The following is a 115,343-nucleotide window of genomic DNA, read 5'->3' on the forward strand; positions in this document are numbered from 1 at the left end:
CGTGGCGTTTATATCTGATGTAGCGGCCGTCATGCATAACTCCGAATTCAGGCATAAAAAAAGGGAGCCATCAGGCTCCCTTCTACTATACATTCAAACGCTTATGCTTTCAGCTTACGCATTACCAGCGTGGCGTTGGTGCCGCCGAAACCGAAGCTGTTAGACATAACGGTCGTCAGCGTCGCATCCATTGGTTTGGTTACGATGTTCAGACCAGCAGCCTGCTCATCCAGCTCTTCCACGTTGATGCTTGGCGCGATAAAGCCGTGTTCGAGCATCAGCAGAGAGTAGATCGCTTCCTGCACGCCAGCCGCACCCAGAGAGTGACCGGTCATGGCTTTGGTTGCAGAGATCGCCGGGCTCTTATCCGCGAAGACTTCGCGGATCGCACCCAGTTCTTTCACGTCGCCTACTGGAGTAGAGGTACCGTGGGAGTTCAGGTAGTCGATTGGGGTATCAACGCCGTGCATCGCCATCTTCATGCAGCGCACTGCGCCTTCGCCGGATGGAGCAACCATGTCAGCACCGTCGGACGTTGCGCCGTAACCCACGATCTCAGCGTAGATGTGAGCGCCGCGAGCCAGAGCGTGTTCCAGCTCTTCAACCACAACCATACCGCCGCCGCCCGCGATAACGAAACCGTCGCGGTGTGCGTCATAGGTACGGGACGCTTTATCTGGCGTCTCGTTGTATTTGGTGGACAGTGCGCCCATTGCGTCGAACTCACAGGCCATTTCCCAGCCCAGCTCTTCGCCGCCGCCAGCAAACACGATGTCCTGTTTGCCCAGCTGGATTTGCTCAACCGCGTTACCGATACAGTGCGCGGAAGTCGCGCAGGCGGAGCTGATGGAATAGTTCACACCGTGAATTTTGAACGGTGTCGCCAGGCAGGCAGAAACCGCTGAACCCATGGCTTTGGTCACAACGTATGGACCTACCGCTTTCAGGCCGCGCGGGCTACGCATGGCGTCCGCACCGAATACCTGCGCTTTAGACGAACCGCCGGAACCGGCAATCAGACCCACGCGCGGGTTGTTCTGATAAACGTCTTCGCTCAGGCCGGCGTCAGCGATCGCTTCCTGCATGGAAAGATAGGCGTAAATAGAGGCATCGTTCATGAAACGAACCACTTTACGGTCGATCAAACCGGTGGTGTCCAGTTTGACGTTACCCCATACGTGGCTACGCATTCCCGAATCTTTAAACTCTTCAGAGAAAGTGATCCCGGAGCGTCCTTCACGCAGAGATGCCAGGACTTCCTGCTGGTTATTACCGATGCTGGAAACGATGCCCAGGCCAGTAATCACTGCACGTTTCATTCAATACCTCTGTAAGTCGCACTATAGTAAGTTTCGAGTCGCACAATAGCGTACACTTGTACGCCGAACAAGTCCGATCAGACAATTTCTGAGGAAATTTGCACCGATGGGCTCACATCGTTAAGATCGTGCCACTGCCTGTCGGACGAGTAACTTACGTGAAACAAAACGCTATACAACCCGCCAACCTCGAATTCAACGCTGAGGGTACACCTGTTTCCCGAGATTTTGATGACGTCTATTTTTCTAATGATAACGGACTTGAAGAGACACGTTATGTTTTTCTCGACGGAAACCAGCTCGGCGCCCGATTCCCCGCGCATCCGCGTAGCCTGTTCGTGGTGGCGGAAAGCGGATTCGGTACCGGCCTCAATTTTCTGACCCTCTGGCAGGCGTTTGATCGGTTTCACGCTGCCCATCCCGAGGCTACGCTCCAAAGATTACATTTCGTCAGTTTTGAAAAATTCCCGCTCACTTTGCACGATTTACAGCTCGCACATCAGCACTGGCCGGAGCTGGCAACCTGGGCAGAGCAGCTTCAGGCGCAATGGCCACCGGCCGTGGGTGGGTGCCATCGTCTGATTCTGGACGGCGGACGCGTTACCCTGGATTTATGGCTGGGTGACATTAACGAACTTACCGATCAGCTCGACGATTCGATGAATCAGAAAGTGGATGCCTGGTTCCTGGACGGTTTTGCCCCTGCCAAAAACCCGGATATGTGGAGTCAGCATCTGTTTTGCGCAATGGCGCGTCTGGCCCGCCCGGGCGCAACGCTCGCCACCTTCACCTCTGCAGGTTTTGTCCGCCGCGGGCTGCAGGAAGCGGGCTTTACCATGCGTAAAACCAAGGGGTTTGGCCGCAAGCGCGACATGCTGGTCGGGGCGATGGAACAGACGTTGAATGTCCCCGCTCAGGCACCGTGGTTTTTCCGTCGCGCCAGTGCAACACGCGAGGTAGCACTCATTGGCGGCGGCATTGCCAGCGCCCTGCTCTCGCTCGCGCTTCTCCACCGTGGCTGGCAGGTCACGCTCTACTGCGCCGATGAGGCACCGGCGACGGGTGCCTCAGGCAACCGTCAGGGCGCGCTTTATCCTCTGCTGAGCGCGCACGACCCGGCGCTGTTCCAGTTTTTCCCGGCGGCATTTACGTTTGCTCGTCGTCTGTACGATCTTCTGCCTGTTGATTTTGACCACGACTGGTGCGGCGTGACGCAGCTCGGCTGGGATGAGAAGAGCCAGCAAAAAATCGCGCAAATGCTGTCGCTGGGTCTGCCGGAGGCGATCGCCCGTGCGGTCACTGCGCAGCAAGTTGCTGAAACCACGGGCGTCGACACGAGCTGTGACGGTATACAGTATCCGCTCGGCGGCTGGCTGTGCCCGGCCGACCTGACGGCGGCGGTGATGACCCTGGCCCAGTCTCGCGGGCTGACGGTGCACTATGCCCACACCGTTGAATCGCTTAGCCGGACAGAACGCTGGAATCTGCGTTTTGCTGATGGCAAAGCGGCGCAGCACGCAAGCGTAGTGCTGGCAAACGGACATAACATCAGCCAGTTTATCCAGACAGAAACATTGCCGGTTTATCCGGTCGGCGGCCAGGTAAGCCATATCCCAACCGCGCCCGGACTGAGTAAATTACGTCAGGTGCTGTGCTATGACGGCTATCTGACGCCGCAAAATCCGTCTAACGGCCATCACTGCATCGGGGCGAGCTATCATCGTGGCGAAACGGAAATGCACTACAGCGACGCGGACCAGCTGCAGAACCGCCAGCGTCTGGTTGACTGTTTCCCGGATGCGGCGTGGGCGAAAGAGGTTGACGTCAGCGAGGGTGAAGCCCGCTGCGGCGTACGCTGCGCCACGCGTGACCATCTGCCGATGGCGGGGAGCGTGCCGGACTATGAGGCAACGCTTGCGGCCTATCAGGATCTGGCTGATAACCGGGACACGGCGGTAAGCGCGCCGGTGTATCCGGAGCTGTTTATGCTCGGCGGGCTGGGCTCGAGGGGATTGTGCTCTGCGCCGCTGCTGGCAGAGGTGTTAGCCGCGCAGATGAGCGATGAGCCGATTCCGCTGGACAGAATTACGCTTGCGGGACTCAATCCAAATCGACTGTGGGTACGGAAACTGCTGAAGGGGAAGAAGGTTAAGTAGGGTGCGGTCTGGTGCCCTCACCCCGTCCCTCTCCCACAGGGAGAGGGTGGTGAAACACTTACTTCGCTTTCGCCTGCTGGAACAGTTTGTCCCACATGCCCAGCACCAAAGACTGATCGCGCGGAGAGAGTTCTCCGGCCTGAATGGCTTTTTCCAGGCTGCGAGTCACTTCTTCGTGAACTGCATCGGCAGAGTGATCGTCACCTGCCTCCAGCTCGGCTACGGCAAGCGTCAGGTGACCACGCAGATAACCGCTGGCGAACAGCTCATCATCACTGGCGTGTTCCACCATGTCATCAATTAACGCCAGAATGCGTGATTCAAATTCTGCGATCATCTTCTTTCCTCTGTTAAAGATCTTCCGGCCAAGGGAAGCATTCCGCCGTGATCTCCGGCGTGTGGTAATAATTCTGTAAAGCCTCGATCAGGCGCGCCGGACGTTCCGGGATGCCCTTCTCAAGATATTCCATCACCTGCTTATGAACGCGGCGCTGGAAGACGATACGATCCGGCTCGAAGTCGCCTTCCAGGTTGTCGCAGCTCACGTTGAACGGGAAGCCCGCTGCCACGCAGAACAGCCACTCCAGCGCCTGGGGTTTGACTTCAACATCTTCAAACTGGCCCTGAGTTGCGGCGTCACGCCCGTCCGGGCAATACCAGTAACCGAAGTCCACCAGCTCGCGACGTGCTTTCCCCGCGATGCACCAGTGCGAAATCTCGTGCAAACCGCTGGCGTAAAAGCCATGTGCGAAAACGATGCGGTTATACGGAACCTCTGCATCAGCAGGAAGATAGATCGGTTCGTCGTCGCCTTTAATCAGACGGGTATTAAAATCATCAGCAAAACAGCCGTCGAAAATCTCAATCAGCTGTTCGTAGTTATGCGTACTGTTCATTAGTGCATCCCCAACCAGGTGAGGATCTCCTGTCCATGGCTGTCATAAAGCAGTTTGGCGCTCATCACCGCCGAGACCACAACAATCATCGGGCGGATCAGCTTTTGCCCCTTGCTCAATACCAGACGCGAGCCCACGCGCGCGCCTAAAAATTGGCCCACCATCATTACAAAGCCGGTTGCCCAGATAACCTTGCCGCCAATGATAAACAGCAGCAGGCCGCCGACGTTTGAGGTCGCGTTGAGCACTTTGGCATGGGCGGTGGATTTGGCGAGGTTGAACCCGGCCAGCGTCACGAAGGCCAGCGCGTAAAATGAGCCTGCGCCCGGGCCGAAGAAACCGTCATAAAAACCCACACAGCCCCCGGTAACCAGCGCAAACGGCAGGCCGTGCAGGCGACGCTGGCGATCCTCTTCACCGAGCTTCGGCATCAGCAAAAAGTACAGGCCGATGCAAATAACCAGGATCGGCAGGATCTGACGCAAAATATCGGACTGCACGTGCTGAACCAGCAGCGCACCCGACGTCGAGCCAATAAAGGTCATCAGAATATTGAGCTTCTGATCGGCCAGGCTCACCACCTTTCGGCGGATAAAATAGAGCGACGCCGAGAGCGACCCACCGCAGGCCTGCAGCTTGTTAGTCGCCAGCGCCTGAGCCGGGCTCATGCCCGCCGCCAGCAGCGCCGGAACCGTCAGCAAACCGCCTCCACCCGCCAGCGCATCGATAAACCCGGCGAGCATCGCAACAAAAAAGAGCACCGCCAGCAGCAGCGGTGACACCATAAACAGATCGACGAAATTATCCATTAAAGTACATGCTCATCCAGTAGCGCCTGGCAGGAAGGCGGCAACGGAGGCGGTGTCTTCTTCTCAGGCTTAGAGGTTCCAGGCTTCGCCGGTTCAAACCAGCTTTGCAATTCATAACCACAGCCATCGCCAGGCGGTGGAAGCGGCTGATCTTCACATTCCAGACTGTTCGCCGGGCAGCGCAGACGAACGTGCATATGTGCACGGTGCTGGAACCACGGACGCACTTTACGCAGCCAGTCGCGATCCGTTCCGGCATCCAGACAGAGCTGTTGCTTGATGGCCGGGTTAACGAAAATCCGCGTGACGTCGTTATCTTCTGCCGCCAGCTTGATCATGCTGGAGACATCCTGCGTCCACAGGGACGGCACTACGCGCTTACCGTCGCTCGCGACCAAATCCAGCGCCTGCGGTCTCAGCAGCTGCGAAGACGTCCAGCGCGTTTTCGGCAGCTGTAAGAAGATATCGACATCCAGTCCGGTCTGGTGGCTGGCGTGACCGCCGTTGAAGCGGCCCCCGGCAGGCATCCCCATATCGCCGATCAGCATCGTGCCCAGCCCCAGGTTATGCACCTGATTACCAAGGCGCTGTATAAACAGCACCAGGTCCGGATGGCCGAAATAACGGCGCTGATCGGTACGCATCACCTGATAGGTGTCTGACTGCAGCGGAAGTTCCTGCGCGCCCACGATGCAGCCGTTAGAGAAGGCACCGATGGACTGCGCACTCCCCGCCACCGGATGGGTGATTTTTTGCCACGGCGTGGCGGCCAGAGAGGCTCCACTGGCGAGCAGCGCCAGCAGAGCAATTGCGGTTTTTTTCATGTTTACCAGCGTGGAATGGTGGTCGTCACATCCGCATTCTGCGCGCGCTGGCGCAGGAAGTGATCCATCAACACGATCGCCAGCATCGCTTCTGCGATCGGTACCGCGCGGATCCCCACGCACGGATCGTGACGTCCTTTGGTGATCATCTCAACTTCTTCACCAGAGCGGTTAATCGTGTGGCCCGGCACGGTAATGCTGGAAGTCGGCTTCAGTGCGATGTTGGCAACAATCTGCTGCCCGCTGCTGATACCGCCCAGAATGCCGCCCGCATGGTTGCTCTGGAAGCCCGCTTTCGTGATTTCGTCGCGGTTCTGGCTACCGCGAAGCTGAACCACGTCAAAACCGTCGCCAATCTCGACGCCCTTCACCGCGTTGATGCTCATCAGCGCGTGGGCGATGTCAGCGTCGAGACGGTCAAATACCGGCTCACCCCAGCCAGCCGGAACGCCATCAGCCACCACGGTGACTTTTGCACCGATGGAGTCGCCCTCTTTTTTCAGGCCGCGCATCAGTTCGTCGAGCGCCTCCAGCTTGTCGGCATCCGCGCAAAAGAACGGGTTTTGCTCGACCTGATCCCAGTCTTTGATCGCCAGTGGAATGTCACCCATCTGGGTCAGACAGCCGCGGATAACGATGCCAAATTTCTGCTGCAGGTATTTCTTGGCAATGGCGCCAGCCGCCACGCGCATCGCGGTTTCACGCGCGGAAGAGCGTCCGCCACCGCGATAGTCACGGAAGCCGTACTTTTGTTCGTAGGTGTAGTCGGCGTGGCCCGGACGGAAAACGTCTTTGATGGCGCCGTAGTCCTGGGAGCGCTGATCGGTATTTTCGATCAGCAGACCAATGCTGGTCCCAGTGGTGCGCCCTTCAAAGACGCCGGAAAGAATTTTGACCTGGTCCGGCTCGCGACGCTGCGTGGTGTAGCGAGAGGTGCCCGGACGTCGACGGTCGAGGTCGTGCTGTAAATCTGCTTCGGTCAGTTCGATGCCTGGCGGTACGCCGTCGACGATGCAACCGAGTGCCAACCCGTGCGACTCCCCAAAGGTGGTCACGCGGAATACCTGTCCAATACTGTTTCCTGCCATCACGGCTCCGATGTTGTTGTTTGTGTTTGAGCGTTGCGAAACGGGCCGAAGCCCGCTGGATTAATCTTTATAGATGCTGAAGTGTTCGCGCGCGTCGAGCAGCTGCGCTTTGGTCAGCATAAAGACGCCGTCACCACCGTTGTCGAATTCGAGCCAGGTGAACGGCACATCCGGGTACTGCTCTATCAGATGTACCATGCTGTTGCCCACTTCACAAATCAGAACGCCGTCGTCGGTCAGGTAATCCGGCGCGCAGGCCAGAATGCGGCGGGTCAGCTTCAGGCCGTCAGAGCCTGATGCCAGGCCCAACTCCGGCTCATGGCGATATTCGTTTGGTAGATCGGACATGTCTTCTGCATCGACGTATGGCGGATTGGTGACGATCAGATCATACTGCAGCGTCGGCAGATCGCGGAACAGATCGGAGCGAATTGGCGTTACGTGATGGATCAGGCCGTGCTCTTCAATGTTGTGCTCGGTTACGGCCAGCGCGTCGGTGGAAATATCGACCGCGTCCACTTCCGCTTCCGGGAAGGCATAGGCACAGGCAATCGCAATGCAGCCGCTGCCGGTACACATATCCAGAATGTGCTGCGGCTGATGGTTAATCAGTCCGTCAAAGTGGTTGTTGATCAGCTCACCAATCGGCGAGCGCGGCACCAGCACGCGTTCATCAACATAGAACTCGTGGCCGCAGAACCAGGCTTTATTGGTCAGGTAGGCTACCGGGATACGCTCGTTCACGCGGCGGATCACGCGCTCAACGATGCGGTGCTTCTCGCTGGAGGTCAGGCGCGCGGTACGCATGTCTTCCGGAATATCCAGCGGCAGGTAGAGGGACGGCAGCACCAGCTGAACGGCCTCATCCCACGGGTTATCGGTACCGTGACCGTACCAGATGTTGGCGGCGCTGAAGCGGCTAACCGACCAGCGCAACATGTCCTGTATGGTATGCAGCTCGTTTACTGCTTCATCGACAAAAATTTTATCCACTCTTTCCTCCAGGGCATGCTCGCATAATTTTCGGCGGCTAGTTTGCCATGAAGACGGCGATAAATCAGCAATGACGCGTACCGCTTGAGGTTAAAAAATGCGTTTAGTCGGGTACACTATCGGAAATACGAGATGAGAATGCCAAATGAAAAAGAAAACATCGCTCAGCGAGGAGGATCAGACACTCTTCCGACAGCTGATGACCGGGACGCGTAAAATCACGCAGGACACCATCGTTCATCGTCCTCAGCGCAAAAAAATCAGCGAAGTGCCGGTCAAGCGACTGCTCCAGGAGCAGGCCGATAACAGTCACTATTTTTCAGATGAATTTCAGCCGCTGCTCAACACGCAGGGGGCTGTGAAGTACGTACGTGAAGACGTCAGCCATTTTGAGCTGAAAAAGCTACGACGTGGGGACTATTCACCGGAGCTGTTTCTCGATCTGCACGGGTTAACCCAGATGCAGGCGAAACAGGAGCTGGGAGCGTTGATTGCGGCATGTCGTCGCGAACACGTTTTTTGCGCCTGCGTGATGCACGGTCACGGCAAACATATTCTCAAGCAACAGACGCCGCTGTGGCTGGCTCAGCATCCACACGTGATGGCGTTTCATCAGGCACCCAAAGAGTACGGCGGAGATGCCGCATTGCTGGTGTTGATTGAAGTCGAGGAATGGCAGCCGCCAGAGTTGCCCTGACAGGATGGCGGGAAGCACATTGCGCCCCGCCATATCGCACGTCACGTCAGATCGCTTTTGCCATCTTCAGGTTGCACGGACTCATTTGCCAGTTAAAGACACCTTTGCCGGTTTCGTCCAGGGTGACGTTGGCAATGGCGGAGGTCGTGAACATAGGCGGCGTTTCGCCAGGGCACAGCTCAGATACCAGATAGCCGACCAGCGGCAGGTGGGAAATGACCAGTGCGGAAGCGACACCTTCATTGCACAGCGCCTGAAGATAGGCACTCACAAGACCCACATCGCCACACGGCGTGAGTTCAGGGAGAACATCCACACTGGAAGGCAGGTTCATACACTCCCCAACCACATCCAGCGTCTGTTCTGCACGCAGGAACGGACTCACCAGAACGCGTTCAATGTCCACTTTTTGACCTTTAAGCCAGGTAGCCATTTGACGGGATTCGTCGCAGCCACAGACTGTCAAAGGACGTACTGAGTCACTGGCGGCATCGAGTGCCGCGTCGCCGTGACGCATGATAAAAACTTGCATATTGCACCGCTTTTGTTAACCAGAATCACCGGCGTTGACTACCCGCGATTAAAGCTGGGAGGTAGAAAACCCGATGGCCGGGCATTGTGCCTGATCCATTCGGTGAATGAAACGCTGTTTTTTACCTCAATGGCGTAAGTATAGTCAATCTCTGTTTACAAATTCGCCAAAACAGGTCTCTTCACCGAAGGATTTACCCTTCTTTGACCTCAGCTTACGAGGACAGTTTCCCTTGCAGGCCAAAATGTCTGGCCCCGTTCCGCCATCTGCAATAATTCGTCACAGGGTGTAAACCGTGGACCATATTGCGAAGCCAGACGTTGCAGAATTGCAACCACTTCACCCGCCCCGAGGGTGTCCATATACCGGAACGGGCCGCCAAGGAACGGCGGGAAACCAATACCAAATACGGCACCGATGTCACCATCGCGTGCGCTTCTGATCACCTGTTCGCCGAAACAGCGCGCCGCTTCGTTGAGCATCATCATCATACAACGCTCAGCACACTGCGCTGACGACAGTTTTCCCTGACCGGTAACAGAAATAAGCCCATAAACCGCAGGGTCGACCTGTTTCTTGCTTTTACGCCCTTTTGCCCCGTAAAGATAGAAACCGCGTTCATTTTTTCTGCCTTTGCGATCGTCCTTCAAAATTGCAGAAACAATGTTTGCAGGGGGGCTAAAACGGTCTCCGTAAGCAGCCTCCAGTACAGGTATAATTTTAGTGCCGGTATCTATTCCTACCTCATCCAAAAGTTGGATTGGGCCGACAGGGAAACCAAACTTCACCAGCGCCTCATCGACGTGCTCAATCTTCTCCCCTTCCGTCAGCAACCGCATTGCTTCATTAATGTAGGGAGCCAGAATACGATTGACGTAGAAGCCTGCTTTATCCGCCACGACAATCGGCGTTTTGCCCTGCTTTTTCGCGAGCTTGACCACCGTGGCAACGGTTTGCGGACTGGTGGTCGCGTGTGGAATAACCTCCACCAGCGGCATTTTTTCAACCGGGCTAAAGAAGTGCAGACCAATCACCTGCTCCGGTTGTGCGGCTTTCGCCGCGATGTCGCCAATCGGCAATGACGAGGTGTTTGAAGCAAAGATGGTATGCGGGGCGCAATGCTGTTCAACGTCTGCCACCATTTGCTGCTTGAGCGCCAGATCTTCAAAAACGGCTTCTATCACCAGATCGCGATGTGCAAAACCGCGGTAGTCCGTGGTGCCAGTGATCATCGAGAGTGTTTTATCGCGCTCGCTTGCTTTGATATGGCGGCGTTTAACCTTCTGATCAAGGTTCTGCCAGCTGTACTGAAGCGCGTGGTTGATTCCCTTAGGATTAATGTCTTTGATACGCACCGGCAATTTGCCTTTACTGGCAGTGACAAACGCAATTCCACCGCCCATCAGCCCGCCCCCCAGCACGCCAACGGCGCGCAGCGGCGCAGGCTCAGCTTCGCTTCCCGGATCTTTTTTGACGTCAGTGCTGGCAAAGAAGATGCTGCGCAGCGCCTGAGACTGCGGCGTCATCGCCAGTTCACCAAAGGCTTTTGCCTCGGCGGCATAACCGCTGCTGCTACCCTGCGACAAGCCGGTTTCAATTACTTCAAGAATGCGCTTCGCCGCCGGGTAGTTGCCTTTGGTTTTTTGCTCGGTCTTTTTGCTTACCATGTTGAACAGGAGCGCGCGCCCCAGTGGCCCTGCCAGCACGCGCTCACGCACAGGAAGAGGACGTTTTGCCTGACGCCCTTTCAGGGCCAGCTCAACGGCGGCCTCCAGCAAAATCGAGTGGGGAACCACCTCATCGACCAGTCCCACTTTCAGCGCCTGACGGGCGCGCAGTTGCTTGCCGGTTAATATCATCTCCAGCGCGGTACTCACCCCCACCAGACGCGGTAAACGCTGCGTTCCACCCGAGCCAGGTAACAGGCCTAACTGCACTTCCGGCAGGCCTAACACCGTTTTTGCATCATCGGTACAAATGCGGCTATGGCAGGCCAGCGCCAGCTCTAAACCGCCCCCCAGACAAGCGCCGTGAATGGCAGCAATCACCGGGAACGACAGGGCGTGGATCTCAGCCATCACCTGCTGCCCCTGACGCGCCAGCTCTTCGGCTTCCTGAGCGCTTTGCGCGCGGGCAATCATGTTGATATCTGCCCCGGCAATAAAGTTATCCGGCTTGGCCGAGATAAACACCAGACCGCGAATGGTTTTGTTTTCGCGAAGCTGCTTCAGCATCGCGCGCACCTGAACGCCAAATTCGGCCTTCAGGGTATTCATCTTTTCATCAGGCACATCAATAGTGATAACGGCCACGTTATCGAGGCGAACCGTTAGATTGAATGCAGATGGCATGTCCATTATTCAGCCTCCAGAACCATTGCTGCGCCAAGACCGCCTGCCGCGCAGGCGGTAACGAGACCAAACCCACCGCCGCGGCGACGAAGTTCATGTAACGTTTGGGTAATCATACGCGCGCCCGTTGCCGCAAACGGATGGCCGTAGGCAATGGATCCGCCAAGCACGTTAAACTTACTCTGATCCACTTCGCCGGTCGCGTGGGCGCGGCCCAGTACATCGCGCGCGAAGCGCTCGCTTGCCAGCAGCTGGATGTTTGCCAGGGTTTGTGCGGCAAAGGCTTCGTGCATATCGATCAGGGTTAAGTCAGCCAGCGTCAGCCCCGCACGCTCCAGCGCCAGCGGCGTGGACCAGGCTGGACCTAACAACATGTCCTGCCAGACATCAATCGCCGTAAACGCATAGCTTCGCAAATAACCCAGCGGGGTGATGCCAAGCTCCTTCGCACGGGATTCGGTCATCAGGATCACGGCCGCAGCACCGTCCGTCAGAGGTGTACTGTTGGCCGCCGTAACGGTGCCATGTTTACGGTCAAACGCCGGGCGCAGTTTTGCGTAATCCGCCAGCGTCGAAGTGCCACGGATATTGTTATCTTCCACCAGAGGTTCGCGGAAAGGCGGGATGTAAGCCGTCATCACCTCGTCGACAAGTTTGCCTTCCGACCAGGCCTTCGCAGCGAGCTGGTGCGAACGATGCGCCAGGGCATCCTGCTGTTCGCGGGTGATGCCGTAGGTCTTCGCCATCTGCTCAGCGGTATCGCCCATGCGCAGACCGGTTGAATATTCAGCCACCGCGGGCGGAACAGGCATCAGATCGCGCAGGCGTAAACGCGAGAAGAGTTTAAGTTTCTGGCCAGTAGTGCGGGCCTTGTTAGCATCCACGAGGATACGTGCCAGTTTTTTGCTGACCCCAATCGGCAGCACTGAAGAGGAGTCCGCCCCGCCCGCGATACCCGCGCGAATAGTCCCCGCCATCAGGCTTTCGGCCACGTTAGCCACCGCCTGAAAGCTGGTCGCGCAGGCGCGACTGACGCTGTAGGCATCGGTGTGCACATTCATTCCCGTGCCGAGAACAATTTCACGTGCAATGTTGGGGGCTTCAGGCATCTGCACGACCTGGCCGAAGACCAGCTGTTCGATGACCTCAGGCGGAATTTCGCTGCGAGCCAGCATCTCGCCTACGACCATTTTTCCCAGATCGACGGCCGGTATACCATGAAAGGCGGTTGCCTGACGCGCAAACGGCGTGCGCAACCCGCTAACAATGGCAATGCGATCACCTTGTCGGGTGATAAGCGGTAATGCCTGACTCATACCATTCCCCTGTAAAAAACTTTACACAAATATAAAGTGGTCTGACCTGATAACAGTCTTAACCATTTTTTTACATTCAGCCAATCGGGGAAGCATAAAAATGCGAGCTAAAACACAGAGAAGAAAAAGAAAATGCCCCGAGGTAAAAGCAAAACGGTAACCCTGAGGTTACCGTTTTTGATGTTTGCGCCCTCTCCCGTGGGAGAGGGTTGGGGTGAGGGCACCAGACCGCTGGAATTAACGCAGGCCCAGCTGGAAAATCAGCGTTTCAGCTTCACACGCAAAAACAAAATCGATATCCAGCTTCACGCCACCTTCCACTTCGGTAAAGGTCGACTTGATTTCGCACGGATCGGATTCGACTTCACGCGCACGTTGACTCAGCGCGGCCAGGGTTTCTTCCGCTTCGGCACGGCTAGTGAATACACGGCTGTAAGACGCGGTGCAATCGGTGTTGTCCATGATGGTGCCAACATCCATACAGCAGCAAACCGGGGTTTCATCAGCACTGCATTTACTCATAGCTCAATTTCCTCTGTATTCGCGCAAAGCGCGAGATAAACACGATGCTGATATTTTACGCCCCGCCGCTGGCTCTCTCCAGCCGTTAATGACGCAAAATCGGATAAGTGAGCAATATCACACTAAAAAATGATCTAAAACAAAATTCACCCTTTCGGGTGAGTCTCGCTGGTCACAATTTTGCCAACCAGATCTCGTTTCAAGAAACATGTTTGAAAATATTAATAAACAAACTTGCAACATATTAGCTGGTCAGACCTATACTCACGCCACTGGTCTGATTTGTATGTCATACCTCAGACCCTACACTTCGCGCTCCTGTTACGGTATGTAACAATTATTGAATAAAAATAACTCAATGAGGTTATGGTCATGAGCCAGAAAACCCTGTTCAAAAAGACTGCGCTGGCAGTCGCAGTGGCAATCGTCTCAACGTCCGCCTGGTCAGCGGGCTTCCAGTTAAACGAATTTTCTTCCTCTGGCCTTGGCCGTGCATATTCCGGGGAAGGCGCTATTGCTGATGACGCAGGTAACGCAAGTCGTAACCCTGCGCTTATCATGATGTTCGATCGCCCGACCTTCTCTGCTGGTGCGGTTTACATCGATCCTGATGTCAATATTTCCGGCAAATCGCCTTTCACCGGCGCGAGCCTGAAAGCGGATAACATCGCGCCGACAGCGTGGGTACCTAACCTGCACTTCGTTGCGCCGATTAATGAACAATTTGGTTGGGGTGCGTCAGTCACCTCTAACTATGGTCTGGCAACCGAGTTCAATAACAATTACCCGGCAGGCGAATATGGGGGCAAAACCGATTTAACTACCCTCAACCTGAACCTGAGCGGCGCGTATCGTCTCAATGACAACTGGAGCTTCGGCCTGGGCTTTGATGCCGTCTACGCTGATGCCAAAATTGAGCGTTATACCGGTGAACAAACTGCCGCTCTGCCGAAAAACAGCAACAAGATCGCCAGCCTGAAGGGCGATGAGTGGGGCTACGGCTGGAACGCGGGTATTCTGTATGAGCTGGACAAAAATAACCGCTGGGGTCTGACCTATCGCTCAGAAGTGAAAATTGATTTCGATGGCGATTACAAAAGCGGCATCCTGAGCCCTGTAAACGGCATGGTTCCGGGTGCAGGCACCACCATCCCGTGGGGCACGTCAAACCAGACCGTACCAGGTTCACTGTCACTGCATCTGCCAGAAATGTGGGAAGTCTCCGGTTACAACCGCGTCGCACCACAATGGGCTATTCACTATAGCCTGGCATACACCAGCTGGAGTCAGTTCGAAGAGTTGAAAGCGACCGGCACCAATGGTCAGACGCTGTTCTATAAGGACGAAAGTTTCCACGACGCATACCGTATTGCGCTGGGTACAACCTACTATATGGACGACAACTGGACGTTCCGTACCGGTATCGCGTTTGATGATAGCCCGGTTCCGGCTGATAAGCGCTCCATCTCCATCCCGGATCAGGACCGCTTCTGGCTGAGTGCTGGTGCAACCTATGCATTCAACGAGAATGCGTCAGTCGACGCTGGCGTCTCTTATATGCACGGTCAGAAAGTGACGTTCCAGGAAGGCCCTTACGAGTTCACCTCTGAAGGTAAAGCCTGGCTGTTCGGTACCAACTTCAACTACGCGTTCTAATCGCGAGAGAGATCAAAAAAGGTGAGCGTTGTTGCTCACCTTTTTTTATTTATTCCGAGTCGATATCTTTGAGTTCATTCTCGATGGCTTTCGCGTTCGGATTATCTTCCGGCTTCAGCTTGCCGCCATTGGCGATGAAGTCATGGTTCTGGAAGTACGCCTCACGCACCATGATATACGGATCGGAAGACTGGCGCAGCAGACCGTCAGAGTCCAGCAGTTGCGCACGCGTTTCGATCCCTTCCACCGTCCACTTACCAATCGACAGCGGCCAGGTCAGCCATGACAGCACAGGATACAGCGTATCCACCATATCGCCGCCATCATCACGCACGGTGAAACTGCCATAGAACGGCAGATGCACATACGGACCATAACCTACGCCGTAATGCCCCAGCGTGCTGCCGAAACGGTGCGGCTGTTCACGCTGCAGTTTTGTGTTTGCCATGCCAGCGACATCAATGAAGCCGCCCATACCCAGCAGGGAGTTCAGGAAGAAGCGCGTAAAGTGCACCATCCCCTGATACGGGTCACCTTGCAGGAAATAGTTCACCATCACCGCAGGCTCTTCCAGGTTACTGGTGAAATTGCTTAATCCATTACGCGCAGGTTGTGGAACATAATCGCGCCATGCCACCGCTACCGGGCGGACCACATACGGATCCAGCACGTTATAGTTGAAGCTGTACATCGAGCGGTTAAATCCTTCAAGAGGATCGGAGCGTCCCGTTTGCTCCCCGGAGCTGGCGCAGCCCACAAGCATCGTCGCGCCCAGCGCAAGCGCCGACAGCCGAAGTTTCATAATTATCTCCCTGTTCAGTATGGCTATCGTTGATTGCCATCCGTAACGGAGCATCTGTCGCTCCGTATGAAAACGTGCAAGTGATTGTAACAGCACGTTTCCCGATGTCTATGAGCACAATTACGGGCAGTAACCACCGTCACTCTGATCTCAGCATAGCCTGGCTTTAGGAATTCGTTTCGCTGGCAATTTTATAATGTCTTTGAAAGAGATGTATCACCTTTGTTGTCATTGCCACCAATTTAAGAGCATCCCCACAGGCATCACGATAAAAGCCGCTACGCTTTAAAGAAAGTTCATCCTCCAGGAGCGGTTATGAAAGAAGTGGGCGAAGAAAAAATTGGCGAGAGCAATGAGGACGTAGAAATTGAGAGTGAGGAAAAAGAGCGTGGCGAGAAGATAGAAATTGACGAAGATCGCCTGCCCTCTCGTGCGATGGCGATCCACGAACATATACGCCAGGATGGTGAAAAGGAGATGGAACGCGATGCCATGGCCCTGTTCTGGTCGGCGATTGCTGCGGGTCTCTCGATGGGTGCGTCACTGCTGGCCAAAGGCATATTTCATGTCCAGTTGGAGGGCGTGCCGGGTGGCTTTTTACTGGAAAATCTTGGCTACACCTTCGGCTTTATCATCGTCATCATGGCGCGCCAGCAGCTCTTTACTGAAAACACCGTCACTGCAGTGCTGCCCGTGATGCAAAACCCTACCCTGGGCAATTTCGGCTTGCTGATGCGGCTCTGGAGCGTGGTATTGCTTGGGAATATCATTGGTACAGGCATCGCAGCCTGGGCCTTTGAGTATATGCCGATATTTGATGAGCCCACCCGGGATGCGTTTGTAAAAATTGGCATGGATGTGATGAAAAACACGCCCTTAGAGATGTTCTCGAATGCGATTATCTCCGGCTGGATCATCGCCACCATGGTGTGGATGTTCCCCTCGGCAGGCAGCGCAAAAATTGTGGTGATCATTCTGATGACCTGGCTGATTGCGCTCGCCGATACCACGCACATCGTGGTGGGTACCGTTGAAATTCTCTATCTGGTCTTTAATGGCACGCTACACTGGAGCGATTTCTTCTGGCCGTTCGCCCTGCCGACGCTGGCGGGCAATATTTGCGGCGGGACCTTTATCTTCGCGCTGTTGAGCCATGCGCAAATCCGCAATGATATGTCGAACAAGCGTAAGGCCGAGCTCAAGGCGCAGGAAGATAATGAAAAATCGGCAAAAAAATCGGCCTGAATGGTGACTCTTTGAGCAGTCAGGCGGCAATGCGCTTAACGCAAAGTGTAAATAACGCTATACTCGTGCCGCCTCGTCCCCTTAGTTAAATGGATATAACGAGCCCCTCCTAAGGGCTAGTTGCAGGTTCGATTCCTGCAGGGGACACTTTCGTTCTTCCTGACTTCATAAAATCACTGCATTTTCCACAACTCCACACAGTTCCGTCCGCGTCGTTTTGCACCATACAGCGCTTCATCCGCTGCCTGTATCAGACGTTCATAGTCAGGATGTCCATTGAACATCGCCGCCCCGATTGAAAGGGAAAGAGAGATCGCCTCGCCGGTCGGGGAGCTAACCTTAATTTTTTCTACACGCTTGCGGATCCGTTCTGCGATACGCAGGGCGTCAGCTTCGGTGATTTCCGTCAGCACAATTAAAAACTCATCACCACCGTAGCGAAATACGTAGTCACAGGTGCGAACGTTGTCATAAAACGCACCCGCCACTTTTCGCAGGATTTCATCACCCGTATTGTGGCCCCAGGTATCATTGATTTGCTTGAATTTATCAACATCGATCAGTAGCGCCGACAGCGGCGTACCGGCACGGGTGGCATGGGTGATTTCACGTTTAAAAATGGTCGGCAGGAAGCGACGGTTCAGCAGTCGGGTGAGCACGTCCATTCCCACCTCATGGCGGGAAACCTCATCAAACAGCTCACGCAGCAGGGTAACGATTTGCGAGAGGGTGTTACGCACCTGCCGCAAAAATTTGACCTGCCGTGACCTGTCACGAAGCGCATCGTCAGCCTGGCGAACCTCATTAAACGCCTCGTCAAACTCCTGAATAAGACGGGAGATATGCCCTGCTTCGGCAATACCGCTGAAATAGTGACGTCCTTTATGGCTAAACCACAGCCCAAAATCTGATTGCCCGAGCGGTCGGCTGTTGCCTATGCTGGAATCTAACATCACCTTATAGAGTAGCGTCATTTCCCAGGTCAGCAGCGCAGCGGTCTGACGCTCCTTCTCTTCTTCCGCATTCTCCATCAGCGAGAAAATCCGGTAGTTTTCATCCTCTTTCGCCGCATTGTTCTCGCTGAAGACATACGCACGCGACATTACCTCCATCGCCAGATCGATACTGTTAATGGCGTAGTGATAAACGCTAAGCTTCACGTCAGAGGGATGGGGCGTGGCGTTAATGATGGGTAACAGCAATTTTTTCAGCACCCTGAAACCCATTTCGACCAGGTCGACAGAGATGCCGATACGGGCATGCACATCTGCAGCACGCTGCTGGGCGCGTATCTGCTCCTCAACCTGCCCAACCTGACAGGAGAGAACATCAACCAGCCACCGACGCAGCGCTTCCTGCAATTGTCTTTCCACCTGTTCAGTGGTCAAAAACTCAGCAACAATAGGATCGGCCAGAACAACACGATAGAACTCAGCAATCAGAACAGTGGCATGCTCGCTGGCAAGTTGGGCGGTAACTTGATGAATGTGTGGCTCAGTTTCATTGATCAGTTGCACCCACTCATCTTTCACCGTTTGCAGATATGTATCCATCGTAACGCCCTCAAAAGAGTGACTTTCGCTCATTTATAACAATAGCAAAATCAAGCCTCTCGGTAATCGCCGCTTTTTTAATCAAAAACGAGTAATAGCACATAACCTATAAGGGTGCTACATTATGCCGCCCATCCAATGTCAGCTATGGCCAGGTAACGCCGTAAAGATCGGTAAAGCCTGCAACCATGACCTTGCACTACGGTCTAATAGGCACGTGGTATCGCTAAGCGCGTTACTTTTACCGGTTTTACAAAGGTTCCTCTAATTTGTCTGAATCCTCATTCAAACGCGCGTTCTTGCACCCGCGTTACTGGTTTACATGGTTTGGTCTTGGCGTGCTTTGGTTGCTGGTCCAGCTTCCTTACCCGGTGATCCGCATACTGGGCTCAAGACTCGGCAGCGCATCGCGCTATTTCCTTAAACGTCGCGAGTCTATCGCACGTAAAAATCTTGAACTTTGCTTCCCGCACTACAATGCGCAGCAGCGCGAAAAGCTGATCGCTGAAAACTTTAAATCTATCGGCATGGCATTGCTGGAAACCGGTATGGCCTGGTTCTGGCCTGATGAACGCGTGCGTAAATGGTTTGATGTAGAAGGTCTGGATAACCTGAAGCGTGCCCAGGCGCAGAATCGGGGCGTGATGGTCGTCGGGGTTCACTTTATGTCTCTCGAACTCGGTGGACGCGTGATGGGGCTTTGCCAGCCGATGATGGCAACCTACCGTCCACACAACAGCGCGCTGATGGAGTGGGTTCAGACTCGCGGCCGTATGCGCTCAAACAAGGCAATGATCAGCCGTAACAATCTGCGCGGCATGGTCGGTGCGCTGAAAAAAGGTGAGGCCGTCTGGTTTGCACCCGATCAGGATTATGGCCGTAAAGGCAGCAGCTTCGCGCCTTTCTTCGCCGTTAAAGATGTTGCTACGACCAATGGCACCTTTGTGATTTCACGCCTTTCTGGTGCCGCTATGCTGACCGTAACGATGGTCAGAAAAGCGGATAAATCAGGTTATCGCTTGCACATCTCCCCGGAAATGGCGAACTACCCGGAAAATGAGTGTGAAGCCGCGACCTTTATCAACAAGGTTATCGAGTTCGAGATCATGCGTGCACCTGAGCAGTATTTGTGGATGCACCGCCGCTTCAAAACCCGTCCGCTGGGCGAAGCCTCTCTCTATATCTAAGCCTTCCAGAAGGTTAGTTTCGCTAAGAAACTAACCTTTTCAATCACCTGTAATTACCCTGAGTAACCGTCTTTTTTCTGCGTCGCTCAACGGGAATTTATTGCGTACTGAAATCAAACTGTCGCCGTTCCACGACACTCGTAAGTATCGGAAAGTATTTAGAAAAATCCCACTTGTCACCCCCCATTTTTAGGCGTACATTAGCGCCGTCTGACAATGGGAAGCGCAGAATTCTGAGGTGGAGTCTGAGGCGTAGCGGGATAATTCCGATTTCCGTTTTAGCCCGATTTCAACTCTCTATAATCAGGTGGACTCTGTTTTTGAATGCGTACCACAAGATACGCGGAGTGATGAAACGTGAAATATTTCTTTATGGGCATTTCGGTGATTGTTTTAGTCTGGGCCGGAACCTTTGCCCTGATGATCTAGCAAAGAACATGCAGTCAAAAAAACAGGCGCTCAAGGCGCCTGTTTTTTTGTGTCGTCAGGTTTCGGGCTGTTCAGCCACATTTTTTGATGAGAGAAGCCCGTCAGCCCGGAACATGCTCTTAATCCCCCTGACCGCCTGACGAATGCGGTCGCTGTTTTCAATCAACGCAAACCGCACATGAGTATCGCCATAATCGCCAAACCCGATGCCCGGCGAGACGCACACTTTCGCATCCTGCAGGAGCTTCTTGGCAAACTCCAGCGACCCCATTGCCGCATAGGGCTCAGGAATTTTAGCCCAGACGTACATGGACGCCTTCGGCATTTCCACCATCCAGCCCGCTTCATGCAGACCTTTCACCAGCACATCGCGACGCCGCTTATACTGGGCAGCAATATCCTGTACACACTGCTGATCGCCTTCAAGCGCAGCAATTGCAGCAACCTGTAGCGGCGTAAATGTGCCGTAGTCGTGGTAACTCTTTATACGCGCCAGCGCATTTACCAGCGTCTTGTTACCCACCATAAAGCCAATGCGCCAACCCGCCATGTTGTAACTTTTCGACAGCGTGAAGAACTCGACCGCCACATCGCGTGCGCCCGGCACCTGCATAATGGAAGGCGCCTTCCATCCGTCGTAGACAATATCCGCATAGGCGAGATCGTGAACTACCAGCACGTCGTAACGTTTTGCCAGGGCGACCACTTTCTCGAAGAATTCGAGCTCAACGCACTGGGCCGTTGGGTTCGACGGGAAACCGAGGATCATCATCTTTGGTTTCGGGTAGCTTTCACGAATCGCGCGTTCCAGTTCGTTAAAGAAGTCTACGCCTTCCACCAGCGGCACAGAGCGAACCTGCGCGCCAGCAATCACCGCACCGTAGATATGGATCGGATAGCTGGGGTTTGGCACCAGCACGGTATCACCATGATCCAGTGTCGCCAGCATCAGGTGTGCCAGCCCTTCTTTCGAGCCAATGGTGACAATGGCTTCACTTTCAGGATCGATGTCCACCTGGTAGCGATCCTGGTACCAGCGGGAAATGGCACGACGTAATCGAGGAATACCGCGAGACGTTGAGTAACCATGCGTATCCGGGCGCTGGGCAACTGTACAGAGTTTCTCAACAATATGCGGCGGCGTTGGGCCGTCAGGGTTACCCATGCTGAAATCGATGATATCTTCGCCGCGCCGACGCGCAGCCATCTTCAGCTCAGCAGTGATATTGAAAACATAAGGGGGGAGACGATCGATACGCGTGAAACGGCGTTCAGGACTGAATTCAGCCATAGATTCCTCAGATTAACGTTAGCGCCCGGACCGTCCGAGCGACGCTGCCACCGATGTGGCGTGCTTAGAAAATAACCTGAAAAAAAACATGCTGTCGAGAGGGAAAGTAAAAAAAAGATATCGCGTTAAAACAGGAACCCTGCTGTCGCTAAAAGCGGAAGGCTGATGACGTAAAATGGTTTTTTAATACCTGTTATTTAACATGATGTTATCATAACCATTACCTCGCTGCGCTTCGTTCAGAAAAATTCAGCCGGACTGAAGAACTTTCCGAACAATCCCCTTTACAAACTGTGGTTTTTCCTCATTTGATAAACCTGACGGATAGCTGGTCAATACGCGCCAGGTTTTTTATCATGGTTCTTTCCCGATTCTCCAGGTTCACTTGTGCACGAAATATTCGATATGCTGCTGGCGGTATTTGATCGCGCAGCGCTAATGCTGATTTGTCTGTTTTTCCTCATTCGCATTCGCCTGTTCCGCGAGCTTCTGCACAAGTCAGCGCACTCGCCAAAAGAGCTGCTGGCCGTAACCGCCATCTTTTCGATGTTTGCCCTTTTCAGCACCTGGTCCGGAGTACCTGTCGAAGGGTCGCTGGTCAACGTGCGCATTATCGCCGTGATGTCAGGCGGGATACTGTTTGGCCCCTGGGTTGGGGTGATCACTGGATTGATTGCCGGCACACACCGCTATTTGATTGATATCGGCGGCGTGACGGCTATTCCGTGCTTTATTACCAGCATTATCGCCGGGATCCTGTCCGGCTGGATTAACCGCAAATTCCCCAAAAAGCAGCACTGGCGCGCCGGGATCATCGCGGGCATGGTGTGTGAAACCTTGACCATGATTTTGGTTGTGGTGTGGGCACCCACGACCGCTCTTGGGCTGGATATTGTTTCGAAAATCGGTATTCCGATGATCCTCGGCAGCGTCTGCATAGGCTTTATTGTCCTGCTGGTGCAAAGTGTGGAAGGGGAAAAAGAGGCCAGCGCCGCACGTCAGGCCAAGCTGGCACTCGATATTGCCAACAAAACGCTGCCGCTGTTCCGCCACGTTAACGTTGAGTCTTTACGCCAGGTCTGCGATATCATCCGTCGTGATATTCACGCCGATGCCGTCGCCATCACCAATATCGACCACGTGCTGGCCTACGTGGGCGTCGGGGAGCACAACTATCGTGACAACGACGACACCATCAGCCCAACCACCCGACAGGCGATCAACTACGGTAAAATCATCATTAAAAACAATGATGAAGCCCACAGGACGCCCGAAATACATTCCATGCTGGTGATCCCATTGTGGGAGAAAGGGGTCGTCACGGGCACGCTGAAGATTTACTACTGCCATGCGCACCAGATCACCTCCTCATTGCAGGAAATGGCGATTGGTCTGTCGCAAATCATCTCAACTCAGTTGGAAGTCTCGCGCGCGGAGCAGCTGCGCGAAATGGCAAATAAGGCAGAGCTACGCGCGCTGCAAAGTAAAATTAATCCTCATTTCCTGTTTAACGCGCTGAACGCCATCTCCTCCTCCATTCGCCTTAATCCGGACACCGCCCGCCAGCTGATTTTCAACCTGTCACGCTATCTGCGCTACAACATTGAATTGAAAGATGACGAGCAGATCGACATCAAAAAAGAGCTTTATCAAATCAAAGATTACATCGCGATCGAGCAGGCCCGCTTTGGCGATAAGCTCACCGTCATTTACGATATTGATGAAGAGGTCAACTGCGTGATCCCAAGCCTGCTGATCCAGCCGCTGGTGGAAAACGCCATTGTCCACGGAATTCAGCCGTGCAAAGGCAAAGGCGTAGTGACCATTAGCGTGACCGAGAGCGGGAATCGCGTGCGCATTGCGGTGCGCGATACCGGCCACGGTATCGACCCAAAGGTTATTGAACGCGTGGAATCCAACGAAATGCCGGGCAATAAGATTGGCCTTTTGAATGTCCACCATCGGGTCAAACTGCTGTACGGCGACGGGCTGCACATTCATCGCCTGGAGCCGGGCACAGAAATCGCGTTTTACGTGCCGAATGAACGCACCCCCGTTCATGCACCAATATCCCTGATGCCATAGGCCGGAGTTACAGATGAAAGTCATCATTGTGGAAGATGAGGTTCTGGCTCAACAGGAGCTGAGCTGGCTCATCAAAACGCACAGCCAGATGGAGATTGTAGGCACATTCGAAGATGGCCTGGACGTGCTGAAGTTTCTCCAGCACAACCGGGTCGATGCCATTTTTCTCGATATTAATATTCCGTCGCTGGATGGCGTGCTGCTGGCGCAAAATATTAATCAGTTTGCCCACAAGCCCTTTATTGTCTTTGTTACCGCGTGGAAAGAGCACGCCGTGGAGGCCTTCGAGCTGGAAGCGTTTGACTACATCCTCAAGCCTTATCAGGAGTCGCGTATTATCAGCATGCTGCAAAAGCTGGAAGCGGCATGGAAACAGCAAGCCGCGCCTGCGACCGCAAGCCCTGCTATCCGGGAGAATGACACCATTAATCTGGTGAAGGATGAAAGGATCATCGTCACGCCTATCGACGATATTTATTACGCCGAAGCACATGAAAAGATGACGTTTGTCTATACGCGACGTGAATCGTACGTGATGGCGATGAACATCACCGAGTTTTGCAGCAAGCTACCTGCGGCGCACTTCTTCCGCTGCCACCGTTCGTTTTGCGTCAATTTGAACAAGATCCGCGAGATCGAACCCTGGTTTAACAACACGTATATTTTGCGTCTGAAGGATCTCGACTTCCAGGTGCCGGTGAGCCGCAGCAAGGTAAAAGAGTTTCGCCAGCTGATGCACCTGTGAGCGTTCCCCTCTCCCGCTGGAGAGGGGAATGACCATCAGAGAATTTGTCCCAGAACCTGACGCAAATGCGCACCCGAGCCCAGCAGCCCTGGATTATCGTGCACAATCAGGTAAACAGGGATGTCCTGCACGTAGCTTCTGAAGCGCCCTTTATCTTCAAACCCGCCGCGGAAACCAGAGGCTTTAAAGAACTCGAGGAAGCGCGGCATGATACCGCCCGCAATATAGACCCCACCAAACGTGCCCAGCGTCAGCGCCAGGTTGCCGCCGAAGCGCCCCATAATCACGCAAAACAGGGACAAGGCACGACGGCAATCGATGCAGCTGTCCGCCAGGGCGCGCTCGGTCACGTCTTTAGGCTGCAGATTTTCAGGCAGACGACCATCAGATTTCACAATCGCACGGTACAAATTGACCAGCCCGGGACCCGACAGCACGCGTTCGGCAGAAACGTGGCCGATTTCAGCACGTAACTCTTCGAGGATAATGCCCTCTTCTTCACTGTTCGGTGCGAAATCAACGTGGCCGCCTTCGCCCGGCAGACTGACCCAGCGCTTATCGACGTGGACAAGGTGAGAGACGCCCAGCCCGGTTCCCGCGCCGTAAACCGCAATCGGCTTGCCTTCGACCGGCGCCGTGCCGCCAAACTGGATCAGGTGTTCCGGCTTCAGCATCGGGATCGCCATCGACACCGCCGTGAAGTCATTGATGATTTCAAGATGCGCAAAGCCGAGGTTTTTTTTCATTTCGGCAATGGAGAAGGCCCAGGTGTGGTTGGTCATAGCCACCCAGTCACCGGTAATCGGGCACGCAATAGCGATACAGCCGTCTTCGACGCTGACCTTATGCTCTTCAAGATATACGCGAACCACGGCTTCCAGACTTGGATAATCCAGCCCTGAATAGGTTTTCGCCTGGGAAATGTCACCGCTATTTACATCGCAGAGTGCAAGGCGCGCGTTCGTGCCGCCCACATCACCTACCAAAGCATACTTTGTCATTCTTCTACTGCTCCGCTAAAGTCAGAATAAATCTTTGGAACACTGTAAATTCAAGGCGTGATAACAACAACGACCAGAAAGTGAATGCCCCAGGATTATCGATCTTCGTCACAGAATAACTTTACCGTTTCAGCACCTTTTGCACTATTGCCATAAAGCTGATTGTGCAAAGTAACGTTATACCGTTTTGTACAAGGAAATCATCATGCTCCACCCGCGAGCCAGAACCATGCTGTTATTAGCAATACCGGCGCTCGTTATTGGCGTTGCTTCAAGCCTGGTGCTCATCGTCGTGATGAAAGTCGCGTCGGTACTGCAAGCGATGTTATGGACCGCCCTGCCTGCCAATATTGGCTTCAGCCCTGATTCTCCTGTATGGATTATCGTCATGCTGACGCTCACCGGTATTGCGGTGGGTTTGGTAATTCGTTTCAGTCCGGACCATGCCGGGCCCGATCCCGCGCAGGAACCGTTGATCGGCGCGCCCGTCAGCCCGGCAGCGCTGCCGGGACTGATCGTTGCGCTGATCGTGGGTCTGGCGGGCGGCGTCAGCCTGGGGCCTGAACATCCGATCATGGCAGTAAATATCGCGCTGGCGGTTTTCCTGGGTTCGCGCATTTTACCGCGCGTCAACGCGCTGGACTGGACGATCCTGGCCTCTGCAGGCACCATCGGCGCGCTGTTCGGCACACCCGTCGCCGCCGCGCTGATCTTCTCCCAGACGCTGAGCGGTAATAATGACGTCCCGCTCTGGGACAAACTCTTTGCGCCGCTGATGGCCGCCGCTGCCGGTGCGTTGACCACCAGCCTGTTTTTCCATCCCCACTTCTCTCTCCCTCTCCCCCACTATGGCCAGATGCAGGTCGCGGACATTTTCAGCGGCGCAATTGTGGTCGCCATGGCCATTGCGCTGGGCATGGTCGCAGTATGGTGTCTTCCGCGCCTGCATCGGCTGATGCATAAGCTCAAACATCCGGTGCTGATTCTGGGCGTCGGGGGGCTGCTTCTCGGCATTCTGGGCGCTATCGGCGGAAAAGTGACGCTGTTTAAAGGCCTGGACGAAATGCAGCAGCTGGCATTCAGTCAGGTGTTTAGCGTGTCGGATTATCTGCTGTTTGCGGTGATAAAGCTGGCGGCGCTGGTCGTGGCCGCCGCGTGCGGTTTTCGTGGCGGACGCATCTTCCCGGCGGTGTTTGTCGGGGTAGCGTTAGGTCTGATGTTGCACGAGCATGTGGACGCCGTACCGGCTGCGATAACCGTTTCGTGCTCGATTCTCGGGCTGGTACTGGTAGTGACGCGGGATGCGTGGCTGAGCCTGTTTATGGCCGCCGTGGTGGTGCCTGACTCTACCCTCTTCCCTCTGCTCTGTATCGTGATGTTGCCCGCCTGGCTCCTGCTGGCGGGCAAACCGATGATGATGGCCTGGCGAAACGATAAGTGATCAGGCGCTATTTCGCGCCTCCAGCGCTTTGGTTATCGCGCCCAACAGCGGGGGAATATCCGCTTTGGGCAGCATGACCTCAATGAGCGAAAGCCGCTCATGGTGCGCCACTTTTTCCAGCACGTCCGCCAGCTGATCGACTTCACTGACCCGCCAGCATTCGGCCTGAGGATCCAGGCTCAGTGCCTGCGGGATCTGCGTCCAGTTCCACAGGGCGATATCGTTGTACCGCTGTTCAGGTCCGTGTATGGCCCTCTCAACCGTGTACCCTTCATTGTTGAGCACCAGGATAATCGGGCGCTGCTTATCGCGCAGCATTGAGCCCATTTCCTGAATCGTCAGCTGTGCGGCACCATCCCCGGTCAGGACAATCACGCGCCGGTCCGGGCATGCCGTCTGCGCGCCAAAGGCCGCCGCCAGCGTGTAGCCAATCGACCCCCAGAGCGGCTGAACGATAAAATTAACGTCCGCAGGTAAGCGAAGATCGATCGCGCCAAACGCCGAGGTACCCTGATCGGCAAGAATAATGTCGCCGGGGCGAATGAAGGTTTGCAGCGTGCTCCAGAAGTTCTCCTGCGTGAGTGAAGCGCCCTCTGCAGGCCAGGAAAAACCACTGTGTGTCGAGGGTGCAGGGCTTTCATGCACATGTTGTTTGCATAACTCTGCCAGCGTCTCAATCGCCTGCAGCATGGGAATGCCCGTAAACCAGACGTCGCCCACGCGGGAAGCATGAGGCTGCACTTCGATGGTCTGAGCGGGAGTGAGCTGGTGAGTGAACCCGGCGGTCAGGGTATCGGTAAACCGCGTACCAATGCACAGCACTGTGTCAGCTCTTTCAATCGCCTCTTTGACCGGCTCCGCGCTCGCTGAACCACTGTAAGTGCCGTAAAAACCCGCCTGACGCTCATCAAAAATCCCTTTCCCCATCAACATGGTGGCGTGTGCCATCGGCACCTCTTTCACCCATTTCTGCAGCGCAGGTTTTAGCCCATGGCGGAGCACCAGAAAATCGGCCAGCAGCGCGGTCCGTTTGCTCATGGCCAGGCGACTCCGGGCGGCATCACGAAACGCTTTGAGACAGGCATTGTCCGCGTGAACAGGCTTAACGGTGAGAGCGCTTACAGGTGGCGTCGCGGCTTTTTTCGCCACATCCGCAGGCAACATCAAATAGCCAGGACGGCGTTCGCGCAGCATGGTGGTCAGCACGCGGTCAATTTCGTAGCAGGCATTTTGTTCAGTCAGGATCGCCTGCGCGACGGTGATAGGTTCGCTCATATGGTAAAAATGACGGAACTCACCGTCACCTAAGGTATGGTGCAATAACTCGCCTTTTTGCTGCGCCGCCATTCCCGGCGCCCCCACAATATGCAACACGGGAACGTGTTCGGCAAAGCTACCCGCCACCCCGTTCATGGCGCTTAGCTCTCCGACGCCGAATGTGGTTAACAGCGCGGCAAAGCCCTTACATCGGGCATAGCCGTCTGCGGCATATGACGCGTTAAGCTCGTTGGCACAACCCACCCAACAGATATCCGGGCTGTCTATTACATGGTCGAGAAACTGCAGGTTATAGTCGCCCGGCACGCCAAACAGATGATCGGTTCCACAATCAGTCAGACGGTCCAGCAGGTAATCGGCGACGCAGTATGGGGTACGCATAAACAGGTATCCTTCTAATGTTATTCTCACCTTGAGTATTAAATAAGCGTGATGGCTGTCCAGAAAAGGCAGTAAGAAGGAGTTGGAAAGAATGCTTTACAAAAAATGCTGCGCTATTCTCTCTTTCTTCGCGTTAGTGTAATCGTATACACACGTTTTTCTTATCAGCGTCAGAGGTCACGATCATGCGTTATCAGCCGGATAAAAATCATTATAAGACAATGCAGTATCGCCGCTGCGGACAAAGCGGGTTGAAATTGCCCGCCATCTCGCTTGGGCTTTGGCATAACTTTGGCGATGCCACGCTCATCGAAAACAGCCGTCAACTTTTACAGCGCGCGTTCGATTTGGGGATTACGCATTTCGACCTTGCCAACAACTATGGTCCTCCTCCCGGTTCAGCTGAACGTAATTTCGGGCGCATTTTGCTGGAAGATTTTCTCCCCTGGCGCGATGAGTTAATTATCTCGACGAAAGCAGGATATACCATGTGGGACGGTCCCTACGGCGACTGGGGCTCGCGTAAATACCTGATATCGAGTCTGGATCAGAGCCTGAAACGCATGGGGCTGGAGTATGTCGACATCTTCTATCATCACCGCCCGGCCCCGGAAACACCGCTTCAGGAAACCATGAAAGCGCTCGACCATCTGGTGCGACAGGGCAAGGCACTGTACGTCGGGTTATCCAACTACCCTGCGGAACTGGCGCGCCAGGCAATTGAAATCCTTCACGACCTCGGTACGCCTTGTCTTATCCACCAGCCGAAATATTCGATGTTTGAGCGTGCCCCTGAAGCGGGTTTACTGGATGTACTGCAGCAGACAGGGGTTGGGTGTATACCCTTCTCTCCTCTCGCGGGTGGTCAATTAACCAACCGTTATCTGAACGGCATTCCATCGGACTCCCGTGCGGCCAGCGGCAGCAAGTTCCTGAACCCGGATCAGCTCACCGAAGAAAAGCTGGTAAAAGTGCGCAAGTTAAACGCCCTTGCCGAAAGCCGCGGTCAGAAGCTATCGCAGATGGCTCTGGCCTGGATTTTACGCCACGATACTGTGACTTCTGTACTGATTGGGGCCAGTAAAACCGCGCAAATTGATGACGCGGTGGGCATGCTGGACAATCGCCATTTCTCGGAAGATGAATTGACGCGGATCGAAGATATTCTGGCCTGAACAAATTAAAGCCGATTTTAGCAAAAAGTGCTCTTATCTATGAATTCGGAGTTGAGGCGATGAAACGAGGCTTTACCAACTCGTAATATTGCGTTAACAGGCCCACAAGGCCCCGATCGTGAAGGAGAAGAGTATGTTCAGGTCACTGATTTTAGCAGCGGTATTAATGGCTTCTGCCCCGCTGGTCGCCAATGCTGGCGAGATCACCCTGTTGCCATCAGTAAAATTACAAATTGGCGATCGTGATGACTACGGCAGATACTGGGACGGTGGCTACTGGCGCGACCGTGATTACTGGAACCGTCATTATGAATGGCGTGGCGACCGCTGGCGCAAGCATGATAATGGTCGGCATCGCGGCTGGTATAAAAACAACGCCTATGAGCGTGGCTATCGTGAAGGCTGGAACGATCGCGATGACCGTCGTGGCGGCTGGGGTGGACACGGCGGTAAACATGGTCACGGTGGTCACGGCCATCGTCACTAACGTAAACTAACGTAAAAAGGAGCCTTTTGGCTCCTTTTTTTGTTTTAAAGACCCAGCGCGGTTCCGACTAACAACCACAGATTCAGCGCCACCACCACAACCACAATCGCCCACCCGGTCCTTTTCACCAGCGTCGAGTTCACGAGATCGCCCATCAGTGTTTTATCGCTGGTAAAAATTAACAATGGCACCAGCGCAAGGGCAATACCAAAACTCAGCAGGACCTGGCTCATTACCAAAATGCGGGTAGGATCCAGCCCCATCAGAATCACAATAAACGACGGCAGCATGGTGACGGCACGACGCACCCACAGCGGAATATGAAAACGCACGAATCCCTGCATCACCACTTGTCCCGCCAGCGTACCTACCACCGTTGAAGAGAGGCCAGCAGCCACCAGGCTCAGCCCAAATATCGTTGCTGCGGCATGGCTCAGTAACGGTTCCAGCGTCAGATAAGCCTGATCGAGATCGGCAATCCCCGTGTGACCATTAAAGTGGAAAGCGGCAGCAGCGGTGGCCATCATCGCCAGATTCACGAAACCGGCAATTGTCATGGCAAACGCGACATCCCATTTTGTCGCGGAATAGCGTTCCTTACGGGTGCCACCGTGCAGATGTTGTGTCAGGGAGGAGTGCAGGTAAATCACATGCGGCATAATGGTCGCCCCGAGGACGCCAGCAGCCAGGAATACCGCTTCAGAGGTGGGCAGACTTGGGATCACCATCCCTTTACTCAGCTGCACCAGATTCGGCTGGGAGAAGATCAGCTCCACAATATAGGCTGCAGCAACAAACAGCAGCAGACCACCGATGACTTTTTCCAGCGGCTTCTGTCCTCGGCGCTGCAGCATCAGAATAAGGAAAGTCGCAATCCCGGTCAGCACTGCCCCCTGCAACAATGACACGCCGAGGATCAGTTTAAATCCAATCGCAGCCCCTATGAATTCAGCAAGGTCGGTTGCCATGGCGATAATTTCAGCCTGGACCCAGTACAGCCAAACCGCCGGACGCGGGTAGTGGTCGCGGATCTGCTCGGCCAGGTTTTTGCTCGTGGCAATGCCGAGCTTCGCTGAGAGCATCTGGATCAGCATGGCCATCAGGTTTGCCCAGACGACCACCCACAGCAATGTGTAGCCGAAGCTGGCTCCGGCCTGAATGTTGGTCGCAAAATTGCCCGGATCGATATAGCCAATGGCAGCAATGAACGCAGGTCCCATTAATGCGAACCGCAACTTGCGCGCTGCTCTGCCACTGCTACCTTCTACGCGACTGTTTGTCATTTCTGCCTCTGAAATATAGCCTTTGCTATGTTTAATGCTATCAAAATGAGAATGATTATCAAGATCATTTGTAAGGTTTGTAATGATTTCTCTGATAGCTTTTGACGATAGATGGGCAGGTGAGATGCGGGCGCTCTAAATGAAACAGAGTTAGCGCACACTTTTGTGAAGCCTAGCACACAAACTTAACTTTTCACTCATTTACCTAACATAACAAAAATGTATTGTTGATCACTATTTTTGAGACTCGTCACAGGATGTAACTATAGTGTGTTCTTGATCTCGTTTTCTTTTCGCTTGTTACATAGAATGTGCACGAAAATTAAACCTGCCTCATATTTGGAGCAAATATGGACCGCGTCCTTCATTTTGTCCTGGCACTCGTTGTCGTTACTGCACTCGCATTGCTGGTCAGCACAGACCGCAAAAATATTCGTATTCGCTATGTTGTCCAACTGCTGGTCATTGAAGTATTACTTGCGTGGTTCTTCCTGAACTCCAACGTGGGCCTCGGCTTCGTGAAAGGCTTCTCCGAAATGTTCGAAAAACTGCTCGGGTTTGCTAACGAAGGGACTAACTTCGTCTTTGGCAGCATGAACGATCAAGGTCTGGCCTTCTTCTTCCTGAAGGTGCTGTGCCCTATCGTCTTCATCTCTGCACTGATTGGTATTCTGCAACACATCCGCGTTCTGCCGGTGGTTATCCGCGCGATTGGCTTCCTGCTGTCCAAGGTGAACGGCATGGGCAAACTGGAATCCTTTAACGCCGTGAGCTCACTGATCCTCGGTCAGTCTGAGAACTTCATCGCGTACAAAGATATTCTGGGCAAAATGTCGCGTAACCGCATGTACACCATGGCGGCAACCGCAATGTCTACCGTATCCATGTCTATCGTGGGCGCATACATGACCATGCTGGAGCCAAAATACGTGGTGGCGGCGCTGGTCCTGAACATGTTCAGCACCTTTATTGTGCTGTCGCTGATCAACCCTTACCGTGTTGATGCCAGCGAAGAGAACATCCAGATGTCAAACCTGCATGAAGGGCAGAGCTTCTTCGAAATGCTGGGTGAATACATTCTGGCAGGCTTCAAGGTCGCCATTATTGTTGCCGCTATGCTGATTGGTTTTATCGCGCTGATCGCCGCCCTGAACGCCCTGTTCGCAGCGGTGCTCGGTATCTCCTTCCAGGGCATCCTGGGCTACATCTTCTATCCAATCGCATGGGTGATGGGTGTTCCGGCTCATGAAGCACTGCAGGTTGGCAGCATCATGGCAACCAAACTGGTTTCTAACGAGTTCGTGGCAATGATGGATCTGCAGAAAATTGCCAGCACGCTCTCTCCACGTGCGGAAGGCATTCTGTCCGTGTTCCTGGTTTCCTTCGCAAACTTCTCTTCCATCGGTATTATCGCCGGTGCGATTAAAGGCCTGAACGAAGAGCAGGGTAACGTGGTTTCTCGCTTCGGCCTGAAGCTGGTGTACGGTTCTACGCTAGTGAGCGTACTGTCTGCCTCTATCGCAGCGCTGGTACTCTAACTCGCAGAGTGAAAAAAAACCGGGAGCTTGAAAGCTCCCGGTTTTTTTATGCCCGTAATTCGGCAAGCGGTCTGGGTTTACCTAACAGGTAGCCCTGCAGATAATCGACACCAAGGTGCAGCAACATATCCCGCTGCGCCGGGGTTTCCACATATTCCGCAACCACGCAGAGCGATTTTGTTTTCGCCAGATTACATATCGACTGCACAATCATCGCATCCATGTTGTCGCTGCAAATATCTTTTACGAAACAACCATCAATCTTGATGATGTCGGCCTGCAGGCGCTTCAGACGCTCAAAGTTGGCATAGCCTGTTCCAAAGTCGTCAATAGCAATACGGAAGCCATGATCCCTCAGCTGCTGGATATTGTTAATGCTACTGCCCGAATTGGAGAAAGCCTGTTCTTCGGTAATCTCGATGACCACAGCCTGGGGCGGGACGGTATAGCGAGCGAAGAGCGCGATAATCTCCGTGGCGACCTCTTTTTGCATCAAGGTCATCGGCATCAAATTGACGGAGAAACGGGTGCCAGCATGTGTGGCGGGATTATCCCGCAGCCAGACCAGTAACTTCTCAACCACATTCAGATCAAAGCGATGGCTCAGGTTAAACTGGGCAATCAGCGGAATAAAGCGATCGGGGGTGATCATCTCTCCCTCGCTCTCCAGGCGCGAGAGGATTTCGTAATATCCTTTCCCCTCGGCATTCTGAATCGACTGGGCATACAGCTGGAGCCCGTCAGCATCAAGCGCACGTTTAATACGCCCTAACATCAGCACCCTGTCGGTGGTTTGCCCGGAGACGTCCTCAATGCTGTTCGTCAGAGCAAGCACATTATGCGCAGCACATGACTGCTCCGCCAACCAGCTAAGCTGCCCAAGCGTATGGTGCAGGTTCTCACCATCTTCAACCTCACCCCAGGACGCCCCAAACTCGATATCCAGCCCAGTGTTGTTCCAGTAAATCTTGCGGCTATTCAGTTGGTCGACCATATGTTGCAGGCGCTCTGACGTTCCCGGCCCCAGCAATACCAACACCAGCTCACTGCCGGGCAACTGGAAAAGCTGCTCATCTTTTTGCAGTAAGGGCTGGAGCGACGCGGTAATCATCCGCTTGCAGTGAACCCGCATCAGAATGCCGTAGTGGCGGCTAAGAAACTCCAGATTATCCATTCGCAGACAACACACCTTGGCGTCAGGGTGGATCAGGAGAAAGTCATCCAGCGCGCGAATGTTAGGCAAACCGGTCAACGGATCGGTTAACGCCCTGTCCTGCCAGCCCTTCTTCATCCATTCGCTTCGCCGGTAAATCCGCGACATATAAAGCAAACAGATGGCGAAAGAGATGAGTACAGACAGGATAAAGGAGAGCGAGTGACCCGACTCCACCCCGTTCAAAAAGTTGTCGTTGTAGGTCAGTAGCAGGAGTGCGGATGCCGCCCAGAGCAATGACATAAGCGCATAACTTAAACAGCTGATGCCCAACGTAAAAAGAATAAAAATAATGGGCACAAGATATCCTGCAATTATAGGTGACTCTAGCGGTGCACATAAAATTGCCATGAGGGCGATCAGAAGCATTAGCCAGACAAATATAAACAATGATTTCTTGTGAAAAAACACCGGCTTCACGCTCCGCAGCCAGAAGGTTCTGGCGTAGCGAGGATTAATAATCATTCTTAATGGATAATAGAACATCATGGTGAAAATCAACGCCGCGCAGATCAGGCTTTGAATATCCACAACGCTGTAAATAAGGGTGCCTTCACCGAAGTAAGTAGAGATTGTTACCGGGAAATCGAATAAATAGCCTGCCAGATACATTGATATTTTGATACCTATCGGCACCATAAAACCCAGCCAGAAAATACGGATCCCTATGTATTTATTAGGCACGCTGTGGCGCCAGCGCCTGCCCAGCACAAGACGGATAATGCCACACACAGCGAAAACTGAAAAAGTCTGACAAAACAGCAAAACTGCATATTGTAGCGGTGCTAAATCAACAACAAATATATTAGTAATAGTAAAACCTAACAGAACGGGAATAATTGCCCGGCGGCCAAACAACAAAATAACGGCCAGCATAACGCTTAAGGGTAGCCATGCTAAATAGACGTCATGCCCGTTAACAATAGCGCGCGGGGAGATATAACGGGAAAATGGCACCGCAATCAGGCATAGCGCGAGGGCAATCATAAATATTTTTACGTTATTGTAAATTTTTCTATTCATTCAGTCAGGGAATCTATTTTACCATCATATCATTGACCGGATGGATAATAGGTTTATTAATTGCTCGAATCAAGTTCAAGTCTATTTATAGACTCGTTTATTGATTTGAATTGAGGTGAGGTATAGAAAAAGCGTTTTATCGCAACAAAAGCAGTATAAACATTTTACAAAGGCATAAAAAAACCCCCGTCTTTCGACGAGGGTTCAAATTTTGGTGGAGCTAAGCGGGATCGAACCGCTGACCTCTTGCATGCCATGCAAGCGCTCTCCCAGCTGAGCTATAGCCCCACATGTTACTTTACTTACCGCACTCTGTTGGGTTCAGAGTTTGGTGGAGCTAAGCGGGATCGAACCGCTGACCTCCTGCATGCCATGCAGGCGCTCTCCCAGCTGAGCTATAGCCCCGTCGTAAAGCTGTCATGTTGACGGGCGGCATAATATGAATTCCGCCGCTGAGTGTCAACGGCAAAATCAGTCCCCACCTTTCAATCGCTGAAAAATCATGCAAATGAATCACTTTGCGAGCCTGCTCGCAGTCAGGAGTTAAGCCTGTCACGTTTTCGCGTAAAACGGTGCTATAAGATGAACCACTAATTAACCCTACGAACACTCAGGAAATTGCATGATCAAGGAACGAATGACGCCAGAAGAGTTAGCCGTGCTCACTGGCTATAGCCGTCAGACCATCAATAAATGGGTACGTAAAGAAGGTTGGATTACATCGCCAAAACCAGGCGTTCAGGGTGGTAAGGCGCGTCTGGTGCATGTGAATGAAAAGGTACGGGAGTTTATCCGCAGTGCCCGCAGGGCGTCTGAGACGCCTGAAATGCCAGACAGCGCTGGCTACGAGGGTTCACTTCATACTTTACTTCTGACACTGGCAAATGAAATGACGCCGGATGAGCAAAAGCAGCTGACATCGCTGTTACTGCGGGAAGGGATTACCGGATTGTTGCAACGTTTAGGGATTCGCGATCAGAACTAATATGAAAAGATTACGCAGCAAAATGACCACGGATGAACTGGCTGACTGTCTGGGCGTCGCCAGGCAAACCGTTAACCGCTGGATACGCCAGAAGGGATGGAAGACGGAGGGTGTTAACGGTGTAAAAGGTGGAAGAGCAAGACTGATCCATGTCGATGCGCGAGTGAAGGAACATATTATTAGCCTTCCTGCCATCCGTCACCGACAGGCGATTTACCAGGTGGCCGAAACGCCCTCTCTTTATGGGATACCGTCATCGTCTACCCTGCTCCCACAAATCATCGACTCGCTGGAGAACATGACGCAGGTTGAACAGGAGCGTCTTCTCGTATTGCTGAAGCGCGAGGGGGTAAAAGGATTTCTCTCACGTCTCGGTATTGCTGAATAGCAGACAAAAAAAACGGCAGGTTCCCCTGCCGTTTGATTCACTGACGATTGATTACTGCTGGCTTTCACGCTCAGCAATAAAACCCAGTGCCTTATTGATACGCGCCACGCTACGAGACTTACCAATTGCATGAACGGTAACGTCCAGCGCTGGAGACTGGCCTGCACCGGTCACGGCGACGCGCAGCGGCATCCCCACTTTGCCCATACCGACTTCAAGCTCATCTGCAGTAGCCTGAATCGCGTGATGCACATTCTCCGCGGTCCATTCAGTGATAGCGGCGATTTTGTCACGCACCACTTCCAGCGGCTGGCGGGCAACCGGACGCAGGTGTTTCTTCGCCGCGTCGGCATCAAACTCATCGAATTCTTCGTAGAAGTAACGGCAGCTTTCGGCGATCTCTTTCAGCGTTTTGCAACGCTCACCGAGCAGTTTCACCAGATCGGCCAGTTCAGGACCGGTACGGGTATCGATATTCGCCTGCTCAATGTGCCACTGCAGATACGTCGCGACATATTCTGGCTGCATGGTGTTGATGTAATGATGGTTCAGCCACAGCAGCTTATCGGTATTGAATGCGCTCGCTGATTTGCTCACAGAGTTCAGAGAGAACAGTTCGATCATCTCTTCGCGGCTGAAGATCTCCTGGTCACCGTGGGCCCAGCCCAGACGCACCAGATAGTTCAGCAGCGCTTCCGGCAGATAACCGTCGTCGCGATACTGCATCACGCTCACGGCACCATGACGTTTAGACAGTTTTTTACCGTCGTCACCGTTGATCATGGACACGTGTGCATACACCGGCACGGGCGCATTCAGCGCCTTCAGGATGTTGATTTGACGTGGCGTGTTGTTGATATGGTCTTCACCACGGACAACGTGGGTGATCTCCATATCCCAGTCGTCCACCACCACACAGAAGTTGTAAGTTGGTGAGCCGTCGGTACGGCGAATGATCAGATCGTCCAGCTCCTGGTTGCTGAATTCAATCGGGCCACGGATCTGGTCATCAAAGATGACAGAACCCTCTTGCGGGTTAGCAAAACGCACCACGCAAGGCTCATCAGCCGCATGCTCGCTATGGTCGTGGCGGCAACGACCGTCATAACGCGGCTTGTCACCGTTCGCCATCTGCTCTTCACGCAAGGCATCCAGACGCTCTTTGGAGCAATAGCACTTATACGCCGTGCCCGCGACCAGCATTTCATCAATGACAGCGTTATAGCGGTCAAAACGTTTGGTCTGGAAATACGGGCCTTCGTCCCATTCCAGATTCAGCCAGTTCATACCATCCATAATGGCTTCGATTGCTTCCGGCGTGGAGCGCTCAAGATCGGTGTCTTCAATACGCAGCACGAACTCACCTTTGTTGTGGCGTGCAAAAAGCCAGGAATAAAGAGCGGTACGTGCACCACCGACGTGCAGATAGCCTGTCGGGCTCGGCGCGAAGCGAGTTTTGATTTTCATGAAATGGCCTTACGTTATAAAGATGCCGGCAATCGGCAAATCCTGGGGAAAAAACAATGGGCAATATTCTATCACTGTGCGGCGATTCCTCAATGTTGTTCCCTGAATCGGGCCTGAGTTTACTGTTTTTGTTTAGAAATCATGCGCCACCGCCCGTTTCGCGATCGTTTTGTCTAATTTTACGACGAACGAATAAAAACTTTAGAAAATGCGTTGACTCATTTTCAACTCTCCCTATAATGCGACTCCACACAGCGGGGGTGATTAGCTCAGTTGGTAGAGCATCTCCTTTACACGGAGGGGGTCGGCGGTTCGAGCCCGTCATCACCCACCATCTACTTTAAGTAGACTCGCAGTGTAGATAAGAATTGAGATTGGGCGATTAGCTCAGTTGGTAGAGCATCTCCTTTACACGGAGGGGGTCGGCGGTTCGAGCCCGTCATCGCCCACCATTCTCACCTTATCGCAGCAGTTCCGAAATGGGCGATTAGCTCAGTTGGTAGAGCATCTCCTTTACACGGAGGGGGTCGGCGGTTCGAGCCCGTCATCGCCCACCATTTCGGGTCGTTAGCTCAGTTGGTAGAGCAGTTGACTTTTAATCAATTGGTCGCAGGTTCGAATCCTGCACGACCCACCAATGTAAAAAAGCGCCTTAAAGGCGCTTTTTTGCTATCTGCAATATGGATGATTCGAACCTGCTGCAGGTTCGAGCCGAACGCAGAGAGGCAACGGAGCCGTTTACGGCGACGGCCCAAAGGGCGAGCGAAGCGAGTCATCCTGCACGACCCACCAATGTAAAAAAGCGCCCTAAAGGCGCTTTTTTGCTATCTGCGATTTAATCAATTCGAACCTGCCAGATATGGCAGTTTTGCTCAAGCTAATCCTTTCCTTGCCGATACCTCTGTTTTATGGCGAAAAGGATCTCATTATGACAACCCTCAATGCAGTTTCTCTGTCGGCGATAGAAATCGGCAGTGCTGATAACAGTTCTGGTAGCAATGACATTGCCTCCCAGATCAATCGGCTGATGAAACAGATAACAAAAGCCACTCAGCAACTCAAAGAAGTGGCACTGAGTGATGCAACAACAGAAGAAAAACAAAAGCAGCAGGAGTTACTCGAATCTCAGTTGACTATGCTGCAGGCACAGCTGGCGCAATTGCAGCGTCAGCAGGCAGAAGAAGAGATGCCAAAACAGGAAAGCAGTCAGTCAGTGACGGAAGGCGTCAACAACCCTTCCGCTGAGCACAAGATTGATATCTATATCTGATCGTTAAACAGGGGATCGCGCGTGCGGGCTTCCATTAAGCGCTGAGCCTGCATGCGCACCACGTCCCAGCAGGCGTGAGCCGCCCCTGAGAGAGAACGGTTTTTACGTCGAACCAGCATCAGCTGGCGTTGAACGCAGGGCGTAAAACGCCTCACCGTTAAGCGACTCCCCTGCGGCAACGGCAGCGCAAGCGCCGGTAGTACACTTATCCCAATCCCGGCTTCGACCATGGGGAACAACGTGGCCGGGTGCCCTATCTCCTGCACAATGGTTGCCTTCACACCTTGAGCGACAAGCGCGGCATCAATCAACGGGCGGCTTCCTGAAGCATAATCCTGTAGCACCAGATTTGCCCCTTGCAACGCCTGCCATGTCACGTGTGGCAGCGATGCCAGCGCGTCGTCATCGCGACAAAGCAACAAAAAGGGTTCTGAGAGCACCGCTTCACATTCCAGGTCGCTTACCGCACCAGGGTCAATAACAATGCCAAAATCCACATCCCCCTGACGGATACTCTCCAGCACCCACTGCTGCGGCCTGTCATGCAAAACAAAATCAATATCCGGATAGCGATGATTACTTTCGGCAATACACTGAGGAATAAGATGCGCGGAGATGGTCTGGCTCGCTGCCACCCTCACCGTGCCGGAAAGCTGTTGTCCGAGTCGCCCCACATCCCTGAGCGTGCTGTTCAGCTCGTCCAGCAGCCTCTCCAGACGCGTCGCCAGCTGCTGCCCCGCTTCGGTAAGCACCACCTCACGCGTCGTCCGGTCAAGCAATTTCACTCCCGTCTGCGTTTCCAGCTCCTTAACGCTATGGCTGACGGCCGACTGGCTGAGGCCGATCATCTCCCCCGCCCGGCTAAAACTGCGAGCCTGCGCCACGGTGACAAAAACACGAAGCTGACGTAATGAATAATTCATCTGTTTAATTCATGAATGGATGCAATAAATCAATTTTATTTCTCAAACGGAAGAAAGCACAATAGCGACATCTGCTTTCAGGAGTGATTATGAAACTTTTTCGTATCCTTGATCCGTTCACGCTTACCCTGGTGGTGACCGTTTTACTGGCCTCATTTTTCCCGGCTCGCGGCGGTTTCGTCCCCTTCTTTGAAGGGCTGACCACGGCGGCCATCGCCCTGCTGTTCTTTATGCATGGCGCCAAACTCTCCCGCGAGGCCATCATTGCAGGCGGCGGACACTGGCGACTGCATCTGTGGGTGATGTGCAGCACCTTTATCCTCTTCCCTGTGTTGGGCGTACTGTTTGCCTGGTGGGCGCCGGTGAATGTCGATCCAGCCCTGTATACCGGATTCCTGTATCTGTGCATTCTTCCCGCTACCGTGCAGTCTGCTATCGCCTTTACCTCGCTGGCAGGCGGCAACGTGGCGGCGGCAGTTTGTTCAGCATCCGCTTCCAGCCTGTTAGGGATTTTCGTCTCGCCGCTGCTGGTGGGCCTGCTGATGAACATGCACGGTGCAGAGGGCAACCTGGAGCAGGTCGGAAGAATTTGTCTGCAGTTGCTGCTGCCGTTTGTGCTTGGGCATCTTTCCCGACCGTGGACCGGCGCGTTTGTGGCGAAGCATAAAAAATGGATTTCAAAAACCGACCAGACGTCGATTCTGCTGGTGGTTTACTCCGCCTTCAGTGAAGCGGTGGTCAACGGCATCTGGCATAAGGTTGGCGCAGGTTCACTGCTGTTTATCGTGGTCGTCAGCATTATCCTGCTGGCGATAGTGATTGCGGTGAATGTGTTTGTGGCGCGCAAATGCGGCTTTAATAAAGCGGATGAAATCACGATTGTCTTCTGCGGCTCGAAAAAGAGCCTGGCGAACGGCATCCCGATGGCGAACATTCTGTTCCCAACCTCGGTGATTGGGATGATGGTGCTGCCGCTGATGATTTTCCACCAAATCCAGCTGATGGTCTGTGCGGTGCTGGCGCGTCGTTACAAACGCCAGACCGAAAAGCTGGCGCAGGAAGAGACCCGCGCAGCGAAGGCTTAAGGACGTTTGAGGGGTTGAACCAGCTGGGTCAGCCCCTCGGTTTTAATCAGTAACGTGATAGCCATCAGCTCACCCAATCGCCCGGCAGGGAATTCATCCTTACGGGCAAACCACAGCAGATACTCTTCAGGCAAATCGATCAGCCTGCGGCCCTTGTATTTACCGAACGGCATCTCCGTATTGGCGATCTCAACGAGCTGCTCTTTCTCCACGTTACTCTCCTAACAGGCGCATCATTTCGGCTTCGTCGATAACGGCAATGCCAAGCTCCTGGGCTTTCGCCAGCTTCGAACCGGCCGCTTCCCCGGCGATCACCAGGTCGGTTTTCTTCGATACGCTGCCTGCCACTTTGGCCCCCAGCGCCACCAGACGCGCTTTAGCGTCGTCGCGGGAAAGCTGGCTCAGGCTGCCGGTCAGCACCACGGTTTTACCGGCAAACGGACTGTCGATCTCTTCTGCATTGACCACTACCGGCGCGGGCCATTTGATGCCCTCTTCCAGCAGTTTGCCGATGACCTCACGATTGCTCTCTTCAGCAAAGAAGTTAAAGACGTGCGTGGCGACCACAATGCCGACATCCGGTACTTTTTGCAGCTCGTCGATGCTTGCCTTTTCCAGCGCCTCCAGCGTACCAAAGTACGCCGCCAGCCCTGCCGCTGTCGCTTCGCCGACTTCACGAATACCCAGCGCGTACAGGAAGCGGGCGAAAGTGGTCTCTTTCGCCGCTTCCAGCGCGTTAACGACATTCTGCGCTGACTTCGGCCCCATGCGATCCAGGCCGGTCAGTTTACCCGCGGTCAGTTTGAATAGATCCGCTGGCGTGTGAACGTACTCTTTCTCAACCAGCTGATCGATAATTTTATCGCCCATGCCGTCGACGTCCATCGCCCGCCGGGAGACGAAATGCTTCAGCGACTCTTTACGCTGCGCGCCACAAATTAAGCCGCCCGTACAGCGCGCCACCGCTTCGCCTTCCACACGCTCAACGTCCGAGCCGCACACCGGACAGTGGGTCGGGAAGACGATCTCGCGCGTTTCAGCAGGGCGTTCTGACTCCACAACGTTAACCACCTGCGGGATCACATCGCCCGCGCGGCGGATCACCACTTTGTCCCCAATGCGCAGGCCCAGGCGTTCGATTTCATCAGCGTTATGCAGCGTGGCGTTACTCACCAACACCCCAGCAACCTGCACGGGCTCCAGACGGGCGACCGGGGTAATGGCACCCGTACGGCCAACCTGGAACTCTACGTCACGAACGAAGGTCATCTGCTCCTGAGCAGGAAACTTAAACGCCACCGCCCAGCGCGGCGCGCGTGCCACAAAGCCCAGCTGTTCCTGCAGCGCCAGTGAATTGACCTTGATGACAACGCCATCAATATCAAAGCCGAGCGTTGGGCGATCCTCTTCCACTTTGTGGTAGAACGCCAGGACCTCCTCCGGAGAGTCGCAGAGCTGAACGCGGTTACTGACCGGCAGACCCCACGCCTTAAACTGCAGCAGACGTCCGAGGTGCGTGTCCGGCAGCTCGCTGCCCTCCAGAATACCAACACCGTAGCAGAAGAAAGTAAGCGGTCGCTTCGCGGTGATACGTGGGTCAAGCTGGCGTAGAGAGCCTGCCGCCGCATTACGTGGGTTAGCAAACACCTTCCCGCCGGTGCGGCGTGCCTCTTCGTTTATTTTCTCGAAGCCCGCCTGAGGCAGGAACACTTCACCGCGCACTTCCAGACGCGCAGGAATATTCTCGCCGTGCAGCTTGAGCGGGATCGCGCGGATGGTACGCACATTGGTGGTGATGTCTTCGCCCGTCGTACCGTCACCACGCGTCGCGGCACGCACCAGCACGCCGTTTTCATAAAGAATGCTGACCGCCAGACCGTCCAGCTTCAGCTCGCAGCACCAGCTCAGCGAATCACTGCTTTTCAGACGATCCTGGACGCGCTTGTTAAACGCCAGGAAACTTTCTTCATCAAAGACGTTATCCAGTGACAGCATCGGGACTTCGTGGCGTACCTGACTGAAAGCACCCAGCGGTTCCGCACCGACGCGCTGCGTCGGGGAGTCCGGCGTGATTAACTCCGGATGCTGAGTTTCCAGCTCGCGCAGCTCGCGCATCAGGCGGTCGTACTCCGCATCCGGAACTTCCGGCGCGTCCATAACATGATAGAGGTATTCATGATGGCGAAGCGTGGTTCGCAGTTCAGTGAGTTGTTGTTCGATTGAGTCCATATCGCACCATCAATGAGAAAAAACCCCCGACAGGCGGGGGTTGAGGAGGAGTTGAAGTAAACGCGACGATTACGCGTTGGCTTCCTTAACTTCGCGGATGCGGTCCTGATACTCGCGCAATTTCTGCGGGGTCATCATTCGACGCTGATCGTCGAGCACCACACCACCCACTTCGTCGGCAATGTGCTGAGCGGACTGCAGCATCAGCTTGAAGTTTTGCAGCTCGTCACCGTAGGACGGAACCTGCATAAAGATCGTCACACCCGGCGTCACGAAATCACCGGTCATTTCCGGGTCAAAGGTACCTGGGTTGACCATATTTGCCAGACTGAACAGCGCCGGGCCGCTCCCGTCAGGGCTCAGGTGACGATGGAAAATATTCATGTCGCCAAATTTGAAACCTGCCTGCTCAATGCTGTTGAGCAGCACGTCACCATTAAGGTGGCTACCATGATGGGCGCCAACGTTCATAATGATTACCGCTTCTTTGCGCTGCGGTTTTTCGACAACCGGCTCCGGCTCTACAACGGGCTCTGGCTCAACGTGTGGCGCGGGAGCTGGCTGAGGCGCAGGCTGCACGTGGACAGGCTGCTGCTGCGGTTGCTGAATCGGCTGCACTGGCTGCTGTACAGGTTGTTGCACAGGCTGTTGAGGCACAGGTTGCGGCGCAGCGGGCTGCTGATGAACCGGCTGTTGCGGCGGCTGACGCACCGGTTCTTCCACAGGCTGTGGCGCTGACTGGCGCGGCTGTGCGGAAGCATACGGCGGTTGATACTGGTGCTGCGAAGGACGAGGCGCTTCTTGCTCCCCATGTCCTGCGCCGGGCGCAGTATTGACCCGATGAACACGAACTTCACCCACGCCGTCGTCGTCGCTACCGTCGATGTCGTCTTCAACGTCATCGTCATCACGACTGGACTTCATGCGCTTCAGTGGGCGATCGCGAAACATAGAAGAACGCTCTTTACGGCTGGTCCAGAAACCATGTACCAGTAAAGCGATTATGGCGATCGCGCCAACAATGATTAATATCAGACGCAAATCCTGCATCATTATATTCTCTGTTGTTCTAACACCTTGCCACCACGGCAAACATTTACTCACTAAGAGTATTTGCCGTTTAACTCAAGTGCAAGTGTATGCAGAGCATTCACAGCATAAAGATGCGCTAAAACGTGCTTTTTGCTGTTTTTTCGAACATTTCCGAACTGGTCATTGGTCCGTAACTGGATAATATAGGCGGGCAATTCCACTGGTTGTGTAAAAAGGAGTACAGCCTGGTTATGGTTTCAACATCTTCTTCATCCCCGCGCAGCGGTGTCTGGTATTTTTCTCAGGGCTGGAAACTGGTCTCTCTACCGGGTATGCGCCGCTTCGTCATACTGCCCCTGCTCATCAACATTGTGCTGATGGGCGGCGCGTTCTGGTGGCTGTTCACAAAGCTCGAGAACTGGATCCCGTCGCTGATGAGTTACGTGCCGGACTGGCTGCAGTGGCTTAACTACCTTCTCTGGCCGGTGGCGGTGATCTCCGTGCTGCTGGTGTTTGGCTATTTCTTCTCGACAATTGCGAACTGGATAGCCGCACCGTTTAACGGCCTGCTGGCAGAACAACTCGAAGCACGGCTCACCGGTGCGACACCGCCGGATACGGGCGTAGTGGGGATCATGAAAGACCTCCCGCGCATCATGAAACGCGAATGGCAGAAATTTGCCTGGTACCTGCCCCGCGCGATTGTGTTGCTTATTCTGTATTTCGTGCCCGGTATCGGCCAGACGGTAGCGCCCGTGCTGTGGTTCCTGTTCAGCGCCTGGATGCTGGCTATTCAGTACTGCGACTACCCGTTCGATAACCATAAGGTGCCGTTTAAAGAGATGCGCACCGCCCTGCGCACGCGGAAAGTGACCAATATGCAGTTTGGCGCGCTGACCAGCCTGTTCACCATGATCCCGTTCCTGAATCTGTTCATCATGCCCGTCGCCGTTTGCGGCGCGACGGCAATGTGGGTGGACTGCTACCGTGCTAAGCACGCGTTATGGAAATAATGCAAAAATGTGTAAAGCAGGGGTGGCTTATGCCGCCCCTTATTCCATACTGATCCCCATTATTTCCTTGCAGTATATAGATATGCGAATTCCTTACTTCCCCCTACCTGTTCAACAGGTATGCTGGGTCGGTATCCCAATTTCATACAGTTAAGGACAGGCCATGAGTAAGATTTATGAAGACAACTCGCTGACTATCGGTCACACGCCCCTGGTTCGACTGAACCGTATCGGTAATGGACGCATTCTGGCGAAGGTCGAATCACGTAACCCAAGCTTCAGCGTTAAATGCCGCATTGGTGCAAACATGATTTGGGATGCGGAAAAACGTGGTGTGCTGAAACCCGGCGTAGAGTTGGTTGAGCCGACCAGCGGCAACACCGGTATCGCTCTGGCCTATGTGGCTGCGGCGCGTGGCTACAAGCTGACGCTCACCATGCCTGAAACCATGAGTATTGAACGTCGCAAGCTGCTGAAAGCGCTGGGTGCAAACCTGGTTCTGACCGAAGGCGCGAAAGGCATGAAAGGTGCCATTCAGAAGGCCGAAGAGATTGTGGCCAGCGATCCGGCAAAATATCTGCTGCTGCAGCAGTTCAGCAACCCGGCTAACCCGGAAATCCACGAGAAAACGACCGGTCCGGAAATCTGGGAAGATACGGACGGTCAGGTTGACGTGTTTATCTCTGGCGTCGGTACCGGCGGTACGCTAACCGGCGTGTCCCGCTATATTAAAGGCACGAAAGGTAAAAAAGACCTGATTACCGTTGCCGTTGAACCAACTGACTCACCAGTTATCACTCAGGCTCTGGCAGGTGAAGAGCTAAAACCAGGCCCGCATAAAATTCAGGGTATCGGCGCAGGCTTCATTCCAGGCAACCTGGATCTGAAGTTGATTGATAAAGTCGTGACCATTACCAACGAAGAAGCGATCTCAACCGCACGTCGTTTGATGGATGAAGAAGGCATTCTGGCGGGGATCTCTTCCGGTGCTGCCGTTGCGGCCGCACTCAAACTTCAGGAAGATGAGACCTTTACCAATAAGAATATTGTGGTTATCCTTCCTTCTTCGGGTGAGCGTTACTTGAGCACTGCACTGTTTGCCGATCTCTTCACTGAGAAAGAACTGCAACAGTGATGCCAGCATGTTAAAAACGCGTAAAAAAGCACCTTTCCAGGTGCTTTTTTGTGGCCTGCTTCAAAGTTTTACCCCTCCTGGCATTGCTTCACCCCGTTGTGTCTGGTATTTAAACCAGCAATTATTTTGAAGCGTGAAATTAATCAGTGAATGAAATAGCCTTGCTGAATCGATTTTATGATTTGGTTCAAGTCTTGCTTTCGCTGCATAATGTTTAATGACGATTGAAACGTCAGCGCTAACAATACAGGCTAAAGTTAAGCCGCCAGGCTAGACTTTAGTTCCACAACACTAAACCTATAAGTTGGGGAAATACAATGTTCCAGCAAGAAGTTACCATTACCGCTCCGAACGGTCTGCACACCCGCCCTGCTGCTCAGTTTGTTAAAGAAGCGAAAGGCTTCACTTCTGAAATCACTGTAACTTCCAACGGCAAAAGCGCTAGCGCAAAAAGCCTGTTCAAACTGCAGACTCTGGGCCTGACTCAGGGCACCGTTGTCACCATCTCTGCGGAAGGTGAAGACGAGCAGAAAGCAGTTGAGCATCTGGTTAAACTGATGGCTGAGCTCGAGTAAGTTAACGGGTTCTTTTCAATATCAGTCACAAGTAAGGTAGGGTTATGATTTCAGGCATTTTAGCATCCCCGGGTATCGCTTTCGGCAAAGCACTGCTGCTGAAAGAAGACGAAATCGTCATTGACCGGAAAAAAATTTCTGCCGACAAGGTTGATCAGGAAGTTGAACGTTTTCTGAGCGGTCGTGCCAAGGCATCTGCGCAACTGGAAGCGATCAAAACTAAAGCTGGCGAAACTTTCGGTGAAGAAAAAGAAGCCATCTTCGAAGGGCACATCATGCTGCTCGAAGATGAGGAGCTGGAGCAGGAAATCATAGCCCTGATTAAAGATAAAGGCATGACGGCCGACGCGGCTGCGCATGAAGTTATCGAAGGTCAGGCAACTGCCCTGGAAGAACTGGATGATGAATACCTGAAAGAACGTGCGGCTGACGTACGTGACATCGGTAAGCGCCTGCTGCGCAACATCCTGGGTCTGGCCATTATCGATCTGAGCGCGATTCAGGATGAAGTGATCCTGGTTGCCGCCGACCTGACCCCGTCCGAAACCGCACAGCTGAACCTGAACAAGGTGCTGGGTTTCATCACTGATGCAGGTGGCCGTACCTCCCACACCTCTATCATGGCGCGTTCTCTGGAACTGCCTGCCATCGTGGGTACCGGTAGCGTCACTGCTCAGGTGAAAAACGACGACTATCTGATTCTGGATGCCGTAAACAACCAGGTTTACGTCAACCCAACTAACGAAGATATCGAGCAGCTGCGCGCCGTTCAGGAGCAGGTTGCAACCGAGAAAGCGGAACTCGCTAAACTGAAAGACCTGCCAGCCATTACGCTGGACGGCCATCAGGTAGAAGTGTGCGCGAACATCGGTACCGTACGCGACGTTGAAGGCGCTGAGCGCAACGGTGCGGAAGGTGTAGGTCTGTATCGTACTGAATTCCTGTTCATGGACCGTGACGCGCTGCCAACTGAAGAAGAACAGTTCGCTGCGTACAAAGCCGTGGCTGAAGCCTGTGGCTCTCAGGCGGTTATCGTCCGTACCATGGACATCGGTGGCGACAAAGAGCTGCCGTACATGAACTTCCCGAAAGAAGAGAACCCGTTCCTGGGCTGGCGCGCAGTGCGTATCGCCATGGATCGTAAAGAGATCCTGCGTGACCAGGTTCGCGCGATTCTGCGTGCATCCGCTTTCGGTAAACTGCGTATCATGTTCCCGATGATCATCTCTGTTGAAGAAGTGCGTGCACTGAAGAAAGAGATCGAAATCTACAAACAGGAACTGCGCGACGAAGGTAAAGCGTTTGACGAGTCAATCGAAGTGGGTGTGATGGTGGAAACACCAGCAGCCGCAACAATTGCGCGTCATTTAGCCAAAGAAGTTGATTTCTTTAGTATCGGCACCAATGATTTAACGCAGTACACCCTGGCAGTTGACCGTGGTAATGATATGATTTCACATCTCTACCAGCCAATGTCACCGTCCGTACTGACGCTTATTAAGCAAGTAATTGATGCTTCTCATGCAGAAGGTAAATGGACTGGCATGTGTGGTGAGCTTGCAGGCGACGAACGTGCTACACTTCTGTTGCTGGGTATGGGTCTGGACGAATTCTCTATGAGCGCCATTTCCATCCCGCGCATTAAGAAGATTATCCGTAACACGAACTTCGAAGATGCGAAGGTGTTAGCAGAGCAGGCTCTTGCTCAACCGACAACGGACGAGTTAATGACGCTGGTTAACAAGTTCATTGAAGAAAAAACAATCTGCTAATCCACGAGATGCGGCCCAATTTACTGCTTAGGAGAAGATCATGGGTTTGTTCGATAAACTGAAATCTCTGGTTTCTGATGATAAGAAAGACTCCGGAACTATTGAGATTGTTGCTCCGCTCTCCGGCGAGATCGTCAACATCGAAGACGTGCCGGATGTAGTGTTTGCTGAGAAAATCGTTGGTGATGGCATTGCTATCAAACCAACTGGCAACAAAATGGTTGCTCCAGTTGACGGCACCATCGGTAAAATTTTTGAAACCAACCATGCGTTCTCTATCGAATCTGATAGCGGTATCGAACTGTTCGTTCACTTCGGTATCGACACCGTTGAACTGAAAGGCGAAGGCTTCAAGCGTATCGCAGAAGAAGGCCAGCGCGTTAAAGTTGGCGACCCGGTGATTGAATTCGATCTGCCACTGCTGGAAGAAAAAGCGAAGTCTACCCTGACTCCGGTTGTTATCTCCAACATGGACGAAATCAAAGAACTGATCAAACTGTCCGGCAGCGTGACCGTGGGCGAAACCCCGGTTATCCGCATCAAGAAGTAATTCTTGCCGCACAAAGAAATGGCGCCTTCGGGCGCCATTTTTGTTTATGCGGGGAGAATAAGCTCGTCGTAACCTTTCGACTGGGTATAAACCATCACGTCCGTCACCCGATCCCCTGCTTTGCGAATCGCCTCAGCAATGGTTTTGCCTTCGACAATTCCGCTGACCAGCTCCGAACAGAACAGATCGCCCGTCCCTTTCAGATCGGTTTCGACACGAGGGTGCGCGCTCACGGTCACGCTTTCTTTACTCACCAGCACCACGTGGATATTTTCCGGGTCATCGGCCACCGGCGCACTGGTGATCGCAACCCATTTCAACGTATCTGAGAGCAACCCCTGTGCGGCGACAATCGCGCTTTCAGGAGTACGGCACGGTTTGCCGCTTAACACTTCCAGCTCAAAGACGTTCGGCGTAATCCCCTGCGCCAGCGGCAGCAGATGCTCGCGATAGGCTTCAGGGATATCCGGTTTCACGTACATCCCGCTGTCGATATCGCCGATAACCGGGTCGACCAGCACCAGCAGATCGGGATGCTGCACTTTGATGGTCTTGAGCCACTGGGCCAACAGTTTTATCTGGCTGGCACTGCCCATATAGCCAGTGGTGACCGCCTTAAGCTCGCGCAGGATCTCGCGCTCGTTCAGGGCCTTAAGATAGCCGCTAAACCACTCGTCGGGGATCACCCCACCGTAGAAAGTGTCGTAGTGCGGCGTGTTGCTGAACAGCACCGTCGGCACGGCAGTCACGTTCAGCCGATGGGTACGAATATTTGGCACAGCGATACTGTTGCCCACGCTGCCGTATACCACCTGCGACTGCACCGCAACAATATCGGTTTGCTGCGCCCGGGTTTTATCCCGGAATAGAATCATCTCCATGACGCTTAAATCCCCGCCCCCTGCGAATAACTCTCTTCACCAAAGACGCCGGTAGAGAGGTAACGATCGCCGCGATCGCAAATAATTGCCACCACTACGGCACCCGGGTTTGCCTTTGCCACCCGAATCGCCCCCGCTACCGCGCCGCCCGAGCTGACGCCGCAAAAGATGCCTTCGCGCACGGCCAGCTCACGCATGGTATTTTCCGCCTCGCGCTGGTGAAGATCCAGCACCTGATCCACAAGCTGCGCATTAAAGATGCCCGGCATGTATTCCGCCGGCCAGCGGCGAATCCCCGGGATGCTGCTCCCCTCTTCCGGCTGCAGGCCAACAATGGTGACGGCTTTCTCCTGCTCGCGCAGGAAACGCGACACCCCGGTAATAGTGCCGGTGGTCCCCATGCTGGAGACAAAGTGGGTGATGCGCCCGTCGGTTTGTTGCCAGATTTCCGGGCCGGTGGTGGTGTAGTGCGCGTACGGGTTGTCCGGATTGTTGAACTGATCGAGCAGTTTACCTTCACCGCGCTCGGCCATTTCTAACGCTAAGTCGCGTGCGCCTTCCATACCCTGCTCTTTGGTCACCAGAATCAGCTCGGCCCCGTAGGCACGCATTGCGGCGCGGCGCTCCTGGCTCATGTTGTCCGGCATCAGCAGCTTCATGCGGTAGCCTTTCAGCGCGGCGATCATCGCCAGCGCGATACCGGTGTTGCCGCTGGTGGCCTCGATCAGCACGTCGCCCGGCTTGATTTCACCGCGTTTCTCGGCCTGAACAATCATCGACAGGGCGGCACGGTCTTTCACCGACCCCGCCGGGTTATTGCCTTCGAGTTTGACCCAGATTTCACTGCCGTTATCCGGCCCCATGCGCTGAAGCTTGACCAGAGGCGTGTTGCCGATGGTGTGTTCTAATGTATTCATGATCGCTGTCCAATAAAAAGCCCGGTGGCGCTTCGCTTACCGGGCCTACAGACGTCATATTGTAGGCCGGGTAAGCGCAGCGCCACCCGGCAAAACTACGTAATCCTAACCTATCAGGCTGTCTCTGCCAGAGCAATATCCTCGCGCGTCTCGATGCGCTCCTTCCCGTGATAAATACGCGCATGCTGCAGCCCAACAAACAGACGCTCACCCCGGTGCGGCGGCTCTTCGTCGCGCATCACCACGGTCAGCGGCTCGGTATACCAGCCCAGCGGCTGTACCACCAATTGGGTGTAGTGACCTTTAGGGCTAGCTTCCAGCACCTGTACCGGCAGCGGTGAATCCAGGCTGGTGCGACGGCTGACGTCCACTTCCCACGGACGCAGGAACAGATCGACCGGCCCCTGATGCGCGGAGGTATAGCCCAGCGGCCAGCGGTGCGCGCCGACGTGGAACTGACCGCCGCGAATGGTGCCCTGCAGACGGTTCACTTCGCCCATAAACTCCAGGACAAAACGGGTCGCCGGTTCGCGCCAGAGCTGTTCAGGCTCGTCAACCTGCTCGATGTTCCCCTGGCTCATCACCACCACGCGGTCCGCGACTTCCATCGCTTCTTCCTGATCGTGGGTCACGAAGACGCTGGTGAACTTCAGTTCTTCATGAAGCTGACGCAGCCAGCGACGCAGCTCTTTACGCACCTGTGCGTCCAGCGCGCCGAAGGGTTCATCCAGTAGCAGGATTTGCGGCTCAACGGCTAACGCGCGCGCCAGCGCCACGCGCTGTTTCTGCCCGCCGGACAGCTGGGCAGGGAAACGGTCGGCCAGATGCGCAAGCTGCACCATCTCCAGCAGTTTGGTCACTTTCGCTTTGATAGTTGCCGCATTTGGTCGCTCGCGACGCGGCAGCACCGTCAGACCAAACGCGATGTTGTCGAACACGGTCATATGGCGGAACAGCGCGTAATGCTGGAACACAAAGCCTACTTTACGATCGCGGGCATGCAGGCGGCTCACGTCGGTGCCGTGAAAGCGGATATGTCCGCTGGTCTGATGCTCAAGCCCGGCGATAATACGCAGCAACGTGGTTTTACCGGAACCTGACGGCCCCAACAGCGCGACCATTTGTCCGGAAGGGATATCCAGCGAGATATCATTCAGCACCTGGGTGCGACCAAAAGACTTCTTAATATTGGCAATCTCAATGCTCATGATTTCCCTCCTGATGCAGACGTTTTTCCTGATTCTCTAAACGCCACTGCACCACACTCTTCAAAAACAGGGTCAAAATCGCCATCAGCGTCAGCAACGCTGCGGCAGTAAAGGAGCCGATGGTGTTATAGTCCTGCTGCAGCAGCTCAATCTGTAGCGGCAGCGATAGGGTTTCACCGCGAATAGAGCCGGAGACGACGGATACGGCGCCGAACTCCCCAATCGCGCGTGCGTTGGTCAGTACCACGCCGTAAAGCAGCGCCCAGCGGATATTCGGCAGCGTCACGCGACGGAACATCTGCCAGCCTGACGCTCCCAGCAGCACCGCCGCTTCGTCTTCGTTGCTTCCCTGGCTTAACATCACCGGCACCAGTTCACGCACCACAAACGGACAGGTCACAAAGATAGTCACCAGCACCATGCCCGGCCAGGCGAACATAATCTGCAGGTTATGCTCATCCAGCCAGCCGCCCAGCGGGCCGTTAGAGCCGTAAAAGAGCAGGTAAACCAGACCGGCAACAACTGGCGACACGGCAAACGGAATATCCAACAGGGTCAACAGCATCTGACGACCCGGGAAGTTGAAGCGCGTCACCAGCCAGGCCAGCAGCGTACCGAACACCAGGTTGACCGGTACCGTGATCAGCGCAATCAACACGGTCAGCCAGATGGCGTGCAGCATATCCGGGTCCGCCAGATTTTCCAGCGCGGGCATAATCCCTTTACTGAATGCCTGGACAAAGATATAGACCGTTGGCACAACGAGAATAAGTGCGGATACCAGCACGCCCGTCCCAATCAGAAACCATTTTGCCCAGTTGATGCGGGGCGCATCGTAACGCTTCAATTGAGTAACTTCCGCCATCAGTGACCTACCACACGTCGACCAAAGCGACTTTGCAGAGTGTTAATCGAGTACAGCAGCAGCAGCGACGCGGCGAGGATCACCGAAGCAATCGCGCTCGCAGCCGGATAATCAAACTCCTGCAAACGCACAAAAATCATCAGCGAGGTCACTTCCGTTTTCCACGCGATGTTCCCGGCGATGAAGATCACCGCACCAAACTCGCCGAGGCTACGGGTGAAGGAGAGCGCCACGCCCGCCAGCAGCGCCGGAGAAAGCTCTGGCAGCACAACCTTGCGGAAACTCTGCCAGCGCGTCGCCCCCAGCGTTTCCGCCGCTTCTTCATATTCCGGGCCTAAATCTTCCAGTACCGGCTGTACGGTTCGCACCACAAACGGAATGCTCGTGAAGGCCATCGCTACCGCGATACCGAGCCAGGTATAGGTCACTTTGATATCAAACTTCGCCAGCCACTCGCCGTAAAAACCGTTCACCGAGAACAGCGACGCCAGCGTTAAGCCCGCCACCGCCGTTGGCAGGGCAAACGGCAGATCCATCAACGCATCAAGCAACGTGCGGCCCGGGAAACGGTAGCGGGTTAAGATCCACGCCATCAGCAGGCCGAACAGGCCGTTAAAAATCGACGCCACAAACGCCGACAGTAGCGTCACCTTATAGGCTGCCACCACCTGCGGGTTGGTTATGACCTCCCAGTACTGGGCCCAGCTCATATCAGAGAGCTGCACCACCAGCGCGCTGAGCGGTAACAACAAAATCAGGCAGACGTACAGCAGGCTGGTTCCGAGGCTTAAGGTAAAGCCCGGCAGCACGCGTTTTGTCGATACTGCAAACATTACTTACGCCCCGCCGCCAGCAATTTATCTAACTCACCGCCGCTGACAAAATGCGTTTTCATCACTTCAGGCCATGAGCCGAAATGGTCTTCCACGCGGAACAAATCGGTCTGCGGGAATTTATCTTTCAGCTTGTTCATCACGTCCGGGTTATTCACGCGGTAGTAGTAATCGGTAATGATGGTCTGCGCCTGCGGGCTGTACAGGTAGTTGAGATAGGCTTTTGCCGCTTTCTCGGTACCGTTTGCCTGCACGTTTTTATCCACCCAGGCCACCGGGAACTCGGCCAGAATGTTAGTTTTCGGGATAACCACTTCGAAGCCCTGCGCTTCGTACTGTTTACGGATATTGTTTACTTCGGACTCGAAGCTGATCAGGACATCGCCAAGACCACGCTCCGCGAAGGTTGTGGTCGCGCCGCGGCCGCCGGTATCAAACACTTCGACGTTTTTCAGGAACTGGGTCATGAACTGCTCGGTCTTCGCTTTATCGTTACCGTCAGCTTTATCCGCCGCGCCCCATGCCGCCAGATAGGTATAACGCGCGTTGCCGGAGGTTTTTGGGTTCGGGAAAATCAGTTTTACGTCGGAACGCACCAGGTCGTTCCAGTCGTGGATGTTCTTCGGGTTGCCCTTGCGCACCAGGAAGCCCATGGTGGAATAGAACGGCGAGCTGTTGTTTGGCAGACGGCTCTGCCAGTCCGCCGGGAGCAGCTTGCCTTTGTCGTGCAGGATCTGCACGTCCGTCACCTGGTTATAGGTCACCACATCGGCCTTCAGTCCCTGCAGGATGGCCAGCGCCTGTTTGGATGAACCGGCATGGGACTGCTTGATGGTCAGCTTGTCGCCGTTATTGTCTTTTGCCCACTGCTGTTCAAACGGTGGGTTAAGGGCGGCAAACAGCTCGCGGGAGACATCATACGAACTGTTAAGCAGCTCGGTTGCCTGCGCCTGCGCCACCAGCAGTAAACCTGCCAGTGCCAGCGATCCTTTTTTTAGTACAGTAACGGCCATTGCGCACCCTTATAAATGTGATGACTATCTTATGGTCATAATATTTATAACGAGGTCGAAAGGAGTAACGGTTTTATATACCGTTTGGTGATTTAGAAGCAGAAAAGGGAATAAGGGGGCGGCCTGATGGCCCTCACCCCAGCCCTCTCCCACAGGGAGAGGGAGAAAGGTCATTACAGCGCCAGCAGGCGCTCAACGGACGGGGCGAAGTAGTAGCCGCCGGTCACCGGTTTCGTGAAGCGCAGCATGGCGTCGCGCTTGCCGTCGGTATCACCAAACATGCTCAGCAGCTGCTGTTCAATGTTATACAGGCGCGCGCAGTAGGCGCAGAAGTAAAGGCCGTGCGTGCCGCTGGCCGTACCGTACGGCAGGCTCTGGCGGACAATCTTCAGCCCTTTTCCGTCTTCTTTGAGGTCAACGCGGGTCAGGTGAGAGGTAACGGGACGGTCATCGGCGTCGATCTCTTCGTTGGCTTCTTTGGTTCGGCCAATCATCATCTCCTGGTCGTGCACGCTCATGCGGTTAAGCTGCTTGAGGTTGTGCTCCCAGCGCTGCACGAACACGTAGCTGCCACCTGCATCAACACCGTCTTTGATCACCGCCACGTCGCGACGCGTCTCTTCGCCTGCCGGGTTTTCGGTGCCGTCAACGAAGCCGCTCAGATCGCGCTCCTCCACCCAGCGGAAGCCGTGAACCTCTTCCTGCACCTCGATGCTGTCGCCAAAGGCCTCAACAGCAGCCTGGGCTACGGAGAAGTTCACGTCGTGACGCAGGGAAAGAATGTGGATCAGCACGTCGTACTGCGTGGCGGGTGCAAGGCCTTTGCCGTAAGGGATAAAGTCTTTTAACTCTTCCGCCCCTTCGCCACCGCTCAGCTGACGCCAGACGTTATTGCCAAAGGCGACAACGGCACCGAGGTGGGCTTCCGGAAATTTAGCCTGGAAGGTCGCCAGTTTATCAACGAACACTTTACTGGCCGCACGCAGGGCATTCACGTCCCCTTTAACATTGGCTTCAATCCAAATCGCCGCGCGGCAATGTTCTGGCAAAATGCCACTCTGAACCTGAGACATCGCTCCTCCTGAAATAAAGATGCCACGTCAGCGTGGCATTGATGGCGGCTATTATACCCGGATTTCAGCAAGACGGTTTGTTCAGGCGCAAATTACTGCTTCCAGAGTATTTCGCTCACTTTCCAGTTTTTCAGCGTGTCGTCAGATGGCATTAACCCCTCCGGACCGCTCCACTCTCCGGTGAACAGGTAGCTGATGTGCTGGCTGCCTTCAGCCTTACATTCCACCGCAACCTTGTCGTCAGACGGCACGCTGGTGCAGTTGCCGAACGCCTGTTTATAGAGATCGCTAAACGGGGTCCCCACTTTCACACCGGTTGCGGTTGGAATGTCTTCATCCATCACCGCGATACGGTTTACCGTGCCTTTATCACCATTAATCACCAGCGCCAGCGTGTCACCCTTCAGCGCTTCGAAGTAACGCACGATATTGCCATTTTCGGTTTTCATGCCGCTGCGCAGGCGATAATCACTGCTCAGGGCATCCTGAATGGCATCCTGATCCAGCGCGGTTGACGCGGTAATTTTTCCTACGCCCTGCTCGGTCACTTCGGTGGAAGAACCAAACCAGTTCCACGGATACGCAGAAGACCAGTTAATAGAGGAGAGCGTCGAACAGCCGGTCAACGCCAGCGGAAGAGCGCATAAAAGTAAACGCAGCGATTTCATTGAAACGTCCTTTCTAATTAAATCAACGCTTGTTGGAGTGCGACTTCGGCAAAAAGTGCCGAATTAATCATCCTGATGCCTAAAACAGGCGTGAAGGCGAGGATTGGTCAGCAGCCACAGCAGCGCCACGATATCGGCAACGACCAGCGCAATACCGGTGCCCGTGAGCGGCTCACCGTACCACCAGAGTACCGGCTGCCAGAAGAGCAGCGCAATTTGGGCAAGGATCAGCAGCCAGCGAAGCGCGCCCCAAAAGCGAGGGATCAGATGCCGCCGTCCGCTGACCAAAAACGCCAGTACGGCCGGAATGCCCGGCAGTAATCCGATCCAGAATGCATCGTGATCGGGATAGAAGAGATTCAGCAGCGTGTCGCCCTGCCCGCGCGACGCTCCGGCCATTACAAACAGCACCCAGGTGCGGGCCTGTAACAGCAGAACGCACCAGAACAGAAAAGGCAGCCTGACACGGCCCTGCGCGTCATAGTCAGCCGGATGGATCTCAGTACTCTTCATCTTCGATCAAACGCTTGCCCAGAGTCAGGACGTCAGCATGCTCGTAGCCCAGACGCTCATACATGCCCAGCACCACGTCGTTATCTTCTCGCACCATAATCTGAATTTTCGGACAGCCGCGAGCGATGAGTTTCTTTTCCAGGCGATTGAGCAGCGCATTGGCAATGCCGCGCGCCCGGTATTCCGGATGCACGCCCAGATAATAGGCCGAACCGCGGTGGCCGTCGTAACCGCCCATCACCGTACCGACAACCTCACCGTTCACTTCCGCGACCAGAAACAAACTGACGTCGTGATTCACCTTACGTTCGATGTCCATTTCCGGGTCGTTCCACGGACGCAGCAGATCGCAGCGCTCCCAAAGGGTAATCACCTCTTCGAAATCTTCCTGGCGAAAAACGCGTATCTCCATGGTATTAACCGCCTTTTTGGGTTTAAAAACAGTGATTATGGCGTGAACCCTGCGTTTAGCCAATAACCGGGGAAAATCTCGCCAAAATTTGGCATAATGTCACTTTGTCACGTATTGAAATGAAAAGTAAAACAATTATCAATAAGGACTGTCGTAACGGTAATCACGATACGATATAACACCAGGATCGCAATTTTTACTATTCAGGCCGCATGAGCACATTCAAACCATTAAAAGCACTCACATCGCGTCGTCAGGTTCTCAAAGCGGGGCTGGCGGCCTTAACGTTAACGGGCATCGCTAAGCAGGCTCAGGCAAAAGACGAGAGCACGCTTAAAACCAGCAACGGGCACAGTAAACCGAAAGCCAAAAAGCCGGGCGCGAAGCGTCTGGTGATGCTCGATCCGGGCCACGGCGGCATCGATACCGGCGCCATCGGCAAAAACGGGTCGAAAGAAAAACACGTCGTGCTGGCGATTGCAAAAAATGTGCGATCGATTTTACGCAGCAACGGCATTGACGCCCGCCTGACGCGCTCCGGGGACACCTTCATTCCGCTGTATGACCGCGTGGAGATCGCCCACCAGCACGGCGCGGATCTGTTTATGTCGATCCACGCAGACGGCTTTACCAACCCTTCGGCAGCAGGCGCATCGGTGTTTGCGCTTTCCAACCGTGGTGCCAGTAGCGCCATGGCAAAATACCTCTCCGACCGCGAAAACCGGGCGGATGAGGTCGCCGGAAAGAAAGCCACCGATAAAGACCATCTGTTGCAGCAGGTGCTGTTCGACCTCGTGCAGACGGACACCATCAAAAACAGCCTGACACTCGGCTCGCATATCCTGAAGAAGATTAAGCCGGTGCATCGTTTGCACAGTAAAGGCACCGAGCAGGCGGCGTTTGTGGTGCTGAAATCGCCGTCGATTCCGTCGGTGCTGGTGGAAACCTCTTTTATTACCAACCCGGAAGAAGAGCGGCTGCTCGGCACCACGGCGTTCCGCCAGAAGATCGCCAACGCCATCGCCTCCGGCATTATCAGCTACTTCAACTGGTTCGATAACCAAAAAGCGCACTCCAGGAAACGTTGATGAAACCCAATGCACAGCTGGTCAAAAAATTCCTGCTGCAGCTGCAGGATGATATTTGCCGGAAACTGGCCGCCGTAGACGGCGGTGAATTTCAGGAGGATAACTGGCAGCGCGAAGCGGGCGGCGGCGGGCGCAGCCGGGTGCTGCGTAACGGCGGCATCTTCGAACAGGCGGGCGTCAATTTTTCCCACGTTCACGGCGACGCGATGCCCGCGTCTGCGACGGCGCATCGCCCTGAGCTGGCGGGCCGCAGCTTCGAAGCGATGGGCGTCTCGCTGGTAGTGCATCCGCACAACCCGTTTGTGCCGACCAGCCACGCTAACGTGCGCTTTTTCATTGCGGAAAAACCGGGGGCCGACCCGGTCTGGTGGTTTGGCGGCGGTTTCGATTTAACGCCCTATTACGGCTTCGAAGAGGATGCCGTGCACTGGCACACTACCGCGCGCGATCTCTGTCTGCCGTTTGGCGAAGACGTCTACCCGAAATTTAAAAAGTGGTGCGATGACTACTTTTACCTGAAGCACCGCGACGAACAGCGCGGCATCGGCGGGCTGTTCTTTGACGATCTCAACACGCCGGATTTTGATACCGCGTTCAGTTTTATGCGCGCGGTAGGTGAAGGCTATACCGACGCCTATCTGCCCATCGTCGAACGCCGTAAAAACACCGACTACGGCGTGCGCGAGCGTGAGTTCCAGCTTTACCGCCGCGGCCGCTACGTGGAGTTCAACCTGGTGTGGGATCGCGGGACGCTGTTCGGCCTGCAGACCGGCGGGCGCACGGAGTCGATTCTGATGTCGATGCCGCCGCTGGTGCGGTGGGAGTACAGCTACGAACCAAAAGAAGGCAGCCCGGAGGCTGCCTTGCGTGAGTTTATTCAGGTTCGGGACTGGGTGTAACCCCCTCACCCCTGCCCTCTCCCAAAGGGAGAGGGAGTATAAATTCCCTCTCCCTTTGGGAGAGGGTTAGGGTGAGGGGTGGGGTTAATTACAGAGGCTGCGTTTGCGCCTCAACCACCGCTAGCGCCACCATATTCACGATACGACGCACAGAGGCAATCGGCGTTAACACATGCACCGGTTTCGCCACGCCCATCAGTACCGGTCCTACGGTCACCCCTTCAGAGCTGGAGACGCGCAGCAGGTTATAGCTGATACGCGCCGCTTCCACGTTTGGCATAATCAGTATGTTGGCCGATCCCTTCAGCGGGCTGTCCGGCATACGTTCGTTGCGGATGCTCTCCACCAGCGCCGCATCGCCGTGCATCTCCCCGTCTATCATCAGCTCCGGCGCACGCTCGCGCACCAGCTCCAGCGTCTGACGCATTTTGCAGGCCGCCGCGGATTTAGACGAACCAAAGTTTGAGTGCGACAGCAGCGCCACCTTCGGCTCGATACCAAAGCGGCGCACGGTCTCGGCGGCCATCACGGTGATCTCCGCCAGCTCGTCCGGGCTCGGATCGTCGTTAACGTAGGTGTCAGCAATAAAGGTGTTCCCGCTCGGCAGCAGCAGGGCGTTCATCGCCCCGGCGGTATGGACGCCGTCGCGATAGCCGAAGATCTCCTGCACCACGCTAAAGTGCTCGTGGTAATCGCCGATGGTGCCGCAGATCAGCGCATCCGCTTCGCCGCGATGGACCATGATCGCGCCGATCACCGTCGTGTTGCTAATGACGGCTTTCTGCGCCTGCTCCTGGGTGATCCCACGGCGCTTCATGATCGCGTAGTATTCGCTCCAGTACTCTTTGAAGCGCGGATCGGATTCGTTATTAACGATCTCGAAGTCGACGCCCGGCTTAATCTGCAGGCCGAGCTTTTGAATGCGCATCTCAATGACGCTCGGACGACCAATCAGGATCGGCTTCGCCAGCCCTAAGGTGATCAGCTCCTGAGTGGCGTGCAGCACGCGCGCCTCTTCCCCTTCCGCCAGCACCACGCGCTTCGCGTCGGCACGCGCCTGAGAGAAGATCGGCTTCATGAACAGGTTAGTTTTGTAGACGAACTCGGTGAGCTTATCGACGTAAGCGTCGAAATCCTGAATCGGTCGCGTCGCCACGCCGGAGTCCATCGCCGCTTTGGCAACGGCTGGCGCAATTTTCACAATCAGACGCGGATCGAACGGTTTTGGAATGATGTAGTCCGGGCCAAAGCTCAGATCCTGATCGCCGTACGCAGACGCGACCACTTCACTCTGCTCGGCGTGCGCCAGCTCCGCGATGGCATGAACGGCGGCAAGCTTCATCTCTTCGTTGATCGCCGTTGCGCCGACGTCCAGCGCGCCGCGGAAGATGAACGGGAAGCAGAGCACGTTGTTCACCTGGTTCGGGTAGTCCGAACGACCGGTGCAGATAATGGCATCTTCACGCACCGCTTTCGCCAGCGGCGGCAGGATTTCCGGCTCCGGGTTCGCCAGGGCCAGGATCATTGGCGCACGCGCCATCTTCTTCACCATTTCCTGAGTCAGCACTTTCGGGCCGGAACAGCCGAGGAAGATATCCGCGCCGTCAATAACGTCCTCAAGCGTGCGTTTGCCGTCGTCTTCCACCGCGTACGCCGCCTTGGTTTCCGCCATGTTCGGCTCGCGGTCTTTATAGATAACGCCCTTGGAGTCGCAGACCACAATGTTGTGTTTCTGCATACCCAGCGCCACCAGCAGGTTCATACAGGCAATCGCCGCCGCGCCCGCGCCGGAGACCACCATGCGCACGTCGGAGAGATTTTTCTCGACCACGCGCAGGCCGTTCAGAATGGCGGCGGTGCTGATAATCGCCGTGCCGTGCTGGTCATCATGGAACACGGGAATGTTCATACGCTCGCGCAGCTTCTGCTCGATATAGAAACATTCCGGCGCTTTGATGTCTTCCAGGTTGATCCCGCCGAAGGTGGGCTCCAGCGCAGCCACCACGTTGATGAATTTATCGGGATCGAGTTCGTCCACCTCGATATCAAACACGTCGATACCGGCGAATTTCTTGAACAGAACGCCCTTCCCTTCCATCACCGGTTTACCGGCCAGCGCGCCAATGTTGCCCAGCCCCAGCACCGCCGTACCGTTAGAAATAACGGCAACAAGGTTGCCGCGCGCGGTGTATTTGTAGGCTGCCAGCGGGTCTTTTTCGATTTCCAGACACGGCGCAGCGACGCCTGGCGAATAGGCCAACGCCAGATCGCGCTGGGTCGCCAGCGGCTTGGTAGGGGAAACCTGGATTTTGCCCGGGACAGGAAACTCGTGAAAATCGAGGGCACTCTGTTTTAACTGATCGTCCATCTTGTTATTCCTTTTACGTATCGGTCAGATAGTATCGCCGCAGGACAGCGCATAAACTTTGAAGGCTGCCAAACTCTCACCATCACACATTAAAAATTGTTATCAATTTATAACAGCCATGTTACCCGTCTCAAAAGCAATGCTTCCCCCGTCTGCTATGCTTTTTTGTTAAGTCCATCATGATTTTCTCAGAAGTGTGAACTAACGCACTCATCTAACTCTTTTATTTCCAAGGAGTAATGATTTATGAACCAGCTAGACGGCATCAAACAATTCACCACCGTGGTTGCAGACAGCGGTGATATCGAGTCGATTCGCCACTACCAGCCGGAAGACGCGACCACCAACCCTTCGCTGCTGCTCAAGGCGGCCGGGCTTGCCCATTTTAGTCATCTGATTGATGACGCCATTGCCTACGGTAAGCAGCGCGGGAAAACGCAGGAGCAGCAGGTCGCCGAAGCCAGCGACAAGCTGGCGGTTAATTTTGGTGCAGAAATTCTGAAAAGCATTCCGGGGCGCGTGTCGACCGAAGTGGACGCCCGCCTCTCGTTTGATAAAGAAAAAAGCATTAACAAAGCCCGCCGCCTGGTGGAACTCTACCAGGAGCAGGGGATCGATAAATCCCGCATTTTGATTAAGCTCGCGTCGACGTGGGAAGGCATTCGCGCCGCGGAGGTGTTGGAAAAAGAGGGCATTCACTGCAACCTGACGCTGCTGTTCTCCTTTGCCCAGGCGCGCGCCTGTGCCGAAGCGGGCGTATTCCTCGTCTCGCCGTTTGTCGGGCGCATCTACGACTGGTATCAGGCAAAACAGCCGATGGATCCGTACGTGGTGGATGAGGATCCGGGCGTTAAATCGGTCCGTAATATCTACGACTACTACAAACAGCACCGCTACGAAACCATCGTGATGGGGGCCAGCTTCCGCCGTACCGAGCAGATCCTCGCCCTGGCAGGCTGCGACCGTCTGACCATCTCCCCTAACCTGCTCCAGGAGCTTCAGGACAAAGAAGAGACGGTGATCCGCAAGCTGGTGCCGACCTCCACCGTTTTGCCAAAACCGAAAGCCATGACCGAAGCAGAGTTCCGCTGGGAGCACAATCAGGACGCAATGGCCGTCGACAAGCTCGCGGATGGCATCCGCCAGTTCGCCGTCGACCAGCGCAAACTCGAAGATCTTCTTGCCGCCAAACTTTAACCTTGCCACGGAGTGAACTATGTCCCGTAAAGAGCTCGCCAATGCCATTCGCGCCCTCAGCATGGATGCCGTGCAAAAAGCCAATTCCGGCCATCCCGGCGCACCAATGGGCATGGCCGATATTGCCGAAGTGTTGTGGAACGACTTCCTGAAGCACAACCCGAGTGACCCCACCTGGTACGATCGCGACCGATTTATTCTTTCCAACGGTCACGCATCGATGCTGCTCTACAGCCTGCTGCATCTTTCCGGCTATGACCTGCCGCTTGAGGAGATAAAAAACTTCCGCCAGCTGCATTCCAAAACGCCGGGCCACCCGGAAATTGGCTATACGCCAGGTGTAGAAACCACCACCGGCCCGCTCGGCCAGGGGCTGGCCAATGCGGTCGGGCTGGCGATTGCCGAACGCACGCTGGCGGCGCAGTTTAACCAGCCGGACCAAGAGATTGTCGACCACTACACCTACGTGTTTATGGGTGACGGCTGCCTGATGGAGGGGATTTCGCACGAGGTCTGCTCGCTGGCGGGCACGCTGGGACTCGGCAAGCTGATCGGGTTTTACGATCACAACGGCATCTCCATTGACGGGGAAACCGAAGGCTGGTTTACCGACGACACGGCAAAACGCTTCGAAGCCTACCACTGGCACGTGGTGCATGAGATTGACGGTCACGACCCTGAAGCCGTGAAAAAAGCGATTCAGGAAGCGCAGAGCGTGAAGGACAAACCGTCCCTGATTATCTGCCGCACGGTCATCGGCTTCGGCTCACCGAACAAGGCGGGCAAAGAGGAGGCGCACGGCGCGGCGCTGGGTGACGAAGAAGTGGCGCTGACCCGGCAGAAGCTGGGCTGGAAATACCCGCCATTTGAGATCCCGAAAGAGATCTACAGAGCCTGGGATGCCCGCGAAGACGGTGAGAAAGCCCAGCACGCCTGGAACGAAAAATTTGCCGCCTACAAAAAAGCGCATCCGGAGCTGGCGGCCGAGTTTTCACGCCGCATGAGCGGGGGCCTGCCGGAAGACTGGGACGATAAAACCCAGGCGCTGATTGAAAACCTGCAGTCCAACCCGGCGAAAATTGCCACCCGTAAGGCGTCGCAAAATACCCTGAACGCAATAGGTCCTATTCTGCCCGAACTGCTGGGCGGCTCGGCGGATCTGGCGCCGAGTAACCTGACCATCTGGTCCGGCTCGACATCGCTGAAAGAGGACATTGCCGGGAACTACATCCACTACGGCGTGCGCGAGTTCGGGATGACGGCCATTGCCAACGGCATCGCCCATCACGGCGGCTTTGTGCCCTACACGGCCACCTTCCTGATGTTCGTCGAGTACGCCCGTAACGCGGCGCGCATGGCGGCGCTGATGAAGGCGCGGCAAATCATGGTTTATACCCACGACTCCATCGGGCTGGGGGAAGATGGGCCCACGCACCAGGCGGTTGAACAGCTGGCGAGCCTGCGCCTGACGCCGAACTTCAGCACCTGGCGCCCGTGCGACCAGGTCGAAGCGGCGGTGGGCTGGAAGCTGGCGGTGGAACGCCACAACGGACCAACGGCATTAATTCTGTCGCGCCAGAACCTGGCGCAGATTGAGCGCACCCCGGAGCAGGTGAAAAACATCGCCCGCGGCGGCTACATCCTGAAAGACAGCGGCGGCAAGCCGGACGTGATCCTGATTGCTACCGGTTCCGAGGTGGAAATCACGGTGAAAGCCGCGGAGAAACTGACCGCCGAAGGACACGCGGTGCGCGTAGTATCTCTGCCTTCCACGGATATTTTTGATGCACAGGATGAGGCGTACCGGGAATCGGTCCTGCCGTCCAGCGTCGCGGCACGCGTGGCGGTGGAGGCCGGTATTGCCGACTACTGGTACAAGTATGTCGGGCTCAAAGGGGCGATTGTTGGCATGCGGGGTTACGGTGAGTCCGCCCCTGCCGATAAGCTGTTCCCGTACTTCGGCTTTACCGTTGAGAACGTGGTGGAGAAAGCGCTGAGCGTGATCTAGTGCGGCCTGCGTGCCCGGTGGCGCTACGCTTACCGGGCCTACGGTTCGAAGTGTCGTCGGCCGGGTAAGGTGCAGCCGCCACCCGGCACATTGTCACATACCGCAGGATTCGTAGGCCGGGTAAGGCGAAGCTGCCACCCGGCAAAAAGCTACCGCGTAATCCACAGCGTGGGCCAGGCGTCTGGCCCGTTCCAGTTATCACAGCTGGGCTCTTCCGCATAGCGGACCAGGCGGAAGCGCTGGCCGTCAAAACGCCAGCGCGTCTGGATCCCGCAATCCCCAATGCCCCGCCCTAACGCCAGCGTGGTCAGCTCACGCGTTTTCTCATCAAAGCTGGCATTCATCAGCTCCATCTCGCTGCTGTTGCTTGAAGGGGTAAATGGCAGACGCAACCTGATGCTACGGGCAGAAAACGGCTTTTTGCGCGAAACCTGCCATGCCAAATCGACGGTGTTATACGCCCCGGCCTCACAGCTGACGATCAACAGCGCTTTGTCATCGGTTAATGCGGTAACGCGGACTTCACGGCGGTTCGGATCAAGCGAGCATTGACTGTTATTCATCCTCCAGGTGCCATAATCCAGCAGGTCGTTCAACTCTTCATGGGTCAGCGGCGTCGGTGTCGGGTTGACGACCGCCACCTCTTTTAATGCGGGTGCGGGCGGCACGCTCAGCGGCGGACTGTTCCCTTTTTTTATCCAGGCTGTTTTGCTGCCGACGCGTTTTTGCTGGGCATCGATAAACAGCAGCGCCGCTTTCAGGCCATCCAGTGAGATAACCTGCTTGCCACCCTGCAACGTCAGGGCGTGCCCTTCCTGAATGTTTTTCAAAAAAGCGGTGATGGTGGCGGCATCGTCAGTCTTCAGATGCCAGGGCGTTAATTGCCAGTGCTGAGGCGAAAGCTTAAGCGGTACGTCATCCAGCAGCAGTCGCGGCGCGATATCAGGCTCTTTCACGACGGGGTCAGAAAGCCCACCGAGATCGATCCGCAGCGTGGCGTCCGTTTTCGCGCCCGCGCTGCGGCTGAGCGTCATGACCAGACCGCGATGTTCACCGGTATTTCGCGCAACGCAAAAATTCTGGTTATTGCAGGTGACCTGCCAGTCAGAGAAGGACTGCTGGGCGGGAGCAGCCCACACCAATGGCGCGGGTAGCACGCAAAACAGGAAGAGAATAAAAACGCAGTAGCGCATGGATGGCACAATCCCGGAAACGAAAACGTCAAACTGGGCAGTATCTTCGTGTCCGAACCGGGCTTGCTCAATCGGATTTATCGGATAGATTTATCTGAAATGTAATCTATCACCGTTCGAAAGAGGGGTTCATGATCCCGGTCGTTTGTAGGTACTGCAACAATATTACGGCTTTACCGTCCCTGATCTCTCCGCTTCTCACCATTGCCAGTGCCTGAGAAAACGGCATTTCCAGCACCTCAATATCCTCGTCTTCAACGCCACCGCCCCGGTGAGTGCGCTGCGCATCGTTGTATTCCGCAATGAAGAAGTGGACAATTTCCGTCACGCCGCCTGGCGACATGAACAGTTCGAACACCTTTTTCACCTCACCCACTTCAAAGCCCGTTTCTTCAACGGCCTCTTTGCGGATACAAACCTCAGGCTCATCATCGTCAAGCAGACCTGCGCAGGTTTCAATGAGTCGTCCGTCAGGATTGCCATTCACCCATGTCGCCACCCGAAACTGGCGAATCAATACCACGGTCTGTTTTTCACGGTTGTAGAGCAAAATGGTTGCGCCATTGCCACGGTCGTAGACCTCGCGCTTGTGGCGTATCACTTCACCATTCTTACGCGTTAAATCATAGGTGATGTTACGCAGGACAAAGTAATTTTCGGACAGGATTTTGTCTTTAATAACGTCAATTTTGAGGGTCATACGGGCTCCACGACATAATGAGTGCAGTTATACTACGCCGTGGAGCGCGCTTTGTCGCCGGTCGGATTTAGTGCGCCTTTGGCGCTGTTATCTCAAGCCAGTCGAGAATACCCTGCGCCGCATGGCGCCCCTCAGCCATCGCAGTGACCACTAAATCGGCACCGCGCACAGCGTCACCTCCGGCAAAAATTTGCGGGTTGCTGGTCTGGTAACGATAGTGCCCTTCGACAGAGGCAATGATGCGCCCCCAGTCATCCGTTTCCACGCCCTGGGCCTGCAGCCAGGGCATCGCGTGCGGGTTAAAGCCAAACGCCATGATCACCGCATCGGCAGGCAGGACGAACTCACTGCCTGCAACCGGAACGGGACGACGACGACCCTGCGCATCCGGTTCACCCAGTTCGGTGCGCAGCATCCGGATACCGTTGACCTTCCCGTCCGAAGCAAGCACCAGCTCGACGGGCTGGACGTTAAATTCAAACGCCGCCCCCTCCTCTTTCGCGTTCTTCACCTCTTTTTTCGACCCCGGCATGTTGGCCTCGTCCCGGCGATAGGCACAGGTCACTTTGGCGGCCCCCTGCCGCAGCGCGGTTCGCACGCAATCCATCGCCGTATCCCCTCCGCCGAGTACCACCACATTCAGCCCCTGCGTGTCGATAAACGGCTCAGAGGCGCTCGACTCAAGCCCCATCACATGGCGGGTGTTCGCCACCAGGAACGGCAGCGCGTCATAGACACCCGGCGCATCTTCATGAGGGATACCGGCCTTCATGGAGCGGTAGGTTCCTACGCCAATAAACAGGGCATCATAATCACGCTGCAGCTGCGTCAGAGAGACATCGCGTCCCACTTCGCAGTTGAGTTCGAACCGGATCCCCATCGCGGTAAATATCTCTCTGCGCCGCGCGAGCAGGGATTTATCCAGCTTGAAGGCGGGAATGCCAAACGTCAGCAGTCCGCCGATTTCCGGATGGCGGTCATACACCGTCACGCTCACGCCGCTGCGCACCAGCACGTCGGCGCACGCCAGCCCTGCCGGGCCTGAGCCAATAATGGCCACCCGCTTGCCCACCGGGAGGACGTCGCTCATGTCCGGCGTCCAGCCCATCGCCAGCGCCTGGTCTGAGATGTAGCGCTCGATATTACCAATGGTCACGGAACCAGACTCATCGCGCAGCGTGCAGGCACCTTCGCATAAGCGGTCCTGCGGGCAAACGCGGCCAGTAATTTCCGGTAAACAGTTGGTTTGATGGGAGAGTTCTGCCGCGCCAGTGATATCCCCCGCGTTGACGCGCGCAATCCACTGCGGAATGTGGTTGTGCAGCGGGCAGGTCCACTCGCAGATGCTGTGCTCCCCGCAGGTCAGGCAGCGGGACGCCTCACGTCTGGCCTGTTCAGCCCGAAACGGCAGATAGATTTCGTTGAAATGGCAGGCGCGTTCTTGCGCCGGCAGCTTGTCTGGCTCGCCCCGTGGAGGAGTATTGTGCAACTGCTGTAGTTTGGTTTGCGGCTGAACCTGTTGCACCGCCTCGCCGTGCCACGGCTGCGCTTCCAGTCGCGCGGTGCGCGTGCGCCGCGCTTTCGACAGGTTATCCAGCACGGCGGGTGTGGCAAGCGTGAGCACGTCAGCCGGGCAGTTTTCAATACAGGCAGGCCCCTGAGACCGCGCCAGGCAGAGATCGCATTTGTGCGCCGACGCCTTCACGCTCGCGTTATCCAGCGGCGTAACGATGATGTCCATCGTGCCGAACGGGCAGGCTACCACGCAGGCTTTGCAACCAATGCATTTGTGTTGATTCACCTGTACGCTGTCGCTGTGCTTGCTGATAGCCCCGTTCGGGCAGTTGTGCTCGCAGGGGGCATTTTCGCAGTGGTGGCAGGTAACGGGACTGTTCTTCCCCTTTGATTTGAGGACCGCAATGCGGGGATGAAAATGGCGCTCACTCAGAACATGTTGCTCATCGTTGTGCGCCATCACACACGCGACCTCACAGGCACGACACCCTATGCATTGCTGGCTGTTGGCCATAATAAAACGATTCATAACGACACCTGTTTTTGGTTCAATAACCTTATTCTTTCTATATGTACTGTATTTAGCCACGGTGACGTGTTCAGGCAATGTTCAAATGCCCAGAAAGCCGAACTATCTCCAGTGAACCTGTGGCAGATCAATTTATTCAGGAAGCTGATTTGTGACCGTTAAACGCCCTGTTTCCGGAAGCCTGGCTCGGGCTTTCTTTTCGATGATTGTGCTATCCGTTATGACCAGCGCCATCGCGCTGATGACACTCGCCAGCAGCCAGCGAGACGCTGAGGCGATTAACATTGCGGGTTCGCTGCGTATGCAGAGCTACCGCCTGGGCTACGAGATGCAGCGCGCCAGCCCATCACTGATGGAACACCGTGAAGCCTGGCAGCAGACGCTGAGCGCCCCTGCGCTGCAGACGTTGAACCGCTGGTATGTGCCGGACGATGTTAAACAGCGCTACCACCAGCTGCATCTTGCCTGGCAGGAGATGAGCCAGCGCATCGCCAGCGGCGACACCGCATGGTATCAGGCCCACATTGAGGATTTCGTCGGCCGTATTGATGCCTTTGTGCTGGCGCTTCAGCACTACACCGAACATAAAATTCAGCGGGTGATCCTGATGTCGCTGGCGGGTGGACTGAGCATTCTGCTGCTGGCGCTGGCGACGCTGCGGCGGATCCGCCGTCAGGTGGTACTGCCGCTGAACAATCTGGTCGCGGCCAGCGAGCGTATCGAACAGGGACAATTTGATACGCCTGCACCGGATACCGCCCTGCCCAACGAGCTGGGCCAGCTTTCCCGCGCGTTTAACCATATGTCAGCGGAACTGCATTCGCTTTATCGCTCGCTGGAGCAATCCGTGGCGGAAAAGACGCAGCACCTGAATGAGGCGCACCAGCAGCTCGAAATGCTGTTCAAATGTTCTCAGGCGCTGAATACCGGACAGATAGACAGCCATTGTTTCAGGCATATTTTGCAGATCGTGCATGAATACACGCAGATAAATTATCTGGCGCTACGGACCAGTGACGACTGGCAGCTGTTCGAAGGCAGCGAAGCCGAAGGCGCGGAACTGCACAGTTTGCCTGTTCTGATGCAGGACACCCTGTATGGCGAACTGCGCTGGCAGAGTGAGACCGGGGGCGTGTCACTCCCGCTGATGAAGAGCGTGGCGACGATGCTGGGGCGCGGACTTTACTTCAACCAGGCGCAAAAACACTATCAACAGCTGCTGCTGATGGAAGAGCGCGCCACCATCGCCCGCGAACTGCATGATTCGCTGGCGCAGGTGTTGTCCTATCTGCGCATTCAGCTTGCCCTGCTCAAACGCGCCGTCCCGGATGAGAATGCCCAGGCGCAGACCATCATCACGGACTTCTCGCGCGAGCTTAACAACGCCTGGCACCAGCTGCGTGAACTGCTCACCACCTTCCGCCTGACGCTCAACCACGCAAACCTGCCCGCCGCGCTGCAGGAGTCTCTCGAGGGATTGCAAACCCAGACGAAGGCGAAGCTGGTTCTCGATTGTCGACTCTCATCCCTGGCCCTGGATGCACAAAAACAGGTGCATTTGCTGCAGATTGTGCGGGAAGCGGTGCTGAACGCCATCAAACATGCCGACGCAAGCGAGATCACCGTCAGCTGCATTACCGCCGCTGACGGTACGCACAGCGTGGCTGTACGCGATAACGGTATTGGCATTGGCGAGGCGAACGAACCGCCGGGCCATTACGGGCTGAACATCATGCGCGAACGTGCGGAACGGCTCGGCGGAACGCTGCGCTTTTCACAGCCGAAGAACGGCGGAACGGAGGTCACCGTCACTTTCCGTACACCCGCATCGCTGGCGGGTAAATAACGGTAAAGGGGAGCGCGCAGGGAAAAGCGCATGATAATTTACATTATCTCCTTTATTTCTCCACGTTTGACCTGGGCCTAACCGCTAAAGTTATGCGGGCAATAAACAATAATGACGTGCAGCAAAACGAGGTCACACTTTCATGGCGAATTTCTTCATCGATCGCCCCATTTTTGCCTGGGTACTTGCCATTCTGTTATGTCTGACGGGTGTTCTGGCGATTACTTCACTTCCTGTTGAGCAATACCCCGATCTGGCGCCGCCAAATGTGCGCGTCACGGCAAACTATCCTGGCGCATCAGCACAGACGCTGGAAAATACCGTCACCCAGGTGATCGAGCAGAACATGACGGGTCTCGATAACCTGATGTACATGTCCTCACAGAGCAGCGCCACCGGTCAGGCTACGGTGACACTGAGTTTTACGGCGGGAACCGACCCGGACGAAGCGGTGCAGCAGGTGCAAAACCAGCTGCAGTCTGCCCTGCGTAAGCTACCGCAGGCGGTGCAGAACCAGGGCGTGACCGTACGTAAAACAGGTGACACCAATATTTTAACCATCGCGTTTGTCTCCACCGATGGTTCGATGGATAAGCAGGATATCGCTGACTACGTGGCGAGTAATATCCAGGATCCGCTCAGCCGTATTAACGGCGTAGGGGATATCGACGCCTACGGCTCGCAGTATTCCATGCGCATCTGGCTGGATCCCAACAAGCTGAACAGCGTGCAAATGACGGCCAAAGACGTGACTGACGCCATCGAATCGCAGAACGCTCAGATCGCCGTCGGTCAGCTTGGCGGTACACCCTCTGTCGATAACCAGGCACTGAACGCGACCATTAACTCTCAGTCCCTGCTCCAGACGCCCGATCAGTTCCGTAATATCACCCTGCGGGTCAATCAGGACGGCTCTGAAGTGCGGCTGGGCGATGTCGCGACCGTGGAAATGGGCGCGGAAAAGTATGATTATCTGAGCCGCTTTAACGGCAACCAGGCATCCGGCTTAGGGGTGAAGCTGGCCTCCGGCGCGAACGAAATGGCAACCGCTGAACTGGTGCTAAATCGCCTTGACGAACTGTCGCACTATTTCCCGCACGGGCTGGAATACAAAGTCGCCTACGAAACCACCTCCTTCGTTAAAGCCTCCATTGAAGACGTGGTGAAAACTCTGCTGGAAGCGATCGGGCTGGTGTTCCTGGTCATGTACCTGTTCCTGCAAAACTTCCGCGCCACGCTTATTCCCACCATTGCCGTTCCGGTGGTACTACTCGGCACCTTCGCCGTGCTGTATGCCTTTGGCTACAGTATCAATACCTTAACCATGTTCGCGATGGTGCTGGCGATTGGCCTGCTGGTGGATGATGCCATCGTGGTGGTGGAAAACGTCGAACGCATCATGAGCGAAGAAGGACTCTCGCCACGCGAAGCCACGCGAAAATCGATGGGGCAAATTCAGGGCGCGCTTGTCGGTATTGCGATGGTGCTCTCAGCGGTGTTTATCCCGATGGCGTTCTTTGGCGGCACCACCGGTGCGATTTACCGCCAGTTTTCCATCACGATTGTCTCCGCGATGGTGCTCTCGGTGCTGGTGGCGATGATCCTCACCCCAGCCCTCTGCGCCACCCTCCTCAAGCCGTTACATAAAGGCGAGCATCACGGGCAAAAAGGCTTTTTCGGCTGGTTTAACCGCATGTTCAACCGCAACGCGGCGCGCTATGAGGCGGGCGTGGGTAAGATCCTGCATCGCAGCGTGCGCTGGATGGCGATTTATGTCCTGCTGTTAGGCGGAATGGTGTTCCTGTTCCTGCGTCTGCCAACCTCCTTCCTGCCGCTGGAAGATCGCGGCATGTTTATCACCTCCGTTCAACTGCCAAGCGGTTCTACGCAGCAACAAACGTTGAAGGTGGTGCAGAAGGTTGAGAACTATTTCCACACCAAAGAGAAAGATAACGTTGTTTCCGTCTTCTCCACCGTCGGCTCGGGTCCGGGCGGGAACGGGCAGAACGTCGCACGCATGTTCGTGCGCCTGAAAGACTGGGATCAGCGCGACAGCGACACAGGCTCCTCGTTCGCCATTATTGAACGCGCGACGAAAGCCTTCAGCCATATCAAAGAAGCGCGCGTATTTGCCAGCAGCCCTCCGGCCATCAGCGGTCTGGGGAGTTCCGCCGGGTTTGATATGGAACTGCAGGATCACGCGGGAGCCGGTCATGACGCGTTAATGGCTGCGCGCGATAAATTGCTCGATCTGGCCAGCAAGGATCCACAGCTGACCCGCGTACGTCACAACGGCCTGGATGACAGCCCGCAGCTCCAGGTCGATATCGACCAGCGTAAAGCGCAGGCGCTCGGCGTATCCATTGATGACATCAACGACACGCTGCAAACGGCCTGGGGCTCAAGCTACGTCAACGACTTTATGGATCGCGGCCGCGTGAAAAAGGTCTACGTTCAGTCTGCCGCCAAATACCGTATGTTGCCGGACGATATTAACCGCTGGTATGTGCGTAATAACGCAGGGGGCATGGTGCCGTTCTCCGCCTTCGCCACTTCACGTTGGGAAACCGGCTCACCGCGCCTGGAACGCTATAACGGCTACTCGGCGCTGGAGATCGTAGGTGAAGCCGCGCCGGGCGTCAGTACCGGTACCGCGATGGATATTATGGAAAAACTGGTGCAGCAGTTGCCAACCGGGTTTGGCCTGGAGTGGACGGCGATGTCGTATCAGGAGCGGCTCTCCGGTGCACAGGCCCCTGCGCTGTACGCCCTGTCGCTGCTGGTGGTCTTCCTCTGCCTTGCCGCACTGTATGAGAGCTGGTCAGTACCGTTCTCGGTGATGCTGGTGGTACCGTTAGGCGTCATCGGTGCGCTGCTGGCAACCTGGATGCGCGGCCTGGAGAACGATGTTTACTTCCAGGTGGGGCTGCTGACTGTGATTGGCCTGTCGGCCAAAAACGCCATTCTGATCGTGGAATTTGCCAATGAGATGAATGCGAAAGGCCAGGACCTGCTAGCCGCAACGCTGTACGCTTGCCGCCAGCGTTTACGCCCGATTCTGATGACCTCTCTGGCGTTTGTCTTCGGGGTACTGCCGATGGCGACCAGTTCGGGTGCCGGTTCCAGCAGCCAGCATGCGGTCGGTACCGGAGTGATGGGGGGGATGATTTCAGCCACGATTCTGGCTATTTATTTCGTGCCGCTGTTCTTTGTGCTGGTGCGACGCCGCTTCCCACTGAAGGAAAAGCCTGAGTAACCAACGAAATAAAAAAAGGCGGCTTTCGTAGCCGCCTTTTTATTGTGTGATTCATTCACACTATGGTTATTTTACTTATTTAAGTGCGCTTGCAATTCTTACTGAATGTCATTTACGAAGCATGCCTTCGATAAAATCTTTCCAGTTCCCCAGTTCACGTTCAATCATAACAACCTCTCTTATTATTATGCGCATTCTACGGAAACGTATCATCATTGTGAAGACTATTTAACCAATTGCAGTGATTATACCCCCCTATCCCCGGTGGATTTATGATAAATATGAACGCACGCCCTTAAATTTTGTGTGACCGCCAGCAATATTTTGAAATAACCCTACGAGCAGATGATTAGATATTTAACCACTGACTTTATTAGAGATTTAAACCTGATAGACATCTATGCTTAAATGATGAAAGAATATTCAGCTTACAGGTGTGAGGTGAATTAAGGAGAATTGTAAATCAAGAGAATTCCTGAATGTGTTATATTCCACTTAAGGATATATCTTCGAATTTATTGAACATTCTTTCTGCATAAGAACAAAAGGATTCACTATGGTTGTGATGTACGGCATTAAAAATTGCGACACTATCAAAAAAGCCCGCCGCTGGCTTGAAGCAAACAACGTAGAGTACCGCTTTCACGATTACCGTGCTGACGGTCTGGATGCAGAATTTCTGCATACCGCGATCGGTGAACTGGGCTGGGAAGCGCTGCTCAATACCCGGGGCACCACCTGGCGTAAACTGGATGAATCCATCCGCGCCGGTATCACCGATGCGGACAGCGCGGCAGAACTGATGCTTGAAATGCCAGCAATTATCAAACGCCCATTGCTCTGCAAGCCAGGTCAGCCTATGCTGCTGGGTTTCAGTGAAACCCTTTATTCTGACTTTTTTCGTTGAGGTGTAGTCTATGTCATGCCCGGTCATTGAGCTGACTCAGCAGCTTATCCGCCGTCCTTCCCTTAGCCCGGACGATGCAGGTTGTCAGGCATTAATGATTGAGCGTCTGCGTGCCATCGGTTTTACCGTTGAGCGCATGGATTTTGGCGATACGCAGAACTTCTGGGCCTGGCGCGGTCAGGGGGAAACGCTGGCGTTTGCCGGGCATACGGATGTGGTTCCCGCGGGTGATGCAGACCGCTGGATCAATCCCCCGTTCGAACCCACCATCCGTGACGGTATGCTGTTTGGCCGCGGTGCGGCAGACATGAAAGGCTCACTGGCGGCCATGGTCGTGGCCGCAGAGCGTTTCGTTGCCCAGCATCCTAATCATAAAAATCGTCTCGCGTTTTTGATCACCTCCGACGAAGAAGCCAGCGCGCATAACGGTACCGTGAAAGTCGTTGACGCGCTGATGGCGCGTAACGAACGGCTGGACTACTGCCTGGTGGGCGAGCCATCCAGCACCGAAGTGGTGGGCGATGTCGTGAAAAACGGTCGTCGCGGGTCCATGACCTGTAATCTGACCATTCACGGTGTGCAGGGGCACGTGGCCTATCCTCACCTGGCCGACAACCCGGTGCACCGTGCCGCGCCGATGCTGAACGAACTGGTGGGGATAGAGTGGGACAAAGGCAACGAATTCTTCCCACCAACCAGCATGCAGATTGCCAACGTCAAGGCCGGAACCGGCAGCAACAACGTCATCCCTGGCGATTGCTTTGTTCAGTTCAACTTCCGCTTCAGCACGGAACTGACCGACGAGATGATCAAAGCCCGCGTGATCGCACTGCTGGAAAAACACCAGCTACGCTATACCGTGGAGTGGTGGGTGTCCGGCCAACCGTTCCTGACGCAGCGTGGAAAGCTGGTAGATGCGGTAGTGAACGCCATCGCACACTATAATGAAATTAAGCCACAGCTGCTGACGACTGGCGGCACCTCTGACGGACGCTTTATCGCCCGTATGGGTGCACAGGTTGTCGAACTGGGTCCAGTAAACGCGACCATTCACAAAATCAATGAATGCGTCAATGCGGCTGATTTACAACTGCTGGCCCGTATGTATCAACGTATTATGGAGCAGCTCGTCGCCTGACGACTGCTTAGAGGATTAGCGAATGGACTGGCTTTCAAAGTACTGGTGGATTCTGGTGTTGGTGTTTCTGGTAGGCGTGCTGCTGAACGTGATTAAAGATCTGAAGCGCGTTGATCATAAGAAGTTCCTCGCCAACAAACCGGATCTTCCGCCACATCGTGATTTTAACGACAAGTGGGACGATGAAGACGACTGGCCGAAAAAGGACCAGAAGAAGTAATTGTTAACCCCCTCACCCTAACCCTCTCCCCACAGGGGAGAGGAAACCGGTCGGTGCAGTCTTTCTCCCTCGCCCTTGTGGGGAGAGGGCCGGGGTGAGGGGAATCCTCACATAAACTCTACAATATCATCATCATTCGGCTTACCACCGCTGAGCGCTTCGTCGAAGTAGTGCTTCGGCACGGTATAACGCAAACGATCGAGCGCAAACTGCATGCTGCGGTCGTCAATCGCGTGCCCCAGATCGTCAACGATATCCAGCGTGACGTCCCCGCCAGCGCGGATAAGCGATTCCTGCGCGGCAACCGCATGCGAAAGCTCAATCACCCGATCTTCACCACCGTGGATCAGATGAATGGTAGTCTGCGTCGTCACGCTGCCGGGCAGAGTGGCGAAACGACCGTTAAAGGCAATCACGCGGGATACCAGCCCCGGCTGTGCTTTCACACTCTCCAGCGACATAATTGACCCCTGTGAAAAACCAATCAGCGCCGTTGCGTCAGCACCCACGCCGCTCTGCTGCTGCCAGTAGCGTACGGTATCGATGAAGGTCGGCATGATGGCATCGATGCGCGCCTGACGGTTCTCTTCCGTTACACCCTGCACCGAAAACCACTGGCGACCTTCAGGGCCGCAAGGCTCTACGCCGCCGATGCTGACAATCAGCGCATCCGGGAAAACCGGCGCAAACCAGCTGCCAATCTGCCCCATATTGACGGCGTTATCGCCAACGCCATGAAACAGCAGCAGTAACTGTTTAGCCGGTTTTTCAGGGCTTTGAACAACAAAATGGTCGTGTTTCATGGCGATCTCCTTAAGTGATGAGCAGGATTCTACGCCTCTGTGGGGTAATGACCATGCCACTTTACTGATGAAGTCATTGAAAAAATTGCCATTGCAAAATGTCGCCTTTCAACTTCTGACTGCGTGTTTCATCAAGACTTTCAAGCGCTTGTGCTGTTTCTTTGCGCAGGTTCGCCAGCAAGCTTTTTCGCCCGGCGTTATCCGTTTCCCCCGCCAATTTACTGCGCAAAAGCGGGAGCGGCATGTCCACGTTTAACAGCAAGCGGGTTAACGCGGCAACGGAGGTCGAGAACGCCCGATGGGCAAAGGCAAACCCCGCCAGCTCCTGCCAGTCGTCATTGTTAAGGGTAGCTTCCCAGCCATCTGACACCGGGATCTTTTCGCCATTCCAGGCCGAGAGGACCCGTGCGTCACGCCGCAGACGCTGATATGCCTGCGTGCACAGCTGATGCCCCGCCTCGCTGAGCGGCAGCAACGCCATCGCGGTGAAGCAGCCGCTGCTCGCTTCGCGGTGGCTGCCTATCCGCACCAGAACAAAGCCGCACTGCTGCCAGAAGCGCCACAGCTCGTCGGTATAGCCAAAACTCACGGAGAGATAATCCTCCCCGCTGGCGCTACGGATAAGCCGACGACCAATACCTTCCCGTTGACGATGGGGATGAACGGTAATACGCGTGATCCGTCGGCCCTTAAGCGTCGCAGCCAGAGGCGAGCCGCCGTGGGCAGCCAGAGACTGCGCCACCAGATTCCCTCGAGGCCGACGAAATCCCGCCCACACCGCGCGACTCAGCTCTGGGGATAAGCCGCCCTCCTCCACCAGCCAGAGTGCGCCGGCGAGGGTTGAGTCGGTTTCAGCAACGGTAAAATGCTGTCCCGGCGCGTCCATCATCCGGCGTAAATCAAGCGGGGACGTGCGGTAATGCGCGGCACATAACAGCTCATAAACGCCTGCCACACGCGCCGGATTGCTTTCCCAAATCTGCGGCTCCAGCGACGTTAAACGCACGTCACCTTCCGGTTTCTGGTCGATGAGCGCATCGTCAAACAGCAGAATCTCTGACACCACCCGCTCGAGGGGGCACCCGGCAGCCCAGCGAACCGGCGCTGATAAGGTGAAAGACTGCAACCCGCTGAACCGGGCGCAAAACTTCAGCAGAAAACCCCGGCCTGTTCCTTCATAACCCTGAACCGTGGTGGTCAACAGAGCGCGGGGAAAACGCTCAACCAGCTTTTCAAGAAGCGGTCCCGGAATGGCGGCCGCCTCATCGACAATCAGCCAGTCGGCCTGCAGCGTCGACGCGAGCAGCGCATCCGGCGCCATAAAGTGAAAATGCTCTCCCGCAAAACGGGCGAGAACATCCGTTGCCCCTTTCGCAGGTGCAGTCACTACCGCAGTGCCCTGAATACGCTTTAGCAACATTCCTGCAAGCGCTGACTTTCCGCGTCCACGAGGTGCCGTGACCGCCACGACGCCAGTATTCATGGCCAGGAGCGTACGCAGGATGTCAGCCTGCTCACGCTGCGGGTCGCCGCTGGCTGGCTGCCAGTCAGGGGTATCAGGAAACGGAGGAAGCGCTAGCGGTTGGTTTTGACACCACAGGATAGTGTCAGGGTCAGCGGCGATGGTGCGCTGGAAATGGTGCACAAAATGCGGCGTGGCGATAGGCTCGGCGCTGTCGCTCCAGCGAACGGAGTCGCTGTCCGGTGTTTCCGCCCAGACGGAGAAAGGCGGAACCAGCAGCACCAGCAGACTCCCGGCGCGCAGCGTCCCGCTGAGGGCGGCAAAGGCCGAGACGTCGAACCCCACGCGAGCATCAAAAACCGCGTGCTGAAACTCACGCCCCAGCAGCCCGCTGATAGCTTTCGACGGGTGTTCATCCAGCCACAGCCAGTCTCCAGGCTGGGCATCGCGCAGGGCCACCGCCTGCGTCAATGTCCAATGCGCATCGCCGCTGAGTACAACCAAACGACGATGACCTTTACGCCTGAGCTGGCTGATCAGATGTTCAAACGGCAACATTACATCGCTTTGCCGAAGGTATTACATTGCGCAGGGTCACCGCTGTCGAAGCCACGTTTAAACCAGCTGTAACGCTGCTCTGATGTACCGTGAGTGAAACTGTCTGGCACCACTCTCCCCTGGCTTTGCTGCTGGAGACGGTCATCGCCGATGGCCTGCGCGGCGTTCAGCGCCTCTTCAAGGTCGCCCGTTTCCAGAACGCCCTGCTGTTTCATGCTATTGCCCCAGACGCCGGCGAAGCAGTCCGCCTGCAGCTCCATTTTGACAGAAAGACGGTTCACTTCAGCCTGAGACGCATTCTGCTGAAGCTGACGTACTTTAGGCTCGATGCCGAGCAATTTTTGCACGTGGTGGCCGACCTCATGCGCGATCACATAGCCCTGGGCAAAATCGCCGTCGGCACCCAGTTTGCTTTTCATGTCATCATAAAATGAGAGATCGATATAGACAGTGCTGTCCGCCGGGCAGTAGAACGGCCCCATCACGGACTGTCCGGTACCGCATCCGGTGCGCGTCGCACCGCGGTACATCACCAGCTTCGGCTGCTGATAGGTACGCCCCATTTTCTCGAACTGCTGCCCCCAGGTTTCTTCTGTGGTCGCGAGAATAACGGAGGTAAATTTGGCCGCTTCATCTTCGTTCGGGCTGATGGAGCGCTGCGAGTACTGCTGTTGCTGGAGCGGCTCCCCGGTCATCAAACCGGTGAGATCCACACCGTAATACCCCGCGACCAGCACCACAATCAGCAGGATGATACCGCCCTTTCCACTGGGCAACCGGAAGCCGGGACCGCCCATTGAAGGGCCGCCACCACCACTGCTGCGCCTGTCTTCTACATTGTCACTTTCACGACGCCCTTGCCAGCGCATAACCACCTCGAACTATTCCATTAATAATAGCTATGATCGTAGGCGGTTAATGACAAGATTACCATAGTAAACAAGGGTAAGACGCCAAAGGATATGAATATCCTTTGGCAATTGAGGAGATTAGTCGAGCTTAACGCCTAAACGGTGAGCAACCGCTTCGTACGCTTCAATCAGGCCACCCAGGCTCTGACGGAAACGGTCTTTGTCCATTTTATCCAGGGTTTCTTTATCCCACAGGCGGCTGCCGTCCGGGGAGAACTCATCGCCCAGCACCACTTCGCCTTTGAACAGACCGAACTCCAGCTTGAAGTCGACGAGGATCAGCCCTGCGTCATCAAACAGTTTTTTCAGCACGTCGTTCGCTTTGTAGGTCAGCTCCTGCATACGCGCCAGATTCTCTTTGCTCACCCAGCCGAAGGTTTCGCAGTAAGATTCGTTGACCATCGGGTCGTGCATGGCGTCGTTTTTCAGGAACAGGTCAAACAGCGGTGGGTTCAGTTCGATACCTTCTTCAATGCCGAGACGCTTCACCAGGGAGCCAGCGGCACGGTTACGAATGACGCACTCAACCGGAACCATGTCCAGTTTTTTCACCAGACATTCCGTATCGGACAATAACGCTTCCATCTGGGTCGGGATACCCGCTTCGGCCAGTTTGCTCATAATGAAGTGGTTGAACTTGTTGTTCACCATGCCTTTACGATCGAACTGTTCAATGCGTGCGCCATCCCCTGCTGACGTATCATTGCGGAACTCGAGCACCAACAGATCCGGGTTTTCCGTGCTGTATACGGTCTTCGCTTTGCCACGATACAACTCAGCTTGCTTCTGCATCTTCATTACTCCTGGTGTGATGATTTGTGTTCAAAACTGGGGATATTATGCCACGCACACGTTTGCGTGGCACGAAAATAAAAAGGGCTGGATTCACCAGCCCTTGTATTTATTTGCTGAATGCTGCCTGGAAGACGGCGACCAGCGCATCATTCTGCGACTGGGTCAGCGTGTGACCTTTCGGATCGATAAACTGCAGGCTACTGCGGTTATCGAGGTCACCTACCTGAATTTTGTAGTCACCGGAGGCAAGCTGAGGATCTTTCGCGCCCAGTTCCTGCCATGCGCTGTCAGACAGCGGCTTGTAGGTTGCCGTCATGCTACCGGTTGAACGCGTACTGTCGGTCACTTTCATGCCCACTTTTTCCAGCGTCGCTGGCAGACGCTGCCAGGTCTGGTTAAACGGTGCACGCACCACCAGCATTGGCAGACCGGTATCATCCGCCGCGCTCTGCACGTCGAAGGAAGAACCACTGCGGTTCTGCGCTGCGTTAGCGGCGTCAGTCGCGTTCTTATCCAGACCCGCTGCAATGACGTTCAGCATTTCGGTGCTGTAACGCTGCATGGATGCAGCATCAGCAACCGGTTTACCCGCCTGCTCCAGGTTTAACAGCTTAACGGTAACCGCCTGCTGATAACCCTGCGGTTTAACGGAGACTTGATAACGACCACGGTACTGCTGATCTTCATCCAGGCGGTTCCACTCGATCCAGTCCGTGGTTAACGTCTGGCTGGCATCATCGCGTTTATCAATCGTGTAGTTCTTAGACTGGATAACGCTGACAACCTGCGGCCACAGCGTGCTGTTGCGGCTGTTTTCAACCATCAGGGATGCCGTATCACCGGTAAACTGGGTACGCGCGCCGCTCACCAGCGCCAGAGGCTGAGCAGGTGGACGAATATCAAGCGCTTTACCGACAAGACCACTGCCGTTAGTGACGGGGATATTATAATCGCCGTTTTGAATCGGCAGGATCATACCAGCCGGTGCATGAAGTTCAGCAAGCGGCGCCGCATCCAGATAGGATTCATCACCGCTCACCTGGCGCTTGTAGCGCGAGTCCGAACTACAGGCAGCGAGCAGCATAACAAGCGAAACACTCGCAACCTTCGCCAGGCGCGACTTCTGTACTGAATAAGCCATCAAATCTCCCTAAACTTTACAGCAAACCGGCATGCTTCAGCGCGCCAGCGACAATTTCACGACCGTGGTCGGTAATCGGTGTCATTGGCAGACGCAGCGTGTCGGATGCTACAAGTCCCAATTCCTTACACGCCCATTTCACTGGGATCGGATTGGGTTCGACAAATAATTTATTGTGCAATGGCATCAGACGCTGATTAATCACGCGAGCTTCATCAAAATGACCGGCCGCAGCCAGTTTGCACATTTCCGCCATATCGCGGGCCGCAACGTTAGCCGTTACGGAGATCACGCCATGACCACCGAGCTGCATAAAGTCCAGCGCGGTCGCATCGTCGCCGCTCAACAGGATAAAGTCATCTGAAACCAGCTCTTTGATCTGATGAACGCGGCTTAAGTTCCCTGTCGCCTCTTTAATCCCGATAATATTTTTTACTTTCGAGAGACGGCCAACGGTTTCCGGCAGCATATCGCAACCGGTACGGGACGGCACATTATACAGAATTTGTGGCAAGTCAGTATGTTCTGCGATGGCTTTGAAATGCTGGAACAAACCTTCCTGAGTTGGACGGTTGTAGTAAGGCGTGACGGTCAGACAGCCAACAATGCCGCTGTCGTTAAAACGTTGAGTCAGGCTGATAGCTTCTGCGGTTGCGTTAGCCCCTGTTCCTGCGATGACCGGGATACGTCCGTCAGCCAGCTCCAGGGTCAGCATAACCACATCGCCGTGCTCGTCGTGGCTCAGCGTGGCAGATTCACCGGTAGTCCCTACCGAAACGATCGCCGAGGTTCCATTGGCGACATGGTAATCAATGAGCTTCTTCATGCTTGACCGGCAGACATTACCTTTTTCATCCATCGGTGTAACAAGCGCGACAATACTTCCCGTGAACATGAGCCATCCTCTGTGCGAACAAGAGCCTCAATGTTACGTTTGGAACTGTAATAAAAGCAAGCGACCTGAGGCGCTCAGGCGGTTGTATGCATGTTTTTTTTATGCTTTCCTTAGGAAGACTTAACCAAGCAAAGGAAGAACAGGTTTGACAACCTCATCACAACATTACCTGGTTATCACTGCGCTGGGTGCTGACAGGCCGGGTATCGTGAACACCATCACCCGCCACGTAAGCAGCTGCGGCTGTAATATCGAAGACAGCCGTCTCGCTATGCTTGGCGATGAGTTCACGTTTATTATGCTGCTTTCCGGCACATGGAACGCCATTACGTTGATTGAATCAACCCTGCCGCTGAAGGGTGCCGAGCTGGATTTGCTGATAGTGATGAAGCGCACCACCGCGCGTCCGCGTCCGGCACTGCCTTCCACCGTCTGGGTACAGGTTGAAGTGCCTGATTCACCGCATTTGATTGAGCGTTTTACGGCGCTTTTTGACAGCCATCAGATGAATATTGCCGAACTGGTTTCCCGTACGCAGCCAAGCGATGACCATGCTCTTCCGGTGCTGTTTATTCAAATTACCGCGCACAGCCCTGCATCACAGGATGCGTCAAATATCGAGCAAGCGTTCAAAGCCCTCTGTACAGAATTAAACGCGCAGGGCAGTATAAGCGTCGTAAATTATTCGCAGCACGAACAGGATGGAGTTGAGTAATGAATCCACTGAAAGCCGGTGACATCGCACCGAAATTTAGCTTGCCGGATCAAGACGGCGAGCAAGTAAATTTGACCGACTTCCAGGGACAGCGTGTTCTGGTCTATTTCTACCCGAAAGCCATGACGCCGGGCTGTACCGTACAGGCCTGCGGCTTGCGCGACAACATGGATGAGTTGAAAAAAGTCGGTGTAGAAGTGTTGGGCATCAGCACTGACAAGCCAGAAAAGCTGTCACGATTTGCGGAAAAAGAGATCCTGAACTTCACGCTACTTTCCGATGAAGACCACCAGGTTTGCGAGCAGTTCGGCGTCTGGGGTGAGAAAACGTTTATGGGTAAAACCTACGACGGCATTCACCGCATCAGCTTCCTGATTGACGCTGACGGTAAAGTTGAGCATGTGTTTGACGACTTCAAAACCAGCAACCACCACGACGTGGTGTTGAACTGGTTGAAACAAAGTGCCTAAAAGTGAGTGTCGGGTGGCGGCTTCGCCTTACCCGACCTACAAGATAAATGCAAAACGGCAACCTGGTTGCCGTTTTTAGTGTTTTCCCCCTCTCCCCGTGGGAGAGGGCCGGGGTGAGGGCATCAGGCCGCACAAAAACTACTTCTCTTCCACCGCCGGCACATCCGGCCACGCGTGGACCACGGCTTTAATCAGCGTCGCCAGCGGAATGGCAAAGAACACGCCCCAGAATCCCCACAGCCCGCCGAAAATCACCACTGACAGAATAATCACCAGTGGATGCAGGTTTACCGCTTCCGAGAACAGCACCGGCACCAGCAGGTTACCGTCCAGTCCCTGAATAATCAGGTACACCGCGAAGCAGCTCCAGAACTCCGTACCCAGACCAAACTGGAACAGCGCGACGCCCACCACCGGGATGGTCACCACGAAGGCACCGATATACGGGATCAGCACCGACAGCCCCACCAGCACCGCCAGCAGCAGCGAGTAGTTCAGGCCGAAAATCAGGAAGCCAATCCAGGTCGCGACACCCACCACAATCATCTCCAGCACCTTGCCGCGAATGTAGTTGGTGATTTGCTGATTCATCTCCTGCCAGACCTGCCCTGCCAGACCACGGTTACGCGGCAGTATGCGCCTGACGGCGTTCAGCATCTGTTCTTTATCTTTTACCAGGAAGAAGACCATTAACGGCACGAGCACAAGGTAAACCGCCAGCGTCAGCAGGCCGACCAGCGAGGCCAGAGAGTATTTCACCACCGAGTCGCCCATCGTCATGATGCGGGCGCGCATGTTTTCGGCCATCGCGTCAATAATCCCGGCATCCATCAGCGCGGGATAACGACGCGGCAGCGTGGCGGCGAAATCAGAGAGCTTATTCAACATGCCGGGCATATCACGGATCAGGTAGATCCCCTGCTGCCAGGCAACCGGCATGACCACAAATGCCATCAGTAACAATATGCCGACAAACAGTACCAGCACGATGCTGGTCGCCCAGCGGCGGGAACAGCCGATATTTTCCAGACGCGCCGTTGGCCACTCCAGCAAATACGCCAGCACAATCGCCACCAGCAGCGGCGCAAGCAGGCCGCTAAAGAAGAACAGAATACCGAACCCGGCAACCAGAATAACCAGCAAAGCAATGGCTTCCGGGTCGCTAAACCGACGCCGATACCACTGCATTAACATTTCGAGCATACAACCCTTCCCTGAATCGAATGGCGGGAGTGAGAAGCTGAATTGTATCTAACTGTCACAAAAAAGACTTTCGCTTTTTGTATCACTGTAACGATTCGCAAAAGCCTGATGAATGGGATTTTCTTCATGTCGCAACACGGCTACACTCGCAGGTCAGTGGAGATGAACGATATGCCGGTTCATCGGTCAAATTGACACATCCAAAATACAGGACAGTGGTTATGTTCAGGCAGTTGAGAAAAACACTGGTTGCGACACTTATCGCCGCACTGACTGTCGGTCAGGCTGCACCCGCCTTCGCTGATTCGGCCGACTCGTTGCCGGACATGGGTACCACAGCAGGAAGCACGCTCTCCATCGGTCAGGAGATGCAGATGGGTGATTACTACGTTCGCCAGCTGCGCGGCAGCGCGCCGCTGATCAATGACCCACTGTTGGTGCAGTACATCAATGGTCTGGGCATGCGGCTGGTCGCGCACGCCGACTCGGTAAAAACCCCTTTCCACTTCTATTTAATTAATAACGACGAAATCAACGCCTTCGCCTTTTTTGGCGGCAACGTGGTGCTGCATTCGGCGTTGTTCCGCTATTCCGATAACGAAAGCCAGCTGGCATCCGTGATGGCGCACGAAATTTCGCACGTTACCCAGCGTCATCTGGCGCGTGCGATGGAAGACCAGAAACGTAACGCCCCGCTGACCTGGGTTGGTGCGCTGGGCTCTATTCTGCTGGCGATGGCCAGCCCGCAGGCCGGGATGGCGGCACTGACCGGGACGCTGGCGGGCACCCGTCAGGGGATGATCAGTTTTACCCAGCAAAACGAACAGGAAGCGGACCGCATCGGGATTCAGGTGCTGCAGCGTTCAGGCTTTGACCCGCAGGCCATGCCGAGCTTCCTCGAAAAACTGCTCGATCAGGCGCGTTACTCCTCACGCCCACCGGAAATCCTGCTGACGCACCCGTTACCTGAAAGCCGACTGTCGGACGCCCGTAACCGAGCTAACCAGATGCGTCCGGTTGTCGTGCAGTCCTCACAAGATTTCTACATGGCAAAGGTGAGAACCCTGGGGATGTACAATTCCGGGCGTAACCAGCTCACCAGCGATCTGCTGGACGCGCTCTCCAAAGGCAATGTGCGGGAGAAAAACGCGGCTCAATATGGTCAGGCGCTGCAGGCGATGGAGGCCAGTAAATATGACGAGGCGCGTAAAGCGTTGCAGCCGCTGCTGGCCGCCGAGCCAAACAACCCGTGGTATCTCGACCTCTCAACCGATATCGATCTGGGACAGAAAAAAGCCACAGACGCAATCAACCGCCTGAAAGGGGCAAAAGACGTTCGCACCAACCCGGTGCTGCAGCTTAACCTGGCGAATGCTTACTTACAGGGCGGTCAGCCTGCCGAAGCGGCGACCATTCTGAACCGCTACACCTTTAACAATAAAGACGATCAAAACGGTTGGGATCTGCTCGCGCAGGTTGAAGCCCAGCTCGGTAACCGCGATCAGGAGCTGGCGGCACGTGCCGAAGGCTTTGCGCTGGTCGGTCGTCTCGATCAAGCCATTTCCATGCTGAGCAGCGCCAGCTCGCAGGTCAAACTCGGCAGCCTGCAGCAGGCCCGCTACGATGCGCGCATCGATCAGCTGCGCGCTCTGCAGCAGCGCTTCAAGCCGTACGAAAAGATGTAATAAGGAAGAAAAAACATGACAGACGCGGTAAAAATCTACCATAACCCTCGCTGCTCCAAGAGCCGGGATACTCTCAGCCTGTTGAAATCTAACGGTGTTGAACCAGAGGTGGTGCTGTATCTCGAAACGCCGCCGAATGCACAAACCCTTCGTCAGCTGCTGCGCATGCTGGAAATGGGCAGCGCCAGAGAGCTGATGCGCCAGAAAGAAGACCTGTATAAGTCGCTCAATCTGGACGACTCACGTTTGTCAGAGGACCAGTTGGTGCAGGCAATGGTTGAGAATCCAAAGCTGATAGAACGCCCGATTGTGGTGGCGAACGGCAAGGCGCGCATTGGACGTCCGCCGGAAGACGTGCTCGAGATCCTCTAGCCTTTATGCCGCAGCGCTTCCAGAAAGGCCTGCGGCGTACTTCCCCCCAGTTTTTTCTGCGTTTTTCCCCGGTTGTAAAACTCGCACAGCGCGATCAGCACCGCGCCTGCGGGTTCATCATTCACGCGTGGAATAATATCGCGTAACGGCACCGCCACCTGAAGCGCATTGTGTTTATGTGGATGCGTTTTCACAGCAACGTTCTGCACCGTTAGCGTCACCTCAAAGCCAAAAGTCTCAATAGATTGTATATCAGCCGGGCAGGCATCAAGCAGCGCCTGCGTCCAGGTGTTAAAGAGCTGAGGCGAGAGTCCTGCATAAAGCCGGGCATAGCACCAGCCGCTCACCGGTTCACGCGCCCAGAGCAGGTGTTGCTCCCCGCCATCGTCCATGTGAAGCGACAAAGGCAGATGATGCAGCGTCAATGCGTGCGGCATAATGCCTGCCTTCAGCGCCTTTTTCCCCTGCAACGGCGCCCCTTTTTGTTTCGCAGAGGCCGGTTTGAGATAGCGATTCAATGTCGCCCGGGAAATGGGGATCCCCAGCACACCGTTGACCATCTGCAGCAGTTCATCTAACGGCGCGCCCGAGACGTCACGCAGGGCATTCACCAGTGCGACCTGCTCTTGTCTCATCGCTTTGTGTATCATTTTCGGTGTCGTCTGGTTATCCGAAACCTGCTCGCGGTTACGCCAGCGCCTGACGGTCGTGACCGAGATCCCAAGCTCAACGGCCAACTCTCTGTCGCTTTTTTCTGACTGCTGAAGATAGCGACGGATGCGCGGCGTGGTGGTGGCATTAGCGTGCAGTTTAATTTCCATTCCGATAATTCCATTAACTAATCATATGAGATTTATATAACACCAGCGAACGCTTTGTGACCGATTTCACCTTTCGCTCGCCGCGCTTCACTGATAATCCACAGACATAACATAAACAACGCCACTCAATCTTGTACGGAGTTCACAATGAACAATGTTCTGGGATTTCTTGAAGCAAAACTGATGCCGCTGGCGGCCAAAACGGCCCAGCAGCGTCATCTTGGGGCCATTCGCGGGGCCTACGTGTCATTCATGCCGTTTATTATCGTCGGCTCTATTCTGCTTGTGATCTCATCGTTCCCGAATCAAACCTATCAGCAGTTTATGTCTCAGGCCTTTGGTGAGAGCTGGAGCGCCATTATTGAAATCCCGTTCAACGCGGTGTTCTCCACCATGTCGCTGTTCATCAGCTTCCTGGTGGCGTTCCGCCTGGCGGAACACTACGGGGAAGACCGCATCTCCTGCGGCATTCTTTCGCTGGTCGCTTTTCTGATCCTCACACCGTTTATTAAGGTGGCGGAAAACGGCGGTATTACCGTCATTCCGGTGGAGTGGATTGGCAGCAAAGGGCTGTTCGTGGCGATGATTGGTTCCCTGCTGTGGACGGAGCTGTTCTGCTGGCTGAAGCGCAAAAAACTGGTGATCAAAATGCCGGACGGCGTACCTCCGGCGGTGCAGGAGTCGTTCGCCGCGCTGATCCCGGCTCTGCTGGTGATGATTCTGGTGCTGGGTATCCGCATCGTCTTTGAAAACACCCACTACAGCACCATCCACCAGTTTATTTACGACGTGGTTGCCACGCCGGTGCGCCACTATGGCACCTCATACTTTGGCGCGCTGATGACGGTATTCAGCATCACCATTCTGTGGTCCGTAGGCATTAACTCCGGCTCAATGATTAACGGCATTATTCGTCCGCTGTGGATGGAGAACCAGACCGACAACATCGCGGCGATTCAGGCAGGCACAACGCCGCCGCACATTATCACCGAACAGTTTTTTGACATGATCTGGATGGGCGGTGCGGGGGCCACGCTGTCGCTGGTGATTGCGATGCTGATTTTCGCCCGCAGTAAAAACATGCGCGAAGTGGCGCGCCTCGGCGCGGGCGCGTCGGTGTTCAACATCAACGAACCGATTCTGTTTGGCCTGCCGGTGATTATGAACCCGATCATGCTTATCCCGTTCAACCTGGTGCCGCTGGTGCTGGTTACCGTTCAGTATGCGGCGATGAAAATGGGTGCCGTCGCCGTCACCACCGGGGTGTTTATTCCCTGGACGCTGCCGCCGGTGATCAGCGGCTTTATCGTCACCGGGCACCTGAGCGGCAGCATCATGCAGCTTCTCAACCTGCTGATTGGCGCCATGCTGTACCTGCCTTTCATGCGTATCCTGGATAAACAGTACCGCGCGGCGGAAATGGCCAGCGTTACGCAAACCGACACCACCCTTGCAAAACAGGAGTAAAGCATGTGGGGAATTATCGCCACCTGGCGAATGGCGCTTGAAGGCGTCACGGAGTCTGCATCTGCGCTGGCTGCGGGCAAACCTGTCGCGCCGGCGGTGGTGGATGCCGTCGCCGCCGTCGAGGACTTTCCGTTTTATAAATCCGTCGGTTACGGCGGACTACCCACCGAAAACGGCGAGGTGGAGCTGGACGCCGCCTATATGGACGGCGACACGCTGGCCTTTGGCGCCGTGGGCAATCTGGTGGATATCGCCAACCCGGTGCGCGTGGCGCACGCGCTCAGCCGCCAGCGCTACAACAGCCTGCTGGTCGGCCAGGGCGCGCGGGAATGGGCGCTGAGCCAGGGCTTTGCCGACAAAACCATGCTCACTGACCGCGCCATGCAGCACTACCGCAAACGCTGCCGCGAAACGCTGGATAAAGGCTTAAGCCCTTACGACGGACATGACACCGTCGGCATTATCGGCCTCGATAAGCAGGGCTCGATGAGCGTCGCCACCTCCACAAGCGGCCTGTTTATGAAAAAGCGCGGCCGCATTGGTGATTCGCCCATTATTGGCTCCGGCTTTTACTGCGACAGCGAAACCGGCGCCGCCACCGCCACGGGTGTCGGTGAAGATCTGATGAAAGGCTGCACCAGCTACGAAATCGTCCGCAGGATGGCGCAGGGTATGACGCCGCAGCAGGCGGCAGATTCCGTGGTGTTCGAACTGGAGGACAAGCTGATGTCGCGCTTCGGCCGCGTGGGCGATCTCTCCGTGGTGTGCATGAATAACAGGGGCGAGTTCGGCGCGGCAACCAACATCAAAACCTTCTCGTTCGTGGTCGCAACGGCCCGCCAGCCTCTCACCGTTTATCGTACCGAGCGCCTGCGGGAAAAGACGCACTATTACGCCGTGGACGAGGAGTGGATGCAGGCCTACGCCGCGCGGATCCGCGCGCCGATTGAGGAGTCATGATGATTACGTATCAGTTTATCACCGCGCTTTCTGACGCAAAGCCGCAGAGCCACTTGATTGCCCGCGCGGACAGTCACCTTCTGCCGCAAAATGCACTTGTCGCAGAAATGCGCGAGTCAGACAGCATCGCAGATACCCGCTTTGGCTGTGCCCCGTTTGCCCGAATCACCCTGCTACCGGATGCGCTCTGGCAGGACAGCCTGACCGAAGGTTTACTGACGGCGCTGCGCCCGCTGCTGGCCTCGCCCGTCAGCCCCGAGCTGATACTGGACGTGACTAATGTCGACGATGTGGTGCTTGCGCAGGTGCTGCGTTTTCTGTTTAACCAGGCGCACAGGCTGAGTGATTTGCAGTTGAAGAAAACCAGTGACAAGGTCCGTCTTGAACATATCACCGCGCTCTGCTTACCCGAACAGCAGGACCGACTGGCGGTTATTTTCCGCCGGCAGCAGGCCATCGCCCACGGCATGGTCGCGGCGCGACGTCTTGCCGATACGCCGTCGGATCGCTGCACGCCGCAGTTTGTGGTGGAAGAGGCGCAAAAACTGTGTGCCGCCTTCCCTGCCCTGCGGTGTGAAGCGCTGGATGAAAAGCAAATCGTTGAGCAAGGTCTGGGGCTGCTGCACGCCGTCGGCAAAGGGGCGACCTGTCCGCCGCGCCTGCTGGCGATTCATTATGACGGTGTCAGCGACGGCCCGGTGCGCTGCTATGTCGGCAAAGGCATTACCTTTGATACCGGCGGCCTGTGGCTAAAGGACGGCGCGGGCATGTACACCATGAAATACGACATGTGCGGTGCGGCCAACGTGCTGGGGCTGATGCTGACCGTTGCCGAGCTGGGGCTTCCCGTTCGCATCATGGGCGTGCTGGCGCTGGCGGAAAATGCCGTCGGGCCGGACGCTATGCAGCCCGGTACGGTGGCAACGGCCTGTAACGGCACCACGGTGGAAATCAACAACACCGATGCCGAAGGCCGACTGGTGCTGGCGGACGCCATCGGCTGGGCCAGCCATCGCCATCCGCAGGCGCGCTATATTATTGATATGGCGACCTTAACCGGCGCAGTCGTCAAAGCGCTGGGCTATGAATTGAGCGGATTAATGACGCAGGATGAACCGCTGCGCGCGGCGCTGACGCTGGCGGGTAAGCGGAGTGGCGACGAAGTGTGGTCCCTGCCGCTGGACGCCCGGCTGAAAAAACAGACCGACAGTGCCATTGCCGATCTGTGCAACACGCCGACCAACAATGCGGCGATCAGCGCCTCGGCGGCGTGGCTGCTGCATCACTTCTGCCCGCCGACCATTCCGTGGGCCCATCTGGACATCAGCGGTACGGCGCTGTGGCGAGAAAATGGACGGAGCGTGGCGTCGGGGAGGCCGATTCCGCTGCTGATGGAGCATTTATTGGAGGATAGTGCCTGAATGTTTTGCCGGGTGGCGGCTACGCCTTACCCGGCCTACACATCGTGGCGGGTTTTCGTAGGCCCGGTAAGCGCAGCGCCACCGGGCGAACAACCTCAAAGCTTGAGAATATCTTTCACAAACGGAATGGTCAGCTTGCGCTGGGCGGTAATAGAGGCGCGATCGAGCTGATCGAGCGTGTCAAACAGCGTGCGCATTTCGCGATCAAGCCGTTTAAGCAGGAAGCGCCCCACATCTTCCGGCAGCTCAAATCCTCGCTGCTTAGCGCGCAGCTGAAGCGCCTGAAGCTTATCTTCATCCGACAGCGGCTGGAGCTTATAGATTTGCCCCCAGTCCAGACGAGAGGCCAGGTCCGGCAGCCCCAGATTCAGCTGACGCGGTGGACGATCGCCGGTGATCAGCAGCCGGGTTTTACCCGATTCCAGAATGCGGTTATAGAGGTTAAAGATCGCCATTTCCCACGGCTCATCACCCGCCACGCATTCGATATTATCAATGCAGACCAGCGAGAGGTGTTCCATTCCCTCAAGCACCTCAGGCACGAACCAGGTACGTTTATCCAGCGGCACATAACCTACCGCGTCACCGCGCGCTGAAAGCTCCGCGCAGGCGGCATGCAGCAGGTGGCTGCGCCCCGCGCCTTCGCGTGACCAGATATAGATGTAACCGCTGTGATCCTGGCGCAGCACGTTTTGCAGTGCAGCCAGTAAAGAGGGGTTATCACCCGGCCAGAAACTCGCGAAAGTTTCGTCGTCAGGGAGATAAAGTGGCAGAGAGAGCTGTGCCGGTCCGTTCAGAAGTACCTCAACCAGATCTTACATAAAATCGGAACGGAGTTTAACACGGAACCCGCGAGGAGAGAACCGGGCGATCCCTCGCCCGACTTTTCGATCAATGGGGTGCTTTTTCGCTGTCGTCCGCATCCAGAATTTCTTCTTCAGGACGCAGAACGGAAATCAGCTTAAAGATCAGGCTCAGGCCTACACCCACAATGGTCGCGAGCGCCATGCCCTTCAGCTCGGCCGCACCGATGTGCACCTTCGCGCCGCTCACGCCGATGATCAGGATAACGGAGGTCAGGATCAGGTTCTGCGCCTTGCTGTAATCCACTTTGGATTCAATCAGCACGCGAATACCGGAAGCACCGATCACCCCGTACAGCAGCAAAGAAACGCCGCCCATCACCGGCACCGGAATGATCTGAATCGCTGCCGCCAGCTTGCCCACGCAGGAGAGCAGAATGGCGATGATTGCCGCCCCGCCGATAACCCAGGTACTGTAGACGCGGGTAATCGCCATCACGCCAATGTTCTCACCGTAGGTGGTGTTTGGCGTGGAGCCGAAGAAACCGGAGATAATGGTCGAGAAGCCGTTCGCAAACATGGAGCGGTGCAGGCCCGGATCGCGGATTAAATCGCGCTTAACGATGTTCGCCGTCACCACCAGGTGGCCGACGTGCTCCGCAATCACCACCAGCGCGGCTGGCAGAATGGTGAAGATAGCGAACCACTCAAAGCGCGGAGTGTAGAAGGTTGGCAGCGCGAACCAGTGCGCCTGAGCAATCGGGGTCGTATCCACTACGCCCATTGCGAAGGAGAGCGCATAGCCCGCCAGCACGCCGATCAGGATCGGGATAATCGCCATGAAACCGCGGAACAGCACGGAGCCAAACACCGTCACGCCCAGCGTCACCAGCGAGATGATAATGGTTTTGGAATCCGGTGACTGGCCGTCAGCAGGCAGCAGACCGGCCATGTTCGCCGCAACGCCCGCCAGCTCCAGGCCGATGACGGCAACGATTGCGCCCATCGCCGCTGGGGGGAACATCACGTCCAGCCAGCCGGTACCCGCTTTCTTCACGATGAAGGAGACCAGGCAGAAGAGCACGCCACACATGATAAAGCCGCCGAGCGCGACCTCATAACCCAGCGGCAGCAACAATAGCACCGGCGAAATAAAGGCAAAGCTCGACCCCAGATACGCCGGGATTTTGCCTTTACAGATAAAGAGGTACAGCAGCGTCCCAACGCCGTTGAACAGCAGAACGGTAGCCGGGTTAATGTGGAACAGGATTGGCACCAGCACGGTTGCGCCAAACATGGCAAACAGGTGCTGCAAACTAAGCGGGATAGTCTGTAAAAGCGGCGGTCTTTCACTCACCCCGATAGCACGGCGCGTCATAGTGTTTTCCTCTGTGTAGTATTGTTGGTGTTTTATTCAAAAAAAAGCCGACTATCAAAGTCGGCTTATTTATCGTTATTCGATTATTTCGTACCAAAGATCTTATCGCCGGCATCGCCGAGGCCCGGGATGATGTACCCGTGCTCGTTCAGCCCCTGATCGACAGAGGCGGTATACAGCTCAACGTCCGGGTGCGCTTTCTCCAGCGCCGCGATCCCTTCCGGCGCCGCGACCAGCACCAGCACCTTAATGCTGTTACAGCCCGCATTTTTCAGCAGGTCGATGGTGGCGATCATAGAACCGCCGGTTGCCAGCATTGGGTCAACCACCAGCGCCATACGCTCGTCAATGTTAGACACCAGCTTCTGGAAGTAAGGAACCGGCTCAAGGGTTTCTTCGTTACGGTAGATCCCCACCACGCTGATACGCGCGCTTGGCACGTGCTCCAGCACGCCTTCCATCATGCCGAGACCGGCACGCAGGATTGGCACCACGGTAATTTTCTTACCTTTGATCTGCTCAACCTGTACCGGGCCGTTCCAGCCTTCGATGGTCACTTTTTCCGTTTCCAGATCGGAGGTCGCTTCGTAGGTCAGCAGGCTGCCCACTTCAGAAGCCAGTTCGCGAAAACGCTTCGTGCTGATGTCATGCTCACGCATCAGGCCCAACTTGTGTTTAACGAGTGGGTGTTTCACTTCCACAATCTTCATTCTCTTTCTCCTCTGAGGTGGCATCCGCAAAAAAATCGCGGGATTATACCGCTTTTTTCGGATTGCGCCATACCCATCTTGCTTGACGTATATCAAGCAAAGTGATTTAGAGACAAAAAAACCGGAGGCGAAACTCCGGCTTGGGTGCGGGGTTCTGCCGGGTGGCGCTAACGCTTACCCGACCTATACGTCCCGTAGGCCCGGTAAGCGCAGCGCCACCGGGCAATTATAGCTGCTCGCCGTTGCTCGCAATCACCTGCTTATACCAGTCGAACGACTTTTTCTTACTGCGGTTCAGCGTGCCGTTCCCTTCGTTATCTTTATCGACAAAGATAAAGCCGTAGCGTTTTTTCATTTCGCCCGTTCCGGCAGACACCAGGTCGATGCAGCCCCACGGGGTGTAGCCCATCAGATCCACGCCGTCTTCCACCACCGCTTTTTTCATCTCGCAGATATGCGCGGCGAGGTAATCAATACGGTACTGATCGTTAACGGTGCCGTCGCTCTCCTGCACGTCGATCGCGCCAAAGCCGTTTTCAACGATAAACAGCGGCAGCTGATAGTGATCCCAGAACCAGTTCAGGGAGTAACGCAGCCCCACCGGGTCTATCTGCCAGCCCCAGTCGGATTTCTGCACATACGGGTTAGAGACCAGGCTTTTGCTCTCGTCGTAGTCCAGCTGCGGGTTGTCCGCCGTCGCCTTAGTGGCGAAGGACATGTAGTAGCTGAACCCGATGTAGTTCACGCACCCCTGCGTCAGCGCCGCTTTATCTTCTTCGGTAATATCCAACGCGAAGCCGCGACGCTCGAAGTAGTTGAGCAGGTGCTGCGGGTACCTGCCGCGCACGTGCACGTCGGTGAACCAGTAGCGGCGGTGCATGGCGTTCATCGCCATCATCATGTCGTCCGGCGCGCAGGTCAGCGGATAGATAGGACACATGGCAATCATGCAGCCGATCTGCAGCGACGGGTTAATCTCGCGTCCCGCCTTCACCGCCAGGGCGCTGGCCACCAGCTCATAGTGCGCGGCCTGGAACATCACCGGCTCGCGGTCTTCGCCCGGCGCGTACTTCAGCCCGGAGTTGGTGAACGGCGCAAAGTCTTCGTGGAAGTTAGCCTGGTTGTTGATCTCGTTAAAGGTCATCCAGTACTTCACCTTATGCTGGTAACGCTGGAAAACCACTTTTGCGAAGCGAACAAAGAAGTCGATCAGCTTACGGTTGCGCCAGCCGCCGTATTCGGTGACCAGGTGGAATGGCATCTCGAAGTGGGAAAGCGTAATCACCGGTTCGATACCGTGCTTCAGGCACTCGTCGAACAGATCGTCATAGAATTTCAGGCCTGCCTCGTTAGGCTCAAGCTCGTCGCCTTTCGGGAAGATACGCGTCCAGGCAATAGAGGTACGGAAACATTTGAAGCCCATCTCGGCAAAGAGTTTGATGTCTTCTTTATAGCGATGGTAGAAATCGATGGCTTCGTGGTTAGGGTAATTTTTCCCCGACAGCACGCCGTTGGTGATTTCACGCGGCACGCCGTGCGCGCCTGCGGTCATCACATCGGCAACGCTAACCCCTTTGCCCCCCTCTTTCCAGCCACCTTCCAGCTGATGTGCGGCAACCGCGCCGCCCCACAGAAAACCTGATTTAAATCCTGACATACTCTTTCCCTCATTCGATGTTGCGGATTGCTGACGGATACTGCTGTCTGAAATGGTGTACCGCGCCAATTAAGCCAGCGCGGTTGCCGTGGCTGACAACGTCGACGATATCCGCGATGCCAAACCACGTGAGATGGGTGCGAAGCAAAGCCATAAACCCGGGCCGCTCCGCAATTCCGCCGCCAATGAAAATGGTCTGCGGATCGAAAACATTCGCCAGGTTGTAGAGGCCTGTCGCAATGCCATTGAGAAAATCATCCACCAGGCGGCGGCACGCGGCGTCGCCTGCGTCATAACCGTCAAAAATGGCTTCGCCGGTGACGTCATCAAGCGCCAGACCGTTATAATCGGCGTAACGCTTGCGAAGGGTGCGTAACGTGCAGTTTTCATTCATGGAGTGGCGGGCAACGCGGCGTGAGTCCGCCCTTTCCGTGAGCATGTAACCGAATTCCCCGGCGCGGAAACGCGCCCCGTGAACCAGCCTGCCGTTACAGAAAATCGCCCCGCCAACCCCGGTGCCGATGGTCAATACCAGAAAGTTGTCGATATCCCTCCCCTTGCCCTGCCAGCGTTCCGCCAGCAGCACGCAGTTGGCGTCATTCTCGACAGTGACCGGTAACCCCGTCTGCGCCTCGAGCCAGGCTTTCATTGCGAACTGGTCGAAGCGGCGAATCGCCCCGCCCATGTCGATAAACCCGGTATGCGGATTCACATACCCCGGCGCGCTGACGGCGATCCCCTCAATCCCGGGATGTGCCGCCACCCAGCTCAGCATCTGTGAAAGGATGGCCTCTCCGTCGCTGTTCTTAATGACGGCCTTATCTCTGCGCAGCAACTCTCCCTGCGCTGTCACGATACCCATTTTTAATGCGGTGCCACCAATATCAAATGCGGCGATGCTCATAATTTCATCCCTCCTGAATGAAACTGAAACCGGTTTCAGTTCATGATGTTCATTCAGTAAACCGCTTGCAAGCAGATCGCCGAAACCGGTTTCATTTTCGTGAACGGTATCAAGTTTGCATACCATCAGAGCCGCAGCAGAAAAAAAGATCCTCTCGCCGAGAATAGGCTCGCAAACGTTTGCCTGGACTGTTAGAATTGCGCCGATTTTTCTTACTAGCTATGCAATCGCGTGGGGATTTAAGCCGTGACCAACAAAACTTCTCTCAGCTACAAAGATGCCGGTGTTGATATTGACGCAGGTAATGCGCTGGTTGACCGAATCAAAGGTGTGGTGAAGAAAACCCGCCGCCCGGAAGTAATGGGTGGCCTGGGTGGCTTCGGCGCGCTGTGCGCACTGCCGCAAAAATATCGTGAACCTGTTCTGGTCTCGGGAACTGACGGTGTAGGCACCAAACTGCGCCTGGCGATGGATTTAAAACGTCACGACACGATCGGTATCGATCTGGTCGCGATGTGCGTGAACGATCTGGTGGTACAGGGCGCAGAGCCGCTGTTCTTCCTCGATTACTACGCGACCGGCAAACTGGATGTGGACACCGCAGCCAGCGTGATTAGCGGTATCGCCGAAGGCTGCCTGCAGTCCGGCTGTGCGCTGGTCGGCGGCGAAACCGCGGAAATGCCGGGCATGTACCACGGTGAAGATTATGACGTCGCAGGCTTCTGCGTCGGCGTAGTAGAAAAATCAGAAATTATCGACGGCAGCAAAGTGGCCGACGGCGATGTGCTGATCGCGCTGGCCTCCAGCGGTCCGCACTCAAACGGTTATTCCCTGGTACGTAAAATCCTCGAAGTGAGCGGCTGCGACCCGCTGACCACCGAGCTGGACGGTAAACCGCTGGCTGACCACCTGCTGGCACCGACCCGCATCTATGTGAAAAACGTGCTGGAACTGATCGGGAGCGTCGACGTTCACGCCATTGCTCACCTGACCGGCGGCGGCTTCTGGGAAAACATCCCGCGCGTTCTGCCGGATAACACCCAGGCGGTGATCGACGAATCCTCATGGCAGTGGCCAGCCGTCTTCAACTGGCTGCAGACCGCAGGCAACGTGAGCTCTCACGAAATGTACCGCACCTTTAACTGCGGCGTGGGTATGGTTATCGCCCTGCCGGCAAGCGAAGCGGATAAAGCCGTTAATCTGCTGACTGAAAAAGGTGAAAACGCGTGGAAAATCGGTACGATCAAAGCTTCCGATTCCGAACAGCGTGTGGTCATTGAATGAAAAACATCGTGGTGCTCATTTCCGGCAACGGAAGCAATTTGCAGGCAATCATAGACGCCTGCAAACAGAAGAAAATCAATGGCACCATTCGGGCAGTCTTCAGCAACAAGGCCGACGCATTCGGCCTTGAGCGCGCGCGAGAAGCGAACATTCCTGCGCACGCGCTGGAAGCCAGCCAGTTCGCCGGGCGTGAAGCCTTTGACCGCGAGCTGGTGCAGGAGATCGATGCCTACGCGCCGGACGTGGTGGTGCTGGCGGGTTACATGCGTATCCTGAGCCCGGCATTTGTCGAACACTTCGCCGGACGTCTGCTGAATATTCACCCTTCTCTTCTGCCGAAATATCCCGGCCTGCACACCCATCGTCAGGTGCTGGAAAACGGCGACGAGGAGCACGGCACCTCTGTCCATTTCGTGACCGACGAACTGGACGGCGGCCCGGTGATCCTGCAGGCCAAAGTGCCGGTCTTTGACGGCGACAACGAAGATGACGTAACCGAACGCGTACAGACCCAGGAACACGCCATTTACCCGCTGGTGGTAAGCTGGTTTGTTGAGGGGCGTCTGGAGATGCGCGACGGCGCAGCCTGGCTGGACGGCGTGAAGTTACCCCCGCAGGGTTATGCGGCCGAAGAGTAGTTTGTTATGTCGGGTGGCGCTGCTGCGCTTACCCGACCTGTACATTGCATTACCCGATATTCCCTTCTCCAACCCTCTAAATTCCCCAACAAAAAAATAACTGTCATACTTTTCTGGCACTGTTGGACATATCGTGGAAATGCTCGCCATAATAAGGACGAGACGGATTTACCACGTCCTGTGATTGAACTGGAGTGTGAGCTGTAATGGGTCAGGAAAAGTTATATATCGAGAAAGAGCTAAGCTGGTTAGCATTCAACGAGCGTGTACTCCAGGAAGCGGCAGACAAAAGTAACCCGCTGATCGAGCGTATGCGTTTTTTGGGCATTTATTCCAACAACCTGGATGAGTTCTACAAGGTTCGCTTTGCCGAACTGAAGCGGCGCATCATCATCAGCGAAGAGCAGGGGTTAAATTCCCACTCGCGCCATCTGCTTGGAAAAATCCAGTCTCGCGTCATGAAAGCCGATCAGGAATTTGATGGCCTCTACAACGAGCTGCTGCTGGAAATGGCGCGCAACCAAATCTTTCTGATTAACGAACGCCAGCTCTCCGCCAACCAACAGACCTGGCTGCGCCACTACTTTAAACACTATCTGCGCCAGCACATCACCCCTATTCTGATTAACCGCGAAACCGATCTGGTCCAGTTCCTGAAGGACGATTACACCTATCTGGCGGTCGAAATTATTCGCGGTGAGAATATCAGCTACGCGCTGCTGGAGATCCCGTCCGATAAGGTTCCGCGCTTTGTGAACCTGCCGCCGGAAACCCCGCGCCGTCGCAAGCCGATGATCCTGCTGGATAACATCCTGCGCTACTGCCTGGATGATATCTTCAAAGGCTTCTTCGATTACGATGCGTTAAATGCCTATTCGATGAAGATGACCCGCGACGCCGAATATGACCTGGTGCACGAGATGGAAGCCAGCCTGATGGAGCTTATGTCCTCGAGCCTCAAGCAACGTCTGACGGCCGAGCCGGTCCGCTTCGTCTATCAGCGCGATATGCCTGACGCGATGGTCGAAATGCTGCGCGAGAAGCTGACCATCTCCCGCTACGACTCGATCATTCCCGGCGGGCGCTACCACAACTTTAAAGACTTTATTGGCTTCCCGAACGTCGGCAAAGCCAATCTGGTGAACAAACCACTGCCGCGCCTGCGCCATCTTTGGTTCGATAAATTCCGTAACGGATTCGACGCCATCCGCGAGCGCGATGTCCTGCTTTACTATCCGTACCACACCTTTGAACACGTGCTGGAACTGCTGCGTCAGGCGTCGTTCGACCCGAACGTGCTGGCGATCAAAATCAACATTTACCGCGTAGCAAAAGATTCCCGCATCATCGACGCGATGATCCACGCGGCGCACAACGGCAAGAAAGTGACGGTCGTGGTCGAGCTGCAGGCACGATTTGACGAAGAGGCGAACATCCACTGGGCGCGTCGTCTGACGGAAGCGGGCGTGCACGTTATCTTCTCCGCGCCGGGGCTGAAAATTCACGCCAAGCTGTTCCTGATCTCCCGTAAAGAAGGTGACGACGTGGTGCGTTACGCCCACATCGGTACCGGGAACTTTAACGAGAAAACCGCGCGTATTTATACCGACTACTCGCTCTTAACCGCCGATGCGCGCATCACCAACGAAGTGCGTCGGGTATTCAACTTTATCGAGAACCCGTATCGTCCGGTCAACTTCGACTACCTGCTGGTATCACCGCAGAACTCACGCCGCCTGCTGTACGATATGATCGACAAAGAGATCGCCAACGCGCAGAACGGCTTGTCGTCGGGCATCACGCTGAAGCTCAACAACCTCGTTGATAAAGGACTGGTGGACAGGCTGTATGCGGCATCAAGCTCCGGCGTTCCGGTGAATCTGTTGATTCGCGGTATGTGTTCGCTGATCCCGGAACTGGAAGGCATCAGCGACAATATTCGCGTGATCAGCATCGTTGACCGCTATCTGGAACATGACCGGATCTACATTTTCGATAATGCAGGCGACAAGCGGGTTTATCTTTCTTCAGCAGACTGGATGACGCGCAATATTGATTACAGAATTGAAGTCGCGGCTCCGCTGTTGGACCCGCGCCTGAAACAGCAGATCCTCGATATTATCGAGATTTTGTTTAGCGATACGGTGAAAGCACGTTATATCGACAAAGAACTCAGTAATCGCTACGTACCGCGCGGCAATCGCCGAAAAGTGCGGTCGCAGCTGGCGATTTACGATTACATCAAATCACTCGAGCAACCCGATTAACCTATGCCGATAAATGATAATACGCCACGACCGCAGGAGTTCGCCGCGGTCGATCTTGGTTCAAACAGTTTCCACATGGTCATCGCCCGTGAGGTAGATGGTGCGTTACAGATCATCGGTCGTCTGAAGCAGCGCGTGCATCTGGCCGATGGCCTGGACGCGCGCAGCATGCTCAGCGAAGAGGCGATGGAGCGCGGCTTAAACTGCCTGTCGCTGTTTGCGGAACGCCTGCAGGGTTTTTCACCCTCCAGCGTTTGCATCGTGGGAACGCATACGCTGCGTCAGGCGCTGAATGCGCCGGAGTTTCTCAAGCGCGCAGAGAAGGTTATCCCCTACCCGATTGAGATTATTTCCGGTAACGAAGAAGCGCGTCTGATTTTTATGGGCGTGGAGCATACGCAGCCGGAGAAAGGCCGCAAGCTGGTGATCGACATCGGCGGCGGCTCAACGGAGCTGGTGATTGGTGAAGACTTCGAGCCGCGTCTGGTGGAAAGCCGCCGCATGGGCTGCGTCAGCTTCGCGCAGATGTATTTCCCGGGCGGCACCATAACCCGCGAAAACTTCCAGCGCGCGCGCATGGCCGCCATCCAGAAGCTGGAAAACCTGGCGTGGCAGTATCGCATTCAGGGCTGGAACGTGGCGCTGGGTGCATCCGGCTCGATTAAAGCCGCCCATGAAGTGCTGCTGGCAATGGGTGAAAAAGACGGAATTATTACCCCTGAGCGTCTGGTTCTGCTCACCGAAGAAGTGCTGAAGCATAAAAGCTTCGATGCCCTGAGCCTGCCGGGCCTGTCCGATGAGCGGAAATCGGTCTTCGTACCGGGGCTGGCGATCCTGTGCGGCGTGTTTGATGCGCTGGCGATTAAGGAGCTGCGTCTTTCTGACGGCGCGCTGCGTGAAGGCGTGCTGTACGAGATGGAGGGCCGCTTCCGCCATCAGGACATTCGCAGCCGCACCGCGCAGAGCCTGGCGAACCAGTACAACATCGACCGCGAGCAGGCGAAGCGCGTACTGGAAACCACGGAGCAGATTTACGATCAGTGGCAGGAGCAGAATCCGAAGCTGGCACATCCGCAGCTTGCCGCCCTGCTGAAATGGGCCGCGATGCTGCACGAAGTGGGGCTGAACATCAATCACAGCGGGATGCATCGCCATTCGGCCTATATTCTGCAAAACAGCGATCTGCCCGGCTTTAACCAGGAGCAGCAGACCATGATGGCCACCCTGGTGCGCTACCACCGTAAAGCCATCAAGCTCGACGATCTGCCGCGCTTCACGCTGTTCAAGAAAAAGCAGTTCCTGCCGCTTATTCAGCTGCTGCGCCTGGGCGTGCTGCTGAATAACCAGCGTCAGGCGACGACGACGCCCCCAACGTTAAAACTGAAAACAGACGACCACCACTGGACGCTGAGCTTCCCGCACGACTGGTTTAGCCAGAACGCGCTGGTACTGCTGGATCTGGAAAAAGAGCAGCAATACTGGGAAGCGGTCACCGGCTGGCTGCTCAAAATTGAAGAAGAGAGCGCCGACGTCGCGGCGTAATGTCTCAGGCGTCTGCCTGAGACGCCTCTTCTTCAGGCAAGGATTCAAGTGCAACCGGCTTGCCAATCAGATAGCCCTGTACATAATCGATACCTAGCGCGTGCACCGCGCTACGTATCTCTTCAGTTTCCACATACTCCGCCACCACCAGCATGTTCTTCATTCGCGCCAGATGGCAAATCGACGCCACTATCTGATAATCCAGACTGTTGTTGACGATGTTGCGAATGAAGCTGCCGTCGATTTTGAGAATATCGGCGTCCACGCTTTTCAGCCGCGCATAGCTCGCGTAGCCGGTACCAAAATCATCAATTGCAATGCGCACCCCCATTTTTTGCAGCTGTCTGAGGGTCTGTTCCGCCTGCTGCGCGCTGCCGAAAGTGCTGCACTCTGTCACTTCAACGATCAGTTGCCACGCCTCCACGGCGTATTGTGTCAGCAGGCGGCTCACCTCGAGCGGAAACTGCGCCCTGCACACGGTTGGAGGGGCCAGATTAATGGCAAAGCGTTGACCGGGCAGCCTGTCACGATGCTCTGCCAGGAAGCGTAGCGTATGTTCCAGTACCCACAGGTCGACGCGTGATGACAGCCCAAACTCCTGCGCGACGGGCAGGAACCGATCGGGAGAAATTAATTCCCCGTTCTCGTCTGGCATCCTCAGCAGCACTTCATGATAGCAATCGCCGCGCACGCCGCGAACGGGCTGAACCATCAGAGTGAACGCGTTTTTATCGAGCGCATTTTGCAGGCGGCTCATCATCGCGACTTTATCTTTCAGGCTGCGCTGTAAATGTACGGCACCACGCTGCTGGAGATTCTCAGGGTGGTTAGTCGAGAGCGACAGATCGGCAACAACGCCCAATTCCCCCAGAACCAGATAAAGATGGTTAACCGGAGAGCGGACATAGCAGTAGCTGACACCCACCTGAGGCTGCAAGGGCATGCCGTCCCAGAGAAAGCGGAACTGCTTGATATGATCATCCAGAGTATCAATACGCTGCTGATGCGACTCGGCGTTGAGCCTCACCGCCAGGTCGCAACCGGTCAGATGATAGACCCGCTCATTGTGCTGGAGCGTGCCATTAATCCAGTGCGCCAGCTGCTGCTTGTACTGAATGCGCAGCAGCACACCGTAGTTGCGTCCCAGCACTTCCAGTTCCGGGATGCGCAGCAAGCACAGCGCCGACCAGGGGTTTTTAGCAAGCTCGCGCGACAACGCACGCAGGTTGGGCATGTGCACCACCGGGTCGAGCAGCGCCAGCCTGCGGGATCGCGTATTCACGGCACGCTGGCGAGTCGCCAGCATCGACATATAAATCACCACAAACGAAAAGACCAGATAGCTGGATGAGGTGATGGCCAGCTGAATGTCATAGGCCTGGTGCAGCGGAATGTAGCGGTAGAAAAAGTGAATCGACACCAGCAGCACCGGCGTCCAGATTATCGACATCAGCTTATAGCCAAAACGCATTGCTCCCCAGAGCATCACGGGCATCAGTAGCGATAAGGTATAGTTGGTGCTGAAAATCGAGCTGTTTTCATTCATCGGCTGCAGCAGCAGCGAAAGCAGCCCAACGAGTGCCATAGCCCAAATCACCAGCTCAACGGCCGTCACTTTTTTGTCTATCTGGGCGCGGATTTGGGACATCAGCCCGTGAATGTAGCGAGGATGGCGTATCAGGCGGATGAGCAGATAGCTCAGCGGAACGCCGGTCAGTCCGCTGACCAGCAGCGCCTGATAGTTAATGAGCGTTCGTATGTTAAGGGGGTTTAATCCCGCAAGACTCTGACGGCTCTCATAGATGCCAAGGTAAACCGCAAACTGAAACAGCAACAAAAACAGGGTTGCCGGGCAGAAAACCTGCCAGAAAATGCGCTGCGCCATCAGCCGTATATCCCCATAGGCCGTCATATTGCGTCGTGGGGCAAACACGCGGTAACCGCCCCAGCTGAGCACTAAAGGGATGATAAAATGGAAAATTCCGGCGACCGTTTCAAACATCCCAACAGACGCGTAGTAACGGAAAAACAGCGCTAACACGATCCCGGGAAGGGCTTCCAGACCAAAAAACATCATCAGTGAAAGCAGGAAAAAGAGAGGCAGATAGTAGAGCGTCACAATACCGTCGCCCAGTTGCGCGAAGGTATTTACCGCACTGAGAACAGGCAACAGCGCGATGGGTAATATAAACGGCAGAGCCCACCAGCGATCTTTATTTTTTTTCAGGATAGGGAGAATTTTCATAGATGCCCGTTTAAAACCCTTTCGTTCCAGAGGGTATAAGAAGACAGGCATCCAACCTGACATACTCGTCGTCCGGCAATGTACGGAACGGACGCAGTGGAGGAGGGATTTTAATTATCGGCGCAGGGAAACCGTTGACATAAATCAAACTAATTTATTCAAATAAACCTTTCTTATGATTTTTTAGGCTCTTTTTCCTGAACTTATCAATACGATAAATAGATATATTATTTTTAATAACATGAATTAATGTAAACATTGACGGTTATTTACACATCGCAGAATTGACCCTTTCTTCCCGCTGTGCCTTAATATCCGCATCGCCCGGAAGGGTATACCCAGGAAAAACACAGTGAGTCAGGCCACGCGTATGCACAAACGACACCGATTTAACACCCGGATGACCCGCATCATACTGCTCATCAGCTTTCTGTTTTTCTTTGGCCGCTTTGTTTACTCCTCCATCGGCGCCTGGTATCACCACCAGGACAAAATCCAGTCGCAGCAAACCAGCCTGACCGTCGAAACGCCCGAACGCTAGCGTTCCGGATGCTGTTGCAGGATCCGAATAATGCCTGAAATTCCTTTGCTAAGGATCTTATCCTGACGCATCACCACAGCCAGCTGCCGTTGCAGTACGGGCGAGAGAGAACTGACGCATAATCCTTCACGGTCTGCCTTCTGCTCCACCGCCATTTTCGGCACGATGCTGTAGCCAAGCCCCGAACGCACCATCCGTTTGATAGCCTCAATGCTGCCGAGCTGTATAGCCGGTGCAATCGTTAAGCCACTTGCCTCAAACCAGCCGTCAATCAATGCCCGGGTTCCGCTGCCCGACTCAAAGGCAATCAGCGGTAGCGTATGGAGTGCATCAGGCCTTAAGTCTGTAAACATCGCCTGCTGCGCCTGCGACGCGATAAACACGAATTCTTCGTCCATCACCGGCATCACGTCTAGCGCTCTCCCGCTGACGGGCAGCGTCACCAGTCCCATATCGAGTCGATTTTCTTCAATAGCGCGAACAATATCGAGCGTATTGCCCGTCGTCACGCCTACGCGTAAAAGCGGATAGTCACTGCGCAGTTGCTGCAGCAATGGCGGCAGAAGATGAATACAGGCGGTCGCGCCCGTGCCAAGCGTAATGGTGCCGCTGACGTCGTGATTGAACGCGCTAACGGAACGAAGGGTTTCATCGACTGCCTGTTCAATGCGCTCACCGTGTATCAGCAATGCCTGCCCGGCAGCCGTTGCTTTAATCCCCCGCCCCGTACGCTCCACCAGACGCGTTTGCAGAAACTGCTCCAGCTGGCGTATTTGCAGACTGACGGCGGGCTGGGAAATGCCCAGCACATCCGCCGCCGCTGAAAAGCTGCCGCGCTGGAACACCAGACGGAACGTGGCGAGATAGCCCAGATTAAGCGTCGTCATTCAAAGTTTCTCTTATACCGCGCATAAGGTTGCTGACCTGCCAGAACAATACCGCGCTCGCTATGCTCTGGACAACTGCATAACGGAATGAAAGACAATGGAAACACCTGCCCTGCCTCGCCACCTTGCCCTCGCTGCCGGGTGCAATCAACTCATCAACTGGGGGATCTCGTTTTATATGCCCGGCACTTTAGCGCTGGCGATTTCAGCCGACCGGGGCTGGTCATCACCGCAGATTTACCTTGGCCTGACGCTGGCGATGCTGGTGATGGCGGCGGTTTCGCCGTTTGTCGCCCGCCTGCTGGCGCGTTTTGGCGGTCAGAAGGTGGTCATGAGCGGCACGCTGCTGATTGCCGCTAGCTGCGCGGGTATGGCGTATACCCAGACGCTGTCTGGCTGGTACTGCGCCTGGCTGGTCACCGGTATAGGGATGCGCCTGTCGCTGTACGATGCGCTATTCTCCGCGCTGGTGAATCTCTACGGACAGCAGGCGCGAAGAACAATCTCACGCGTCACGCTGGCGGGCGGGCTGGCCTCCGCTATCTTCTGGCCGCTGGGCGATGGTCTGCTTCAGGTGATGAGCTGGCAGGAAGCGCTACACGTCTATGCTCTCTTCGGCCTGCTGAGCGCGACGCTGATTCTTTCGCTTCCCCACCAGCGGTTGACGGTAACCGCGAAAACCACCGCGCCGCTTCAGAGCAATGAACGACGTAACGGCTGGCTTTATGCCGCCTTCATTGCCCTTATCACCTTTGTCTCTAACGGCACCTCTACCCATCTGCCGGAGTTTATCACCCACTTCGGCCTGCCGGTCGCCATCGGCATGCTGTGGGGGATAGGCCAGACGGCTGCTCGCTCGCTGGAAGTGCTGGCGGGTGCCCGCTTAACCCCCTTCAAACTCACGCTTTTCACCGCGCTCGCCATGCCGCTCTGCTTTCTGGTTGGGCTAAGCAGTTCCCAGTTTGTCTGGTGCGCAGCCGGGTTTGTGCTGGGTTACGGTGCCATCAACGGGTTGGTCACCATCGTGAAAGCCACGCTGCCGCTGGAACTGTTTAGCACCGAAAGCTATGCCCGCCGTACCGGCATGCTGCTTATCCCCGGCCAGCTGATGGCGGCAGCCTCACCGTTTGCCTATGCGTGGCTGAATAAAACGCTGGGGATCGCGGGAGCAATGTGGGTATCAACGGGGCTAACGCTGGTGATTGCCGGGCTGGCGATAGCGATTGTGCGCCGTCCCGGCAGGCAAACTGTATCGCACTGTATCCAGAGCACCACGCTGACAAACGGGTACAAAACACCGCCTCCGGCAAATATCTCCGATACATAAAAATGGTTTTCTTTCCCTGTCGCCATTCAGAACCGATGAGGAGAGAACCTGATGATTCGTCGCTATGCAATATTCCCCCTGCTTGCCCTGGCATCTGTAGCACATGCCCGGGCCACACCGCTGGACAACCTGAGCGCCGCGGACGTTAACGGCCCCGCCGCCGTTGCCCCGCTGGCACAGCCGCAACCGCCCGCAAAACTGATCGTCGATCCGCCACTTGCCGGGCCGCTAAGCAAAGGGGCGGTGTTTATTCAGTACCGGGCCGAAAATCTGCGCATCGAGCCGGTATTCGGCCCCGAAGCGCTCAAGGTCACCCCGCGCATCGGGCACATTCACGTGGTGGTGGACGGCGCGCCGTGGCACTGGGCTGACGCCAGCGGAGAGCCGGTGATCCTGGTGGGGCTGCCCGCCGGTAAGCACAAGGTGACGATTATTCTGGCCGACCCGACGCATAAGCCTCTCGACCACAAAACCGTTGAATTCACCGTCCCGCACCACGCGGCGGTCCACCATTTTTAAGGAGCCCCAGAATGAAAGCACTGACTGTACTGACGGCAGGCCTGCTGGCGCTGTCCGCCAGCGCCTTTGCGGAGAGTAAAACCAGCGTTGTGCTGGTGCACGGCGCGTTTGCCGACGGCAGCAGCTGGAATAAGGTGATTACCTTGTTGCAGAAACAGCACGCAGAGGTCATTGCCGTGCAGCTGCCGCTCACGTCGCTAAAAGATGACGTAGCCGCCACCCGGCGGGCCATCGCCCGCGCCCAGGGGGATGTGGTGCTGGTAGGCCACTCCTGGGGCGGCACCGTGATTAGCGAGGCAGGCAACGATGCGCGGGTAAAATCGCTGGTTTACGTGGCGGCATTTGCGCCGGATTCCGGCCAGTCGACGGCGGATCTGGCAGGAAGCTTCCCCGCGCCGCCGGGCAGCGCGGACATTGCCAAAACGTCGGACGGCTATTTATATCTGCCAACGGACGCCGTCAGGAAGGATTTCGCGCCTGACGTGAAACCGGGTGAACAACAGACCATTGCGGCCACGCAGGGGCCAATAAAGGGCGAAGCTTTCGCAGAAAAAGTGACTCACGCCGCGTGGCACAACAAACCGAGCTGGTATGTGGTGAGTCAGAATGACCGGATGATTAACCCGGCGCTTGAACGCGCGATGGCGAAGACGATCCACGCGAAAACCACCGAGGTGGCGGCGAGCCATGTGTCGATGGTGAGCCAGCCGCAGATCGTTGCCCGGACGATTGAGCAGGCGATTGAAGCAAAGTAATTTTTTGCGAATTGTAGGCCGGGTAAGCGCAGCGCCACCCGGCAAAAAACAGCCTCAGCCGCCCCTCTCCGCGGGATAATCCCGATTAATCCACGCGTGGTCCTCCTCCCAGGTGAACATCCATTTGCGCATCGGCCCGGCCATCACGTTGAGGTAATAGCTGTCATACCCGGCCATCGTCGCCACCGGATGGTAGCCCTTCGGCACCATGACCACATCGCGGTTATAGACCGCCATGCACTCATCCAGCGCTCTGTCGTCGGTGTAAACGCGCTGCATGCAGAACCCCTGCTCCGGGTTGAGGCGATGGTAGTAGGTCTCTTCCAGGTAGGTCTCCTGCGGCGGGTTATCCGTGTCGTGCTTATGGCTCGGATACGAACTGGTGCAGCCCTCACTGGTCCACACCTCCACCACCAGCAGGCTGTCGGCGGGTTTGTCTTCCGGCAGAATGTTGTGCACGTAGCGCTGGTTGTGGCCTTTGCCGCGCGCCTCACCCTCGATATCCTGCGGGGCAATCAGCCGCGTAGGGTACGTGCCTTTGCCGGGGGCGGCGCAGACCGCCAACTCCAGCTTCGTCAGCGCCTTCACCTGGACCGTCTCCTGCGGGGTGACGTAAACCGCCCACGGCTTGATGCGCTCGAACGGGCTCATTCGCTCGCCGATGTCGTTAAACTGCGCGGAAGGCGTGCTGATGGAGGCGCGTCCGGCGACCAGCACCAGGCATCGCTCTTCGCTGACCGCGGGCAGCGTCAGCTGCTGCCCCTCCTGCAGCTCATAGGCCTCAAAGCCAACATATCCCCAGCCGGCGCGTTCCGGCGTGACGGACTGGGTCCGCCCCTCCGCGTTCGGCTGTTGCCAGCGTGATAACAGACGTGACATGTTCCCTCCTCAAATCAGTCCGGCATCGCGGGCCAGGCGGCTCAGGTTGCTGTACCCCAGACGGGCGTAGGTCAGCGGATGGGCAATCGCCGGATCCTGCTCGGCCTCCACCACCAGCCAGCCGTGATAGTCCTGCGCCTTCAGCAGCCGCATAATCGGCGGGTAATCCACAGAGCCGTCGCCCGGCACGGTAAACACGCCGCTCAGCACCGCATCGAGGAAGCTGGTTTTGCGGTTTTTCACGTCCGCCAGCACGTCGGCGCGCACGTCTTTGCAGTGAACGTGGTTGATGCGCGACGCCCAGCGCTGCGCCACCGCCAGCGGATCGGCCCCGGCAAAGGTCAGATGACCGGTATCCAGCAGTAGCCCCACCGCGTCGCCGGTGTGGCTCATCAGGTTGTCCACGTCGTCGGCAGACTCAATCACCGTGCCCATATGGTGATGGTAGGCAATCTGCACGCCCTGCTGCTGGGTGTAGCGGGCAAATTCGGTGAGCTTCTCGCCATACTCCTTCCAGCGCGCCTGCGGGAAGCGCGGGCGCAGATGCACCGGGGTCTGCTGCTCGCCGTGAATGCAGCCGCTCACTTCCGCAAAGACCAGCACCTTCGCCCCCAGCTCGCGCAGCAGCGTCAGATGCGACTGCACGGCGGCGATCTCCTCCTCCACGCTGCGCTCCAGCAGGCGGCCGGAGTACCAGCCGGAAACCAGCTGCAGGTCGTGGCGCTGCAGGATGGGGCCGAGCAGGCGCGCTTCGCGCGGGAACTTATTGCCCAGCTCGAAACCGGCGAAACCGGCCTCTTTCCCTTCGCTCAGACAGGTCTCCAGCGACGTCTCCGCGCCGAGAGAAGGCAGATCGTCGTTCGTCCACGTCAGCGGGTTAATGCCTAATTGCACACTCATTGTCGTCTCCATTATGCGTGTCCGCGCTCGCGCCACCAGGCGATGAGCTGCAGGTAGTTGTCCCGGATGCGCGCCACCAGCTGCGCATCGTCAATATCGTGTTTCAGCCACGCGCGGGAGGCATCGCCAAACAGCGTGCGCCCCACGGCGAAGCCTTTTACTACCGTCTGCCCTGCTGCGGCTTTAAAGTCGGCGCGCAGCTGTTCCGCCGGAGCGTCCAGGCCGAGGATCACCACCCCGCGGCAGTGCGGATCCCGGCGTTCGATAATCTCGCTCAGCGCCGCCCAGCCGTCGGCGGAGAGCGGCGGCAGCTTCCACCAGTCCGGGTAAATGCCGAGGTTGTAGAAGCGGGAGATGGCGCGCAGGTAGAGCTCGTCGCTGCGCGGCATGCTGGCGGGCAGGATCACCTCCAGCAGCAGCTCGTGCCCGGACCGGCAGCAGGCGTGGTACACCTCGGCGATTTTCTGCTCCTGCTCCAGGCGCAGACCGTGGGCGTCTTCCGGATGGAAAAAGACCAGGCACTTCACCACGTGCTCCTGCGGCCAGCTGATAAGCTGGGTGCCGATGTTACCGTGCTCCATCTCCAGAGGCCGGGAGCCCGGCAGCTCGATGGGGCGGCCAATCCACCACCCTTCCCCGGTGATCGCGTTCAGCGCGTCCTGACCAAAGGTGCCGTCGCACAGCAGACCGGCTTTACCCTCCAGCCCGGCACGGCTCGCCGCCTCGCGGCTGGCCTGCAGGATCAGCTGCTTCAGCGCCGGAATGCGCTTAAGCGACGCGCCACACTGCATCGCCATATCCTCTAGCTGGCTGCGATGGTCGAAGGCCATTACGCACAGCTCCGACCACTCGCGGCGGCGGGTGGTAACGCGATGAAGATGGTTAAGATGCGGGTCAAGATCCGGGCGCGGCACATTGGCGGCGCGGGAGAGATAGTCATCCAGCTCGATTTTGCTCGGCATCGCCGGGGCGCAGCCGTGGCGCGAGACCACCAGCGCGCCGCAGGCGTTGGCGTAGCGGCACGCCTGCTCCCAGCCCTCGTCGTTCAGATAGCCGCGCAGCAGGCCGGACATAAACGCGTCCCCCGCCCCGAGGACGTTCAGCACCTCCACGCGCACGCCGGTCACCGTCAGGCCGTCGTCCAGACGGGGCGGAATGGCGTCTGTGTAGACCGAGCAGCCGAGCGCGCCGCGTTTGCAGACCAGCGTTGCGTCACTGACGGCGCGCACCTGCTCCAGCGCCTGCAGGGTATCCGTGCTGCCGCCCGCAATGTGAAACTCCTCTTCGGTGCCAACAATAACGTCGAAGAGGTGCAGCACCTCCTGCAGCTCGCGGGTGACCTTATCGGCGGCGATAAAGCGCGTTTCGCCGTCGCCTAAGGCGGTCAGCCCCCACAGCACCGGACGATAATCGATGTCCAGCACCGTGCGCACGCCGTGACGGCGGGCATAGCCCAGCGCCGTCAGCACCGCCTCGCGGGTCTGCGGATGAGAAAGATGCGTCCCGGTGATGGCAAGACAACGAGCGGAGGCGATGTAGCTTTCGTCCACATCGCTGGCGGTAATCGCCATATCCGCGCAGTTATCGCGATAAAAAATCAGAGGAAAGGTGTCCCGGTCTTTAATGCCGAGTAACACCAGCGCCGTGAGGCGGTCTTTATCGGTTATCAGATGGCTGGTATCGCAGCCCACCTGGTTGAGCTCTTCCCGCAGGAAGCGGCCCATATGTTCATCGCCGACGCGCGCCAGCATCGACGAACGTAAACCCTGACGCGCGGTGCCGTACGCCACGTTGCCGGACGAGCCGCCGAGATATTTGGCGAAGCTCGACGCATCCTCCAGACGGGCGCCAATCTGCTGGCTGTAGAGGTCTACCGCCACGCGGCCCATGCATATCACATCAAACTGCTTTTCCACGTTGATACCTCATCAGACAATGTCGTTCACGTTCAGCCAGCGGCCTTCCCGGTGCGAGAGTGCAATCGCGTCCAGCACGCGCGACACCTTCCAGCCCTCTTCGAAGTCCGGCCACATCGGCGCGTCGGCGGCAATCCCGTTCACCAGGTCGCGCACCTCCACTGTTTTTTGATCGTTAAAGCCAATCCCGTGGCCCGCCCCCATGCAGAACGCGGCGTAGTCCGGGTGTGACGGGCCAACGAGCAGCGTGCGGAACCCCTGACGGTTCACCGGATCGTCATGCAGATAGAGCTTCAGCTCCGCCATGCGCTCCTGGGTAAAACTGATGGCGCCCTTCGTTCCGGTAATGACATACGACAGCCCCATCTTGCGGCCGCAGGCGACGCGGGAGGTTTCAATGACGCCCTGCGCCCCACCGGCAAAACGCACCATCGCGTGGGCCTGATCCTCGTTTTCGACGGCGATCATCTCTGACGATCCGGCCTTTGCCGGGCGCGCCGGGACCACGATCTTCAGGTCGCCGCAGACCTGCTCGATATCCCCCACCAGGTACTGGGCCATATTGACGATGTGCGCCGCAAGGTCGCCCAGCGCGCCCAGCCCGGCGGTCTCTTTAAAGCAGTGCCAGTGAATGGGCGAGAGCGGGTCGGCCATATAGTCTTCGTTGTGGGTGCCGTAGAAGTGGATCACCTCGCCAATCTCGCCGCGGGCGATAATCTCCTTCGCCAGCTGCGCCGTCGGGTTCTTCATGTAGTTGAACCCCACCAGCGTTTTCAACCCGGCCCGCTTCGCGGCGTCGACCATCTCGCGCGCGTCGTGGGCGTTAAGCGCCAGCGGCTTCTCCGAATAGACGTGCTTGCCGTGGCGGATCGCCTCCAGCGCCATCTCTTTATGCAGATGGTTGGGTGAACAAATATCCACCACGTCAATGGCCGGGTCGGCCACCAGCGCCCGCCAGTCCCCGGTGGAGCGGTTGAAGCCAAACGCCTGCGCGCGCGCTGCCGCCAGCTCTGGCGTGACTTCCGCTACCATCTCACGCACCAGCCTGCCGCGCAGGTTGAACACCGTCGGGGCCTGGGCATAGGCGATAGCGTGCGCCTTGCCGATATACCCGGTGCCAATTAATCCAATACGAACCTCTTTCATCGTGATCCTCACAGTGCGCCGCGACGGCTTTTGGCATAGGTATCGAATGCCACCGCCAGAACGATAATTAATCCGGTGATAATTTGCTGGTAGTAGGCCGAGACGTTCATCAGCACCAGGCCGTTAATCAGAATGCCCATGATGATGGAGCCGATAATGGTGCCGCCGATGCGCCCGTAGCCCCCCATCAGCGAGGTGCCGCCAATCACCACCGAGGCAATAACGCGCAGCTCAAAGGAGATCCCGGCTACCGCCTCGGCGCTCCCCAGACGCGCGCTCAGGATGAAACCCGCCAGCCCCGCCAGACAGCCAATCAGCACGTAGACGCTGACCAGCACACGCTTGACGTTCACCCCCGCCAGTCGCGCCGCCTCCGGGT

Annotated in this window: 104 protein-coding genes, 7 tRNA genes and 1 other RNA gene (2 of these 112 only partly in view); 51 read left to right on the plus strand and 61 right to left on the minus strand. The window is 55.7% G+C overall.

Features of this window, described 5'->3' with window-relative positions; translation table 11 throughout:
• Together KW829_RS04970 and fabB are read right to left on the minus strand one after the other, a co-directional pair.
• Positions 1–33, minus strand: the 5' portion of a protein-coding gene (locus tag KW829_RS04970; RefSeq protein ID WP_218307724.1) for an MFS transporter. It extends 1,146 nt beyond the left edge of the window; only the first 33 of its 1,179 coding nucleotides appear in the window; the start codon lies at positions 31–33; its stop codon lies beyond the left edge, outside the window.
• Positions 34–101: 68 nt separating this feature from the next.
• Entirely contained in the window at positions 102–1,319 is a 1,218-nt protein-coding gene (gene fabB, locus KW829_RS04975; RefSeq protein ID WP_089597894.1) for a beta-ketoacyl-ACP synthase I, read from the minus strand.
• 158 nt (positions 1,320–1,477) lie between these two features.
• On the opposite strand from fabB, the gene mnmC reads away from it, so the two are divergent.
• Positions 1,478–3,475: a bifunctional tRNA (5-methylaminomethyl-2-thiouridine)(34)-methyltransferase MnmD/FAD-dependent 5-carboxymethylaminomethyl-2-thiouridine(34) oxidoreductase MnmC gene (mnmC, locus tag KW829_RS04980; RefSeq protein ID WP_218307725.1), complete on the plus strand. Its 1,998-nt coding sequence runs from the start codon at positions 1,478–1,480 to the stop codon at positions 3,473–3,475.
• A gap of 58 nt (positions 3,476–3,533) precedes the next feature.
• Here the strand turns inward: mnmC and KW829_RS04985 are convergent, their stop codons facing one another.
• Genes KW829_RS04985 through prmB form a run of 6 tightly spaced genes read right to left on the minus strand, consistent with a single transcriptional unit; the run spans position 3,534 to position 8,085 of the window.
• Complete coding sequence (locus tag KW829_RS04985) at positions 3,534–3,812, minus strand: YfcL family protein (protein WP_010433226.1); 279 nt, start codon at positions 3,810–3,812, stop codon at positions 3,534–3,536.
• Between the two features lie 13 nt (positions 3,813–3,825).
• On the minus strand, positions 3,826–4,371 hold the full coding sequence (locus KW829_RS04990) for an elongation factor P hydroxylase (RefSeq protein WP_010433224.1): 546 nt from the start codon (positions 4,369–4,371) through the stop codon (positions 3,826–3,828).
• Positions 4,371–5,180: a sulfite exporter TauE/SafE family protein gene (locus KW829_RS04995; protein WP_218307726.1), complete on the minus strand. Its 810-nt coding sequence runs from the start codon at positions 5,178–5,180 to the stop codon at positions 4,371–4,373. The genes KW829_RS04990 and KW829_RS04995 overlap by 1 nt, the downstream gene beginning before the upstream one ends.
• On the minus strand, positions 5,180–6,004 hold the full coding sequence (mepA, locus tag KW829_RS05000; RefSeq protein ID WP_218307727.1) for a penicillin-insensitive murein endopeptidase: 825 nt from the start codon (positions 6,002–6,004) through the stop codon (positions 5,180–5,182). The genes KW829_RS04995 and mepA overlap by 1 nt, the downstream gene beginning before the upstream one ends.
• Positions 6,005–6,006: 2 nt before the next feature.
• The gene (gene aroC / locus KW829_RS05005) at positions 6,007–7,092 is read right to left on the minus strand and encodes a chorismate synthase (RefSeq protein ID WP_010433219.1); all 1,086 of its coding nucleotides are present in this window, start codon (positions 7,090–7,092) and stop codon (positions 6,007–6,009) included.
• A 60-nt stretch (positions 7,093–7,152) separates the two neighbouring features.
• Entirely contained in the window at positions 7,153–8,085 is a 933-nt protein-coding gene (gene prmB, locus KW829_RS05010; protein ID WP_010433217.1) for a 50S ribosomal protein L3 N(5)-glutamine methyltransferase, read from the minus strand.
• Between the two features lie 145 nt (positions 8,086–8,230).
• Here prmB and smrB point away from each other — a divergent pair, with 145 nt between their 5' ends.
• Positions 8,231–8,782: an endonuclease SmrB gene (gene smrB, locus KW829_RS05015; RefSeq protein ID WP_042718983.1), complete on the plus strand. Its 552-nt coding sequence runs from the start codon at positions 8,231–8,233 to the stop codon at positions 8,780–8,782.
• A 46-nt stretch (positions 8,783–8,828) separates the two neighbouring features.
• On the opposite strand, the gene sixA is transcribed toward smrB, so the two are convergent.
• From sixA to KW829_RS05035, 4 genes are all read right to left on the minus strand, one after another.
• Entirely contained in the window at positions 8,829–9,314 is a 486-nt protein-coding gene (gene sixA, locus KW829_RS05020; RefSeq protein WP_003861375.1) for a phosphohistidine phosphatase SixA, read from the minus strand.
• A 209-nt stretch (positions 9,315–9,523) separates the two neighbouring features.
• Positions 9,524–11,671 (minus strand): fatty acid oxidation complex subunit alpha FadJ, encoded by a 2,148-nt coding sequence (gene fadJ, locus KW829_RS05025; protein WP_218307728.1) that lies wholly within the window; start codon positions 11,669–11,671, stop codon positions 9,524–9,526.
• The gene (gene fadI, locus KW829_RS05030) at positions 11,671–12,981 is read right to left on the minus strand and encodes an acetyl-CoA C-acyltransferase FadI (RefSeq protein WP_218307729.1); all 1,311 of its coding nucleotides are present in this window, start codon (positions 12,979–12,981) and stop codon (positions 11,671–11,673) included. The genes fadJ and fadI overlap by 1 nt, the downstream gene beginning before the upstream one ends.
• 237 nt (positions 12,982–13,218) lie before the next feature.
• The gene (locus KW829_RS05035; RefSeq protein WP_010433204.1) at positions 13,219–13,503 is read right to left on the minus strand and encodes a YfcZ/YiiS family protein; all 285 of its coding nucleotides are present in this window, start codon (positions 13,501–13,503) and stop codon (positions 13,219–13,221) included.
• Positions 13,504–13,875: 372 nt separating this feature from the next.
• On the opposite strand from KW829_RS05035, the gene fadL reads away from it, so the two are divergent.
• Positions 13,876–15,159: a long-chain fatty acid transporter FadL gene (gene fadL / locus KW829_RS05040; protein WP_010433202.1), complete on the plus strand. Its 1,284-nt coding sequence runs from the start codon at positions 13,876–13,878 to the stop codon at positions 15,157–15,159.
• 49 nt (positions 15,160–15,208) lie between these two features.
• Here the strand turns inward: fadL and mlaA are convergent, their stop codons facing one another.
• On the minus strand, positions 15,209–15,961 hold the full coding sequence (mlaA, locus tag KW829_RS05045; RefSeq protein WP_010433199.1) for a phospholipid-binding lipoprotein MlaA: 753 nt from the start codon (positions 15,959–15,961) through the stop codon (positions 15,209–15,211).
• Between the two features lie 315 nt (positions 15,962–16,276).
• Here mlaA and KW829_RS05050 point away from each other — a divergent pair, with 315 nt between their 5' ends.
• Positions 16,277–17,206: a formate/nitrite transporter family protein gene (locus tag KW829_RS05050; protein WP_108416662.1), complete on the plus strand. Its 930-nt coding sequence runs from the start codon at positions 16,277–16,279 to the stop codon at positions 17,204–17,206.
• 75 nt (positions 17,207–17,281) lie between these two features.
• Positions 17,282–17,353, plus strand: a tRNA-Arg gene (locus KW829_RS05055).
• A gap of 26 nt (positions 17,354–17,379) precedes the next feature.
• On the opposite strand, the gene KW829_RS05060 is transcribed toward KW829_RS05055, so the two are convergent.
• On the minus strand, positions 17,380–18,759 hold the full coding sequence (locus KW829_RS05060; RefSeq protein WP_089597985.1) for a diguanylate cyclase: 1,380 nt from the start codon (positions 18,757–18,759) through the stop codon (positions 17,380–17,382).
• Positions 18,760–19,028: 269 nt separating this feature from the next.
• Between KW829_RS05060 and lpxP the strand changes: the two genes are divergently transcribed.
• Entirely contained in the window at positions 19,029–19,946 is a 918-nt protein-coding gene (gene lpxP / locus KW829_RS05065; protein ID WP_010433190.1) for a kdo(2)-lipid IV(A) palmitoleoyltransferase, read from the plus strand.
• A 357-nt stretch (positions 19,947–20,303) separates the two neighbouring features.
• Complete coding sequence (ypdK, locus tag KW829_RS23005; protein ID WP_099458937.1) at positions 20,304–20,375, plus strand: membrane protein YpdK; 72 nt, start codon at positions 20,304–20,306, stop codon at positions 20,373–20,375.
• A gap of 55 nt (positions 20,376–20,430) precedes the next feature.
• Here the strand turns inward: ypdK and alaC are convergent, their stop codons facing one another.
• Complete coding sequence (gene alaC / locus KW829_RS05075) at positions 20,431–21,666, minus strand: alanine transaminase (RefSeq protein ID WP_108416665.1); 1,236 nt, start codon at positions 21,664–21,666, stop codon at positions 20,431–20,433.
• A gap of 387 nt (positions 21,667–22,053) precedes the next feature.
• Here alaC and KW829_RS05080 point away from each other — a divergent pair, with 387 nt between their 5' ends.
• Positions 22,054–23,751, plus strand: coding sequence for a sensor histidine kinase (locus tag KW829_RS05080; protein WP_174340867.1), 1,698 nt, complete (start codon positions 22,054–22,056; stop codon positions 23,749–23,751).
• Between the two features lie 13 nt (positions 23,752–23,764).
• Complete coding sequence (locus KW829_RS05085) at positions 23,765–24,496, plus strand: LytTR family DNA-binding domain-containing protein (RefSeq protein ID WP_010433183.1); 732 nt, start codon at positions 23,765–23,767, stop codon at positions 24,494–24,496.
• A 35-nt stretch (positions 24,497–24,531) separates the two neighbouring features.
• Here the strand turns inward: KW829_RS05085 and glk are convergent, their stop codons facing one another.
• Positions 24,532–25,497, minus strand: a complete 966-nt coding sequence (glk, locus tag KW829_RS05090; RefSeq protein ID WP_089597886.1) for a glucokinase — start codon at positions 25,495–25,497, stop codon at positions 24,532–24,534.
• Positions 25,498–25,702: 205 nt separating this feature from the next.
• Between glk and KW829_RS05095 the strand changes: the two genes are divergently transcribed.
• Complete coding sequence (locus KW829_RS05095) at positions 25,703–26,938, plus strand: ion channel protein (RefSeq protein WP_218307730.1); 1,236 nt, start codon at positions 25,703–25,705, stop codon at positions 26,936–26,938.
• Here the strand turns inward: KW829_RS05095 and ipdC are convergent, their stop codons facing one another.
• Positions 26,939–28,597: an indolepyruvate decarboxylase gene (gene ipdC, locus KW829_RS05100; RefSeq protein WP_218307731.1), complete on the minus strand. Its 1,659-nt coding sequence runs from the start codon at positions 28,595–28,597 to the stop codon at positions 26,939–26,941.
• 185 nt (positions 28,598–28,782) lie between these two features.
• Here ipdC and mgrA point away from each other — a divergent pair, with 185 nt between their 5' ends.
• The gene (gene mgrA / locus KW829_RS05105; RefSeq protein WP_218307732.1) at positions 28,783–29,772 is read left to right on the plus strand and encodes an L-glyceraldehyde 3-phosphate reductase; all 990 of its coding nucleotides are present in this window, start codon (positions 28,783–28,785) and stop codon (positions 29,770–29,772) included.
• 133 nt (positions 29,773–29,905) lie between these two features.
• Positions 29,906–30,259, plus strand: a complete 354-nt coding sequence (locus tag KW829_RS05110) for a DUF2502 domain-containing protein (RefSeq protein WP_148400472.1) — start codon at positions 29,906–29,908, stop codon at positions 30,257–30,259.
• Between the two features lie 44 nt (positions 30,260–30,303).
• Here KW829_RS05110 and KW829_RS05115 read toward each other — a convergent pair whose 3' ends face one another.
• On the minus strand, positions 30,304–31,542 hold the full coding sequence (locus KW829_RS05115) for an Nramp family divalent metal transporter (protein WP_108416672.1): 1,239 nt from the start codon (positions 31,540–31,542) through the stop codon (positions 30,304–30,306).
• A gap of 350 nt (positions 31,543–31,892) precedes the next feature.
• Between KW829_RS05115 and nupC the strand changes: the two genes are divergently transcribed.
• Positions 31,893–33,080, plus strand: coding sequence for a nucleoside permease NupC (gene nupC, locus KW829_RS05120; RefSeq protein WP_010433166.1), 1,188 nt, complete (start codon positions 31,893–31,895; stop codon positions 33,078–33,080).
• Between the two features lie 46 nt (positions 33,081–33,126).
• Here nupC and KW829_RS05125 read toward each other — a convergent pair whose 3' ends face one another.
• The 3 genes from KW829_RS05125 to KW829_RS05135 all read right to left on the minus strand — a co-directional run bounded on the left by KW829_RS05125 (position 33,127) and on the right by KW829_RS05135 (position 35,721).
• The gene (locus KW829_RS05125; protein ID WP_218307733.1) at positions 33,127–35,316 is read right to left on the minus strand and encodes an EAL domain-containing protein; all 2,190 of its coding nucleotides are present in this window, start codon (positions 35,314–35,316) and stop codon (positions 33,127–33,129) included.
• A 212-nt stretch (positions 35,317–35,528) separates the two neighbouring features.
• A tRNA-Ala gene (locus tag KW829_RS05130) sits at positions 35,529–35,604 on the minus strand.
• A 41-nt stretch (positions 35,605–35,645) separates the two neighbouring features.
• Positions 35,646–35,721: transfer RNA gene (locus KW829_RS05135), tRNA-Ala, on the minus strand.
• 217 nt (positions 35,722–35,938) lie between these two features.
• On the opposite strand from KW829_RS05135, the gene KW829_RS05140 reads away from it, so the two are divergent.
• Both KW829_RS05140 and KW829_RS05145 read left to right on the plus strand, forming a co-directional pair.
• Positions 35,939–36,301, plus strand: a complete 363-nt coding sequence (locus KW829_RS05140; RefSeq protein ID WP_010426183.1) for a YfeC-like transcriptional regulator — start codon at positions 35,939–35,941, stop codon at positions 36,299–36,301.
• A 1-nt stretch (position 36,302) separates the two neighbouring features.
• Entirely contained in the window at positions 36,303–36,689 is a 387-nt protein-coding gene (locus KW829_RS05145) for a YfeC-like transcriptional regulator (RefSeq protein ID WP_089597879.1), read from the plus strand.
• A 51-nt stretch (positions 36,690–36,740) separates the two neighbouring features.
• Here KW829_RS05145 and gltX read toward each other — a convergent pair whose 3' ends face one another.
• Entirely contained in the window at positions 36,741–38,156 is a 1,416-nt protein-coding gene (gene gltX / locus KW829_RS05150; RefSeq protein ID WP_089597878.1) for a glutamate--tRNA ligase, read from the minus strand.
• Between the two features lie 258 nt (positions 38,157–38,414).
• Here gltX and KW829_RS05155 point away from each other — a divergent pair.
• The 6 genes from KW829_RS05155 to KW829_RS05180 all read left to right on the plus strand — a co-directional run bounded on the left by KW829_RS05155 (position 38,415) and on the right by KW829_RS05180 (position 39,426).
• Positions 38,415–38,490: transfer RNA gene (locus tag KW829_RS05155), tRNA-Val, on the plus strand.
• A 42-nt stretch (positions 38,491–38,532) separates the two neighbouring features.
• A tRNA-Val gene (locus KW829_RS05160) sits at positions 38,533–38,608 on the plus strand.
• Positions 38,609–38,637: 29 nt separating this feature from the next.
• Positions 38,638–38,713, plus strand: a tRNA-Val gene (locus KW829_RS05165).
• Positions 38,714–38,717: 4 nt separating this feature from the next.
• A tRNA-Lys gene (locus KW829_RS05170) sits at positions 38,718–38,793 on the plus strand.
• Positions 38,794–38,822: 29 nt separating this feature from the next.
• Positions 38,823–38,948: non-coding RNA, RtT sRNA (locus tag KW829_RS05175), on the plus strand.
• A gap of 136 nt (positions 38,949–39,084) precedes the next feature.
• Entirely contained in the window at positions 39,085–39,426 is a 342-nt protein-coding gene (locus tag KW829_RS05180) for a FlxA-like family protein (protein ID WP_010433747.1), read from the plus strand.
• Here KW829_RS05180 and KW829_RS05185 read toward each other — a convergent pair.
• Positions 39,417–40,349, minus strand: coding sequence for a LysR family transcriptional regulator (locus KW829_RS05185; RefSeq protein ID WP_089597876.1), 933 nt, complete (start codon positions 40,347–40,349; stop codon positions 39,417–39,419). The genes KW829_RS05180 and KW829_RS05185 overlap by 10 nt on opposite strands.
• 89 nt (positions 40,350–40,438) lie before the next feature.
• On the opposite strand from KW829_RS05185, the gene KW829_RS05190 reads away from it, so the two are divergent.
• Positions 40,439–41,434, plus strand: a complete 996-nt coding sequence (locus KW829_RS05190) for a bile acid:sodium symporter family protein (protein WP_010433751.1) — start codon at positions 40,439–40,441, stop codon at positions 41,432–41,434.
• Here the strand turns inward: KW829_RS05190 and KW829_RS05195 are convergent.
• The 3 genes from KW829_RS05195 to zipA all read right to left on the minus strand — a co-directional run bounded on the left by KW829_RS05195 (position 41,431) and on the right by zipA (position 44,716).
• Positions 41,431–41,646 carry a DUF3820 family protein gene (locus KW829_RS05195; RefSeq protein ID WP_003861328.1) on the minus strand — a complete coding sequence of 72 codons (216 nt, stop codon included), beginning with the start codon at positions 41,644–41,646 and terminating at the stop codon, positions 41,431–41,433. The two genes, KW829_RS05190 and KW829_RS05195, sit on opposite strands and share 4 nt — an antisense overlap.
• A gap of 1 nt (position 41,647) precedes the next feature.
• Entirely contained in the window at positions 41,648–43,663 is a 2,016-nt protein-coding gene (gene ligA, locus KW829_RS05200) for an NAD-dependent DNA ligase LigA (RefSeq protein WP_218307734.1), read from the minus strand.
• Between the two features lie 69 nt (positions 43,664–43,732).
• Positions 43,733–44,716 (minus strand): cell division protein ZipA, encoded by a 984-nt coding sequence (gene zipA / locus KW829_RS05205; protein WP_010433757.1) that lies wholly within the window; start codon positions 44,714–44,716, stop codon positions 43,733–43,735.
• Between the two features lie 230 nt (positions 44,717–44,946).
• On the opposite strand from zipA, the gene cysZ reads away from it, so the two are divergent.
• From cysZ to crr, 5 genes are all read left to right on the plus strand, one after another.
• A complete protein-coding gene (cysZ, locus tag KW829_RS05210) occupies positions 44,947–45,708 on the plus strand; it encodes a sulfate transporter CysZ (protein WP_218307735.1) in 762 nt (253 codons plus the stop codon).
• A 163-nt stretch (positions 45,709–45,871) separates the two neighbouring features.
• The gene (gene cysK, locus KW829_RS05215) at positions 45,872–46,843 is read left to right on the plus strand and encodes a cysteine synthase A (RefSeq protein ID WP_010433759.1); all 972 of its coding nucleotides are present in this window, start codon (positions 45,872–45,874) and stop codon (positions 46,841–46,843) included.
• Between the two features lie 317 nt (positions 46,844–47,160).
• Positions 47,161–47,418: a phosphocarrier protein Hpr gene (gene ptsH, locus KW829_RS05220; RefSeq protein ID WP_000487600.1), complete on the plus strand. Its 258-nt coding sequence runs from the start codon at positions 47,161–47,163 to the stop codon at positions 47,416–47,418.
• Between the two features lie 44 nt (positions 47,419–47,462).
• Entirely contained in the window at positions 47,463–49,190 is a 1,728-nt protein-coding gene (ptsI, locus tag KW829_RS05225) for a phosphoenolpyruvate-protein phosphotransferase PtsI (protein WP_218307736.1), read from the plus strand.
• A gap of 40 nt (positions 49,191–49,230) precedes the next feature.
• Positions 49,231–49,740, plus strand: coding sequence for a PTS glucose transporter subunit IIA (gene crr / locus KW829_RS05230; protein WP_003861316.1), 510 nt, complete (start codon positions 49,231–49,233; stop codon positions 49,738–49,740).
• Between the two features lie 44 nt (positions 49,741–49,784).
• Here the strand turns inward: crr and pdxK are convergent, their stop codons facing one another.
• From pdxK to KW829_RS05280, 10 genes are all read right to left on the minus strand, one after another.
• Complete coding sequence (gene pdxK / locus KW829_RS05235) at positions 49,785–50,621, minus strand: pyridoxine/pyridoxal/pyridoxamine kinase (protein WP_042716109.1); 837 nt, start codon at positions 50,619–50,621, stop codon at positions 49,785–49,787.
• A gap of 5 nt (positions 50,622–50,626) precedes the next feature.
• The gene (cysM, locus tag KW829_RS05240) at positions 50,627–51,538 is read right to left on the minus strand and encodes a cysteine synthase CysM (protein WP_089597871.1); all 912 of its coding nucleotides are present in this window, start codon (positions 51,536–51,538) and stop codon (positions 50,627–50,629) included.
• A gap of 113 nt (positions 51,539–51,651) precedes the next feature.
• Positions 51,652–52,746, minus strand: a complete 1,095-nt coding sequence (cysA, locus tag KW829_RS05245; RefSeq protein WP_042716105.1) for a sulfate/thiosulfate ABC transporter ATP-binding protein CysA — start codon at positions 52,744–52,746, stop codon at positions 51,652–51,654.
• Positions 52,736–53,611 (minus strand): sulfate/thiosulfate ABC transporter permease CysW, encoded by an 876-nt coding sequence (gene cysW / locus KW829_RS05250; RefSeq protein ID WP_010433766.1) that lies wholly within the window; start codon positions 53,609–53,611, stop codon positions 52,736–52,738. Before cysW ends, cysA begins: the two co-directional genes overlap by 11 nt.
• Complete coding sequence (cysT, locus tag KW829_RS05255; protein ID WP_089597870.1) at positions 53,611–54,444, minus strand: sulfate/thiosulfate ABC transporter permease CysT; 834 nt, start codon at positions 54,442–54,444, stop codon at positions 53,611–53,613. The genes cysW and cysT overlap by 1 nt, the downstream gene beginning before the upstream one ends.
• The gene (gene cysP / locus KW829_RS05260) at positions 54,444–55,457 is read right to left on the minus strand and encodes a thiosulfate/sulfate ABC transporter substrate-binding protein CysP (protein WP_010433770.1); all 1,014 of its coding nucleotides are present in this window, start codon (positions 55,455–55,457) and stop codon (positions 54,444–54,446) included. Before cysP ends, cysT begins: the two co-directional genes overlap by 1 nt.
• A gap of 173 nt (positions 55,458–55,630) precedes the next feature.
• Positions 55,631–56,530, minus strand: coding sequence for a Dyp-type peroxidase (locus KW829_RS05265; RefSeq protein WP_218307737.1), 900 nt, complete (start codon positions 56,528–56,530; stop codon positions 55,631–55,633).
• 92 nt (positions 56,531–56,622) lie between these two features.
• Positions 56,623–57,198, minus strand: coding sequence for an RpoE-regulated lipoprotein (locus KW829_RS05270; protein WP_218307738.1), 576 nt, complete (start codon positions 57,196–57,198; stop codon positions 56,623–56,625).
• A gap of 63 nt (positions 57,199–57,261) precedes the next feature.
• Positions 57,262–57,711, minus strand: coding sequence for a DUF2919 domain-containing protein (locus KW829_RS05275; protein ID WP_218307739.1), 450 nt, complete (start codon positions 57,709–57,711; stop codon positions 57,262–57,264).
• Complete coding sequence (locus KW829_RS05280) at positions 57,698–58,123, minus strand: GNAT family acetyltransferase (protein ID WP_003861292.1); 426 nt, start codon at positions 58,121–58,123, stop codon at positions 57,698–57,700. Before KW829_RS05280 ends, KW829_RS05275 begins: the two co-directional genes overlap by 14 nt.
• Before the next feature lie 212 nt (positions 58,124–58,335).
• On the opposite strand from KW829_RS05280, the gene amiA reads away from it, so the two are divergent.
• Together amiA and hemF are read left to right on the plus strand one after the other, a co-directional pair.
• A complete protein-coding gene (gene amiA, locus KW829_RS05285) occupies positions 58,336–59,211 on the plus strand; it encodes an N-acetylmuramoyl-L-alanine amidase AmiA (protein WP_042718951.1) in 876 nt (291 codons plus the stop codon).
• On the plus strand, positions 59,211–60,110 hold the full coding sequence (hemF, locus tag KW829_RS05290; RefSeq protein ID WP_218307740.1) for an oxygen-dependent coproporphyrinogen oxidase: 900 nt from the start codon (positions 59,211–59,213) through the stop codon (positions 60,108–60,110). Before amiA ends, hemF begins: the two co-directional genes overlap by 1 nt.
• Positions 60,111–60,198: 88 nt before the next feature.
• On the opposite strand, the gene maeB is transcribed toward hemF, so the two are convergent.
• A complete protein-coding gene (maeB, locus tag KW829_RS05295; protein WP_047346690.1) occupies positions 60,199–62,478 on the minus strand; it encodes an NADP-dependent oxaloacetate-decarboxylating malate dehydrogenase in 2,280 nt (759 codons plus the stop codon).
• A 246-nt stretch (positions 62,479–62,724) separates the two neighbouring features.
• Between maeB and tal the strand changes: the two genes are divergently transcribed.
• Entirely contained in the window at positions 62,725–63,675 is a 951-nt protein-coding gene (gene tal / locus KW829_RS05300; RefSeq protein ID WP_010433786.1) for a transaldolase, read from the plus strand.
• A gap of 19 nt (positions 63,676–63,694) precedes the next feature.
• Complete coding sequence (gene tkt, locus KW829_RS05305; RefSeq protein ID WP_218307741.1) at positions 63,695–65,683, plus strand: transketolase; 1,989 nt, start codon at positions 63,695–63,697, stop codon at positions 65,681–65,683.
• 149 nt (positions 65,684–65,832) lie between these two features.
• On the opposite strand, the gene KW829_RS05310 is transcribed toward tkt, so the two are convergent.
• The 3 genes from KW829_RS05310 to aegA all read right to left on the minus strand — a co-directional run bounded on the left by KW829_RS05310 (position 65,833) and on the right by aegA (position 69,620).
• On the minus strand, positions 65,833–66,876 hold the full coding sequence (locus KW829_RS05310; RefSeq protein ID WP_218307742.1) for a DUF1176 domain-containing protein: 1,044 nt from the start codon (positions 66,874–66,876) through the stop codon (positions 65,833–65,835).
• Between the two features lie 109 nt (positions 66,877–66,985).
• Entirely contained in the window at positions 66,986–67,576 is a 591-nt protein-coding gene (gene nudK, locus KW829_RS05315) for a GDP-mannose pyrophosphatase NudK (RefSeq protein WP_218307743.1), read from the minus strand.
• 67 nt (positions 67,577–67,643) lie between these two features.
• Positions 67,644–69,620 (minus strand): formate-dependent uric acid utilization protein AegA, encoded by a 1,977-nt coding sequence (aegA, locus tag KW829_RS05320; protein ID WP_218307744.1) that lies wholly within the window; start codon positions 69,618–69,620, stop codon positions 67,644–67,646.
• Between the two features lie 151 nt (positions 69,621–69,771).
• Here aegA and narQ point away from each other — a divergent pair, with 151 nt between their 5' ends.
• Positions 69,772–71,466 carry a nitrate/nitrite two-component system sensor histidine kinase NarQ gene (gene narQ / locus KW829_RS05325; RefSeq protein WP_218307745.1) on the plus strand — a complete coding sequence of 565 codons (1,695 nt, stop codon included), beginning with the start codon at positions 69,772–69,774 and terminating at the stop codon, positions 71,464–71,466.
• A gap of 142 nt (positions 71,467–71,608) precedes the next feature.
• The gene (gene acrD / locus KW829_RS05330) at positions 71,609–74,722 is read left to right on the plus strand and encodes a multidrug efflux RND transporter permease AcrD (RefSeq protein ID WP_211447395.1); all 3,114 of its coding nucleotides are present in this window, start codon (positions 71,609–71,611) and stop codon (positions 74,720–74,722) included.
• 108 nt (positions 74,723–74,830) lie between these two features.
• Here the strand turns inward: acrD and ypfM are convergent, their stop codons facing one another.
• Positions 74,831–74,890, minus strand: a complete 60-nt coding sequence (gene ypfM / locus KW829_RS05335; protein ID WP_015572204.1) for a protein YpfM — start codon at positions 74,888–74,890, stop codon at positions 74,831–74,833.
• Between the two features lie 388 nt (positions 74,891–75,278).
• Between ypfM and KW829_RS05340 the strand changes: the two genes are divergently transcribed.
• Genes KW829_RS05340 through KW829_RS05350 form a run of 3 tightly spaced genes read left to right on the plus strand, consistent with a single transcriptional unit; the run spans position 75,279 to position 76,987 of the window.
• Positions 75,279–75,629 carry an ArsC family reductase gene (locus KW829_RS05340; protein ID WP_218307746.1) on the plus strand — a complete coding sequence of 117 codons (351 nt, stop codon included), beginning with the start codon at positions 75,279–75,281 and terminating at the stop codon, positions 75,627–75,629.
• 10 nt (positions 75,630–75,639) lie between these two features.
• Complete coding sequence (gene dapE / locus KW829_RS05345) at positions 75,640–76,767, plus strand: succinyl-diaminopimelate desuccinylase (protein WP_010433812.1); 1,128 nt, start codon at positions 75,640–75,642, stop codon at positions 76,765–76,767.
• A 22-nt stretch (positions 76,768–76,789) separates the two neighbouring features.
• Positions 76,790–76,987: a YpfN family protein gene (locus KW829_RS05350; protein ID WP_000383991.1), complete on the plus strand. Its 198-nt coding sequence runs from the start codon at positions 76,790–76,792 to the stop codon at positions 76,985–76,987.
• Between the two features lie 107 nt (positions 76,988–77,094).
• On the opposite strand, the gene ypfH is transcribed toward KW829_RS05350, so the two are convergent.
• The 6 genes from ypfH to dapA all read right to left on the minus strand — a co-directional run bounded on the left by ypfH (position 77,095) and on the right by dapA (position 83,552).
• On the minus strand, positions 77,095–77,790 hold the full coding sequence (gene ypfH, locus KW829_RS05355; protein ID WP_010433816.1) for an esterase: 696 nt from the start codon (positions 77,788–77,790) through the stop codon (positions 77,095–77,097).
• A 73-nt stretch (positions 77,791–77,863) separates the two neighbouring features.
• Positions 77,864–79,810 carry a tRNA(Met) cytidine acetyltransferase TmcA gene (locus tag KW829_RS05360; protein ID WP_218307747.1) on the minus strand — a complete coding sequence of 649 codons (1,947 nt, stop codon included), beginning with the start codon at positions 79,808–79,810 and terminating at the stop codon, positions 77,864–77,866.
• Positions 79,810–80,679 carry a neutral zinc metallopeptidase gene (locus KW829_RS05365; RefSeq protein ID WP_029485160.1) on the minus strand — a complete coding sequence of 290 codons (870 nt, stop codon included), beginning with the start codon at positions 80,677–80,679 and terminating at the stop codon, positions 79,810–79,812. Before KW829_RS05365 ends, KW829_RS05360 begins: the two co-directional genes overlap by 1 nt.
• 120 nt (positions 80,680–80,799) lie before the next feature.
• Entirely contained in the window at positions 80,800–81,513 is a 714-nt protein-coding gene (gene purC / locus KW829_RS05370; protein ID WP_010433825.1) for a phosphoribosylaminoimidazolesuccinocarboxamide synthase, read from the minus strand.
• 109 nt (positions 81,514–81,622) lie between these two features.
• Positions 81,623–82,657: an outer membrane protein assembly factor BamC gene (gene bamC, locus KW829_RS05375; protein WP_010433828.1), complete on the minus strand. Its 1,035-nt coding sequence runs from the start codon at positions 82,655–82,657 to the stop codon at positions 81,623–81,625.
• A 16-nt stretch (positions 82,658–82,673) separates the two neighbouring features.
• Positions 82,674–83,552, minus strand: coding sequence for a 4-hydroxy-tetrahydrodipicolinate synthase (gene dapA / locus KW829_RS05380; RefSeq protein ID WP_089597856.1), 879 nt, complete (start codon positions 83,550–83,552; stop codon positions 82,674–82,676).
• A 145-nt stretch (positions 83,553–83,697) separates the two neighbouring features.
• On the opposite strand from dapA, the gene KW829_RS05385 reads away from it, so the two are divergent.
• A complete protein-coding gene (locus KW829_RS05385; protein WP_042715787.1) occupies positions 83,698–84,267 on the plus strand; it encodes a glycine cleavage system transcriptional repressor in 570 nt (189 codons plus the stop codon).
• Positions 84,267–84,737, plus strand: a complete 471-nt coding sequence (gene bcp / locus KW829_RS05390; protein WP_010433836.1) for a thioredoxin-dependent thiol peroxidase — start codon at positions 84,267–84,269, stop codon at positions 84,735–84,737. Before KW829_RS05385 ends, bcp begins: the two co-directional genes overlap by 1 nt.
• A 138-nt stretch (positions 84,738–84,875) precedes the next feature.
• On the opposite strand, the gene KW829_RS05395 is transcribed toward bcp, so the two are convergent.
• Positions 84,876–85,940, minus strand: a complete 1,065-nt coding sequence (locus KW829_RS05395) for an AI-2E family transporter (protein WP_010433838.1) — start codon at positions 85,938–85,940, stop codon at positions 84,876–84,878.
• 221 nt (positions 85,941–86,161) lie between these two features.
• Here KW829_RS05395 and bepA point away from each other — a divergent pair, with 221 nt between their 5' ends.
• Together bepA and arsC are read left to right on the plus strand one after the other, a co-directional pair.
• Positions 86,162–87,625, plus strand: a complete 1,464-nt coding sequence (bepA, locus tag KW829_RS05400) for a beta-barrel assembly-enhancing protease (protein WP_010433840.1) — start codon at positions 86,162–86,164, stop codon at positions 87,623–87,625.
• A 15-nt stretch (positions 87,626–87,640) separates the two neighbouring features.
• Positions 87,641–87,997, plus strand: a complete 357-nt coding sequence (gene arsC / locus KW829_RS05405; protein ID WP_218307748.1) for an arsenate reductase (glutaredoxin) — start codon at positions 87,641–87,643, stop codon at positions 87,995–87,997.
• On the opposite strand, the gene KW829_RS05410 is transcribed toward arsC, so the two are convergent.
• Complete coding sequence (locus KW829_RS05410) at positions 87,994–88,818, minus strand: XRE family transcriptional regulator (protein ID WP_218307749.1); 825 nt, start codon at positions 88,816–88,818, stop codon at positions 87,994–87,996. The two genes, arsC and KW829_RS05410, sit on opposite strands and share 4 nt — an antisense overlap.
• Positions 88,819–88,965: 147 nt before the next feature.
• On the opposite strand from KW829_RS05410, the gene celB reads away from it, so the two are divergent.
• Genes celB through KW829_RS05425 form a run of 3 tightly spaced genes read left to right on the plus strand, consistent with a single transcriptional unit; the run spans position 88,966 to position 92,666 of the window.
• Positions 88,966–90,285, plus strand: a complete 1,320-nt coding sequence (celB, locus tag KW829_RS05415) for a PTS cellobiose transporter subunit IIC (RefSeq protein ID WP_218307750.1) — start codon at positions 88,966–88,968, stop codon at positions 90,283–90,285.
• A 3-nt stretch (positions 90,286–90,288) separates the two neighbouring features.
• Positions 90,289–91,245, plus strand: coding sequence for a N(4)-(beta-N-acetylglucosaminyl)-L-asparaginase (locus tag KW829_RS05420; protein WP_218307751.1), 957 nt, complete (start codon positions 90,289–90,291; stop codon positions 91,243–91,245).
• A complete protein-coding gene (locus tag KW829_RS05425; RefSeq protein WP_218307810.1) occupies positions 91,245–92,666 on the plus strand; it encodes a M17 family metallopeptidase in 1,422 nt (473 codons plus the stop codon). The genes KW829_RS05420 and KW829_RS05425 overlap by 1 nt, the downstream gene beginning before the upstream one ends.
• 95 nt (positions 92,667–92,761) lie before the next feature.
• Here the strand turns inward: KW829_RS05425 and KW829_RS05430 are convergent, their stop codons facing one another.
• The 5 genes from KW829_RS05430 to bglK all read right to left on the minus strand — a co-directional run bounded on the left by KW829_RS05430 (position 92,762) and on the right by bglK (position 98,118).
• Positions 92,762–93,463, minus strand: coding sequence for a DnaA inactivator Hda (locus KW829_RS05430; protein ID WP_211438414.1), 702 nt, complete (start codon positions 93,461–93,463; stop codon positions 92,762–92,764).
• Between the two features lie 94 nt (positions 93,464–93,557).
• Entirely contained in the window at positions 93,558–94,847 is a 1,290-nt protein-coding gene (gene uraA, locus KW829_RS05435) for a uracil permease (protein ID WP_089597849.1), read from the minus strand.
• Positions 94,848–94,930: 83 nt separating this feature from the next.
• A complete protein-coding gene (gene upp / locus KW829_RS05440) occupies positions 94,931–95,557 on the minus strand; it encodes a uracil phosphoribosyltransferase (RefSeq protein WP_010433852.1) in 627 nt (208 codons plus the stop codon).
• A gap of 226 nt (positions 95,558–95,783) precedes the next feature.
• Entirely contained in the window at positions 95,784–97,214 is a 1,431-nt protein-coding gene (locus KW829_RS05445) for a 6-phospho-beta-glucosidase (RefSeq protein ID WP_218307752.1), read from the minus strand.
• 10 nt (positions 97,215–97,224) lie between these two features.
• Complete coding sequence (gene bglK, locus KW829_RS05450; protein ID WP_218307753.1) at positions 97,225–98,118, minus strand: beta-glucoside kinase BglK; 894 nt, start codon at positions 98,116–98,118, stop codon at positions 97,225–97,227.
• Positions 98,119–98,364: 246 nt separating this feature from the next.
• On the opposite strand from bglK, the gene purM reads away from it, so the two are divergent.
• The 4 genes from purM (at position 98,365) to ppx (ending at position 103,849) form a co-directional block, all read left to right on the plus strand.
• A complete protein-coding gene (gene purM / locus KW829_RS05455) occupies positions 98,365–99,402 on the plus strand; it encodes a phosphoribosylformylglycinamidine cyclo-ligase (RefSeq protein ID WP_218307754.1) in 1,038 nt (345 codons plus the stop codon).
• A complete protein-coding gene (purN, locus tag KW829_RS05460; protein ID WP_010433861.1) occupies positions 99,399–100,040 on the plus strand; it encodes a phosphoribosylglycinamide formyltransferase in 642 nt (213 codons plus the stop codon). The genes purM and purN overlap by 4 nt, the downstream gene beginning before the upstream one ends.
• 206 nt (positions 100,041–100,246) lie before the next feature.
• Complete coding sequence (gene ppk1, locus KW829_RS05465) at positions 100,247–102,307, plus strand: polyphosphate kinase 1 (protein WP_010433862.1); 2,061 nt, start codon at positions 100,247–100,249, stop codon at positions 102,305–102,307.
• Positions 102,308–102,310: 3 nt separating this feature from the next.
• On the plus strand, positions 102,311–103,849 hold the full coding sequence (ppx, locus tag KW829_RS05470) for an exopolyphosphatase (protein ID WP_089597845.1): 1,539 nt from the start codon (positions 102,311–102,313) through the stop codon (positions 103,847–103,849).
• A gap of 4 nt (positions 103,850–103,853) precedes the next feature.
• Here ppx and KW829_RS05475 read toward each other — a convergent pair whose 3' ends face one another.
• A complete protein-coding gene (locus KW829_RS05475) occupies positions 103,854–106,094 on the minus strand; it encodes an EAL domain-containing protein (protein WP_218307755.1) in 2,241 nt (746 codons plus the stop codon).
• 352 nt (positions 106,095–106,446) lie between these two features.
• Between KW829_RS05475 and KW829_RS05480 the strand changes: the two genes are divergently transcribed.
• Positions 106,447–106,635 (plus strand): YfgG family protein, encoded by a 189-nt coding sequence (locus KW829_RS05480; protein WP_042717858.1) that lies wholly within the window; start codon positions 106,447–106,449, stop codon positions 106,633–106,635.
• On the opposite strand, the gene KW829_RS05485 is transcribed toward KW829_RS05480, so the two are convergent.
• Positions 106,632–107,522: a LysR family transcriptional regulator gene (locus KW829_RS05485; protein ID WP_218307756.1), complete on the minus strand. Its 891-nt coding sequence runs from the start codon at positions 107,520–107,522 to the stop codon at positions 106,632–106,634. The genes KW829_RS05480 and KW829_RS05485 overlap by 4 nt on opposite strands.
• A 97-nt stretch (positions 107,523–107,619) precedes the next feature.
• On the opposite strand from KW829_RS05485, the gene KW829_RS05490 reads away from it, so the two are divergent.
• The 3 genes from KW829_RS05490 to KW829_RS05500 are packed head-to-tail and all read left to right on the plus strand — an operon-like array spanning position 107,620 to position 110,123.
• Positions 107,620–108,849 (plus strand): MFS transporter, encoded by a 1,230-nt coding sequence (locus tag KW829_RS05490; RefSeq protein WP_218307757.1) that lies wholly within the window; start codon positions 107,620–107,622, stop codon positions 108,847–108,849.
• A gap of 51 nt (positions 108,850–108,900) precedes the next feature.
• Positions 108,901–109,368, plus strand: coding sequence for a DUF6130 family protein (locus KW829_RS05495; RefSeq protein ID WP_218307758.1), 468 nt, complete (start codon positions 108,901–108,903; stop codon positions 109,366–109,368).
• Between the two features lie 11 nt (positions 109,369–109,379).
• Positions 109,380–110,123, plus strand: coding sequence for an alpha/beta fold hydrolase (locus tag KW829_RS05500; RefSeq protein WP_218307759.1), 744 nt, complete (start codon positions 109,380–109,382; stop codon positions 110,121–110,123).
• A 54-nt stretch (positions 110,124–110,177) separates the two neighbouring features.
• Here KW829_RS05500 and iolB read toward each other — a convergent pair whose 3' ends face one another.
• The 5 genes in view from iolB to KW829_RS05525 are tightly spaced (at most 12 nt apart) and all read right to left on the minus strand, a layout consistent with a single transcriptional unit that may run on beyond the window.
• Complete coding sequence (iolB, locus tag KW829_RS05505) at positions 110,178–111,002, minus strand: 5-deoxy-glucuronate isomerase (protein ID WP_010433877.1); 825 nt, start codon at positions 111,000–111,002, stop codon at positions 110,178–110,180.
• Between the two features lie 9 nt (positions 111,003–111,011).
• Positions 111,012–111,902: a myo-inosose-2 dehydratase gene (iolE, locus tag KW829_RS05510; protein ID WP_089597838.1), complete on the minus strand. Its 891-nt coding sequence runs from the start codon at positions 111,900–111,902 to the stop codon at positions 111,012–111,014.
• 11 nt (positions 111,903–111,913) lie between these two features.
• On the minus strand, positions 111,914–113,818 hold the full coding sequence (iolC, locus tag KW829_RS05515) for a 5-dehydro-2-deoxygluconokinase (protein ID WP_218307760.1): 1,905 nt from the start codon (positions 113,816–113,818) through the stop codon (positions 111,914–111,916).
• 12 nt (positions 113,819–113,830) lie between these two features.
• Positions 113,831–114,964: a Gfo/Idh/MocA family protein gene (locus tag KW829_RS05520; RefSeq protein ID WP_218307761.1), complete on the minus strand. Its 1,134-nt coding sequence runs from the start codon at positions 114,962–114,964 to the stop codon at positions 113,831–113,833.
• Positions 114,965–114,972: 8 nt separating this feature from the next.
• Positions 114,973–115,343 carry the final stretch of an ABC transporter permease gene (locus KW829_RS05525; RefSeq protein ID WP_010433895.1) on the minus strand. 658 nt of this gene lie beyond the right edge of the window, so the window shows 371 of its 1,029 coding nt (coding positions 659–1,029); its start codon lies off the right edge, out of view; it ends in the stop codon at positions 114,973–114,975.

Origin of the sequence: Enterobacter sp. ENT02, from assembly GCF_019219165.1 — a bacterium.
Classification (GTDB): domain Bacteria; phylum Pseudomonadota; class Gammaproteobacteria; order Enterobacterales; family Enterobacteriaceae; genus Enterobacter; species Enterobacter mori.

What these genes read in the sequence shown, in the direction of transcription:
- sixA (WP_003861375.1), bottom strand. Translation starts at nt 9,314, where the DNA reads ATGCAAGTTTTTATCATGCGTCACGGCGACGCGGCACTCGATGCCGCC.
- mlaA (WP_010433199.1), bottom strand. Translation starts at nt 15,961, where the DNA reads ATGAAACTTCGGCTGTCGGCGCTTGCGCTGGGCGCGACGATGCTTGTG.
- KW829_RS05500 (WP_218307759.1), top strand. Translation starts at nt 109,380, where the DNA reads ATGAAAGCACTGACTGTACTGACGGCAGGCCTGCTGGCGCTGTCCGCC.
- hemF (WP_218307740.1), top strand. Translation starts at nt 59,211, where the DNA reads ATGAAACCCAATGCACAGCTGGTCAAAAAATTCCTGCTGCAGCTGCAG.
- cysZ (WP_218307735.1), top strand. Translation starts at nt 44,947, where the DNA reads ATGGTTTCAACATCTTCTTCATCCCCGCGCAGCGGTGTCTGGTATTTT.
- KW829_RS05495 (WP_218307758.1), top strand. Translation starts at nt 108,901, where the DNA reads ATGATTCGTCGCTATGCAATATTCCCCCTGCTTGCCCTGGCATCTGTA.
- KW829_RS05365 (WP_029485160.1), bottom strand. Translation starts at nt 80,679, where the DNA reads ATGCGCTGGCAAGGGCGTCGTGAAAGTGACAATGTAGAAGACAGGCGC.
- crr (WP_003861316.1), top strand. Translation starts at nt 49,231, where the DNA reads ATGGGTTTGTTCGATAAACTGAAATCTCTGGTTTCTGATGATAAGAAA.
- KW829_RS04995 (WP_218307726.1), bottom strand. Translation starts at nt 5,180, where the DNA reads ATGGATAATTTCGTCGATCTGTTTATGGTGTCACCGCTGCTGCTGGCG.
- KW829_RS04985 (WP_010433226.1), bottom strand. Translation starts at nt 3,812, where the DNA reads ATGATCGCAGAATTTGAATCACGCATTCTGGCGTTAATTGATGACATG.
- ptsI (WP_218307736.1), top strand. Translation starts at nt 47,463, where the DNA reads ATGATTTCAGGCATTTTAGCATCCCCGGGTATCGCTTTCGGCAAAGCA.
- KW829_RS05125 (WP_218307733.1), bottom strand. Translation starts at nt 35,316, where the DNA reads ATGAATAGAAAAATTTACAATAACGTAAAAATATTTATGATTGCCCTC.
- KW829_RS05095 (WP_218307730.1), top strand. Translation starts at nt 25,703, where the DNA reads ATGCTCCACCCGCGAGCCAGAACCATGCTGTTATTAGCAATACCGGCG.
- KW829_RS05050 (WP_108416662.1), top strand. Translation starts at nt 16,277, where the DNA reads ATGAAAGAAGTGGGCGAAGAAAAAATTGGCGAGAGCAATGAGGACGTA.
- purC (WP_010433825.1), bottom strand. Translation starts at nt 81,513, where the DNA reads ATGCAGAAGCAAGCTGAGTTGTATCGTGGCAAAGCGAAGACCGTATAC.
- cysA (WP_042716105.1), bottom strand. Translation starts at nt 52,746, where the DNA reads ATGAGCATTGAGATTGCCAATATTAAGAAGTCTTTTGGTCGCACCCAG.
- KW829_RS05115 (WP_108416672.1), bottom strand. Translation starts at nt 31,542, where the DNA reads ATGACAAACAGTCGCGTAGAAGGTAGCAGTGGCAGAGCAGCGCGCAAG.
- bepA (WP_010433840.1), top strand. Translation starts at nt 86,162, where the DNA reads ATGTTCAGGCAGTTGAGAAAAACACTGGTTGCGACACTTATCGCCGCA.
- KW829_RS05310 (WP_218307742.1), bottom strand. Translation starts at nt 66,876, where the DNA reads ATGCGCTACTGCGTTTTTATTCTCTTCCTGTTTTGCGTGCTACCCGCG.
- fadL (WP_010433202.1), top strand. Translation starts at nt 13,876, where the DNA reads ATGAGCCAGAAAACCCTGTTCAAAAAGACTGCGCTGGCAGTCGCAGTG.
- ypfH (WP_010433816.1), bottom strand. Translation starts at nt 77,790, where the DNA reads ATGAAACACGACCATTTTGTTGTTCAAAGCCCTGAAAAACCGGCTAAA.
- smrB (WP_042718983.1), top strand. Translation starts at nt 8,231, where the DNA reads ATGAAAAAGAAAACATCGCTCAGCGAGGAGGATCAGACACTCTTCCGA.
- nupC (WP_010433166.1), top strand. Translation starts at nt 31,893, where the DNA reads ATGGACCGCGTCCTTCATTTTGTCCTGGCACTCGTTGTCGTTACTGCA.
- bcp (WP_010433836.1), top strand. Translation starts at nt 84,267, where the DNA reads ATGAATCCACTGAAAGCCGGTGACATCGCACCGAAATTTAGCTTGCCG.
- KW829_RS05350 (WP_000383991.1), top strand. Translation starts at nt 76,790, where the DNA reads ATGGACTGGCTTTCAAAGTACTGGTGGATTCTGGTGTTGGTGTTTCTG.
- purN (WP_010433861.1), top strand. Translation starts at nt 99,399, where the DNA reads ATGAAAAACATCGTGGTGCTCATTTCCGGCAACGGAAGCAATTTGCAG.
- nudK (WP_218307743.1), bottom strand. Translation starts at nt 67,576, where the DNA reads ATGACCCTCAAAATTGACGTTATTAAAGACAAAATCCTGTCCGAAAAT.
- mepA (WP_218307727.1), bottom strand. Translation starts at nt 6,004, where the DNA reads ATGAAAAAAACCGCAATTGCTCTGCTGGCGCTGCTCGCCAGTGGAGCC.
- KW829_RS05185 (WP_089597876.1), bottom strand. Translation starts at nt 40,349, where the DNA reads ATGAATTATTCATTACGTCAGCTTCGTGTTTTTGTCACCGTGGCGCAG.
- alaC (WP_108416665.1), bottom strand. Translation starts at nt 21,666, where the DNA reads ATGGCTGAATTCAGTCCTGAACGCCGTTTCACGCGTATCGATCGTCTC.
- amiA (WP_042718951.1), top strand. Translation starts at nt 58,336, where the DNA reads ATGAGCACATTCAAACCATTAAAAGCACTCACATCGCGTCGTCAGGTT.
- iolE (WP_089597838.1), bottom strand. Translation starts at nt 111,902, where the DNA reads ATGAGTGTGCAATTAGGCATTAACCCGCTGACGTGGACGAACGACGAT.
- KW829_RS05145 (WP_089597879.1), top strand. Translation starts at nt 36,303, where the DNA reads ATGAAAAGATTACGCAGCAAAATGACCACGGATGAACTGGCTGACTGT.
- KW829_RS05340 (WP_218307746.1), top strand. Translation starts at nt 75,279, where the DNA reads ATGGTTGTGATGTACGGCATTAAAAATTGCGACACTATCAAAAAAGCC.
- acrD (WP_211447395.1), top strand. Translation starts at nt 71,609, where the DNA reads ATGGCGAATTTCTTCATCGATCGCCCCATTTTTGCCTGGGTACTTGCC.
- KW829_RS05360 (WP_218307747.1), bottom strand. Translation starts at nt 79,810, where the DNA reads ATGTTGCCGTTTGAACATCTGATCAGCCAGCTCAGGCGTAAAGGTCAT.
- tal (WP_010433786.1), top strand. Translation starts at nt 62,725, where the DNA reads ATGAACCAGCTAGACGGCATCAAACAATTCACCACCGTGGTTGCAGAC.
- zipA (WP_010433757.1), bottom strand. Translation starts at nt 44,716, where the DNA reads ATGATGCAGGATTTGCGTCTGATATTAATCATTGTTGGCGCGATCGCC.
- KW829_RS05265 (WP_218307737.1), bottom strand. Translation starts at nt 56,530, where the DNA reads ATGTCTCAGGTTCAGAGTGGCATTTTGCCAGAACATTGCCGCGCGGCG.
- cysP (WP_010433770.1), bottom strand. Translation starts at nt 55,457, where the DNA reads ATGGCCGTTACTGTACTAAAAAAAGGATCGCTGGCACTGGCAGGTTTA.
- tkt (WP_218307741.1), top strand. Translation starts at nt 63,695, where the DNA reads ATGTCCCGTAAAGAGCTCGCCAATGCCATTCGCGCCCTCAGCATGGAT.
- KW829_RS05490 (WP_218307757.1), top strand. Translation starts at nt 107,620, where the DNA reads ATGGAAACACCTGCCCTGCCTCGCCACCTTGCCCTCGCTGCCGGGTGC.
- gltX (WP_089597878.1), bottom strand. Translation starts at nt 38,156, where the DNA reads ATGAAAATCAAAACTCGCTTCGCGCCGAGCCCGACAGGCTATCTGCAC.
- ppx (WP_089597845.1), top strand. Translation starts at nt 102,311, where the DNA reads ATGCCGATAAATGATAATACGCCACGACCGCAGGAGTTCGCCGCGGTC.
- iolB (WP_010433877.1), bottom strand. Translation starts at nt 111,002, where the DNA reads ATGTCACGTCTGTTATCACGCTGGCAACAGCCGAACGCGGAGGGGCGG.
- bglK (WP_218307753.1), bottom strand. Translation starts at nt 98,118, where the DNA reads ATGAGCATCGCCGCATTTGATATTGGTGGCACCGCATTAAAAATGGGT.
- mgrA (WP_218307732.1), top strand. Translation starts at nt 28,783, where the DNA reads ATGCGTTATCAGCCGGATAAAAATCATTATAAGACAATGCAGTATCGC.
- fabB (WP_089597894.1), bottom strand. Translation starts at nt 1,319, where the DNA reads ATGAAACGTGCAGTGATTACTGGCCTGGGCATCGTTTCCAGCATCGGT.
- ipdC (WP_218307731.1), bottom strand. Translation starts at nt 28,597, where the DNA reads ATGCGTACCCCATACTGCGTCGCCGATTACCTGCTGGACCGTCTGACT.
- KW829_RS05410 (WP_218307749.1), bottom strand. Translation starts at nt 88,818, where the DNA reads ATGGAAATTAAACTGCACGCTAATGCCACCACCACGCCGCGCATCCGT.
- KW829_RS05060 (WP_089597985.1), bottom strand. Translation starts at nt 18,759, where the DNA reads ATGGATACATATCTGCAAACGGTGAAAGATGAGTGGGTGCAACTGATC.
- pdxK (WP_042716109.1), bottom strand. Translation starts at nt 50,621, where the DNA reads ATGGAGATGATTCTATTCCGGGATAAAACCCGGGCGCAGCAAACCGAT.
- fadI (WP_218307729.1), bottom strand. Translation starts at nt 12,981, where the DNA reads ATGAGTCAGGCATTACCGCTTATCACCCGACAAGGTGATCGCATTGCC.
- glk (WP_089597886.1), bottom strand. Translation starts at nt 25,497, where the DNA reads ATGACAAAGTATGCTTTGGTAGGTGATGTGGGCGGCACGAACGCGCGC.
- KW829_RS05520 (WP_218307761.1), bottom strand. Translation starts at nt 114,964, where the DNA reads ATGAAAGAGGTTCGTATTGGATTAATTGGCACCGGGTATATCGGCAAG.
- KW829_RS05425 (WP_218307810.1), top strand. Translation starts at nt 91,245, where the DNA reads ATGATTACGTATCAGTTTATCACCGCGCTTTCTGACGCAAAGCCGCAG.
- KW829_RS05110 (WP_148400472.1), top strand. Translation starts at nt 29,906, where the DNA reads ATGTTCAGGTCACTGATTTTAGCAGCGGTATTAATGGCTTCTGCCCCG.
- ppk1 (WP_010433862.1), top strand. Translation starts at nt 100,247, where the DNA reads ATGGGTCAGGAAAAGTTATATATCGAGAAAGAGCTAAGCTGGTTAGCA.
- KW829_RS05190 (WP_010433751.1), top strand. Translation starts at nt 40,439, where the DNA reads ATGAAACTTTTTCGTATCCTTGATCCGTTCACGCTTACCCTGGTGGTG.
- KW829_RS05395 (WP_010433838.1), bottom strand. Translation starts at nt 85,940, where the DNA reads ATGCTCGAAATGTTAATGCAGTGGTATCGGCGTCGGTTTAGCGACCCG.
- uraA (WP_089597849.1), bottom strand. Translation starts at nt 94,847, where the DNA reads ATGACGCGCCGTGCTATCGGGGTGAGTGAAAGACCGCCGCTTTTACAG.
- KW829_RS05085 (WP_010433183.1), top strand. Translation starts at nt 23,765, where the DNA reads ATGAAAGTCATCATTGTGGAAGATGAGGTTCTGGCTCAACAGGAGCTG.
- cysM (WP_089597871.1), bottom strand. Translation starts at nt 51,538, where the DNA reads ATGAATACATTAGAACACACCATCGGCAACACGCCTCTGGTCAAGCTT.
- upp (WP_010433852.1), bottom strand. Translation starts at nt 95,557, where the DNA reads ATGAAGATTGTGGAAGTGAAACACCCACTCGTTAAACACAAGTTGGGC.
- KW829_RS05035 (WP_010433204.1), bottom strand. Translation starts at nt 13,503, where the DNA reads ATGAGTAAATGCAGTGCTGATGAAACCCCGGTTTGCTGCTGTATGGAT.
- dapA (WP_089597856.1), bottom strand. Translation starts at nt 83,552, where the DNA reads ATGTTCACGGGAAGTATTGTCGCGCTTGTTACACCGATGGATGAAAAA.
- dapE (WP_010433812.1), top strand. Translation starts at nt 75,640, where the DNA reads ATGTCATGCCCGGTCATTGAGCTGACTCAGCAGCTTATCCGCCGTCCT.
- fadJ (WP_218307728.1), bottom strand. Translation starts at nt 11,671, where the DNA reads ATGGACATGCCATCTGCATTCAATCTAACGGTTCGCCTCGATAACGTG.
- cysW (WP_010433766.1), bottom strand. Translation starts at nt 53,611, where the DNA reads ATGGCGGAAGTTACTCAATTGAAGCGTTACGATGCGCCCCGCATCAAC.
- celB (WP_218307750.1), top strand. Translation starts at nt 88,966, where the DNA reads ATGAACAATGTTCTGGGATTTCTTGAAGCAAAACTGATGCCGCTGGCG.
- KW829_RS05270 (WP_218307738.1), bottom strand. Translation starts at nt 57,198, where the DNA reads ATGAAATCGCTGCGTTTACTTTTATGCGCTCTTCCGCTGGCGTTGACC.
- ptsH (WP_000487600.1), top strand. Translation starts at nt 47,161, where the DNA reads ATGTTCCAGCAAGAAGTTACCATTACCGCTCCGAACGGTCTGCACACC.
- KW829_RS05140 (WP_010426183.1), top strand. Translation starts at nt 35,939, where the DNA reads ATGATCAAGGAACGAATGACGCCAGAAGAGTTAGCCGTGCTCACTGGC.
- arsC (WP_218307748.1), top strand. Translation starts at nt 87,641, where the DNA reads ATGACAGACGCGGTAAAAATCTACCATAACCCTCGCTGCTCCAAGAGC.
- cysK (WP_010433759.1), top strand. Translation starts at nt 45,872, where the DNA reads ATGAGTAAGATTTATGAAGACAACTCGCTGACTATCGGTCACACGCCC.
- KW829_RS05475 (WP_218307755.1), bottom strand. Translation starts at nt 106,094, where the DNA reads ATGAAAATTCTCCCTATCCTGAAAAAAAATAAAGATCGCTGGTGGGCT.
- cysT (WP_089597870.1), bottom strand. Translation starts at nt 54,444, where the DNA reads ATGTTTGCAGTATCGACAAAACGCGTGCTGCCGGGCTTTACCTTAAGC.
- bamC (WP_010433828.1), bottom strand. Translation starts at nt 82,657, where the DNA reads ATGGCTTATTCAGTACAGAAGTCGCGCCTGGCGAAGGTTGCGAGTGTT.
- KW829_RS05485 (WP_218307756.1), bottom strand. Translation starts at nt 107,522, where the DNA reads ATGACGACGCTTAATCTGGGCTATCTCGCCACGTTCCGTCTGGTGTTC.
- aegA (WP_218307744.1), bottom strand. Translation starts at nt 69,620, where the DNA reads ATGAATCGTTTTATTATGGCCAACAGCCAGCAATGCATAGGGTGTCGT.
- KW829_RS05445 (WP_218307752.1), bottom strand. Translation starts at nt 97,214, where the DNA reads ATGTCAGGATTTAAATCAGGTTTTCTGTGGGGCGGCGCGGTTGCCGCA.
- KW829_RS05275 (WP_218307739.1), bottom strand. Translation starts at nt 57,711, where the DNA reads ATGAAGAGTACTGAGATCCATCCGGCTGACTATGACGCGCAGGGCCGT.
- KW829_RS04990 (WP_010433224.1), bottom strand. Translation starts at nt 4,371, where the DNA reads ATGAACAGTACGCATAACTACGAACAGCTGATTGAGATTTTCGACGGC.
- ligA (WP_218307734.1), bottom strand. Translation starts at nt 43,663, where the DNA reads ATGGACTCAATCGAACAACAACTCACTGAACTGCGAACCACGCTTCGC.
- aroC (WP_010433219.1), bottom strand. Translation starts at nt 7,092, where the DNA reads ATGGCAGGAAACAGTATTGGACAGGTATTCCGCGTGACCACCTTTGGG.
- KW829_RS05280 (WP_003861292.1), bottom strand. Translation starts at nt 58,123, where the DNA reads ATGGAGATACGCGTTTTTCGCCAGGAAGATTTCGAAGAGGTGATTACC.
- maeB (WP_047346690.1), bottom strand. Translation starts at nt 62,478, where the DNA reads ATGGACGATCAGTTAAAACAGAGTGCCCTCGATTTTCACGAGTTTCCT.
- KW829_RS05180 (WP_010433747.1), top strand. Translation starts at nt 39,085, where the DNA reads ATGACAACCCTCAATGCAGTTTCTCTGTCGGCGATAGAAATCGGCAGT.
- KW829_RS05420 (WP_218307751.1), top strand. Translation starts at nt 90,289, where the DNA reads ATGTGGGGAATTATCGCCACCTGGCGAATGGCGCTTGAAGGCGTCACG.